The organism is Mammaliicoccus sp. L-M44 (assembly GCF_022386355.1).
GTDB classification, from domain to species: Bacteria; Bacillota; Bacilli; order Staphylococcales; family Staphylococcaceae; genus Mammaliicoccus; species Mammaliicoccus sciuri_A.
This window is the reverse complement of sequence record NZ_JAJNIU010000002.1, coordinates 1-115,343: the sequence shown is the minus strand read 5'-3', so window position 1 is coordinate 115,343 and position 115,343 is coordinate 1. Positions and strand designations below refer to the sequence as shown.

The window sequence follows — 115,343 nt, the reverse complement described above, 5'->3', positions numbered from 1 at the left end:
CTTAAACCCAAGCTGTGTTGCATCATGTCCATCTGGTGCAATGTATAAAAGAGATGAAGATGGTATTGTACTTGTCGACCAAGATGCATGTCGTGGTTGGAGATACTGTATGACAGGTTGTCCTTATAAGAAAGTATATTTCAACTGGAAAACGAACAAAGCAGAGAAATGTACATTCTGTTTCCCTAGAGTTGAAGCTGGTTTACCAACAGTATGTTCTGAAACATGTACAGGTCGTATGAGATATTTAGGTGTATTACTTTATGATGCTGACAAAGTTCAAGAAGCAGCTTCTGCAGAAAACGAAAAAGACTTATATCAAAAACAACTTGATCTATTTTTAGATCCATTTGATGAAGATATTATTCAACAAGCTGAAAAAGATGGTATTTCACATGATTGGATTGAAGCGGCACAAAATTCACCAGTATATAAACTGGCAATAGAATATAAATTAGCATTTCCTTTACACCCTGAATATCGAACATTGCCAATGGTATGGTATTGTCCACCATTAAGTCCGATTATGAATTACTTTGAAGGTAAAGATTCTATTAGAAATCCAGATATGATTTTCCCAGCAATTGAAGAAATGAGATTACCTGTTCAATATTTAGCGAATATGCTAACAGCAGGTGATACGAAGACGGTTAAAGAAGCATTCCAAAAAATGGCGATGATGCGTAGTTATATGAGAGCTAAATCAAGTGGTAAAGACTTTGATATTTCAAGACTTGAGCGCGTAGGACTCACGGAAAGACAAACGAAATCGATGTATAGATTACTCGCGATTGCTAAACATGAAGATCGTTTTGTTGTTCCGACATCTCATAAAGAAGGTTACATGGATACTTACAGAGCACAAGGTAGCCAAGGATATGGTGGCGAAATGTTTGGCTCAAATTGTGATGGTTGTGGTGTTCAAGGATTATCAGAGCAAAAATCCGGACAAGAAATATACAATGAGAACTTCTATGGAGGGATTTTCCGTGATTAATTTAGATGCATTATATGAACTTAAAGAAAGCTTTGGTTTCTTTAGTAACCAGTTAACTTATCCAGAAAAGCTAGACTTTCATCCTAAAGCATTTGATAAAGCTTTCGATACGAATCATCCGGCTTATCGTGACATTAAGCAATATTGGGAAAATATGCATGATATTTCATTAGATGATATTCAAGAAGTGTATACAAGAACGTTTGATTTTGAAAAAAAGACGACGTTATATATGACATACAACAAGCTAACAGAACAAAAAGAACGAGGACAAATGCTTGCAAGATTAAAAGTACTTTATGAAATGTTCGGGCTAGAAATGCCTCAAAATGAACTGTCAGATTTTTTACCGCTTATGCTTGAATTCTTATATGCTGCAGAGTGGAGAGGTGACAGTCGTGCACAAGAAAGCTTAACGCTTGTTGTGATGGTCATTGAAGATGGGACATATGGATTGCTTCAAGCTTTAGGTAAACAAAACAGTCCGTATTTTCATCTGATTAAAGCAATTAGAGAAACGTTAAAATCATGTGTAGTAGAGCAAGAGAAGGTGATCAACGGTGATTAATCAATTTATATGGGTTATCTATCCTTATTTATGTATCGCTATTTTTATTATCGGTCATTTATTCAGATTTAAATATGATCAATTTTCATGGACAGCAAAGTCTAGTGAGTTTATTGAGAAGAAACAATTGATGTGGGGAAGTATTTTATTTCACTTAGGTATTATTCCAGTTATATTCGGACATATAGTTGGTTTAGGTGTACCTGCAGAATGGTTGAGTAGTGTCGGCGTTAATGACCATTTATATCATATCGGTGCAGTTTATATTGGAAGTATTTTCGGTATTGTGACATTAGTTGGTATGGTTCTGTTAACAGCTAGAAGAATCACGAAACAAAATGTAAGAAGGTTAAGTTCAGCATCGGACATTATAGTAAATATATTATTGTTAGTGATCGTATTGATGGGTTGTATTTCAACATTATGGACGAACGCGACAACACCAGACTTTGATTATAGACAAACAATTTCTGTTTGGTTTAGAGGCTTATTAATCTTTAAACCAGATGTTGCTTTAATGAATGACGTACCTTTAACATTTAAGACGCATATTATTTTAGGATTTTTAATCACAAGTTTATGGCCATTTACGAGATTAGTACATGTTTGGAGTGTGCCACTTAATTACTTTAGTAGAAGTTACATTATTTACAGAAAACATAAAACGAATTAAACTATAAATAAAAAGTCGAGGTGTTTAAAATGTCTAATGATTTTAATTTTCAGGAACAGTTGGATCTTATTCGTAGTACTTATGGTGTTGATTTTGTCGGATTAGCTATGACTTCTGAAGACGCTGCTCACTTTCATATAAAGTGGCAATATGTATCTGGAAATTTAAATCATAGATATCAAAACATCGTTTTAAGAAGCGGTAGAGGGATAGCAGGAATTGTTATTAAAAGTGGGAAACCTATTGAAATTCGTGACTTAAAAGAAAGCCCATATCATGATCAACTCTTTAACTATCCAATTGTTCAAAGTGAACAATTAACATCATTACTTGCGATTCCATTATGGAAAAAGTATAGAGTTTATGGCGTGCTCTTATTAGGACAGCGAGATGATAAATTATTTCCTGAAATAGATATGAATGATTTTAATCGCTTTGGACCATTTTATGGAAAGGATATGATGAATGCATGAGTTCAGAAGATGCTTCAATATTAATGGATATACTAAAACAATACTATGAAAAAACGAGCGAAATGATTGTGTTTTTAAATAGTAAAGGACAGGTAATTAATATGAATGAAGCTGCCCGAAGAGTAATCTCAGAAGACAATCAATCATCATTGACACATGCCATTTGTAGTAGATGTGAAGGTTATTCAAATGAATATGCAATACAATCATGTAGAGACTGCTTTTTAGAGTCTTCAAAAATTGGCAACACAAGCTTTCAAGTGTTTATGCAGACGAATAGCGGGACTGTTGAACCTTTTACAGCGACTTATCAAACGATTAGTCAAGAAGACGATGTTAAAGTGTATACATTACAAAATGTATCGCCACAAATTGAAAGACAACAGAAATTACATCAACAAACGATGATCCAAAAAACAATATCCGCACAAGAAAACGAGCGTAAAAGAATTTCTAGAGAGTTACACGACGGTGTTGTTCAAGAATTGCTTAATGTCAGTGTTGAACTTAGATTATTGAAATATCAGAATGATATTGACGAATTGAAGCAGCAGTCTCAACATATTGAAACGTTAATGTCTCGATTAATCGATGATATTAGAAACTTATCTTTAGAACTAAGACCTTCATCATTAGATGACCTTGGATTAGACGCAGCTTTTAAGTCATATTTTAAACAGCTTGAGAAAAATTTCGGCTTCCATGTTCACTATCATTATGATTCATCTATTAAACGTTTTAATACGGAGATAGAAACGGTCGTATATAGAATTGTACAAGAAGCGGTGTTTAATGCATTGAAGTATGCTAATGTGGATAGTGTTGATGTACATATGTCTTGTGATGGCAATGAAATAGAAGTTGAAATTGCTGACCAAGGAAATGGCTTTGTATTAGGCAGTCAGCCAAAAGGTTCAGGACTTGGTATATATGGTATGAAGGAACGTGCTGAAATTGTTGGCGGTAAAATCAATATCGAAAGTAAACTTAAAAAAGGTACAAATATTAAATTGAATGTACCAATAGCATAAATGGTGGGTGGTATATATGAAAATCGTAATAGCAGATGATCATGCAGTGGTGAGAACAGGCTTTTCAATGATTTTGAATTATCAAGAAGACATGGAAGTTGTTGCGACAGCTGCAGATGGTATAGAAGCATATCAAATGGTTGCAAAACATTCACCAGATGTATTGATCATGGATTTAAGTATGCCACCTGGTGAATCAGGATTAATCGCAACTGGTAAAATAGCAGAAGACTTTAAGCAAACTAAAATATTAATATTAACAATGTTTGATGATGAAGAATATTTATTTCATGTATTAAGAAGTGGTGCTAAAGGATATATTTTAAAAAATGCACCAGATGAAGAATTGATACATGCTGTAAGAACGATATATAGAGGCGATATGTATATTGATTCTAAAGTTACAAGTTCACTAGTGAATGAACTCTTTAATCATCAAGATAACAATGAGCAAAGTACTTCTGATCCTTTTAAAATATTGTCTCAAAGAGAACTAGAAATCTTACCTTTAATCGCAAAGGGCTATGGTAATAAAGAAATTGCGGAGAAATTATTCGTTTCTGTCAAAACGATTGAAGCACATAAAGCGCGAATTATGGATAAACTTGGTTTAAAATCGCGTCCAGAATTAGTTGAATATGCTATGAAGAAAAAATTATTAGACTTCTAAAACAAAATTGACCTGATAAATTGTGGCCCAAAAGCCTCAGTTTATCAGGTCTTTTTATGTTTTTTATCGGATTGAATTTATAAATGAATATAGGGATTTTCCGTGTTTCAATAAGGGGATATCCTTATGTGCGCTTTTTCACAAATAACCTACAATAATATTGGAAAGATTATACATAAAGATTAATTTCGAAGGGTGAAAAACATGAGAAACAACTTAGGAAAAGTTCAACTACCGCTCCAAACCTTTAGTTTAATGGCAGGATTCATGGTTTGGAGTATACTCGCACCTTTAATGCCTTATATTACACAAGATATAAGTGTAGAAGAAGGTCAGAAAGCTATTATTTTAGCAATACCCGTTATTTTAGGATCGATTTTAAGAATACCAATTGGCTACTATACGAACTTATTAGGTTCTAGACTTGTATTTTTAGTGAGTTTTATTATTTTATTGTTTCCAGTATTTTATTTAAGCCAAGCACATTCAACTACAGGATTGATGGTTGCAGGATTCTTTATAGGTCTCGGTGGTGCAATCTTTTCAGTAGGTGTTACTTCTATTCCTAAATATTTTCCAAAAGAAAAGCATGGTTTTGCGAATGGTATTTATGGAATGGGTAATTTAGGGACAGCTGTATCATCATTTTTAGCGCCTCCAATAGCAGGTATTATCGGATGGCAACATACTGTACAACTTTATTTAATCGTATTACTTATCTTCGCAGTATTAATGTTTATCTTTGGAGATAAAGAAGAACCTAAAGTGAAAATTCCAATGATTTCACAAACTAAACAAGTCATCAATAACTATAAACTTTACTATTTTAGTTTCTGGTATTTTATTACGTTTGGTGCATTTGTTGCATTTGGTTTGTTCTTGCCGAACTTTTTAGTGAGTCATTTTGAAATTGATAAAGTAGATGCTGGTATTAGAACAGGTATCTTTATTGCGATTGCAACATTACTAAGACCTATTGGTGGTATGTTAGGAGATAAATTTAATGCTTTAAACGTATTGAAAATATTCTTTATCGGTTTAATAATGGGCGCAATCGTCCTTTCAATATCACATCATCTCATCTTGTTTACAATTGGCTGTTTAACGATAAGTGTTTGTGCAGGTATTGGTAATGGACTTGTATTTAAACTTGTACCAACATACTTCACAAAAGAAGCAGGTGTTGTAAACGGAATCGTATCTATGATGGGTGGTCTCGGCGGATTCTTCCCACCATTAATTATAACGTTAGTAACGAGTTTAACTGGTTCAAATCATTTAGCATTCTTTATGCTTGCTATATTTGGTGTGCTTGCACTCATTACAATGATGCATATGACTAAAATAGAAAGAAAGCATGTTTAGTTGTTTGTCTTTAAAATTAAAAAGGCTGAGGCAATGTGTTGCTTCAGCCTTATAATTAATTGAGGATAAAAGCGTTTAACTCTATAATAGAGTTAAAGAGATTCGTGAAAGGTTGATATAAATGAACGAACGTTATTCTCGTCAAATTTTATTCGATAAAATTGGAGAACAAGGTCAAGAAAGAATTGAACAAGCGAGTGTCACTATTGTAGGCATGGGTGCACTTGGTACTCATGTTGCTGAACAGTTGACTAGATCGGGTATAAAGAGACTCAATATTATTGATCGAGATTATGTTGAATCGTCAAACTTACAAAGACAAACATTATTTATAGAGAATGATATTAAAGAAATGTTGCCTAAAGTTGTAGCAGCAGAAAGACATTTAAAGAAAATTCGTGAAGACATTACAATAAAATCTTATATTGCGCAATGTGATGCAAAGTTATTATACGAAGTTGCGCGTTACTCAAACATTATTATTGATGCGACAGATAATTTTAATACAAGACAAATTATTAATGATTTTGCGTACAAGATGAATATTCCGTGGATATATGGCGCATGCTTAGAATCTACTTATGTTCAAGCGACTTTTGTGCCTAAAGAAACACCTTGCTTCAACTGTGTATTACCACAATTGCCAGTGATTAACAGAACTTGTGACACAGTAGGCGTGATAAATCCTGCAGTAACAATTGCAGCAAGTTTACAAGTTGCAGATGCACTTAAAATATTAGCTGGTTATTCATTTACACCTAGAATTACGTACGGTGACGTTTGGTTCGGTGAACATCAATCATTTGGATTTGAACAAATGAAACGAGACGATTGTGAGACTTGTGGAGCAGAACCAACTTATTCAAAATTATCAAATTCAGACAAACAACTAACTGAATTATGTGGCCGTCATACTGTTCAATATATAAACGAGAAACTTAATCGACCAGCAATTGAAAAGTTTGTTGCTCAAAATGGATTATTGCACCGTTCTAATGCGTATATGATTCAGTATTTATACGATGACCATCGTGTCGTAGCATTTAATAATGGTAGATTATTAATTCATGATTTGGATTCTGTAGAAGAAGGCAGACAGTTTGTTGAGAATATGTTTGGATAGGAGTTAAATCGATGAGTGTAGTTAATAGAATAGATCGTCTTATAAATGTGTCAGTATTAACCGTAAGTGATACGAGAACGAAAGAAACAGATAAAGGTGGACAACTTGTTCAACAATATTTGAAAGATCTCAATGTTGAAATTAAAGAGGGGCATTATCAAATTGTTAAAGATGATGTCACTGAAATTCAAACACAAGTAAATGAGTGGTTAAGTAAAGATGTAGACGCCATTATTACAACTGGCGGTACAGGTATTAGTCAAAGAGATGTGACGATTGAGGCGATTAAACCTTTACTAGATAAAGAAATAGAAGGATTTGGTGAGATATTTAGATATTTAAGTTATACAGAAGATGTAGGTACGAGAGCCATACTTTCTAGAGCCATTGCAGGTACAGTCGGGCATCAAGTTATTATTTCAATACCGGGTTCTACAGGTGCAGTTAAATTAGCAATGGAAAAGCTCATAACTAAAGAATTGAATCATTTAGTACATGAGCTTAATAAATAACTATTGGCGTTTGAAGTCGCCGTTTTTGCCACCAGTCTTATAAGATAAATATGTTTCACCTATAATCATACCTTTATCAACGGCTTTACACATATCATATATTGTTAAAGCTGTAACACTTGCAGCAGTTAAAGCTTCCATTTCTACACCTGTTTGACCTTTCGTCTTAACGGTTGCTGAAATATTTATTGTGTATGGTTCATCTTTATCCCATTCATAAGAAATATCGATGCCTGTTAATTGAAGTGGGTGACACATAGGTATCAATTGGCTTGTATTCTTAGCAGCCATAATGCCAGCAATTTGTGCTGTACCAAGTACATCGCCTTTTTTATTTGTTGCATTTTTTATTTGATCATAGATTGTTTGATTTACTTTAATACTTGAGTTTGCAATTGCGATACGTGTGCTTGTTTCTTTATCTGAGACATCGACCATTTTTGCATGGCCTTGCTCGTTAAAATGTGTAAATTCAGACAAAATCATCATCCTTTCTAAAGATATTATAACATGTAAGTTTAAATAAATTGATAGGGAGTGTAGACAATTGGCAGTTGAAATGAGAACACCTATACCAGTAAAAGAAGCAATTGAACGTGTTATCAAAGTAGTAAAGCAATTAGAGACAGAAACAGTATCAATAAATGAAAGTCTAAACTATATACTTGCTGAAGATATTCAAGCAACTTACGATATTCCTCGATTTGATAAGTCACCTTACGATGGGTTCGCAATTAAAAGTGCTGATTCTAAAGGGGCAACAGGAGAGAATAGAATATCATTTAAAGTTGTAGATCATATCGGTGCTGGAACAGCTTCAAGCGTGAGTTTAAATAGTGGAGAAGCGGTACGTATTATGACTGGCGCCCCTATACCAGAAGGTGCAGATGCAGTTGTAATGTTTGAACAAACGGTGGAAACAGAAACAGGATTTACTATTCGTAAACCATTTACGGAAGGTGAAAATGTTGCGTTTCAAGGCGAAGAATGTAAAGAAAATGAATACGTCTTACATAAAGGACAGCGTATAAATAGTGGTGTTATTGCAGTGTTGGCAACATTTGGTTACCAAACTGTAAAAGTATCCAAAAAGCCAACCGTTGCCGTCATCGCAACAGGTAGCGAGTTAGTAGGACTAAATGATCCATTAGAACCAGGTAAGATTAGAAATTCAAATGGTCCAATGATTGAATCTTTATGTAAAGAAGTTGATATCGAAGCTACTACATATAACATTCAAGAAGATAACTTACAAGGGTGCATTGATATTGTTGAAAAAGCAATGTCACAAGATGATATCGTGATTACAACAGGTGGGGTATCAGTTGGAGACTTTGACTATTTACCGAAAGTGTATGATGCAATTGGTGCAACAGTGCTCTTTAATAAAGTGCAAATGAGACCAGGTAGCGTAACAACGGTTGCTTACAAAGATGAGAAGATGTTGTTTGGTTTATCAGGGAATCCATCAGCTTGTTACTCAGGATTTCATTTGTTTACTAAGCCAACCATTCAAAAAATGATGTCTGCAGATGCTATTTACCCAGTCATTATAGATGCGAAGTTGAATGAAGACTTTAAAAAAGCCAACCCATTTACGAGATTTATTAGAGGTAAATTATCATTCACTTCACAAGGTGTTTATGCTGAACCGTCAGGATTTAATAAATCAAATGCGGTAGTCGCGATTGCTAAAAGTAATGGTATGATTATTTTACCTAGTGGAACTAGAGGCTATCAAAAAGGTGACGATGTAAAAGTTCTATTAACAGACCATCAGTCATATGAAAGTAAATTAACACTATGAAAATTTTACAAATAGTTGGTTATAAAAATAGTGGTAAAACAACATTAATAAATGAATTAATTAAAGAATGCCGCATTCAGCAATTAACAGTATCTACAATTAAACACCATGGGCACGGTGCAGACGAAATTTCTTTAAATCATAAAGAGGTAGACAGTTTAACATTTATAAACAGCGGTGCTAAAGAAAGTATCGTGTTGGGTAAACAATTAATAGAGAGAGTAACGTATGAAGAGAAGTCACTACAGCAAATAATAGATGAAGATTTGTCTGTTGAGCCTGATGTGCTATTAATTGAAGGATTTAAGCATGATCATTTTCCAAAAGTACTTTTGACGAAGCAATCTGAAGATTTAGCACAAACATTACACAATATTGTATATCAGTTTGATGCGTTTAAACTTGAAGAAAAGAAAGACTTTATAGTTTGGTTTGAAAATTGGTTGAAAAAGTAGGTGTAGAAGTGAAACAATTTGAAATCGTCAATGATCCAATAAATCCTGAGCAATACAGAAACTGGACACTCAATGAAAAACAAGGAGCAGTTGTTGTCTTTACAGGACATGTTAGAGAATGGACAAAAGGCATTAAAACCGAGTACTTAGCTTATGAGGCATACATCCCAATGGCGGAGAAGAAATTAGCTCAAATAGGTGATGAAATTAAAGAAAAATGGCCAGGTACAATAGTTGCAATTGCACATAGAATTGGTGAATTACAAATTTCAGATATAGCTGTTGTTATCAGTGTATCTTCACCGCATAGACAAGATGCTTATAAGGCGAATGAATATGCGATTGAAAGGATTAAAGAAATCGTACCAATCTGGAAAAAAGAAATATGGGAAGATGGGGAAGAATGGCAAGGCAGTCAAAAACAATACCATTCTTCTATTCAAATGGAGGGTGAATAATGAAAGTATTGTATTTTGCTCATTTAAAAGAAATAATAAACATAAATGAAGAGCAAATAACTCTTAACCAAGACTACTCTGTGTTAAACTTTAAGCAATATTTAGTTGAGAAGCATCCAGAGTTAAAGGATGAAACTTTTCAAGTTGCTGTAAATGAGGAATTTGTGCAAGAATCAAGTGTTATAACAGACCAAGATGTTGTTGCATTGATTCCACCAGTTAGTGGAGGGTAAAGAGAAAATGATAGCAATAGTTCTAGCTGGCGGTAAGTCCAGTAGATTCGGTTCACCAAAAGCGTTAGCGACAATTAATGGAGAAGTATTTTATGAAAAAATCATTCAAACTTTAAATCAAACGAATTTATTTGAAAAAGTTGTGATTAGTACGAGTGAAGAATTGAAAGATTCATTCAATCACCATGATGTTGTCGTAGATTTATCAAAGTACAAAAATAATGGTCCTTTAGGTGGGATTTATAGCGTTATGCAAAAACATGATTCGGAATGTTATTTTGTGATTGCATGCGATACACCTAAAATTACCGAAAAAGCGATTAGTCATTTATATCAATTTTTTATTTCGCGTGTAATGGAAGAACAGCTAGACATTGCTGGATACGAAGCAAATGGTAAAAAAATGCCGACGTTAGCATTTTATAGTCATCGTGTTGAAGCGGACATTAAAGAAGCGTTAGGCCATGAAGCTTTTAGAATGAAAGATATATATGAAAAGAAACCTTCACAATGGTTAGATGTATCAAATGTGAAAGATTCAACTAATTGGTACCAAAATATAAATTACATTGAAGATTTAGAAAAAGCCGAGTCTTAACGATTGTATAGGTAGAGGGGGCGTTACGATGCATCAACCTATCAAAGATAAATTAGGAAGACCAATTAGAGATTTAAGAATATCCGTTACCGACCGATGTAATTTTCGTTGTGATTACTGTATGCCAAAAGAAATTTTTGGAGATGATTACGTCTTCTTACCTAAAGAAGAATTATTGAGTTTTGAAGAAATTACGAGATTATCTAAGTTATACAGCTCACTTGGTGTAAAGAAAATTAGAATTACAGGCGGAGAACCGCTTCTAAGACGAAATCTATATGAGCTTGTAGAAGCTTTGAACAAAATAGAAGGTATAGAAGACATCGGACTAACGACAAATGGTATGTTGTTAAAAAAACATGGATTAAATTTATACAATGCAGGACTACGAAGAGTGAATGTAAGTATAGATGCAATGGATGATGAATTATTTAAATCGATTAATAATCGTCAAATATCCGCTTCTCAAATACTCGATCAAATAGATTATGCAGTAAGCATAGGTTTAAAAGTTAAAGTGAATGTCGTGATCCAAAAAGGGGTGAACGACCAAGAAATATTACCACTTGTTGAGCATTTTAAAGAGAAAAACATTATCGTAAGATTTATAGAATTTATGGATGTAGGTAATGATAACGGGTGGAATTTTGATAAAGTCGTCACTAAGAAAGAAATGTTAAAAATCATTTCTTCTGCCTATGATGTAGAACCAGTGGACGCCAATTATTTTGGAGAAGTTGCAACATACTATCGCCATAAAGATAACGGCGCACAATTTGGTTTGATCACGAGTGTATCAGCATCATTTTGTTCATCATGTACACGAACAAGAATTTCATCTGACGGTAAATTTTATGGTTGCTTATTCGCTGAAAAGAATGGATATGATATAAAATCAGAGCTAAGAAGCGGTAAGACAGACGAAGAATTATTAAGCACATTAAAGTATTTATGGAATATAAGAGATGACAGATACTCAGATGAACGAACAGCAGCTACAGTAGCAAGACGAAAGAAAAATAAAATTAATATGAACTATATAGGTGGTTAAATTAGAAATTAGGGACAGAATTCTGAGAAATGTCCGTAAGAGGCGTCGTTAGTGACAGAATTCCGAGAAATGTCTCTAAGTGAGCGCATATCTAATTACCACAATTCAGAATAATGGAAGTTACAGCATTCTAATTACCAGAATTCAGAATAATGGAAGTTACAGCGTTCTAATTACCAGAATTCGGAATAATGGAAGTTACAGCATTCTAACTACCACAATTCGAAATAATGGAAGTTAGCACATTCTAATATATCTAAAAACAAGCTAGGACAATCTCATTGTCCTAGCTTGCTTATTATTTCATAAAATATTTTCCGATAATCATATCTAACGTTTCTTTTGAAAGTACGAGTGTTTGTTCGTTTGCTTTTTTGAGCATTTCTCCCGTATTCTCATCATTAAATTTGATAGATTTAGAGAAGTAAGGTGCAAATACATCGATAAAACTATTCAGCACTCTTTCTTCATCTGTTATTGTGTTTATCTCACTCATTGGTGCAACTTCTAATTGATGGAAGTTTAAGTGTTTCTTGATTGTTTCAAATATAAAGTGATTTGATGGTGGGTTCTGATTGATTGCATGATAAATCTTATGATTTTCTGCATAATCACATGCCACTGTGAGTACTTGTACAACATAATCAACGGGTACGAAATTTGACGTATGACTTGCATCTCCAAATAGTCTATATATTGAATGATCTTTCTTTTTTTCTACACGTCTTTTGAAGACTTTTAATGCTTTCATAAAGCCATACAGCGTAAAGTTTGAATCTGCTTCTCCTGTTACGGAATCGCCTATTATAATTGCTGGACGTATGATTGATGTTGCCATTGTTTTTCTTTGCATCACGATATGTTCAGCTTTAATTTTAGTCGCTTCATAAGGATTATTTGTAGGTGAATCGATTGAATGAAGTACTTCGTTACCGCGTTCTTGTTCACCAACCGTATAGGCTGTTGAGACATATAAAAAATGCTTTGATTGTATTTGTTCTGCTAAGTCCAAAGCATGTTGTGTACCGATATAATTGATTTGATAAAGATCATCTGCAAGTTCGAAATTAAATTTGACGAGTGCAGCTAAATGATAAAATTTATCTATTTGAGGTATCGTTTCAATATCACTTTCAGATACACCACATAATGTTTCTGTAATGTCACCATTAATAAAGTGAATTCTTGAATGATACGATGGATTTAATTTATTGAGCAATTGATCTTTCTTCTGCTCACTCCTGTATAATACATAAAATTGCTTTTGTGCATCTTTTGCAAGTGATTGTATTAACTCTGCACCTACAAATCCCGTAGCACCTGTTAAAAAAATGTTCATGTTTCCACTCCGATTCTAAGTTTCTGACTATATTTTGAAGGATGACTATCTGAAAGTAAAGTATTTTAATAAGTGTTCACATATAACATTGCTATTTGAAAATTGTTAAGCAATAATATTAGGTAATAGATATAAAAGGAGCGTATTTCATGAACGAACAAAAGATGGCAAAGCCTTCATTATTTTTAATCGTGATTCTCGGTTTATTAACCGCATTTGGACCATTTTCAATAGATATGTATTTACCAGCATTACCAGAAATTAGTCGTGATTTTGATACTACAACGTCAAATACACAATTGACGCTCACACTCTTTATGGTTGGTTTAGCAGTTGGACAAGTATTTGTCGGGCCACTATCTGACTTTATAGGGCGTAAACGACCACTCATGGTTGCATTAATTGTTTATACAGTTGCTTCAATACTATGTGTATTTGCACCTAATATATACGTCATGATGGCATTACGATTTGTACAAGGTTTTACTGGTGGGGCAGGGGCAGTTATTTCCCGGGCAATTTCCAGTGATTTATATAAAGGTAAAGCTTTAACGAAATTCTTAGCGATATTAATGCTTGTTAATGGTGTAGCACCTATTTTAGCACCTGTATTGGGTGGTATTATATTATCGTTCTCAACTTGGAAAGTAGTCTTTATTTTATTAACGATATTCGGCTTTATTATGTTTAGCTTATCTTCAGTAAAATTAACAGAATCATTACCAGTAGAAGAACGTTCATCAGGTAGAATCAGTGAAGTACTAATAGACTTTAAAAATTTACTCAAAAGTCCAAAATTTTTAATGCCTTTATTTATACAAGGTTGTACATACGCGTTGCTATTTAGTTACATATCCGCTTCATCATTCATAACGCAATCTGTCTATCATATTTCACCATTAGCTTTTAGTTGTATGTTTGCTTTTAATGGACTTGGATTAATATTGTCCGGTCAAATTATTAATAAATTAGTCGACTATTATGACGAACATGTACTTATGCGTTTATTCGGCATGATTCAAATTATAGGTGTAATTATCGTTTCAATCACATTAATGAATGGTTTATCAATTTGGATATTAATGATTGGATTCTTTATACTCGTTAGTCCAGTATCTGCAATTGGTACGACAGGTTTTTCTATTGCGATGGCTAACAATAAAGGCGGCGCAGGAAGTGCGGCAAGTTTATTAGGATTATCTCAATTTCTATTCGGTGGTATCGTTTCACCATTAGTGGGTATAAAAGGAGAACATGAAGTATATCCATATGTCCTGACGATCATTATCGTTTCAATATTGTTGATTATTTTATTCTTCATTAATAGTAAAGTGTTTAAAAGAGCAGCTTAAAAGTAGGAGGGTATGTACATGAATTTAAAATTTGATCATATTATTCATTACGTAGATGGTATAGAATCAATTGAATTTCCACATCAATATATACAATCCATCCAAGGTGGTAAACATACGCAATTAGGAACATACAATCAATTAAGTTATATAGATTTACATTATATAGAGTGGATTGATGTCTTTGATGCAGCTTTAGCACGTTCATATGCTCAAACAGAAGAAGGTAGATTAAGCTTTGCGAATACATTTAAAGATACGCATGTACAAGAAGGATTTAAAAGGATCTGCCTCAGAACACAAAATATCGATAACGTTAAGACTCATCTAGAGCAATTTGATTTAGATATAGTAGGACCAATTGAAATGTCGAGAACAAAACCGGACGGCACAATGATAAAATGGCAATTACTATATTTAGATGATAAGCAAGATTTAAATTTACCATTCATCATTCAGTGGGGAGAAAGTGATGAACAAAGAGCAGCATCTTTAAAAGCTAATTTTCATGATGATTTATCAATCGATGAAGTGACGATTCAAGTGAAGAATATTCATGAATCAAGTCAAAATTGGCAATCATGGTATGGATTGAAAGAGATTGAGAAAAGCGAAAATTATATTAAGTTAAGCTTTATAGAAGATGATGTTGTCATTAAACTTACAGAGGATGTTGAAGAGAAATACACGACATTATCACTCTCATCAACAAATATAAAAAAAGACACGCGCATTTTATTTAAAGGCGCGTGTTACGAATTCAAAGCTAATTTGCATAAACACTGAGATAGACGCTTTGAATAATAATGCCTAAATGCACGAGTGCAATTAAGGTGCTTATAATGGCTATAAATAATATAGATTTACGAGCGTTCTCAAGAATAAAGACGATGCTTAGTAGCAAGGTGAAGGCAACAGTTATGATACGATAGCTTAAATAATTAATCGTGCTATCAAAATTTAGACTGACCGCAATCAGTATGATATTTATAATAATAAAAAGCGTTAGAACAAGTTGTCTCATATATTTCAATCCTAACTGTATGTTTTATATGACAAGTATAACAAATATTGGTCTTTTGCGTGAAATTATAGTACGTTTCATTGTATAATTAAAAGACGAATTGATAAAAAGGAGATTTATAAATGACGATAAAGAAAATGAATATCACTCATGAGCAACATGATGAATTTGTAAAGCAACATCCAAATGGTGATATGTTGCAACTTACAAAGTGGGCAGAATCCAAAAAGCTTACAGGTTGGTATTCTCGTCGTATAGCAGTGGGCGATGGTGAAAAGATAACAGGTGTAGCACAACTTTTATTTAAGAAAGTGCCAAAGCTACCATATACATTATGTTACATATCTAGAGGTTTTGTTGTTGATTATAAAGACGAAACATCTGTTAAAGTACTTTTTGAATTATCTAAAGAAATCGCACGTAATGAGAAAAGTTATGCCATTAAAATTGACCCAGATATAGAAGTGGATCAATCTGAAGGTGTTCTTGAATATTTAACTTCATTAGGATTTGAACATAAAGGTTTTGAAGATGGATTAAGTAAGAAATATATTCAACCTAGAATGACGATGATCACTAAAATCGATCAACCTGAAGAAGACTTAATGCAAAGCTTTGATAAACGAAACCGTTCACGTGTTAGAAACTCTTTAAAAAGAGGTACTGAATTAGTTATTGGTAACCGTGACGACTTAAAAATCTTTGCGAAAATCATGGAAGAAACTGGTGAGAGAGATAATTTCTTAACAAGAGATGTTTCATACTTTGAGAATATTTATGATCATTTACATCCAGATGGCGACTGTGAATTATTCTTAGTTAAAGTTGTGCCTGATACAGTCTTAAAAGACTTATTTAAAGAACGTGATGCACTACTTGAAGAGAAAGAAAAATTAGCAAATAGAAGACAAACTAAGAAAGTCGTTAATCAGTTAAATGATGCTGATGAAAAATTAGGTAACTTTGAAAAACGTATTCAAGAAATGGAAGAATTAAAAAGTAAAAAACCAGATGGCGTGTATTTATCTGGCGGTATCTTAATCTTCTCAGGTAAGAAATCATATTATTTATATGGTGCGTCATCAAATGAATATCGTGAGTTTTTACCGAATCATCGCATGATTATTGAAATGATGCGCTTTGCTAAAGAAAAAGGCGCTACTAAGTTTGACTTCGGTGGTACAGACAATAATCCAGACCAAGACCATGAACATTATGGATTATGGGCATTCAAGAGAGTTTGGGGTACTTATTTAAGTGAGAAAATCGGTGAATTTGATTATGTGTTAAATAAACCACTTTACACTGCAATCGAGAAAGTTAAGCCAGCAGTAGTCACTTATAAAAGAAAAATCGAAAAGAAAATCAAGAGAAACTAGACATAAGATTAAGGCACTAAAACTTTAAATTATTAAAATTTTAGTGCTTTCTTTATGTATAAGGTATGTTTCAGCGTTAAATTATTATACAATTATTTACAAATCATAAATTAGGGGGAAGTTGAGTGGTTCAAAAAATGATCAAGTTCTCGCTGAATAATAAATTTGCTATTTTGCTTATGACAATTATTATTTTGCTTGGCGGCATATATTCAGCGTTTAAAATGAAACTAGAGTTATTACCGGATATTACAACACCTGTTATAACAATTACAACGCCATATCCAGGTGCAACACCTGAAAGTGTACTAGAAAATGTAACAGAACCAGTTGAAAAAGAAGTTCAAAATCTAGAAGGTGTACAAAATGTAACAAGTCAGTCTTTAGAAAATGCTTCAGCAATTACATTAGAATATACATATCAGACAGACATGGATGAAGCTGAGACTGAATTAAGAAAGAAACTAGAAGCGTTAGATTTACCTGATGGTGTTCAAGATCCGGATATGAGTAGAATGTCTATGTACTCATTCCCAGTTGTGAGTTATTCAATTTCTGATAAAGATGATGATCTTGAAAAAGTCACAAAGCAAATGCAATCAGATTTAATACCTAAACTTGAAAAAGTAGACGGCGTTCAAAATGTATCATTGTCTGGTCAAACTTTAGAAGAAGTTAATTTAGAATTTGACCAAAATGAATTAACGAAACGTGGTATGAGTGAAGATGAAGTGCTTCAATATATCGACGGTGCTACGAAAGAATCACCTTTAGGTTTATATACATTTGGTGATGATTTGAAATCAATCGTCGTAGATGGAAGGTTCACTTCAATTAAAGCGCTGAAAGATTTAGAAATACCTATGACAGGTGGTGCTTCAAGTGGTGGAGAGCAAAGTGCAGCAAGTCAATCACAACAAGGCCAGCAAGCTCAACAAGGTCAAGAGGGTTCTGAATCAAGTGATAGTAGCGCATCTCAAAGTATCCCATCTGTAAAATTATCTGATATCGCAGATGTTAAACAAGAGAAGAAACGAGATTCAATTTCTAAAACAAATGGTAAAGATGCTTTAGCTCTTCAAGTAACGAAATCTACAGATGCCAATTTAGTAGATGTCGTTGATAATGTAGACAAAGAACTTGAAGCTTATAAGAAAGATCATAAGAACATAGAATCTGTACAATTGATGGAAACAGCATCAACAATTAAAGACTCAGTATCGACAATGGTTGAGAAAGCTTTAATCGGTTCTATCGTTGCAGTTATTATCATTATGTTCTTCTTAAGAGATATTAAATCAACTATTATCGCGATGGTTTCTATTCCAATGTCATTATTAATGGCACTCATCGGTCTAAAAGCGATGGATGTTTCATTAAATATCTTAACTTTAGGGGCATTAACAGTTGCAATTGGACGTGTTATTGATGACTCCATTGTTGTTATAGAGAATATTTATCGACGCATGTCGGATAAAGGTGAAGAACTGAAAGGTAGTAAACTGATAACAAGTGCGACGAAAGAAATGTTTATTCCAATCATGTCTTCAACAATCGTTACAATTGTCGTATTCTTACCGTTAGCTTTTGTAACTGGACAAATTGGAGAAATGTTTAGACCATTTGCTTTAGCAGTAGCATTTAGTTTATTAGCTTCACTACTCATAGCATTAACAATCGTGCCAGTACTTTCACACATTTTCTTTAGAAATGGAATTAAGAAAGATAAGAAAGAAAGAGGACATTGGTTAGCGGATAAATACAAAGGTATTTTAAAATGGAATTTGAATCATAAATGGCTCGTTATTGTATTAAGTATTGTGCTTGTTATCGCAAGTATTGCACTTGTATTTACACCTTATATCGGTAAATCGTTTATCGATACAGGTGAAGATAAAATGTTAGCACTAACTTATAAACCTTCACCAGGAGAAAAAGAAGATCAAGTTGTTAAAAACGGTGAACAAGCTGAGAAATATTTATCAAAAGATAAAAACGTAGAATTTGTTCAATATAGTGTAGGTGGAGAAAATCCATTTAATCCTTCTGCCAAAAATGACATGGCTTTAATGGTTAAATACGATAAAGATACGCCTAACTGGGATAATGTCGGTAAAGAAGTCATGGATCATATCGGTAAATTCAACCATAAAGGTGAATGGAAACAACAAGATTTCTCTACTGGCGGTACAGCGAACGAAGTATCTGTAAAAGTATCAGGTCCATCAACTGAAGCTATAGAAGGTACAGTTAAAGATGTAGAGAAAGAAATGAAGAAAGTTAAAGGTGTAGAAAACGTAAGTTCGAACCTTTCTAAATCTTATGAGCAATACGATGTGAAAGTTGATCAAAACAAAGCGAGCAAATTAGGACTTTCTGCAGGTCAAATTGCTATGACGCTTAATCAAACTACACAAGAAAAAGTCGTTACTAAATTGAATGATGATGGTAAATCTATCGATGTTAAACTGACTAAAAAAGAAGAAACTGATTGGTCAGAGAAGAAATTAGAAGATACTAAGATTACATCTCCATTAGGTAAAGATGTGAAACTAAGTGATATTGCGACATTGAAGAAAACAACTTCACCAGATACAATCACAAGAGAAAATGACAAAATTTCTGTTTCTGTAGATGCGAAAATCACGGCAGACGATGTTGCTAAAGTGACAACAGATGTTAATCAAAAAGTTTCTAAAATTGATACACCAACAGATGTTGAATTAAATGTTGGCGGTACAAACGATGATATCAACGAAGCAATAGAACAGCTGTTGCTTGCGATGGGCGCTGCGATTCTAATCGTATATTTAGTAATCGTATTAACATTCAAAGGTGGATTAGCACCATTTGCAATATTATTCTCATTACCAGTATCTATTATTGGTGTAATCGCAGGACTGTTAATTACACAAGAGACAATATCCGTACCAAGTATGATTGGTATGTTAATGTTGATTGGTATTGTTGTAACGAATGCGATTGTATTAATAGATAGAGTGATTAATATGGAAGAAGCGGGCATGACTACAAGAGAAGCATTAATAGAAGCAGCAGGCACGCGTTTAAGACCTATCTTAATGACAGCTATTGCGACAATCGGGGCATTAGTACCACTATTATTTGGTGGCGGAAGTTCTGTTCTTATTTCAAAAGCATTAGCAATTACAGTAATAGGTGGATTGATTTCTTCAACATTATTAACACTATTAGTTGTGCCAATTTCATATGAAATCATTATGAAATTTAAGCGAGCAATATTTAAAAGACCGAAAGAACGTATAGAATAGATGATTAACCCCTCCATGTCTATGAGACAAGGAGGGGTTTTTGTATGTAGTAAATATATATTGGCGCCGTTAGTAACAAAAGTCGAGAGAATTGTAACTAAGGAGGCCTATCCTAATAAAAGCAACCTGAGTAACCATTCCATATACCTATTATGATTTATTTCTTAGTAATTTAATAAGAAAATACTTGTTCGTGTTTCATACTTTGATAGAATATATTCATATACAAAAAATAGTCTGAAGAATTTTATTTCGAGGAGTCGTTATTGTGCCAATATCAAAACTATTATCAGAAATACCAGACAGTTACTTTGGAAAGACAATGGGTCGTAAGGTTGAACATGGTCCGTTACCGTTAATTAATATGGCGGTTGGTGTCCCAGATGGTGAAACGCCAAAAGTTATCGTAGATGAATTTATAAAAGCTGTACAAAATCCAGAAAATCAGAAATATGGTGCTTTTCATGGTAAAGACACGTTTAAACAAGCGATTGTAGATTTTTATAAGAGGCAATATGATGTGGATTTAGATAAAGAAGAGGAAGTATGTATTTTATATGGTACAAAAAATGGTTTAGTCGGTTTACCGATTTGTGTCGTAGAGCCTAATGACTTTGTGTTATTACCGAATCCAGGCTATACAGATTATTTAGCAGGTGTTCTACTCGCTCGTGCTAAACCATATTCTTTAGAATTAACGCCTGAACATCAATACTTACCACAGTGGGATGAAATAGAACCTGAAATCTTAGATAAGACAAAATTAATTTATTTAACTTATCCAAATAATCCAACAGGCTCTGTTGCAAATACTGAGTTTTTTGATGAAACGATTGCTAAATTTAAAGATACACAAACAAATATTATACATGACTTTGCATATAGTGCTTTCGGATTTGATCAGAAGAATCCGAGTATTCTTCAATCGGAAGGGGCTAAAGAAACAGCTGTAGAGATATTTTCCTTATCAAAAGGGTATAACATGTCTGGTTACAGAGTAGGCTTTGCAGTCGGTAACAAAGAAATGATTGCTGCTTTAAAGAAATACCAAACGCACACACATGCTGGTATGTTTGGTGCATTACAAGATGCGAGTACAGTCGCTTTAAATGAATGTGATGATTTTCTTATTAAACAAAATGAAATATTTAAGACGAGAAGAGATCAATTTGAAGCGTCATTAAGAGAAGTAGGTATACCATTTGAGCCAATGAAAGGTGGTATATTCCTTTGGTTACAAACACCTCCAGATTATGATGGAGAAGCATTTGTAGAATACTTATTACAAGAGGTTTCTATATTAGTCGCACCAGGTATACCATTTGGCGATAATGGTCAAAATTATGTCAGAATCTCATTAGCGTTAAGTGATGACGAACTATTGGAAGGTGCTAAGAGGTTGCAAGGTCTAGCTCACTTATACAAATAAAAAAAGCTGAGAAATAAATATTCTCAGCTTTTTCACATAAATGAGATTTTGTCGATATGCTTTAGGGTATTAAAACACTATAAATAATAAAATCACAAATATGATCAATATAAAGATCGACATATAATTGAGTAGTTGAATCGCTTTTTGGTCTTTAATACGATATTTAAATGCTGTGATTTCAACATTGATAACGAGACAAACCAATACAGCTAATATCCACCAAGTTTGCATTGCAAAGCTAAATACAATACTGCCTAAAAAGACAATAAGCATAAGCCCCATTATAAATCTTAAAGCTTGCGTAAGCATCGTATGTAGTTGGTATATACTTAAGTAACTAATAATAAGATAAATAATGGTAAATAATAAAAGTATGAGAATTAACATAGTCATTTCCTTTCGTTAATCTTGATCAAGTTGAGCGCGAACTTTACTGATTTCTTCTTCGATTTTGACAAGTTGTTTTTCAAGTAAGTCGGTTGCTTGACCAGTAGATTCTCTCTTTTCTAGGTCATTTTGTATACGTATGTAATCATATTTAAGTTCAGAAAGTTGTTGGTTTAAATCCATTTTAAACACTCCTTTTTATAAAATAGCTATGAAGTAGGTGATAAATTGAAAAAAGTTAAAACCAATGCGATGCGCATCTTAGATCAATATAATATATTTTATCATACTCATGAATTTAAAATAGGAAAAGATCATTTAGATGGTCATGAAGTTGCGCAATTAATTCAGAAACCAGAACATCAAGTGTATAAGACGCTTGTATTAACAAATGGGAATCGCGAATATTTCATCTTTGTTATTCCAGTCGTTCAACATCTTGATATGAAAAAAGCTAGTAAAGCTGTTGGTCAGAAAAAATTAGAACTCTTACCACTTGATCAACTCACCAAAGTTACAGGGTATGTAAGAGGTGGTTGTTCTCCAATTGGTATGAAAAAAACATATCAAACCGTAATTGATATCAATGCAGAATCATTATCTACGTTTATCGTAAGTGCAGGTAAACGTGGCTATCAGATTGAACTTGATCCAGCAGATTTAGCCAAAGTCATTGATGTAAGATTTGATGATATTATTAAATATAACTAAACTAATTTTAGTATAATTTATTAATATTTCAAACAAAAAGTGTGCATAGAAGTTAAACTGTTGTTAATATAGATAAATGTGAGTTTAATGAGAGAAGTGATAAAGTGACAGAAAAATTTATAATGATTATTTTATTAATTGCTTTAGGATACGTTCTAAAGAAGCTTAAATTCTTTAAAGCTTCTGATGGTAATGTACTTGCAACACTTGTACTAAATGTTACTTTGCCTTCATTAGTGATTGTAAATTTAAATGGATCTGATTTAGATTTATCTTTAGGATGGCTTCCTATATTAATGCTATTATATGGCATTATAGCAAAGCTACTAATCATATGGTTATTCAAGAAAAAATATAATAATCAAATAAGAGGTACTGTGGGCATGATGGCCGCTTCAGTTAATATTGGACTGTTTGCATATCCATTAGTCGCACAAATTTGGCCAAAAAATGGTTTATTATACTTTGGTATGTTAGACATTGGTACAGCTATCATTATGTTCGGTGTAACATATTTTGTTGGTAGTTACTTCAACGATGGTGGCGATCAATTTGACTTTAAACGAATGGGTTTAAATTTATTAAAGACCGTTCCACTTATGACATATATGATTATGTTTATCTTAAATATAATGAGCATTAAAGTACCTGACAAAGCGATAGATTTCTTTGAAATTATTGCAAATGCGAATATGCCATTATCCATGATCTTATTAGGTTTATTCTTGAATTTTAAAATCGAAAAAGCATACTTACCGATTGTTGTTAAATACTTAGCATTTCATTATGGCTTTGGTTTATTAATGGGATTACTTGTTCATTTCTTCTTACCTGTTGATGAACCAATGATCAAAACGACGTTACTTATTGGTTGGTTATTACCTATAGGTGTTTCAGTACTGTCTTATGCCATTACATTTAAATATAAGACCTTACCTATAGTCGGCATGGCTACTAATTTAAGTATTGTCATATCAATCGTCATTTTATATGTATATCAATTTTTCTTTGTTTAATTAAACACAAAAAAAGCGTTTGGATTTCGCATCCAAACGCTTTTTGTTATATATTAACCTTTACCGCCCATGAAAGCAGGGTAGTTTGTCATTCCGCCATCAACATATATTGTTGTACCGTGAATGTAACTTGCTTGTTCTGAAGCTAGGAATGCATTAATATTTGCAACTTGATCCGCTTCACCAATTTCATGTAGTGGAATCATTTCTAATGTTTCTTCGCGTGTTGCAGGGTCAGAGAATTTTTCGCGAGTATGTTCTGTAACAATAGCCCCTGGAGAAACATTATTAATTCTGATACCATTTTTACCGTATTCCATAGATAAAGTTTCCATCATCAATTTTAAGCCGCCTTTACTTGCTGCGTAATTGACGTAGTTTGGCCAAGGAATAACATCATGCACACTTGCAGTATTGATGATTTGACCTTTAATATCATGCTCTAAATAGTAATTGATAACTTCTCTACTACCAATAAAAGCACCTGTTAAGTTGATATCGATAACTTTAGACCATTCTTCTAAACTCATTTCATGAGATGGAATTGGTTTTTCGAAACCAGCATTATTGATTAACACATCTATACGACCAAATGTTTCGTGTGTTTGTTGAATCAAGTTCTTGATATCTGCCTCGACTGAAACGTCTGCTTTAATTGCAACCGCATCAGCACCAGAATCTTTAATAGATTGAACGATTTTTTCAGCTTCTTCAACGTGATCTAAATATCCAATAACAACTTTTGATCCTTCTTTACCAAATCGTTCAGCAGTTGCTTTACCAATACCACTGTTACCACCAGTGACAATCACAACTTTATCTTTTAAATCTTCATACATATTAAACACTCCTATTTTTATATATTGAGTTTACCCTTTAGCTGCACCAATAATGAATGCTGCAATAATGATTAACACGATACCTATCCAAATAAATGTCATTTGACGTTTTGTTTTTTGTTCGCCTAATAGGTAAATACCACCTAAAGTAGAAACGATTACTAACATTTGTGAGAATGAAAAGCTCGTTCCGACACCAACTTTTGGTTGTGAAATGAATAGGAACATATTACCTAATGCCCATACAATCCCTGGCAATAAGTTGAGTGACGTATGTTTAACAGTAGGTTTATGTTTGAATGATAAAATGATACCCCCAATTACCATACCTATAGATTGTGGAAATAGTGCATCCCAACCTTCAACACCGAATACTTGGCCGATTACAACGTATACGACATAACCGACAGTAGAGATGAGTAATATTGGAATAGCTTTACCAAGCTTTTTAGTATTTCCACTGTTTCCAGAACCTTTTTTCTGAACAGATGTAAATATTACACCGATAATCAGTAACACTAAACCTGATAGGCCAAGTGCAACTTGCGTACCTGTTGACCATTCTCCTAAAAATGCAGCACTGAATAATGTTGTTCCAAGTAATTGTAAGCCTGTAGATATAGGCATCGTTATTGAAACGCCAATTAAGTCTACACTTCTAAGTTGAAATCCTTGTCCAAGTGCCCAGAAAGCACCTGAAATCATACCGATAATAATTGTAGTGAATGTAAAGTGCACATCACCAAAGAAGAATAGACATAAACCGATGATGAAAGCCCCGATTGTTGTACCTAAGATTTGGTTATAAGGACCTCCACCAACTTTAACATTGATTAATACGACGCTTCCCCAGAACAATGCTGGTAATAGCGCTATAAGGTATTCCATACACAAGACTCGCTTTCTCTATTTATTTGTATTATTTAAACTACCCAAGTATTATACGCCCGAAACTTTTTTATTGTAAAACATATAGCTCACAATGTAATTTTACTGTTAAAAAAGTCCCATGAATGCTCAATAAACATTCATGGGACTTAGTTTAAAAGTTAAACATCGTATGGTCTCACATATTTAAAATGATGTGTTTCATTGACGATGTGGAAACCGACTTTTTCATATAATAATTGTATTTGTTCATGCTTTTTACTAACTACATAAATACGAACTGTTTCGACATCTTGATGATTAAACGCTTCTGTCGTCGCGAAATGAATCATTTGAAACGCGATGCCTTGTTTTCTGTAATCATGGTGAGAGGCTAAATTAGGAATAGTTGCTAACTTCTCAGGTATGTCTATGGATAGATAGATATAGCCTTTAACAAGGCCTTCAGCTATATATAAATAAAGTGCATGATTATCATCTAATGAATCTATAATATCATCAGCACTTATATCACTATGTTTGAAACTATTGGAATGCAATTTATTAAAGGCATAGTAATAAGGTTTGCTGTATGGCGTCATTTGGTGTTGCTTATCAATTGGTAAAGGTGGTTGTTGAATTTCTAATGTATATTGTGTTTCTACATATCCCGCATGTAGTCTTTTCAGTTTACTATTATTTAAAATGTGATCTTTATGTAGCGAAATGTGGCAATATTTAATGTTTGGATGATCGTTTAAAAGTGTTTCCCATATTTCTTTTAAAGCGTTTAACGTTTCCTCATTTGTATCATTAACGATTGGCCCCCATACATTTGAAGTCTCGTCATCTACACGCTCAAATCCTAATATCCCGGTAATGGTGTCATGATCTTCTATATAGTAGAAGGTGGTTTCATCAAATTTATGGCTTAAGTCATTCTTAATCTCTTCTATTGACTGAGGTATATGTGTCACGTAATTAGTTTCTTGCCTGTTTTTTTCGTGTAAATAAGAAGCTATCGGATCGATTTCTTTAAGAGGCAGTATTTGCATGATAGTCACTCCTTTAATATTCAACGATTATTTTATTCCATTATACGATTAATCGAAAATTTATAAAAGTTTTTCATGCCTTTAGAACACTTTTTATTCATGTTATAATAGTACGAATGTAAAAAAGAATGGGTGAAAAGAAATGAAAGCATTAGTTCTTGCAGAAAAACCTTCAGTAGGTCGTGATATCGCTAAAGCATTAGGTATTCATGATCAGAAGAAAGGTTACTTTGAAAATAAAAATTATATCGTTACTTGGGCATTAGGACATCTTGTAACGAATGCTACGCCTGAAGAGTACGACAAGAAATTTAAAGAATGGAATTTAAATGTCTTACCAATTATTCCTGACTATATGAAACATGTTGTAATTAAGAAAACAAGAAGCCAATTTAACACGGTTCAACATTTGATGAAGCGAGACGATGTGAATTCAATTATTATTGCGACAGATGCTGGTAGGGAAGGTGAACTTGTTGCAAGATTAATTATTGAAAAAGCAAAAGTTAAAAAGCAAATTAAGCGATTATGGATCAGTTCAGTTACTGAAAAAGCAATTAAAGCAGGCTTTCAAAATTTAAAACCTGGTGAAGCATACAACAATTTATATCAAGCCGCATTATGTAGAAGTGAAGCGGATTGGATTGTTGGTATAAATGCGACTAGAGCTTTAACAACGAAATATGACGCGCAATTATCATGTGGTCGTGTACAAACACCAACTTTAAATCTTGTACAAATGAGACAACAAGAAATTCAATCATTTAAACCTGAAAAGTATTATCAGATGAATATTGAAGTAGAAGGTTATAAATTTAAATGGTTGAGTAAGAGTGGAGATAAAACATTTGATGCTGATTTAATAGAGCAAGTTAAACAAAAAGTTCAAAATAAAAAGGGTATTATCCAAAATATCACGAAGAAGAAAAAAACAAAGTATCCTCAAAAGTTATACGATCTTACAAGTTTGCAACAAACAGCTTATCAACGTTATAAAATGAGTGCGAAAGAAACGTTGAATACAATGCAAGCATTGTACGAACAACATAAAGTACTGACTTATCCTAGAACAGATTCTAACTACTTAACAGATGATATGGTTTCTTCTCTGAAAGAACGCGTATCATCATTAAGTGCTACACCACTTAAATCACATGCTGTACCATTGCTTAAAAAACCAATTAGAGCGGGTAAACATTTTGTTGATAATAAGAAAGTTTCAGACCACCATGCGATTGTACCAACAGAAGTGAGACCTAACTTTGATCAGTTATCTCCTAGAGAACAGAAAATTTATATGCTAGTGGCTGAAAGATTTTTAGAAGTATTATTACCACCATATCAATATGAAGAAACAACTGTGACATTAACATGTGAAGGGGAAACTTTTAAACTGACACAAGAAGTAGTAGTTGAATTAGGCTTTAAAGAACTATATGAAGAAAAGACGCATGTGAAAGCTTTGCCTTTTGAAGAACAGCAGCATGTGAACATACAAAAAGTGAATGTCGTTAGTAAAGATACAGAACCGCCTGCGTATTTCAATGAAGGAACTTTACTTAAAGCGATGGAATCACCACATCATTTCTTTAAACTTAAAGATAAGAAAATGGCTCAAACTTTAAATGAAACAGGTGGTATCGGAACAGTTGCGACAAGAGCGGATATCATCGAGAAGTTATATAGTTCTAATGTAATAGAAGCGGTGCAAGGTAAAATTAAGATTACGCCTAAAGGTAAACAATTATTAAACTTAGCACCTGAACAACTGACATCACCAGAATTAACAGCAGATTGGGAAATGAAGTTAACTCAAATCGAAAAAGGAAATTATTCTAAAAATAAATTCATGAATGAAATGAGAAACTTCACGAGAGAAATCATTGCGGATATTAAAGAAAGTGATGATAAATTCAAGCATGATAATATCACAACGACTGAGTGTCCGACTTGTGGTAAATTTATGCTTAAAGTTAAAACGAAAAATGGTCAAATGCTCGTGTGTCAAGATCCAACATGTAAGACTAAGAAGAATCAACAAAGACAAACAAATGCCAGATGTCCAAACTGTAAGAAGAAACTTACACTGTATGGAACAGGTAAAAAAGCAACTTATAGATGTGTGTGTGGCCATACAGAAACACAAGAGCATATGGACGAAAGACTTAAAAATAGAAAATCAGGCAAAATAGGCAAAAAAGAAATGAAGAAATATATGCAAACTGAAGAAGTAGAAAACAATCCATTTAAAGATGCTTTAAAAGGATTGAAGTTCTAACTTAATATGTATAGAGACTGGGACATCGTGTGATGTCTCAGTTTTTTAATCTTTTAGCAGCAATAGAGTTGGCTAGAAGCGTACTGTCACGGATTATAAAGCGTAAAAACCGAACTATAACACGAACATAAATAAATTTAATTATATAAATGTTCGTAAAAAGTATTGATTTTTGATGTTCCCAGTAATACAATGTACAGTGTTGAAATTAATAAAGGAGTCTTATGATGAAACGTTACTTTAAGTTTGATGAATTGGGAACAAATTATAAAAGAGAAATTCTTGGTGGTTTAACAACATTCTTATCTATGGCATACATATTAGCAGTTAACCCATCAATGTTAAGTTTGGCAAGTGTTGAAAATGTACCTGATTCAATGAGAATGGACCAAGGTTCTGTGTTTGTTGCTACAGCATTAGCAGCACTAGTTGGTTGTTTATTTATGGGTATCATTGCGAAATACCCGATAGCTTTAGCACCAGGTATGGGATTAAATGCATTTTTCGCGTTTACAGTTGTGCTTACAATGGGTATTCCATGGCAAACTGGTTTAACGGGCGTACTATTCTCAGGTGTTATATTTGCGATATTAACGATGAGTGGTTTACGAGAGGTTATTATCAATGCAATACCATTTGAATTAAAGATGGCTGTATCTGCCGGTATAGGATTGTTTATTACCTTTGTAGGTTTACAAGGTGCAGGTATTGTTAAAAAAGAAGATTCAACTTTAGTTACACTTGGAACAATGCATAATCCAGAAGTACTATTAGCAGTATTTGGTATTATCATTACTATTATATTAATGGCTAAAAAATTACCAGGAGCAATTTTCATCGGAATGGTCTTAACAGCTATTGCGGGATTAATTACAGGATTAATTGCAATGCCAGATAGTATAGTAGGCAAAGTACCAAGTGTATCACCAACATTTGGTGCAGCATTCGAAGCGTTTGGTGATTTATCTACTATATTTAATGTACAATTCTTAATTGTCGTTTTAACTTTCTTATTTATAGATTTCTTTGATACTGCAGGAACGTTAGTTGCGGTTGCAAACCAAGCTGGTTTAATGAAAGATAATAAATTACCGAGAGCAGGTAAAGCATTATTCTCTGATTCATTAGCAACAATTGTAGGTGCAATATTTGGTACTTCAACTACAACAAGTTATATAGAATCTAGTGCAGGTGTTGCAGTTGGTGCACGTACAGGATTCGCAAGTGTTGTAACAGGTATTTGTTTCTTAGCAGCATTATTATTCTCACCATTAATGGCAGTTGTTACAAGTGCGGTTACAGCACCAGCGCTTGTTATAGTAGGTGTATTGATGGTTAGTAACTTAGGTAAAATTGATTGGCAAAAATTTGAGATAGCAGTACCAGCTTTCTTAACAATGATTATGATGCCTTTAACATATTCAATTGCAACAGGTATTGCGTGCGGATTTATATTCTATCCAATCACAATGATCGTAGCAAAAAGACATAAAGAAATTCACCCAATTATGTACGGTTTATTCTTCGTCTTTGTCGCTTACTTTGTATTTGTACATGCATAATAAAAAAGCCACGAGATTTCATTTAATGAAGTCTCGTGGTTTTCTATTTATATATTAACTTTTATAAGTAGTCTTGTAATATTTAGATGGGATATATACTGGCGCAATTATAATCGTAAATAAGAAGATGATCATTAAAACGACCATTACGATATGTAATAACCAGCCAATAATAGGAATGATTGCAACAAAGCTAGCGATTAGTCCGATTAATGGAATAACGAATATTACTTTAACAGAATTCTGGTTATCTATTAATAGGATAAGTGTCGTAATAAAGTATAACGTTCCATTAAGTACCAAAGCATTATAACCAGTTGAAAGAACGATTCCTCCACCTAGAAAAGGAATGGCTAATAATAACTCAGATACAACTAATATAATAGAAAGAACTAGCAAAACTGATTTAATTCCTCTTTTCATGATTTCACCACCTAGTTAAAATTGCTTGTTATATTATAACATTTTGATTACAAATTATCTATTTAAATTTTACCTATTGAAAAAGAGCACATAATCCGTTATAATACTTGGGTATGTGTTAGATGAAATTAGAAAAAATATATGGTTATCTATTGATTAATAGAAATAAATCATGTATCATATCTAATGTTGGACTTTAAGAAGCGATGAAGCGAGAGGTTACTGACACACCCGGCCGCTTTGCCATGGCGGTGTGTAAGAGAGTTTTCGTGGAGAAGTCTATCACTATAAAGTAGACGAACAAGGAGGGAAAATTATGGCAAAACAAAAAATTCGTATCCGTTTAAAAGCGTATGATCACCGCATGATCGATCAATCAGCAGAGAAAATTGTTGAAACAGCTAAACGTTCAGGAGCTCAAGTGTCTGGTCCGATTCCATTACCAACTGAGAAATCAGTTTATACTGTAATCCGTGCCGTTCATAAGTACAAAGACTCACGTGAACAATTCGAACAACGTACGCATAAACGTTTAATCGACATTCTTAACCCTACACCAAAAACAGTTGATGCTCTTATGGGCTTAAACTTACCATCAGGTGTAGACATCGAAATCAAATTATAATTCATTAAAATAACAGGAGGTGCGACTTTCGATGACCAAAGGAATCTTAGGAAGAAAAATTGGAATGACTCAAGTATTCGCAGAAAACGGTGAATTAATACCAGTTACTGTAGTAGAAACTAGTCAAAACGTAGTATTACAAACTAAAACTGAAGAAGTAGATGGCTACAACGCTGTTCAAATCGGTTTTGAAGACAAACAAGCATATAAAAAAGATCGTAAATCTAACAAATATGCTACTAAAGCTGCTGAAGGCCATGCTAAAAAAGCAGGTACAGCACCTAAGCGCTTCACTCGTGAATTCAGAAACATTGATGTTTCAGCTTACGAGGTAGGTCAAGAAGTCACTGTAGATACTTTCCAAGCAGGAGACATTATTGATGCAACAGGCGTTTCAAAAGGTAAAGGTTTCCAAGGCTCTATTAAACGCCACGGTTTCTCTCGTGGACCAATGAGTCACGGTTCTCATTACCACAGAGGCTCTGGTTCAATGGGTATGGCTTCAGATGCTTCTAAAGTATTTAAAGGTAAAGAATTACCAGGCCGTATGGGCGGAAACACAGTTACTATGCAAAACTTAGAAGTAGTTAAAGTTGATGCAGAAAATAACGTAATTTTAGTTAAAGGTAACGTGCCAGGTCCTAAAAAAGGTTTAGTAAAACTTACAACTTCAATTAAAAAAGGTAATAAATAATTATTTAGGTGAAAGGAGGAAACAACATTATGGCTAATATTGATGTATTAAAAGTAGATGGATCAAAATCAGGTTCTATCGAATTAAATGATAGTGTATTTGGTATCGAACCAAACCAACACGTATTATTCGAAGCAGTCAACTTACAACGTGCTTCATTACGCCAAGGTACTCACGCAGTTAAAAATCGTTCAGCAGTTCGTGGTGGTGGACGTAAACCTTGGAAACAAAAAGGTACAGGTCGTGCTCGTCAAGGTACAATCCGTGCGCCACAATGGCGTGGTGGTGGTATCGTATTCGGTCCTACACCAAGAAGTTATTCTTACAAAATGCCTAAGAAAATGCGTCGTTTAGCATTACGTTCTGCATTATCTTCAAAAGTAAGTGGTAACGAATTAACAGTTTTAGAAGCATTCAACTTTGATGCGCCTAAAACAAAAGAATTCAAAAATGTAATGAGCAACTTAGAACTTTCTAAGAAAGTTTTATTCATCGTTGATACTGTAGACAGCAACGTTGAATTATCAGCTCGTAACATTCCAGGTGTTAAAGTTATCGACGCTCAAAGCTTAAACGTATTAGATATCTTAGATTCTAGTAAAGTCGTAATAACTAAAGCAGCAGTGGATAAAGTAGAGGAGGTGCTCGCATAATGGAAGCAAGAGATGTTATTAAGCGCCCCGTAATCACAGAAAAATCTTCATCAGATATGGCTTTAGATAAATACACATTTGATGTAGATACACGTGCAAACAAAACACAAGTAAAAATCGCAATCGAAGAAATTTTCGACGTGAAAGTTGATACAGTAAATATCATGAACGTTAAAGCAAAAGCTAAACGTGTTGGTCGTTACAATGGTTTCACTAACAAACGTCGTAAAGCAATCGTAACTCTAAAAGAAGGTTCTTCAATAGACCTATTTAACTAAAAACAATTACCATTAAGGAGGTAAAACGACAATGGCTCTTAAAAAGTATAAGCCAATTACAAATGGTCGTCGTAATATGACATCTTCAGACTTCGCTGAAATTACATCAACGACTCCTGAAAAGTCTTTATTACAACCGCTTCCGAGAAAAGCGGGACGTAACAACCAAGGTAAATTGACAGTTCGTCACAGAGGTGGCGGTCATAAACGTCAATACCGTGTAATTGATTTCAAACGTAACAAAGATGGAATTCCTGCTAAAGTAGCAACTATCGAGTATGATCCAAACCGTTCAGCTAATATCGCATTATTAGTATACGCAGATGGTGAAAAAAGATATATCATTGCTCCTAAAGGATTAAAAGTAGGACAAGAAGTATTCAATGGTCCAGATGCAGATATCAAAGTAGGTAATGCATTAGCATTAACTGATATCCCAGTTGGTACTACAATTCACAACATCGAATTAAAACCAGGTAAAGGTGGACAATTAGTCCGTTCAGCTGGTACAAGTGCTCAAGTACTTGGTAAAGAAGGTAAATACGTACTAGTTCGTCTTAAATCAGGTGAAGTTCGTATGATCTTATCTACTTGTCGTGCAACAATCGGTCAAGTTGGTAACGAACAACACGAATTAATCACAATTGGTAAAGCTGGTCGTTCTAGATGGATGGGTAAACGTCCTACAGTTCGTGGTTCTGTAATGAACCCTAACGATCACCCTCACGGTGGTGGTGAAGGTCGTACACCAATCGGTCTTAAATCACCAATGTCTCCATGGGGCAAACCAACACTTGGTAAGAAAACTCGTAAACAAAACCAACGTTCATCTAAATTTATCGTTCGTGGTCGTAAGAAAAAATAATAATACCTTATTTACGTGTGCGGCTTAGATGCCGCGCGCATTAAATAAGAAGGGAGGCGCCATAATGGCTCGTAGTCTTAAAAAAGGACCTTTCGTTGATGATCATTTAATGAAAAAAGTTGAAGCTCAAAACGAAGGTGAAAAAAAATCAGTTATTAAAACATGGTCTCGTCGTTCAACAGTATTTCCTAACTTCATCGGACATACAATAGCAGTATATGATGGTCGTAAACATGTGCCAGTTTTCATTACTGAAGATATGGTTGGACATAAATTAGGAGAGTTTGCACCTACACGTACTTATAAAGGTCATGCTGCAGACGACAAAAAGACTAAACGCTAATTTCTAAAAAGAGGAGGAAGTCACAATGGAAGCAAAAGCGGTTGCTAGAACAATAAGAATCGCACCTCGTAAAGTGAGATTAGTTTTAGATCTTATTAGAGGTAAAGAAGTGGCAGAAGCAATTGCCATCTTAAAATTAACAAACAAAGCAACATCACCTGTTGTTGAAAAATTATTAATGTCAGCATTAGCAAATGCAGAACATAACTATGATTTAAATCCTGACACATTAGTAGTAAAAGAAGCTTACGCTAATGAAGGACCTACATTGAAACGTTTCCGTCCACGTGCACAAGGTCGTGCAAGTGCGATTAACAAACGTACTAGCCACATTACAATCGTAGTTGGCGAAAAAGAAGCTAAAGAAGTTAAAGAAGCATAATTAACTAAATCATTAAGGAGGGAATATAGTGGGTCAAAAAATTAATCCAATCGGACTTCGTGTCGGTGTAATTCGTGACTGGGAAGCAAAGTGGTATGCAGGTAAAGACTTCGCAACACTTTTACATGAAGACTTAAAAGTTCGTAAATATATCGCAGAAGCATTAAAAGAAGCTTCAGTTTCAAGTGTTGAAATTGAACGTGCAGCAAACCGTATCAATATCGCTATCCACACTGGTAAACCAGGTATGGTTATTGGTAAAGGCGGTTCAGAAATTGAAAAATTACGTAACAAATTAAACGCATTGACTAACAAAAAAGTACACATCAACGTTATCGAAATCAAAAAAGTTGATTTAGATGCAACATTGGTAGCAAATAACATTGCTCGTCAATTAGAAAACCGTGTATCTTTCCGTCGTGCTCAAAAACAAGCTATCCAACGTGCAATGAAATTGGGAGCTAAAGGTATCAAAACTCAAGTATCTGGTCGTTTAGGTGGCGCAGATATCGCTCGTGCAGAACAATATTCAGAAGGAACTGTTCCACTTCATACATTACGTGCAGACATTGATTTCGCACATGAAGAAGCCGACACTACTTACGGTAAATTAGGTGTTAAAGTATGGATCTACCGTGGAGAAGTTCTTCCTACAAAGAAGTCTAGTGAAGGAGGAAAATAATAATGTTATTACCAAAGCGTGTTAAATTCCGTCGTCAACATCGTCCAAAAACAACTGGTCGTTCAAAAGGCGGAAATGAAGTAACATTTGGTGAGTACGGTTTACAAGCTCAAACAGCAGCTTGGATTACTTCTCGTCAAATCGAATCAGCTCGTATCGCAATGACACGTTACATGAAACGTGGCGGAAAAGTATGGATCAAAATATTCCCACATACACCATATACTAAAAAACCTTTAGAAGTACGTATGGGTTCAGGTAAAGGTGCAGTTGAAGGATGGGTAGCAGTAGTTAAACCAGGACGTATCTTGTTCGAAGTTGCAGGTGTTCAAGAAGAAGTTGCACGTGAAGCATTACGTCTTGCAGCACACAAACTTCCAGTTAAATCTAAGTTTGTAAAACGTGAAGAATTGGGTGGTGACACAAATGAAAGCTAAGGATATCAGAAATTTAACCACTACTGAAATTGAAAAAGAAATCAAAGAAGCTAAAGAGCAATTATTCAACTTACGCTTTCAGTTAGCAACTGGTCAACTTGAAGAGACTGCTAACATTCGAAAAGTTAAAAAGACGATTGCACGTCTAAAAACAATCGTTCGCGAAAGAGAAATCGAAGAAGAGAAAGCAGCAGATAATAAATAATCAAGTAGAGGAGGTTCATTACTGTGAGTGAAAGAAATGACCGCAAAGTTTACGTTGGTAAAGTAGTTTCAGATAAAATGGATAAAACTATTACAGTAGTTGTTGAAACATACAAAACTCATAAATTATATGGTAAACGCGTAAAATATTCAAAAAAATATAAAACGCATGATGAAAACAATTCAGCAAAAATGGGCGATATCGTTAAGATTGCAGAAACACGTCCTTTATCATCAACTAAACGTTTCCGTCTAGTTGAAATCGTTGAAGAATCAGTAATTATTTAATAGAAGTATAAAGATAAGGGAGGTCAAACAAAGATGATCCAACAAGAAACACGTTTAAAAGTAGCAGACAACTCTGGTGCTCGTGAAGTATTAACAATTAAAGTTTTAGGCGGATCTGGTCGTAAGACAGCTAACATTGGTGATGTAATCGTCGTTACTGTTAAAAATGCTACACCAGGTGGCGTTGTTAAAAAAGGTGAAGTTGTTAAAGCTGTTGTTGTACGTACTAAATCAGGTGTACGTCGTGAAGATGGCTCTTACATCAAATTTGACGAAAATGCATGTGTAATCATCCGTGATGACAAAGGTCCACGTGGTACACGTATATTCGGTCCTGTAGCGCGTGAATTACGTGAAGGTAACTTCATGAAGATCGTTTCTCTAGCGCCAGAGGTACTTTAATCTATAATGATAAAAAACAAAATTCCTAAGGAGGTGCCTACACATGCACGTACGTAAAGGTGACAACGTAATCGTTATCTCAGGTAAAGATAAAGGTAAAACTGGTAAAGTTTTAGAAGCATTACCTAAGAAAGAACGCGTAGTTGTAGAAGGTGTTAACATCATTAAAAAACACCAAAAACCAACTCAGTTCAATCCAGAAGGTGGTATCTTAGAAACAGAAGGTACTATCCACGTATCAAACGTTCAATTACTTGATCCTAAGACAAATGAGCCAACTCGTGTTGGATTCAAAGTAGTAGATGGTAAAAAAGTTCGTATCGCTAAAAAATCTGGCGAAGAAATCAAATCATCAAAAGAATAATTATTAAGTGAAAGGAGGATCCACTTTGACACGTTTAAAAGAAAAGTTTAATAATGAAATTTCTGCTGAGTTAGTTAAGAAATTTAACTATAGTTCAGTTATGGAAGTACCAAAAATCGAAAAAATAGTTGTAAACATGGGTATCGGTGATGCAGTTCAAAACTCTAAAGTTTTAGACTCTGCAGTTGAAGAACTTCAAGCAATCACTGGTCAAAAACCATTAGTAACTAAAGCTAAAAAATCTATTGCGACTTTCCGTCTTCGTGAAGGTATGCCAATCGGTGCAAAAGTTACATTACGTGGAGAAAGAATGTATGAATTCTTTGATAAATTAATCTCAGTTTCATTACCACGTGTACGTGACTTCCGTGGTATCTCTAAAAAAGCATTCGACGGTCGTGGAAATTACACTTTAGGTGTTAAGGAACAATTAATTTTCCCTGAAATCGACTATGATAAAGTAAGTAAAGTACGAGGAATGGATATCGTTATCGTTACAACTGCTAACACTGACGAGGAAGCTCGTGAATTGTTAACACAATTCGGTATGCCATTTCAAAAGTAATCTCTAATTATAAAGGAGGCTAATTAAGTGGCTAAAAAATCAATGATCGCTAAACAACAACGTAAACAAAAATTCGGAGTTCGTGAATACACTCGTTGTGAACGTTGTGGACGTCCACACTCAGTATATCGTAAATTCAAACTTTGCCGTATTTGTTTCCGTGAACTAGCATACAAAGGCCAAATCCCTGGCGTACGTAAAGCTAGCTGGTAAACTCAAAAGAATGAAAGGAGGAAACACAAATGACAATGTCAGATCCAATTGCAGATATGTTAACTCGCGTGCGTAACGCAAACATGGTACGTCACGAAAAATTAGAGTTACCTGCATCAAACATTAAAAAAGAAATCGCTGAAATCCTTAAAAAAGAAGGATTCGTAAAAAGCGTAGAATATATCGAAGATGATAAGCAAGGTGTTATCCGTATGTTCCTTAAATATGGTCAAAACAACGAGCGCGTTATCACAGGATTAAAACGTATTTCTAAACCAGGTTTACGTGTTTATGCTAAAGCTGACGAACTTCCAAAAGTTCTTAACGGTTTAGGTATTGCACTTGTTTCTACATCTGAAGGTGTTTTAACTGATAAAGATGCTAGACAACGTGGAATCGGTGGAGAAGTATTAGCTTATATCTGGTAATTATAAAATTATAAGGAGGTGCCCACATAATGAGCCGTGTAGGTAAGAAAATTATTGAAATCCCTTCAGACGTTACAGTTACTATCGAAGGTAACACAGTAACAGTTAAAGGATCTAAAGGTGAATTAACTAGTACTTTTAATGAAGAAATGACATATAAACAAGAGGACAACAGCTTAGAAGTTGTACGTCCATCTGACTCTAAAGAACATAAAACAATCCATGGTACAACTCGTGCGTTAATCGCTAACATGATTGAAGGTGTATCTAAAGGTTTCGAGAAAAACTTAGAACTTATTGGTGTTGGTTACCGTGCCCAAATGCAAGGTAAAAATATCATCTTAAACGTTGGTTATTCTCACCCTGTAGAAATCGTTGCTGAAGATGGAATCACATTATCAGTAGAGAAAAACACTAAAGTTAAAGTAGAAGGCATTTCAAAAGAACGTGTTGGTGCAATTGCATCTTATATCCGTTCAATCCGTCCACCAGAACCTTACAAAGGTAAAGGTATTCGTTACGAAGGCGAATATGTTCGTCGTAAAGAAGGTAAAACTGGTAAGTAATCATTAAGATAAGAAAGGAGCACTAACATGATCGCTAAAATCGACAAAAATAAAGTTCGTTTGAAAAGACATGCTCGCGTACGTGCTAAATTAGCTGGAACAAGCGAAAAGCCACGTTTAAACGTATATCGTTCAAACAAACATATTTATGCTCAAGTAATTGATGACTTAAACGGTGTAACAATCGCTCAAGCATCAACTGTAGATAAAGAATTTAACCTAGAGCAATCAGGTAATGTAGAAGCAGCTGCTAAAGTAGGCGAAATCGTTGCAAAACGTGCCGCTGAAAAAGGCGTTGACGCTGTAGTATTTGATCGTGGAGGATATTTATACCACGGACGTATCAAAGCATTAGCTGATGCAGCTCGTGAAAACGGACTTCAATTTTAATTTAAAGGAGGGACACTCATGCGTCGTAAAGAACAAGAAGTTAAAGAATTTGAAGAGCGCGTAGTTACGATTAACCGTGTAGCTAAAGTAGTTAAAGGTGGTCGTCGTTTCCGTTTTACAGCTTTAGTAGTTGTTGGAGATAAAAATGGTCGCGTAGGTTTCGGTACTGGTAAAGCTCAAGAGGTACCTGAAGCAATTAAAAAAGCAGTAGAAGATGCTAAGAAAGACTTAGTAACAGTTCCACGTGTTGAAGGAACAACTCCTCACCAAGTTATTGGACGTTTTGGTGCAGGTCGTGTTTTAATTAAACCAGCAGCACCTGGTACAGGTGTTATTGCAGGTGGACCAGTTCGTGCCGTATTAGAACTTGCTGGTATCACTGATATCTTAAGTAAATCATTAGGTTCTAACACACCAATCAACATGGTTCGTGCTACAATTGAAGGACTTAAAGAACTTAAAAATGCCGAAGAAGTAGCTAGTCTACGCGGTAAATCAGTAGAAGAATTATTAAATTAAGGAGGGAACAAACACTATGGCTAAATTAGAAATTACCCTCACTCGTAGCGTTATTGGTCGTCCTGAAACTCAACGTAAGACAGTTCAAGCGCTAGGACTTAAAAAAACAAACTCAACTGTAGTAGTTGAAGATAATCCTGCGATTCGTGGGCAAATCAACAAAGTAAGTCACTTAGTAAAAGTTACTGAAAAATAAATTCATCTAAAGTATTAAGGAGGTGCCAAAATGAAATTACATGAATTGAAACCAGTTAAAGGTGCTCGTAAAGAACGTAACCGTGTTGGTCGTGGTATGGCTACAGGTAACGGTAAAACAAGTGGCCGTGGTACTAAAGGTCAAAAAGCACGTTCAGGTGGCGGTGTTCGTTTAGGTTTCGAAGGTGGTCAATTACCATTATTCCGTCGTTTACCAAAACGTGGATTCACTAACATCAACCGTAAAGAATATGCAATTGTTAATCTTGATCAATTAAATCGTTTCGAAGATGGAACTGAAGTTACACCAGCGTTATTAGTAGAATCAGGTGTTGTTAAATCTGAAAAATCTGGCGTTAAAGTTTTAGGAAACGGTTCATTAGAAAAGAAATTAACAATAAAAGCTCATAAATTCTCAGTTTCAGCAATTGAAGCAATCGAAGGTAAGGGCGGAACGCATGAGGTGATCTAATGTTTGAAACGATCATTAGTTTTTTGAAGACTAAAGATATTCGTAACAAGATATTATTCACACTAGCAATGCTCGTTATATTTAAAGTTGGAACTTACATTCCAGCTCCTGGTGTTAATCCAGATGCTTTTAATCAAAATAAAGGTTCGCAAGGTATTACCGATTTGTTTAACACATTCGGTGGAGGTGCCTTGCAGAACTTCTCAATTTTAGCGATGGGTATTATGCCTTACATTACTGCTTCAATCGTAATGCAATTATTACAAATGGATGTTGTACCTAAGTTTACAGAGTGGTCTAAACAAGGCGAAGTTGGTCGTAAAAAGATTAATCAATTTACACGTTACTTCACAATTGTATTAGCCTTTGTTCAAGGCTTAGGTATGTCGTATTCATTTAATAATATGCTCGGTGGTAATTTAATTGAAAATACTTCAGTCTTAAATTATGTGTTAATAGCACTTGTTTTAACTGCAGGAACAGCTTTCTTAATGTGGTTAGGTGAGCAGATAACACAATTTGGTGTTGGTAATGGTATTTCTATTATTATCTTCGCTGGTATTTTATCTTCTATGCCAAACTCATTGATTCAGTTCTACCAACAAAGTTTTGTTGGTGCAGATGATACTACTATGGCTTGGTTAAAAGCGATTGGTTTATTCGTAGGTATGATTTTACTTACTGTTGGTGCAGTTTATGTACTTCAAGCAATTCGTAAAATTCCTATTCAATATGCTAAACGTCAAACTCAAGGTGCAGGTGGTTCATTATCTGCAAACGCAACATATTTACCTTTAAAAGTTAATGCAGCTGGTGTAATTCCTGTAATCTTTGCGATGGCATTCTTCATGCTTCCGAAGACATTAACATTGTTCTTCCCAGATCAAGAATGGGCGCAAACAGTTACTAATTACGCAGATCCATCTCATAATATTGGTATGATCGTATACGTTATTTTAATTATAGCTTTCGCATACTTTTATGCATTTGTTCAGGTTAATCCTGAAAAAATGGCAGAGAACTTACAAAAACAAGGTAGTTATGTACCAGGTATTAGACCTGGAGATCAAACTAAAAAATACATCACTAAAGTGCTTTATCGTTTAACGTTTGTGGGATCAATTTTCTTAGCTGTAATTTCTATTATTCCAATTTTAGCAATTAAGTTAATGAATTTACCTCAAGCAATACAAGTTGGTGGTACTAGCTTACTAATCGTTATCGGTGTTGCAATTGAAACAATGAAAACTTTAGAAGCTCAACTCAATCAACGTGAATATAGAGGCTTTAGAAGACGATAAGCAAGTAGGAGGGTTTTTATGAACATCATTTTAATGGGTTTACCTGGAGCAGGTAAAGGTACTCAAGCGAGTGAAATTGTTAAGAAATACCCTATTCCTCATATCTCAACTGGTGATATGTTCCGTAAAGCGATCAAAGAAGAGACTGACCTTGGTAAAGAGGCTAAATCTTATATGGATCGCGGGGAACTTGTACCAGATGAAGTGACTATAGGTATCGTTAGAGAAAGACTAGCTGAAGAAGATGCGAAAAAAGGATTTTTACTAGATGGTTTTCCTCGTACAGTTGAACAAGCTGATGCATTAAATGAAATTTTAAGTGACTTAGATCGTAAAGTAGATGCTGTTATCAACATCGAAGTTGCGGAAGAAGAACTTATGAATCGTTTAACTGGTAGAAGAATTTGTGAAGTATGTGGAACAACTTATCATTTAGTATTTAATCCGCCAAAAGTTGAAGGTGTTTGTGATCTTGATGGTGGTAAATTATATCAACGTGAAGATGATAACCCTGAAACAGTAGCAAATCGTTTAAGTGTTAATGTTAAACAAACTAAACCACTTTTAGATTTCTATGAAAATCAAGGTGTCCTTAAAAACATCGATGGTTCTAGACAAATTGATAATGTTACTGAAGATGTTATTCAAATTCTTGAATCATTATAGTAATGACGCTTTCACCCCGAATTCGCCTAGCTTTAGGTGATTCTTGAACGCGTGAATGCGTTCAATTTTAAGAATCAAGATAGTATTTAGGTTTTTGGAATACAATCGGAGTGATTACAAGAAGCGATAAGTATTTGAAGTGTTGTCGAATGCAAATCTTAAGTATTAAATCATCCCAATTTTATAAACCTGTGCTTATTCTATGTGATTTAATCACCTAAAGTATGTCTCTAATTTTGGACCAGGTTTTAAAACATGAAATACGTTTGTATTTCACGAGAATGAATAGAAAAAGGGGGAAATGATCATGGCTAAACAAGATGTAATCGAATTAGAAGGTACAGTATTAGATACTTTACCAAACGCTATGTTTAAAGTAGAATTAGAAAATGGACATGAAATTTTAGCACACGTTAGTGGTAAAATCCGTATGAACTATATTAGAATTCTACCTGGCGACAAAGTAACAGTTGAAATGTCTCCGTATGACCTAACACGCGGAAGAATCACTTATCGTTATAAATAATCGTCACTCCAAATACAAGGAGGTATACAAAGATGAAAGTAAGACCATCAGTAAAACCAATTTGCGAAAAATGTAAAGTTATTCGTCGTAAAGGTAAAGTAATGGTGATTTGTGAAAATCCAAAACACAAACAAAAACAAGGCTAATAAAAGAGAGGTGTAAATAAATGGCTCGTATTGCAGGTATTGACGTACCACGTGAGAAACGCGTAGTAATCTCGTTAACTTACGTATATGGTATCGGAAAAACAACAGCACAAAAAATTCTTAAAGAAGCAAACGTATCTGAAGACACACGTGTTCGCGATTTAACTGATGACGAATTAGGTCGTATCCGTGAAGTTGTAGATGGTTACAAAGTTGAAGGTGACCTTCGTCGTGAAAGAAACTTAAACATTAAACGTTTAATGGAAATCGCTTCATACCGTGGAATTCGCCACCGTCGTGGTTTACCAGTTCGTGGTCAAAACACTAAGAATAATGCGCGTACGCGTAAAGGACCAGTTAAAACAGTAGCGAACAAGAAAAAATAATAAGTAAAGGAGGCACATATAAATGGCACGTAAACAAGTTTCTCGTAAACGTAGAGTTAAAAAGAATATTGAAAGTGGTGTAGCTCACATCCGTTCAACATTCAACAATACAATCGTAACGATCACTGATGATTTCGGTAATGCATTATCATGGTCTTCAGCAGGTGCGTTAGGATTTAAAGGTTCTAAAAAATCAACACCTTTTGCAGCTCAAATGGCTTCAGAAACAGCTTCAAAAGCTGCTATGGAACACGGTTTGAAAACTGTAGAAGTAACAGTTAAAGGTCCTGGCCCAGGTCGTGAATCAGCGATCCGTGCGTTACAATCAGCTGGATTAGAAATCACAGCAATTAAAGACGTAACACCAGTTCCACATAACGGATGTCGTCCACCAAAACGTCGTCGTGTATAATTTTTGTTAGTTCTAATGTTCAAGAGTCACTGGATAGAAATTAATAAAGTTTAATCGACGTTTATAAGGAGGATATATTTAAATGATTGAAATCGAAAAACCTAGAATTGAAACAATAGAAGTTAGTGATGATTCTACATTCGGTAAGTTCGTTGTTGAACCGCTAGAACGTGGTTATGGTACAACACTAGGCAACTCCTTACGTCGTATCCTATTATCTTCATTACCAGGTGCGGCAGTTAAAAATATCGAAATTGAAGGTGTACTTCACGAATTCTCAGCAGTTGAAAATGTAGTTGAGGATGTTACTACTATCATTATGAACATCAAGAAATTAGCTATAAAAATCTACTCTGAAGAAGACAAAACACTTGAAATCGATATTAAAGATGAAGGTGAAGTTACTGCGAAAGATATCATGCATGACAGTGATGTTGAAATTTTAAATCCAGATTTAAAAATTGCAACAGTTTCTAAAGGTGGACACCTTAAGATGCGCTTAATTGCTAATAAAGGTCGCGGATATGCTTTAGCTGAACAAAATAACACAAGTGATTTGCCAATTGGTGTCATTCCAATCGACTCACTTTATTCTCCAGTAAATCGTGTGAACTATACAGTTGAAAATACACGTGTAGGGCAAAGTAGTGATTATGATAAATTAACAATCGATGTGTGGACAGATGGTTCATTATCTCCTCAAGAAGCTGTTTCTTTAGGTGCTAAAATCATGACTGAACACTTAAACATTTTTGTTAACTTAACTGATGAAGCACAAAATGCTGAAATCATGATTGAAAAAGAAGAAGATCAAAAAGAAAAAGTACTTGAAATGTCTATCGAAGAATTAGACTTATCAGTACGTTCTTATAACTGTCTAAAACGTGCAGGAATTAATTCTGTACAAGAATTAGCAGACAAATCTGAGGCAGATATGATGAAAGTTCGAAACTTAGGTCGTAAGTCTCTTGAAGAAGTTAAATATAAATTAGAAGATCTTGGTCTTGGTTTAAGAAAAGAAGACTAATAAAGGAGGTTAATTCATGGGTTACAGAAAATTAGGTCGTACTTCTGATCAACGTAAAGCAATGTTACGTGACTTAGCTACTCAACTTATCGTTTCTGAACGTATCGAGACTACAGAAGCTCGTGCTAAAGAAGTTCGTAAAGTTGTTGATAACTTAATTACTTTAGGTAAAAAAGGTGATCTAGCTTCACGTCGTAGAGCTGCTCAAACGATTCGTGACGTTAAAATCTTAGAAGATGACAAAACAATTACTGCATTACAAAAATTATTCAATGATGTTGCGCCACGCTATGAAGAGCGTCAAGGTGGATATACTCGTATCATGAAAGTTGGTCCACGTCGCGGTGACGGTGCTGAATCAGTAATTATTGAATTAGTATAATCTATTCTTTATTGGAGTGACGAAAGTCACTTCAATCATTTCTATATAAATACAATTTATTTAACACACACAAAGCAAATGAGTGCAATGATAATGTTTACCACACATAGATATTGTCTAGCTCAGAGTACTCCACCACATTTGAATGACTTATCGCGTGAACTCGTCTATGGTGGAGTGCGCGCTTTTTTATTTTAAATCCGTTTTTACGGATTTTTTTTATTGCATTTTATTTTAGAATAGGTAATATGTTTAAAGTAATTAATGCTTACAATTTCGTATGTATACTGTAAAATATATAGTAATTAACTTGTTGAAGGATGAATGTTATGGTGCAGGAAAATTTGATTAGGTTCTCGAACGTTACATTTAAATATGATGAAAATGAACCAGCTGCACTTCGCGATGTTTCGTTTAATATACAAAAAGGCAAGTGGACATCCATTGTCGGGCATAATGGTTCTGGAAAGTCTACAATTGCTAAATTAATGATGGGTATTAATCAAAATTATGAAGGTGAAATCGTTGTTGATGGCATCTTACTGTCGAACGATACAATTGATGAAGTGAGAAGACATGTAGGTATTGTATTTCAAAATCCTGATAATCAATTTATTGGTTCAACAGTGGAGTATGATGTAGCATTCGGTATGGAAAATCAAAGTATAGACTATCATGTAATGCATGAAATAGTTGATGAGGTATTAACGGAAGTTGGCATGTCAGACATGAAAACATTCGAACCAAGTCATCTTTCAGGTGGACAGAAACAACGTGTCGCGATTGCAGGCATATTAGCTATGTCACCAGACATTATGATTTTAGATGAAGCGACAGCTATGCTTGATCCTGAAGGTAAAGAGAGTATTATGAACTTAATTAAATCTATTCAAAGTGAACACCACTTAACAGTTATCTCTATTACACATGATTTAGAAGAAGCTGTTAATGCTGATGAGATTATTGTGATGAATAAAGGTGAAGTTTATAAACAAGACATACCTGAAGAAATATTTAAGCAAGGTGCCTATTTAACTGAAATTGGCTTAGACTTACCTTTTGCTATGAGAATGAACTACTTGCTTAATCATAATTATGAATATACAACATTCGAACAGTTGGTGAATCGAATATGAAAATAACGTTTGATCACGTTACTTATGACTACAGTATAAAGACACCTTATCAATATAGAGCTTTAAATCAAGTTTCGACGACATTCACAGAATCTAAATTTTATGCCATTGTTGGCCAAACAGGTTCTGGTAAATCAACATTAATTCAGCACTTAAATGCTATATTAAAGCCGACAGAGGGACAATTAACAATCGGTGATACGAATATTACGAAGAAGACGAAATCAAAGAAATTAGCGCCTGTACGTAAAAAAGTAGGTATCGTCTTTCAATTTGCAGAACATCAATTATTTGAAGATACAGTTGAAAAAGATATTATTTTTGGACCGCTCAATTACGGTATGGATAAAGAAGCAGCTATTCAAAAAGCAGAATCTCTTATGGATTTGTTAAACATGGATCGTAGCATATTAAAGAAATCGCCATTTGAGCTCTCAGGTGGTCAGAAACGACGAATAGCCATTGCTGGTGTATTAGCTATGGAACCTGAAATACTTGTCCTTGATGAGCCTACAGTGGGCTTAGATCCGAAAGGACAACATGATATGATGGAACTCTTCAATGACATTCATGAAAATCTCGGTATTACGGTTATATTAATTTCACACCAAATGGATATCGTACTTAAATATGCGGATGAAGTTAAAGTCATTAAAGCTGGAGAAATCGTTGCAGAAGATAAGCCAGTTAATATTTTTACAAATAAAGAACTTCTGAATCAAACGCATCTTGAACCACCTAATATTATTAAACTTCAACAAGCAGTTGAAGCTAAATATAATATGAAGTTTGATCAAATCGCGACAAGTGAAGAGATGTTTAAAGATATGTATGAAAAGCAGGTGAAGCCTCATGACTGATAAGTTAATAATCGGGCGATACATACCTGGTAATACAATTATTCATCGATTAGATTCACGCATGAAAATGCTGTATGTATTTATATTTATGATATTAATATTCTTTTGTAATTCATGGGCATCTTATGGCTTTATGGTGTTAACCGTGTTAATCATTATGTATTTAGCACAAATAAGATTTTGGTTCTTAATTAAAGGACTAACACCTGTTATGCTGCTGTTTATTTTTACGTTCATCATGCATTTAATTGTGACGAAAGGCGGACCAGTCATTATTGATTTAAAGCTATTCACAATTGAACAAAATGGTGTTGTACAAGGTGCATTTATTGTTTTAAGACTTGCGCTTTTAGTGATGATTTCAACAATCATGACGTTAACAACAAGTCCGATAAGCTTAACAGATGCAATAGAATCAATGTTGAGACCATTAAAAAAGGTTAAGTTCCCAGTACATGAACTTGCAATGATGATGTCCATATCCCTTAGATTTATCCCAACATTAATGGATGAATTAGATAGAATCATAAAAGCACAAACATCGAGAGGATCTGACGTAACAGCAGGTAGTATATTTAACAGGTTAAAAGCTATTATTCCACTACTCATACCAATGTTCATATCGGCTTTTAAACGAGCAGATGACTTAGCAGTGGCTATGGAAGCTAGAGGTTATAATGCTTCAAATCAACGAACAACCTATCGTAAATTAAAATGGAAACTAAGAGATAGTATTGGACTCGCAACAATTATTGTTGTTGCGATAGCATTATATTTATTAAGGAATTGAGGTGCAGACTTTGAGATTGTTAGTGAAAATTTCATATCACGGTGGACAGTTTATGGGATTTCAAATTCAACATCATGAACGAACTGTGCAATATGAATTTGAGAGAATTCTAAAAAGAATGCATCAAACATTTGTAAGAATACATCCTTCAAGCAGAACCGATAAAGGCGTGCATGCTATTGAGCAGTATTTCCATTTTGATACACCATTAAATATTAAACCTGATAAATGGGAATATGCTTTTAATTCAGCATTGCCTAAAGATATACATGTACAAAGTGTAGAACAAATTGATGAAGACTTTCACTGTAGGTATGATTGTGTAGGTAAGAAATATCGTTATAAAGTTTATATCGATCCAGAAAGACATGTATTTGAACACGACACAAAAGTACAACAAAAGAAACCTGTTGATATTGATTTGATGAATCAAGCTGCACAACATTTTATAGGTACACATGACTTTACAAGTTTCTGTTCACAAAAGACTGAAGTACAAAATAAAGAACGTACAATTTATCAAAGTGAAGTCGTTAAAACTGATGACGGATTTGAATTTATCGTCACAGGATCAGGCTTTCTTTACAATATGGTAAGAGTAATGGTTGCTTATTTAATACTCGTCGGTGAAGGGAAGAGAAGCGGTGATGATATTCATCAGCTTCTAGAAGAAAAAGATCGAAACAAAGTACCACATACAGCACCAGCACATGGGCTATATTTAGAAAAAATTTACTTAGATAAAGCAGAACTTATTAATGAGTTCGGAAATGATATCAAAATATATAATAAAAAGTCTTCAGAAAATGTTTAAAACCAATTGACAAAAAGACAAATAAATTATATTATAGACAACGGTATTGTTTTATATCACCACCACGATAAGCCCCGGAATCTTATTGTGTTTTAAGATATAGAAGCAGGAATCAGACTAAGGAAATAAGATGTATGTATGAAGCTTTGGTACAGGTTAATATATACATCTTAACCCAGAACTTTTTTAAAATTTAGGAGGACACTATAATGCGTCAAACATTTATGGCTAATGAAGCAAACATCGATCGCAAATGGTACGTTGTTGATGCTGAAGGACAAACGTTAGGTCGTTTATCATCAGAAATCGCATCAATCTTACGCGGTAAACATAAAGTAACTTACACACCACACGTTGATACAGGAGATAACGTTATCATCATTAACGCTGAAAAAATCTACTTATCAGGTAATAAAGAACAAGATAAAATTTACTACCGTCACTCAAATCACCCAGGTGGATTAAAATCAGTATCTGCTGGTGAATTAAAAGAGAAAAACCCAGTTCGTTTATTAGAAACATCTATCAAAGGTATGTTACCTAAGAGCAAACTTGGTGAAAAACAAGGTAAAAAATTATTCGTATATGCTGGTGCAGAGCATCCACATGCTGCACAACAACCTGAAAACTACGAGTTACGTGGTTAATTAAGAGGAGGATACTACATTGGCACAAGTTGAATATAAAGGCACAGGTCGTCGTAAACATTCAGTAGCACGTGTACGTTTAGTACCTGGTGAAGGTAACGTAACAATTAACAAACGTGACGTACGTGACTACTTACCATTTGAATCATTAATTTTAGATTTAAACCAACCATTTGATGTAACTGAAACAAAAGGTAACTACGATGTTTTAGTAAACGTTCAAGGTGGAGGTTTCACTGGACAAGCACAAGCTATCCGTCACGGAATTGCACGTGCATTGTTAGAAGCAGATCCAGAATACCGTGGATCATTAAAACGCGCTGGATTACTTACACGTGACCCACGTATGAAAGAACGTAAGAAACCTGGTCTTAAAGGTGCTCGTCGTTCACCACAATTCTCAAAACGTTAATATATTTCAAATATATCAAGGTTTCAACACTTCTCGAACAACTTCGAGGAGTGTTTTTTTATGTAATGGTATAATATATTCCATAACCTTATAGACTAAAAGGGGTTTTTTCGATGTATAAACATATTTTATTTGATTTGGACAATACGTTATTAGATTTTAATGCTGGTGAAAGGGAAGGGATTATGGCGGTTTTTGAATCTGAGGGTATTGTGTTTAATGAATTGAATTTTAAACAGTATCAGGATATTAACAAGCGTTTATGGTTAGAGCTTGAGCAGGGCAAGGTTTCTAAGGATGAAGTGTTAACGACTCGCTTTAAAGAGTTTTTTGAGCTATTTGATTTAAATGTTGATGCGCGTGCTAAAGAGGCTATTTTTAGAAAGACGTTGAATGATAATCATGAGCTGGTTGATGGTGCGAAAGATATATTAAGTTATTTGAAAGAAGCGGGTTATCATCTTTATAGTGCTTCTAATGGTGTTTATGAAACTCAGATGAAACGCATGAATGACGCAGGTATTTTTGATTATTTTGATGATCATTTTATTTCAGAGAAAATTGGATTTGAAAAACCTCATAAACAATTTTTTGATCATTGTTTAAATGTTATTAAAGACGATGATGTGTCACATTATTTAATGATAGGAGATACGTTAACATCTGATATTGCTGGTGCTAATGAATATGGTATTGATTCATGTTACTTTGACCATCAAAATCTTGGTAACGGCGATCTTGCGACATATGTTATTAATCATTTAGAAGCGTTAAAGGATATATTGAAATAAGCTGAGACGTATTGTCTCAGCTTTTATTGTGCTTATATTTAGTTCTCTTCGTTGATATACATTCTATAATAGAATCCTTGTTTCTCTATAAGTGTATCGTGATTACCAGATTCTATAATGCCTTCTTTTGTTAGGACGTATATGTTATCTGCATTTCGAATTGTTGATAATCGATGGGCGATGACGATAGTTGTGCGATTGAGTGTCAGTTGTTCCAATGATTGTTGAACGACTTTCTCACTTAAATTATCTAAAGCACTTGTGGCTTCATCTAAGATGACGACTTCTGGGTTTTTTAAAAACATTCTTGCGATACTAAGTCTTTGTTTTTGTCCGCCAGAAAGTTTAGCACCTTTTTCACCAATTTGTGTGTGATAACCATTTGGCAGTTGTTGAATAAATTCATGTGCATTGGCTAATTTAGATGCATGAATAATTTCGTCCATTGAAGCTTCAGGATTACCATATTTAATATTCTCATAAACCGTACTTGAGAATATATAGACATCTTGTTGAACGATACCTATTTTTTGTCTGAGTTCTTCAAGAGGCATCGTTCTAATATCTTGATGATTAATCGTTATGGATCCTGATGTGACATCGTAAAATCTTGGTAGCAGATTGGCGATGGTTGATTTACCTGAACCTGATGGGCCAACTATCGCAATATATGCACCGGGTTCGATTGTTAAATTTAAATTATGGATAATATATTCTTGGTCATATTGAAAGTAAACATGGTCAAATTGAATAGCACCGATTGAATGTCGTGTTTGTTGTTGGTGAGTATTCTCTGATGTTATATCCGGTTTAAGTTGCATTAATTTAAAGAAGCGGTTAAAACCTGAAATACCTTCATTATATTGAACAGACAGCTTAACAAGTACTTCAATAGGTGTTGCGATATTACCTACATAAAGTACAAATGCTAACAAATCCCCGATAGAAATTTCTTTTTTCATAATTAGTAATGCACCGAGCACAATGATGATGACAGGCATTGCTTGAATAATTGACCCTATAATCTCATTATATAGAGCTTCATATTTATGAACTTTCTTTTTAATTTCAATTGCTTTTTTATTAAGTGATTTATACTGATTACTTTCAAATGATTCATTCGTAAATGATTTTGTAACTTTAATTCCTGATATCGTATTTTCTAAAAATCCATGAATTTCAGCATTGGTAGCTTTATCTTGTTCATAGATAGAAGAGAGCTTTTTGATGTAATACCAATAAACCACAATCATAATAGGAATAAATAGCATCATCACAATTGTTAATTCTACATTGATATACAAGAGAATGACGACAGCACCCATAAAACGAATAATGTACATTAAGATATCTTCAGGACCGTGATGATATAACTCTGATAAGTTCTCAAGATCACCCGTTAATCTCGACATCAAACCACCCGTACTATTTCGGTCGAAAAAGTGATGAGGTTGGCTTTGAATATGTTCATATAACTCTTCGCTCATATCTTTCTCCATCTTTGCACCCATAACATGACCATAATAATCTATAAAAATATGACACAAAAATTGAATCAATATGAGCAATACCATAGCAGCACCTAGTAAGTAAATTTCTTTAACATGCGCTACAGAGAAATGTTGAATTAAATTCTCTGTGATATAACGAATAATCAATGGTATTACAAGCGTTATAACCGTAACAAGTAATGAACAAATTAAAGTTAAACCGAAAATTCGTTTATAAGGTCTGTAGTATGATATGAATTTTTTAAATTTCACAATAATAGCTCCTTAAGTTTTATTGGTGTCGTTTACCAATAAACTTAATACATTTCACTTAAAGGTAAACGACCTCAGTGGCAGTAGTTAAAAGGATACGATTATTATTTTTTCTCATGGTAATCTCCCTCTCTAGTGTAAAATTACAGTAAAGACTGTTACTGAGAGTATAAGTTAAAATCCAATAAAACACAACGTGGATGAGAAGTATAAAGATATAACTCGTTTTTATCGAAAAACGATAATTTTTATTGATAAACAATAAAAAAGGTGTTAAACTTTTATTGAAAAACGATAAAAAGGGAGAGGTTCCGATGAGTAATATTAGTAATACTGAAAAACGTAGTTATTTGATTACATTAATAGCGATGATCATACATGCTTTGTTAGTGGTTGTTAATCTTGTGGTTTTCTTTAGAAAAGTACCTTTGAGTACTGCATTTGATATAAAGAGTGGCGTATTATACTACATGATATGTTTTATTATTCAAGCACTGTTGTTAATTGCTTTCTTTATATTTGTGTTGAGCTTTATAAAGAACATCAATAAAAAGGATTTCTTTAATTCAGGAAATTATAATAAAATATTCTTTTCTTCAATCATTATTATGGTATATGGTACATTAAACTCAATGAAGAGTTTAATTGGTGTTGACGTCACATATAAAGAATTATTAAGTACTACTCCTTATACAACAGTATTATTGCTGAGTATCTCTTTAATGATGTTAAACTTCTTAACCATTTATAATGAATCTGAATCAATGAAAGAAGAACATGATTTGACTGTTTAAGGGTGACAAGATGATAAAAATTAAATTAGATGAAATTTTAAAAGAGAGGCATGTTTCTTTGACTGAACTTGCTCAAGAGGTAGATATTACGATCGCAAATTTATCTATTTTAAAGACTGGAAAAGCTAAAGCTGTAAGATTTAGTACACTAGAAGCAATATGTGAATACTTGGATTGTCAGCCTGGTGACATCATGGTTTATGAAAAGGATGCAGAGTGAAATTAAGCTTTGTTATTTTTGCACTTGAATCGTATATAGCGTATTCTAAATGTAATAAATGAATGAAGGTGATATATATGATTGAAAAGTTACATCAGGTCATGTTATATGTTGATGATCAAGAAAAGGCTGTTGAATTTTGGAAAGATGTAATGAACTTTGTTGTGAAGTCTGAAGACGAGTTGCCTGAAGGTTTCAAGTCTGTAGAGATTGCACCTAGTGAAGATGCTGAAACGTCATTTGTATTATTTGATAAAGCTTTTATTGAAAAGTACAGTCCTGAAGTAAGTTTAGAAACACCTTCTTTAATGTTTAAAGCTACGAATTTTGATGAATTATATAAGTCGTTAAAAGAACAAGGATTAACTGGTCATGATATTATAGAAATGCCTGAGGGTAGAGTATTTAATTTTCATGATAAGCAAGGTAATTATTTTGCAATTACTGAGTAAAAACGGAGGGAATTGAAATGATAGAAGCACAGTTCCGAATTTCTTATAGTATGTTATCTGATGTTGTCAAAGATATAGATGAGAAACAAGCGGATTTTCAACTGGAGTTAGCGAACAATAATATTAAATGGCAACTTGGTCACGTAATTGTGGCAAATGAATCATTTGTCTTTGGTACAAGTGAAGAAGGTAATATACTCGGTGAAAAGTTAGGTAAATCATTCTCACCAGGTACTTCACCACAAGATTTTACAGGTGAAGAACCAACTTTCCAAGAATTAAAAGGCATATTAAATCAACAACTAGAAAGAATATTAAATGCACTTGATGAACAAATGGACAAATCAAGAAAAGCACCAATAGCGAATATGGATACTTTTGCAGAAACAATTTCATTTGGCATATTGCATACGAATTATCATACTGGTCAAATTAAGTTGATGAAATCAATGTTAGATAAATTAGATCAAGGCGTATAAAAATATTGAGAGAAAAGAAACGATTATGTTTCTTTTCTCTCTTTTTCATTAGAACAGTCAAAGCATAATAATGTTTTGTCTTCTTGCACGACAGCTTCTATAAAACCACTATTACAATAAATATCTGTTTGGCATTTGGCACATTTACCTACGAATTCTTTTTCCATATAATCACACCTTAAAATTCATTTTATGTACTTAAAAGTGATATGATAATTATGTATATACTAACATATTTTTATGGAGTGATAGAAATGGCTTTAGAGATGAAACCAAATTGCGAAAAATGCGGATATGAATTTCATAAGAAAAGTAATGCTTTTATGTGTGTTCAAGAAACAACATACTGCAGAGAATGCGCGGAAAATTTATATTATGTTTGTCCAGAATGTAATGGGGAACTTGTCGTTCGTCCGAAAGCAAAAGCTGATACTAAAACTGTAATGGGAGACCGTTAAGGATAAATGAGGTGATGGATTGAATATTCGAAGATTACAACTCAATGAGATAGAGAAAGTTGTTGCTGTATTTGATGACTATCGTGTCCATTTTGGTCAACAATCAGATATAAAGGCGACGTATGAATTTATATATAGAAATGTTTCTCGTGAAGATGCTGTTATATTTATAGCTGAAGCGAATGAGCAAGTGATAGGATTTGTACAACTATACAAGATGTTGTCATCAATGAAAATGTCAAACCTACTTATTATTAATGATTTATTTTTAACAGCAGATGCGAGAGGTCAGCGAATTGGTGAGCAATTAATGAACCAAGCATTTACTTATGGGAAAGAAAATGGATATGAGACAATATATTTAGAAACCGAAAAATCAAATATAGCTGGTAATCGTTTATATCAAAAATTAGGCATGCAAATCGATGATGAACATAACTATTATCATAAACATTTATAAACAAGAGGTGACTTTTAGATGAAAGCAATTGGGTTTAGTAACAGTTTTGATTTGAAAGTATCAAATGAATTTGAAGAAAGAGATATACCAGTTCCAGAAGCTAAAGGAAGAAATATTTTAGTGAATGTGAAAGCAGCGAGTATAAATCCTATAGATACGAAATCAAGAAATACATCTGATGGAGAATTTAAAATATTAGGGTATGATGCAGTAGGTGTTGTAGAAGCGGTTGGAGAAGAAGTAGAATTATTCCACGTAGGTGATGAAGTATATTATTCTGGCACAAATACGAAACAAGGGTCGAATGCAGAGTATCAATTAGTTGATGAACGACTTGTGGGCATTAAACCAGAACACTTATCTTACGTTGAATCAGCAGCTTTACCTTTAACAGCTTTGACGTCATTTGAAGCATTATTAGAAGGACTAAATATTTCATCTAACCCTGAAGATAATAAAGATAAGAAGTTACTAATTATTAATGGTGCAGGCGGTGTAGGTTCTGTCGCAACTCAAATTGCGAAACATTTGGGGCTAACAGTAATCACGACAGCATCTCGTAAAGAAACAAGAAGATGGTCAGAGAAAATGGGTGCTGACATCGTACTCAATCATAAACACCACTTACCAGATGAATTAAGAGCACATAAAATTAATCAAGTAGATTATATCTTTAATACACATAGTAGCGATGCATACTTTAATGTCATGGCAGAAATGATTAAGCCAAGAGGTAAAATCGTGGCACTTGTTAATTTTATGGATAAAGTAGATTTAAATTTATTAAAAGATAAAAGTGTGACATTCTCATTTGAGTTTATGTTTACTAGACCAAAATATGAAATAGACGACATGATCGCACATCATGAATATTTGAGAAAGTTAACATATTTATTAGATAGAGGTACGATTAAAACGACAGTAAATAAGACACTAAAAGGATTAAGTGTAGAAACAATTACAGAAGCACATCGTTTAATAGAAGAAGGAAAAAGTATTGGTAAAATAGTTATAGAATATTAACAATACTAATAGAAATGACGTAACGAGCACTTCTGGCAAAACTTGTTTATAACGGGTGTGTTAAATACAAAAGTCGACGGAACTGTAACTAAGGTGCCGTCACTATTTAAAATAAACTACAAAAAAAGCACAACCTCACGAGAGGTTGTGCTTTTCTACATCTTAATAGTCGTTTTCGTTTGCGATACGTCTTAAGTGTGGATATTTAGAACGTATTACATATACAAGTAATGTTAGTGCTGCGAATACAATTGCGATAAGTCCTATTATAAGCATTGATTGTCCATAAGTTACGTCACTTGTGAAGTTAAAGATGTTCTCTCTTAGTGCTTTAATAACATAACTCATTGGAGAGAATGGGTGTAAGTCTTGGAAGAACTTACCTGATAATTCTATTGGGAATGTACCTTCACTTGATCCTAATTGTAAGATTAATAGTATAATCGCTAAGAATTTACCGATATTACCTAATACAACTGTTAGGAATGTCACAATCATATATGCTGCAATACTCCATAAGATAAGTGTTAAAGTGAAGTGTCCTGGATTAGCGATATCAATTTCAAATCCGTATAAACATAGTACCGCTAATGCTAATGCTGATCCTAAAGCTTGCATCATGAATATTGCAAACTTACTTAACCACCATTTGAATCCTGTAGAATCACCAATTCGTTTATCGATAGGGTAAACTGCTGAGAATGCAACTGCACCTACATATAAACTTAATGATAGGATATATGGTGCAAAGCTTTGACCATAGTTATTAACTTCTGTTAAATCATCTTCGTTTGATACGACTGGATTATTGATTGCTTTAACATTTTTGTCTTCAAAGTATTTATCATCTGATTGTTTAATAGCTTTATCAATATTTGCTTTTAATTTATCGTTATTAGCTTGTAAATCACTTAAACCTTGAGATACTTTCATACTGCCTTGTAAAAGTTGTTGTCCTTCTGCGCCAGCCATTGGAGCAAGTTGTTCTAATCCAGATTCAACTTGTTTATTACCGTCAATGAGTTGAGATTCTGCATCTGACATTTGTCCAAGGGCTTTAGAAGTATCTTTATAACCATCAGTTAATTTATTCATACCTTTAAATGATTCTGAAATGTATTTCTCACGAACAGATTCACTTAAATTATCTTCAACAGCTGTAATAGCTTTAGATGCGATTTGTGAACCAGTGTAACTATAACCAGGGTTCGTTTTGACATTTAAGTCGATTTTTTTAGGATTTTTATCTAACATAGAACCTGCATTTTTAGTCGTTTCAGCTGGTATTGAAATGACAGCATAAGATTCACCATGTTCTAAATGTTTGTCTGCAGTTTTTTGAGAAACAAATTCCCATTTAAATTTATCATTGTCTTTTAATTTATCTACTACGTCTTTACCGATGTCTGCCTTTTCACCATTGATTTTTCCACCGTTATCGCTATTCACTACAGATATCTTTAATGAATCCGTCTTTCCGTATGGATCCCATAAAGAACCTACAAATACTGAACTATAAATAAGTGGAATAAGCATAATTGCTATAAGTGATACGAGTAAGAACTTATGTGTCCATAAATTTTTTATATCATCAAACATGATTAACATTGTCCTTTCCTGTTATAAGTTTATTTGCTTTCTCTAATTGTTTAACAAACGTTATAATCTCTTCGTTTGAAAAGTGAGAAGACAATTTACGATTAAATGTTTCGTAAATAACATCTTCAGTTCGCTTTACAAGTTCTAAACCTTTATCTGTTAGCAAAACAGATTTCTCTCTCTTATCTTCGCCTTGCTGAATAGCAATGAGGTCTAGATGTTTTAATTTATTAATCCTGTTTGATATAGCAGTCTTAAAGACGCCTTGTTTAGCAGCAATAAAACTGTATGTGCATCTAGGAAAATCTTTAATAATTTTTAAAGTTTGATATTGTTCTTTAGAAACAACTTCATCTAACCCAGAATTATTTAAAATCTTTGCAACTTCACTGTGTATATTAATGATGGATTCTTGGAATAGGTTAAAAGCTTTTTTTAATTCTTCTTCCATAATTAGTACACCTCCTGTACTTAATACAAAGAGTATAGTACACCCTATGTACTATAATTGCAAGAGGTTCAACTCAAAAAAATACAATCGTTTGCGTGTAAAGGCTTTCTTTTGAAAATAAATGGTTTATATTGTCGCGAATTATTAAAGCAATCGTTTGCATAAAATTGTTGACTTTTTAACTTTTTACACATATGATAAATCTATATTAAATTTTGAAAGCGATTACAATTATGGAGGGTTTATCTATGGCTGAAATGAAATTAGAGAATATAAAGAAGACTTACGACAAAGGTAATACTGTAGTACATGATTTTAACTTACATATAAAAGATAAAGAGTTTATTGTTTTCGTTGGTCCATCAGGGTGTGGAAAGTCTACAACTTTGAGAATGATCGCAGGATTAGAAGGCATTACATCAGGAAATTTTTTAATTGATGATCGAAGAATGAATGATGTCGCACCGAAAGATAGAGATATCGCAATGGTCTTTCAAAATTATGCTTTATACCCACATATGACAGTATATGACAATATGGCATTTGGTCTTAAACTACGAAAAATGAATAAAAAAGAAATAGATAAAAGGGTTCAATACGCAGCTGAAATTCTTGGATTGAAGGAATATTTGCCAAGAAAACCTAAAGCTTTATCAGGTGGTCAAAGACAAAGGGTTGCATTAGGTCGAGCAATTGTAAGGGATGCGAAAGTATTCTTAATGGATGAGCCTTTATCTAATTTAGACGCGAAATTAAGAGTTCAAATGAGAACAGAAATATTAAAGTTGCATGAACGATTACAAACTACAACGATTTATGTCACACATGACCAAACAGAAGCTTTAACGATGGCAACACGTATTGTTGTCTTAAAAGATGGCGATATTATGCAAATAGGTACACCACGTGAAGTATATGATGCACCAGAAAATGAATTTGTTGCCCAATTCATTGGATCACCTGCAATGAATATTTTTGACGCAAAAGTTAATAAAGACGAGTTAGTGATTGGCAAACAAGTGATTAAATTAAATGAAAGTAAAGCACGCATGCTTAATCATAATGGCTATGATGGCAAGACGATACGATTCGGTATTCGACCAGAAGACATTCATGATGAACCTGTATTTATCAATGCTAATAAGGATGTAACCTTCAAGACTAAAGTACTTGTTAGTGAATTATTAGGTTCTGAAATTATGATTCACGGATTATTTAACGATGAAGAAATTTGCGCCAAGTTAGATGCTAGAACAGTGATTCATCCAAATGAAGAAATTGAGCTCGCATTAGATTTAAATAAATGTCACTTCTTTGATAAAGAAACTGGAGAAAAAATAAAAAATTAATTGATTGAGTGAATTAACAATTAATGAAAGAAGGGGATTAGATGAAACATTTAATAAAAATTTGCTCAATATTACTCGTGACATTATTGCTTGCAAGTTGTGGTCCTAATCGAACGCAAGAAGATATTGATAAAGCACTGAATGATGATGAAAAAACAGCCAAACCTAAGTCACTTACGATGTGGGTAGATGGCGATAGACAAATGGCTTTTTATAAGAAAGTAACAGAAGATTATACAAAAAAGACAGGTATTAAAGTCATTCTTAAAAATACAGCTCAAGATGATCAAGTAGATAACTTGTCACTTGATGGTCCTTCAGGTAATGGACCTGACTTATTCTTTCAACCGCATGACCGTGCAGGAGATGCTTATTTACAAGGATTAGCGGCAGAAATTGATTTTACAGATGAAGAATTAAAAGGTTATTCCAAAGAAGCATTACAAGCTTTAAATTATGAAGGTAAACAGTTAGCATTACCCGTTATCGTAGAATCAACGGCTGTTGTCTATAACAAGAAACTCGTTAAGACACCACCAAAGACGATGGATGATGTTGAAAAAATCGCAAAAGATGTAACTGACAAAGATAAAAAGCAATATGGATTTATGTTTGATGCAAAGAACTTCTACTTTAATTATCCATTTTTATTCTCACAAGGCGGATACATATTTAAAGAAGAAAAAGATAGATTTAATACAAATGATGTAGCAGTAAATGATCCATCTGTCGTGAAAAATGGAGAGAGATTACAATCATGGTATGACAAAGGTTATATTACGAAGTCAGCTAATCAAGATGTAATTGTAGGACTTTTTAAAGAAGGTAAAGTAGGCATGTTTGTAACAGGTCCTTGGCAAACGAATGAGTTTAAAGAAGCACTTGGCGATGATTTCGGTACAGCAACATTCCCAACTGATAATGGTAAAGAAATGAAACCATTCCTAGGGGTAAGAGGTTGGTTTATATCCGAATATAGTGAAGAGAAATACTGGGCTAAAAACTTAATGCTGTATTTAACAAATAAAGATAATATGCAGAAATATACAGATGAAATGCAAGAAATTACAGGTCGTACAGACGTCTCTTCTAAAAATAAATTATTAAAGCCATATGAAGAACAAGCTCAAAATGCTATTCCAATGCCAAATATTCCGGAGATGAGTCAAGTATGGGATCCGATGGGAAATGCAGCGACATTTATGTCCAACGGTAAAGACCCTAAAGAAGCACTTGATGAAGCGAAAAACGGTATTGATGAACAAGTAGAAATTATGAATGCATCTAAAAAATAAAAGAAGGTGTGAAAATGAGAAATCCAAAATTAGCAGCCATGCTATCGATTATTCCAGGTATTGGCCAATTCTATAATAAAAGATATATAAAAGGTAGTATATTTATCGTATTTTTTATTAGTTTCATTTCAGTATTTTATCAATTTATGAATATTGGATTCTGGGGATTATTCACTTTAGGTACAGTTCCTAAATTAGATGATTCAAGAGTTCTATTAGCACAAGGTATCATTTCGTTATTATTAATTGCATTTGCGATCACTTTATATGTCGTGAATATCATAGATGCTTATCGTAATGCAGATCAATATAATAAAGGATTTGAAATTAAAGATCGTAAAGGTCGAATGACGGCGACATGGGATAAGACTTTCCCATATTTATTAATATCACCAGGTATCTTTTTATTAATATTTGTTGTCGTATTTCCACTTTTATTCATGTGTTTTTTAGCTTTTACAAATTATAATTTATATAATGCACCGCCTAGACATTTATTAGAATGGGTAGGATTTGATAACTTTAAATCATTAGTTACAGTACCTATTTGGAAGACAACATTCTTTAACGTATTAACTTGGACGATTGTTTGGACTTTAGTAGCGACTACTTTACAAATCGCGTTAGCGTTATTACTCGCTATTATTGTTAATCATCCACTTATTAGATTTAAAAAGCTTATTAGAACAGTATTAATCTTACCTTGGGCAGTTCCATCGTTTGTGACAATATTAATCTTTGCGGCCATTTTTAATGATGATTTTGGTTCGATTAATAATGATATCCTACAACCATTATTCGGTATTGCACCAGCATGGTTAAATGATCCATTCTGGGCAAAGGTTGCTTTAATTTTAATTCAAGTATGGCTTGGATTCCCATTTGTATTCGCTTTATTCACTGGTGTTCTACAAAGTATTTCATCAGATTGGTACGAAGCGGCAGATATGGACGGCGCATCAAGTTGGCAAAAATTTAGAAATATTACGTTTCCACATATTTTATTTGCGACTGCACCATTATTAATTATGCAATACGCAGGAAACTTTAATAACTTTAATTTAATTTACTTATTTAATAAAGGTGGTCCACCTGTTTCTGGTCAGAATGCAGGTAGTACAGATATCTTAATTTCATGGGTTTATCGATTAACATTTGATATGCAAAATTATAATATGGCTGCAACGATTTCATTAATTATCGGTGTGTTTATTGCCATTATTGCATTCTTACAATTTAGAAAGACAAGTACTTTTAAAGATGAGGGGGATATTTAATGAATAAGAAGAATAAAAATATATTAAGAGCGATCATCATGTATGGCATTTTGATTATTATGTTTATTATCATTATTTATCCATTACTGTGGACTTTAGGGTTATCACTTAACTCAGGTTCCAATCTTTATGGTTCTTCTATGATTCCGAAAGATGCATCTTTGAAAAATTATATTTATTTACTAACTGATCCATCGAGTGATTATCTCACTTGGTATAAGAATACATTAATCGTGGCAACGGCTAATGCGCTATTCTCAGTAATCTTTGTTGGTTTAACGTCATATGCATTTTCAAGATATCGTTTTGTCGGCAGAAAATACGGACTAATTGCATTTTTAATTTTACAAATGTTCCCGGTATTGATGGCAATGGTAGCAATTTATATCTTATTAAATACAATAGGCTTATTAGATTCATTATTCGGTCTTACTTTAATTTATATAGGTGGTTCCATTCCGATGAATGCTTTCTTAGTAAAAGGATATTTCGATACAATTCCTAAAGAATTAGATGAATCTGCTAAAATAGATGGTGCAGGACATATGAGAATATTTTTCACAATTATGTTACCGTTAGCTAAACCGATTCTAGCAGTTGTTGCTTTATTTAATTTTATGGGACCATTTATGGACTTTATTCTGCCAAGAATTTTATTAAGAAGTCCTGAAAAATACACACTAGCAGTCGGACTATTTAATTTTATAAATGATAAATTCGGAAACAACTTTACAGTATTTGCTGCTGGAGCAATGATGATTGCAATTCCAATCTCAATAGTATTCTTATTATTACAAAGATACTTAGTGACTGGTTTAACGGCAGGTGCTACAAAAGGATAATAAAGGAGTGATCTCGTGGTTACAATAAAAGATGTTGCGAAAGAAGCAAATGTTGCACCATCAACAGTATCAAGAGTAATTAGTGGACATAAAAGTATAAGTGAAAAGACATCAAAGAAAGTTAAAGCTGTGATGAAGCAATTGGGCTATCAACCTAATATTGCCGCGAGAACACTTGTAACACAAAAATCTAAAACGATTGGTTTAATTTTAAAATCAGCTTCTAAAGAAATGACGCAAAACCCATTCTTTACAGATGTTCTGATGGGGATATCAATAGCTTGTAAACAAAGAGAATATTCAACGATTATGACAACGTCGGTTGAACAAGCTGACTTATTAGTTGAAGTAGAAAATCTCATTAAATCTAAATCGATAGATGGCTTTATTATGCTTTACTCAAAAGAAAATGATCCGGTTACACAACTACTCAAAAAATATCAATTTCCGTTTGTTGTTGTAGGTAAACAACTAGGCGAAAGAGAAATTATTCATATCGACAATGATAATGTCGAAGCAAGTCAAATGATAACTGAATTTATGATTGATAAAGGGCATAAACATTTAGCTTTTATAGCTGAACCAGATTCATATGCTGTTGCATTAGACAGGGTAGAAGGCTTTAAGAAAGCTTGCGATAAACATGGTATCAACCAATATGAAATTTACCATGCAAATCCTAACAGAGATGAAATATTAGCAATCATTAAAGAAATGAAAGAAAGTGCGACTTTCCCTACAGCGATTATTACATCAGATAGCATGATCAATATTAATTTATTAAGTGCATTATATGAACTTAATATAAGTGTGCCAGATGAAGTGATGACAGCAACTTTTAATGATTCATTTATTAATACTTTTGCTTCACCACCTCAAACGGTCGTGAATATTTATCCTGAACATTTAGGTGAGGAAGCGGGTATAGCTTTAATTAAACTGATTGAGAATCCTAATATTTTAAGAAAAAATACGATTATTCCAACAGATATAATAGAGAGAAAATCAACGATAAAATAAGAGGTGACTGAATGATGGAGGAACGAATTTGGTGGAAAGAAGCGGTATGTTATCAAGTTTATCCTAGAAGTTTTAATGATTCTAACAATGATGGTATTGGTGACATAAATGGTATTAGAGAAAAGTTAGATTATTTGAAAGATCTAGGTATAGATGTGATTTGGGTTTCACCAATATTTAAATCACCGAATGATGATAATGGCTATGATATTAGTGATTATCAAGATATTATGGATGAGTTTGGTACGATGGAAGACTTCGAATTACTTTTAAAAGAGACGCACGATAAAGGTATGAAACTCATATTGGATTTAGTCATCAATCATACATCAGATGAACATCCATGGTTTATCGAGTCTAAATCGAGTAAAGACAATCCTAAAAGAGATTGGTACATATGGCAAGAAGGAAAAGACGGCAAAGAACCTAATAACTGGGGAAGTATTTTCAACGGTTCGGCTTGGGAAAAAACTGAAGAAACAGATGAATACTACTTGCATATTTTCAGTAAAAAACAACCAGATTTAAATTGGGAGAATGAAGCGGTTCGCTCTGAATTATATAATATGATTAACTGGTGGTTTGATAAAGGTATCGATGGTTTCCGCGTAGATGCAATTACACATATTCAAAAATCATTTGAAGATGGCGATATACCAGTCGAGCCAGGTGATGAACAGTATAAAGCGGCATTTGAACGCTATACAAACAGACCAGGTATATTAAATCATTTACGTGAATTGAGAGATGAAACATTCAATAAATATGACATTATGACAGTAGGAGAAGCAAATGGTGTCAGTCCTGATGATGCGAATGATTGGGTAGGCTTTGATAATGGTATATTTAATATGATTTTTCAGTTCGAACATTTAGGATTATGGAATACTGAAGATAGCGGATTTGATGTTATACAATATAAAAATATTATGTCTAAATGGCAAGACCAACTTGAAGGAGTTGGCTGGAATGCGCTATTTATCGAAAATCATGATCAACCAAGACTCGTTTCAACTTGGGGAGATGATGAGCATTATTGGTATGAAAGTGCAACAAGTCATGCGACAAATTATTTCTTACAAAAGGGCACACCATTTATTTATCAAGGACAAGAAATAGGGATGACAAACTATCCGTTTGAATCATTAGAAGATTTTAATGATGTTTCTGTTAAAAATGAAATTAAATTGAAAGAACAAAATGGAGAAGATGCATCATCTTTATTAAATAATTTGAGTAAAGTAAATAGAGATAATTCTCGTACAATGATGCAATGGGATAATCGTGCGTATGCAGGATTTTCAACAACAGAACCATGGTTCCACGTAAATCCAAATTACAAAACAATCAACGTAGCAGATCAGTTAGAAGATGAACATTCTGTATTAAATTATTATAAGCGTTTGATTCAATTGAAAAAAGATTACGACGTGTTTAATTACGGTAAATACGAACTAGTCGATAAAGATCATAAACAAATTTATAGCTATAAGCGCGTATTAGATAACGAAGAAGTTATTATTATGAGTAACTTAACAGGCGAGAAAGCTAGTATCACATATCCACTCAATTTAGAAAAAAGTAAGTTATTATTACACAACTATACAACGATAGAAGATACAAACATATTAGAACCATTTGAAACAAGAGTATATCTAATAGAAGAATAAGAGTGGGAATCCGAGACAAAGCATGTTGTCTCGGATTTTTTATTTGTGTGTGGGAATGTAACTACCAGAATTCGGAATAGTGGTAATAAGAACGCTGTCCGTAAGCGCCCATGTTAGGGACATTATTCGGAATTCTGTCCGTAAGCACCCATGTTAGGGACATTATTCGGAATTCTGTCCGTAAGCACCCATGTTAGGGACATTATTCGGAATTCTGTCCGTAAGCACCCTCGTTAGGGACATTATTCGGAATTCTGTCCGTAAGCCCTACATACAAGCTCATTCCCAAATTATCATTTCTTATTAACTCATATTGTTAACGCTTACCTATCTAAACGTTTTATAATGGAATAGAAAACATAGAATTCAACGGGAGGTCATTATATGAAGAAATTAATGAATGAAAAAACAAACTTTGTAGCGGATATGCTTAAGGGAATCGAAGTGATGGATAACTCAGTTGAAATTATTAGCGACAATGTTGTCGTTCGTAAAAATGTTAAAAAGAGTGGTGTTGCTTTAGTTTCTGGTGGTGGATCTGGTCATGAACCTGCACATGCTGGTTATGTTGCTGAAGGTATGTTAGATGCAGCTGTATGTGGTGAAGTCTTTACTTCTCCTACACCGGATAAAATTCTCGAAGCGATTAAACATGTCGCGACTGATGAAGGTGTCTTATTAATCATTAAGAACTATGCCGGAGATGTTATGAACTTTGAAATGGCGCAAGAGATGGCAGAAATGGAAGGTATTTCTTGCCAATCCGTTATCGTACGTGATGATATTTCTATTGAAAATGAACAAGATAGAAGAGGTGTAGCGGGTACAGTTCTTGTACATAAGTATGCCGGCTATCTATCTGATAATGGATATAACTTAGCAGCTATTAAAGAAAAAGTAGAATCATTTATTGAAAATATTAGAACGATTGGAATGGCCATTTATCCTTGTTTAGTACCAACAACTGGTCAATACGGATTTGATTTAGATGATAATAAAATGGAGATTGGTATTGGTATTCATGGTGAACGTGGTATTTACCAAGAAAATATTGAAACAATCGATAAAATCATTAACCGTTTAATGCATGAACTTGAAAAGGAAGTTTCTGATAAATCATTAATTGTTATGATTAATGGTATGGGTGCGACACCAGATTCAGAACTTGCAATCATCGCGCATTATTTTAATGAATATGCAGAACAAAATGAATTAGATGTTAAAAAATACTTTGTTGGCAATTATATGACTGCATTAGATATGCAAGGATTTTCTATTACATTAGTGCCTTATCAACAAGAAGTTGAAGAAGCATTTAACGCACCGACAGAAAGTAAATATTTTAAATAGGAGGCATTTTAAATGAACGCAGAAACATTGTTAAACAAACTTAAAGCTTTAAGTCATACGTTTGAACAAGAAGAACAAAATTTAACACAATTAGACAGAGCAATTGGTGATGGAGACCATGGTGTTAATATGTTACGCGGATTTAAAGCAGTAGACGAAAAAGTTACAGGAGATACAGTGAGTGATGTATTGAAATCTACAGGCATGACTTTAATGAGTTCTGTAGGTGGTGCATCAGGTCCACTATATGGATTTAGCTTTGTTAAAATGGCAGGTCTAGATTATGACGAAATCACTTCTGATAATTTATTAGAATATGTTAATACTTTTAAAGATGCAGTTGCTGCTAGAGGTAAAGTATCAGGTGGCGAAAAAACAATGTATGATGTGTTATTAAAAGCCTCAGATCATTTATCAAATGGAGAGTCATTATCTGAAGATGTGTTGCAACAGTTCGCTGAAGATACGAAAGATTTAGAAGCAACTAAAGGTAGAGCAGCCTATTTCAAAAAGGATTCTATTGGACATATAGATCCTGGTGCACAAAGTATGGTATATGTATTAAAAGCTTTAAGTGAGGATGTGTAAACATGGCGACAATAGGTATTATTAGTCATAGTAACGATATCGCACAAGGTGTAAAAGCATTATTGGAGCAAATGTCTCCAAGTGTCACAGTAATCGCAAAAGGCGGGACAAATGAAGGTGGAATCGGTACAAGTATCGATACAGTTAATGAAGTAATTGATGCATTAACTGAAGATGCATTATTATTTTATGATATCGGTTCATCTGAAATGAATTTAGAAATGGCGTTAGACTTATATGACGGCGAATATAAATTGTACAAAGTAGACGGTCCCATTGTAGAAGGTGCATTTTTAGCAAGTGTATCTTTATCAACAGGTGCAACATTAGAAGAAGCAATGGAAAGTATTAAAAGAGAATTTCATCAATAATTTAAATTCTTTAAGATGAAATATATTTTAAATGATATAATTGCTCTACTAATGATTTTAACAAGGTGGAGAAAGAAGAATGAAGATATCGAACAAGAAATTATATGAAAAAGTTGCAGATGTCATCATATTAGATATTAATGAAGGTCGTTTGAAAATAGGAGACCGCTTACCATCTATAAAGGCTTTATCTGAAAGTTTTGGGGTAGGACAAGCAACGATAAGAGAAGCATTGAATGCGTTAAGAGCAATGGGCTATGTAGAAATTAAACACGGGCAAGGGACTTTCATCGTTGAAAGAGAAGAAGTTTATTTTAATATCGAAGCAATCAATGGAGACGTTAAAGATATTGAAAATTTACTAGAAGTCCGTAAAATTGTTGAAGTCGGTGTATCAAGACTAGCAGCTGAAAAAAGAACAGATGATGACTTGCATGCTATTGAATCTGCATTAAAAGATATGAAACAAGCCATTCAAGACAATGAATTAGGAGAAGCTTCTGATTTGAAATTTCATTTAGCTGTAGTAGAAGCGGCTAAAAATGATATGCTTAAACAATTATTGTTAAATGTATCTGAAATTATGAGACATACAATGAAAGAAACGAGAAGGATTTATTTATATACGAAAAGTAAATCAATCGAGAAGTTATATAACGAGCATAAAGAAATTTTTGAAGCTATTAAATCTCAAAATGCAGAGCTCGCGCAACATAAGATGGCATTTCATTTAGAAGAAGTAGAAAAAGTTGTACTCAGTAATATTAAAAAAACAGAACAATAATACTTGATGATGATAACTGCTATTGATGTCTAACATAGACATGATAGCAGTTTTTTATTTTATGCAAAATTAAAAGCGATAAGCTTCAGGAGGCTTATCGCTTTAGGGTATGTAACCCCATCCGTTCCATTTCATAATCATATATAAAGACTTCTTACAGTTAATAATAAATTGCATGATGTCTATTCGAAAATGAAGTACATTTATTACAACTTATCATCTGTATACTTAGTATAAGGTCAACGGTGCACTTTATCAATGTTAATTCTTAAAAAAAGATGCCAAATTTACACTTAAATGTGATTTAAAAATATATATAAAGACTTGTTATAAAAACATTTGTAAAATTATCAGAACCTTCAAAAATTAAACACAGTTTGATATACTGTTTTTAATTTACTGATGGGAGGATAATATATGAATCAAACAAAAGAAAAAGTTTCAATCATTAATAGATTTCTAAATTTAATAGAAAGAGCAGGGAATAGATTACCCGATCCGAGTATACTATTTTTCTTCTTATGTGCAGCGTTAATATTTCTGTCTTGGTTTATTTCATTATTTCACATAAAAGTTGAAAGTCCTGCAACTGGGAAGACTGTAGAAGTTACAAATTTAATTTCTAGAGAAGGTTTTGGAAAAATTATTAGTGAATCTATCACGAATTTTTCAGAATTTCCTGCGTTAGGCTTAGTACTAGCAGTTATGTTAGGTATAGGTGTTGCTGAAAAGACGGGTTATTTTGATAAGTTAATGATCCAAGTTGTTCAAAAAGCACCTAGAAAAATTATTGTTCCCATTATTATATTTGTAGGTATTATCGGTAATGCTGCAGGAGATGCAGCACCAGTCGTGTTACCACCATTAACAGCGTTAGTCTTTATAAAGTTAGGTTATCATCCGATTGCTGGACTTGCGATGGCTTATGCCTCAGCACTAGGTGCATTTGCTGCGAACGTTACGTTAGGTATGAGTGATGCGTTAGTATATGCATTTACGAAACCAGCAGCTGAAATTATTGATAAAGACATCAATTTAAATGTTGCGATGAACTGGTATTTTATTGCAGCATCAACAATCATCTTATTACCATCTATTTATTATGTCAGTATGAAAGTCGTTATTCCGCGTTTAGGTACATACAAACCTGATGAAGGTTCTGAGGATCAAAGTGATGATAATAAAATTAGTGCAAAAGAAAGTAAAGCATTGAAGTTTGCGAATATTAGTTTCTTTATTGTTGTAGCGTTATTACTTGCTTTAGCAATTCCTGAAAATGGCTGGTTAAGAAATCCAAAGACAGGTAGTTTAATTGATAAAGCACCGTTAATGGATGGTGTAGGTATCATTATTTTAGTTATCTTTTTCGTGCCTGGTTTTGTATATGGTATTCTTTCAGGGAAAATCTCAAATACAAAAGATTTAGGAAAAATGTTATCAGATTCCATGTCCACAATGGGTAGCTTTATCGTTATTGTATTCTTTGCTGCTCAACTTTTAGCATATTTAGAATGGAGTAATCTAGGTATTGTCATTTCTGTAAAAGGTGCAGAATTATTACAAGGTCAAAATGGGGTCATCTTGATTATTGGATTTATCATTCTAAGTAGTTTAATTAATCTGTTAATCGGAAGTGCTTCAGCTAAATGGGCAATATTGGCACCAATCTTTATACCAATGTTTATGTTATTAGGTTATCATCCAGCATTTACACAAATGGTTTATCGTATCGGTGATTCCATAACAAATCCGATTACACCAATGATGCCATACTTACCATTATTACTTTCATATGCTCAAAAATATGATAAAAATATGAAACTAGGTACATTAATTTCAAGTTTAATGCCATATTCAATTGTGTTAGGTATCGTTTGGCCGTTATTCATGATTATTTGGTTCTTACTGGGCATTCCATTAGGACCAGGTGGAGATATTCATTTGAATAAATAGTATTATACATTTTAATAATTATAAAATTGTTAATAGTTATAAATTCAATCTATCTGTGTTATGAGTATTCCACAATATAGTGTCGTTATGGTACAATCACCATTGGTACATTAAAACGATTATAAAAATAAGCGGTATACAATATATAACAACAATTAGAAAAGGATGATTGAATGTCTCCATTAATTTTAAAGCCTGTATTCAAAGAACGTATATGGGGTGGTAGAAATTTAGAAAATATGGGATATAACCTGCCTGAAGGACGAATCGGTGAATGTTGGGGGATATCTGCACATGTAAATGGGCCAAACGAAATCGCAAACGGACCATATAAAGGGCAAACTTTAGATGAAGTTTGGTTAAATCACCCAGAACTTTTCGGTAATCCTACAGAAGAAAAGTTCCCATTATTAACTAAGATTCTTGATGCAAATGATCAACTATCAGTACAAGTACATCCTGATGATACATATGCACATGAACATGAAAACGGTGAATTTGGTAAGACAGAATGTTGGTATATTATAGATGCTAAAGAAGATGCAGAAATTATATATGGTACATATGCAAATACAAAACAACAATTAGAAGAATTTATACAAAATGAAGATTGGGATCATTTATTTAAACGCGTAAAAGTAGAAAAAGGCGACTTCTTCTATGTACCTAGTGGAACAGTTCACGCAATAGGTAGCGATATTATGATTCTAGAAACACAACAAAATTCTGATACAACTTATAGAATTTACGATTATGACAGAATTGATAAAGACGGCAAGAAAAGAGAACTTCATTTAGAAAAGAGTATCGACGTTATAACTGTCGGTGCACAAAGCCCAAATGTACCACCTAAAAGGATTGATGATGAAGACCAAAAAGGAACATTATTAATCGAAAGCGACTTCTTTACAGTTGCTAAGTGGGAAATTAGTGGGACATTTAATTTTAGAAAACCTAGAGACTATTGCTTAGTAAGCGTGATAGCTGGAAGCGGAGAAATCATTACAGATGGTAATGTATTTGAAGTTGAAAAAGGCGATCATTTAATCATGACAGCAGATGATTTAGATAATCACATAAATGGTGAATTAGAAGTCATCATTAGTTATGTGTAGATTGGGGTCTATCAAATGAAAAAATTTCTATATTTATCATTAGTATGTGCAGTCATTGCAGGATTAGGATTATTTTTCGGAATGCCTAAGTATCCAACGCCAGTCATTCCATTTATCATTGCGTTAATTGGTTTAATACTTGCAATCTCTACATTAAAAGACAAAGACATATCAGCAGGACTCAAAATAGGCGGCATATTAGTCAACCTTATGCCATGCTTAGCAGGGTTATCGTTGATCGTATAAAGCATAATAAATCAACAGTAGAAATTCTGTAAAAGAATTTCTACTGTTTTTATGTATGATAGGATAATATCGCCCGAACTTGGAGATATCGTGCGCTAAGGCACAAAAACAGGGTGTGTCGCACGAACACTCACACATATTACCTTCCTACCCACCTCCAATTTATCTTGCGCTAGTTATAATATGCGATTTATTATATTTGTTCATTTTCTAATTAATCTTTAAAAGTAATATACTATTATAGGATTAATGAAAATGAAATAAAACTGTAATATAAACGGTAAAGGTTACGGTGTATAATTAATAAGAATTCATAAATAAACTGTAAGAAGATGGAGGTAAGTTGTTTTGAAGAAAAAGACAATAGCGGCATTTGTTGGTGCTTCGGTTGCAGTTGCAGTATCTTCTCATCAAGCGGAAGCAGCAACTTATAAAGTTAAAAGTGGAGATTCTTTATGGGTGATTGCTGATAAGCATAATACAACGATTGCGAAAATTAAAAGCTTAAATAATTTAAGTTCAAATCTTATTTTCCCAAATCAAGTATTACAAGTTCCTGGTACTTCAAACTCATCAAGTACATCGAACACGAGCTCAAGATCTACTTCAACTTCATCAACGACATATTACACAGTAAAATCGGGAGATACATTAGGGATTATTGCTGGTAAATATGGTACGACGTATCAAAAAATTATGTCATTGAATGGGTTAAGCAACACGATTATTTATCCGGGACAAAAATTAAAAGTTAATGGAACAGCAAGTTCTAGTAGTAACACGGGTAGCTCTAGTAACAGTGGAGCGTCTAATGCTTCAGGTAGCACTTCTACTTATACAGTTAAGTCAGGAGATTCACTATCAGCGATTGCAGCTAGATATGGAACGACATACCAAAAAATTATGTCATTAAATGGTTTATCAAACTTTATCATTTATCCGGGACAAAAATTAAAAGTAAGTGGAACAGCATCAAGTTCAGGTTCAACTTCTAATTCAAATAACAACAGTGGATACACATCACCGACATTCAATCATCAAAACTTATACGACTGGGGTCAATGTACTTGGCACGTATTTAACCGTCGTCAAGCTATAGGTAAACCAATTAGTACTTACTGGTGGAATGCAAATAATTGGGCAAGTGCAGCTGCTAAAGATGGTTATGTTGTTAATCACACACCATCAGTTGGATCAATCCTTCAATCATCAGCTGGATACTATGGTCATGTATCATTTGTTGAAAGAATTAATTCAAACGGAAGCATTCAAGTATCAGAAATGAATTTTAGTTCATCACCAGGTGTACTAACTTACAGAACGGTACCAGCTTCTCAAGTTTCAAGTTATAATTTTATACATTAATCATTGAAGAGTCTTGGACATTATGATGTGTCCTCGGCTCTTTTTTTATGATTGTAAACATAGACATGAGTGTGAATGTCTTATACAATGTTAATATTAATGTGTTGTTAAGAAAGTAAATTTTAAGCGTAGTTTTTTATATAAAAATAAAATTAAGATATCAAAGTAAACATCATTATGAAAATCGATCATTATAGATATTAAGGAGTATACATATGTCTGAAGAAAGAAACTACTTTTGGTTAAATTGTGGATATAATAGGTGGCGTCATACGGAACCATTAGAAGGCCAAACTGCAGTGTTTGAATCAGGTGCAAGCTTTAATCCAACGCAAGGTTATCATGCATTTAAGACAGCCAAACCAGGAGATAAAGTCATTTATTATCAAGTACAAAATCAAGTCGGCTTACTTGGATTCGGCGAAATCTTACAAGTTCAAACGGGTGGTAATCAAAAAGTAAGCATCCAATTTAAGTTTGAGCAATCTTTAACAATGTTATCAATTGAATATTTAAAGAGAAGTGAACAATTAGAATCTAGAATTAAACAAATGACAGAACAATTGTTTAATCGCATTACGAAAGAAGAATTCGATTTAATTATAGGGTTAGGACAAGGCGCTATAAAAATTCCTAGGTATTTCTTACTTACAGAAGAAATTCAATTTGAACCAGATCAAACGTATACAATATTTACACATACTGTAAATGGTATTAAGCGAAATGGTTATACGTACTATACTCAGTTAGAAATAGGAGATCAGATTATATTTTTAAGTAGAAATGCTAATCAGTCGATTATCGGAACTGGGGAAGTGTCAGATAGTATACATAAGTTGCCACCTCAACCTGGTAGAACAGATTCTACATGTATTGAAGTTAAATATCATGAAGATATTAATCCTGTGAATATTGGCGAATTAAATAGACATCAAACGTTAAAGAAATTATATTTCTTACAAGACAGTTCGAAACAGTCTATTGCTAATTTAACAAAAGCACAATATGATGCGATGTTAGATATGAGTAATGGTACTTACAAAGAAAGTTCCAGTAATCAATATGAGATGTCTGTTCAACGTGAGCAGGAAAATGAACCTAAAAAAGATAAACCTATTATTTTAATGCTTTGTGACAATAAAGAAGACGGTTTGAAAAAAGCGAAACATTATGTTGAACGTGAACTTGCGAAAGGTATATATACAGTAGGTCATCCTGATTTCTCAGAAGAAATGTTATACGGTCGATATTTACCAAATGAAAGTGGCGCTTTATATTATAGAGAAGGTTTCATTACAGGACATATTACGAACTCAGAAAGAGAATGGCTAGTGATTGACCAGTTTGAAAGAATAGATCCAGAAATCTTTCAATTATTCTTAAATGTGCTTGATGGTCATGAAATGACATTACCAAGGTATAATCATGAAGGTAAGATGGTGAAGTGGAGTTTAGAAAAGGACTCTTTCTATCGTCATAATCCTAAATGGCGTATGATTGGTTTATGTTACGGTTCGATTGAAGACATTAAAGAACAATATTCACATCAATTCTTAAAACATTGTAGAGTATTACATGTAGGATAAAATAGACGGAATAAAATCTTAACACTTAAGATTTTATTCCGTTTTTATTTTTTTAAAGGTTTATAAATTGCAGAATATTCTGTAATATAGAATTATGCTTGGTTTATATTTCACAAATAAAATTACAAAGGGGTCATTTTATGGAGAAAATCGTAGCATTCTCAGATTGGTTATGGGGGTATCCAATCGTCACACTTTTATTAGTATCAAGTTTATTTTTAACATTGTATTTAGGTTTAATACAATTTAGGCATTTTGGTTATATGATGAAACAAACTTTTGGAAGTATTAATAAAGAGCCTAAAGGTGAAGGTACAATTACGCCGAGGCAAGCGTTAACGTCAGCTTTATCATCAACAGTAGGTGCAGCAAACATTGTCGGTGTACCTACAGCCATTATGATGGGTGGACCTGGTGCAGTATTTTGGATGTTAGTAATCGCATTTCTAGGAATGGCATTAAAATATTCCGAAAACGTACTAGGTATATATTATCGTGAGAAAAACGATAAAGGAGAATGTGTTGGTGGACCTACATATTATATGAAAAAAGGTTTCAAAAATAAGAAAGTCGGATTAGTATTTTCATTTGTATTTGCATTTGCTTTAATGCTTGAACTTATTCCAAGTATTATGGTACAAGGGAATTCAGCTGCAAGTACTGTTCAAGATACATTCGATATTCATATGGGTATAACAGGAATCGTGCTAGCTGTTATTGCTGCTTTAGTTGTATTTGGTGGTATTCAACGTATCGCAACATTTACCGAAATGATCGTACCGGTTATGGTAGGTTTATATTGTATTATGGGATTCTTGATTATCATACTGAATATTCAACATGTACCTAGCGTAATTGCGTTAGTTATTGAGAAAGCATTTAATCCAGATGCAGCATTAGGAGGTAGTTTCGGTGCTGCACTTGCCACAACAGTACGTTGGGGATTTGCACGCGGGATTTATTCTAACGAAGCAGGTCTTGGTACATCGCCAATTGCGCATGCTGCTGCAAAGACAGACCATCCTGTAAGACAAGCATTCTGGAGTGTTAGTGAAATCGTTGTTGATACATTAATTATCTGTAGTACGACAGCATTTGTTGTTTTAGTATCTGATGTTTGGAAAGATAATGATGCTAAAGAACAATCGGCTGCACTTACAGCTCGCGCCTTTAATAATGCATTTGGAACATTTGGAAGTTGGATTGTATCTATTTCAATGGTCTTCTTCGTATTCTCAACAATCATCGTAGTTATATACTATGGATCAAGAATGGCAGAATACTTATTTGGCTTAACAGCAGGCTTTATTATGAAGATTGTTTATGTACTCTCAATCGCGCTTGGTGCATTCGGTGCTGGTACACAACTTTGGAATTTATTAGACATCGCACTTGCATGTATATTGATTCCGAATATTATCGCAGTAGTGATGTTAGCACCTAAAGTTAAAAGTTTAACAACAGAATTCTTTACAGGAAAAGAATTCTATTTAAAAGATAAAGCTAAAAAGTAAATATCTACAATTAATTGAATACAAGAAAAAGATTATAACGATTACAGTTATAATCTTTTTTTATTTGTAAAATAATAGTACTTCTATACACTTTGTGAGTTAGTCATTTCAGTTTGATAATTTACCTCTAGAAAAATACATAAATTGTCAAATATATATTTAAATTCCATATTGATGTTATTTAATTTTGTGTTAAAATTATTTTAAGAAAATCTAATTAGCGGAAAAACAGGAGGTCATACTATGAAGACTCAATCTTATTCAGAAGCAATTTCAACATGTTCAGCGTTTTTCGATCAGCAAAATAAAATTGATAATATCTTTTTAGTTATTGAACAAAAGTATGGTATAAAGAAGCATGAATTTTTCTTTTTAATGAAATTAAATGAAGTGGAAGAAGTGCATCTAAAAGATGCTATGAAAAAAGGCTATATCAAACAAAATAAATCAGCGAGAGCGATTAAACGTTTATTTGAAAAAAGGTACATTTTAAAAAATCGCTTAAAATCAGACGAACGAGCAGTTATTTTACGTTTTAACAATGAATATAAAGAAGAATTCAATGAAATTATGCAAGAAGTTATATATATGCTTAATGAATAATTATATGAGTTATAAGTATGAGTCTGGTACATAAATATTTGTCCAGGCTTTGTCATTATGGGATTGTAATATGTAGTATAAACCAGTAAAATTATAAATGTAAGCGCTTTATTTTAGGGGGTTATCTATGGAGAATAATAGTACATCTAAGAAAGAGATTAGTTTCTTTTGGGCCGTTGTGCCATTTTTATTTATGATTATCAGTATGTTATTTACAGTAGTCGTTTTAGAGCAAGCTCCGCACATACCGTTAATGATAGGAACAGCAATTGCAGCAATTGTAGCTTACTATCATGGGTATAGCTGGCAAGACATCGAAGAAATGATGTATAAAGGTATTAGACTAGCCTTACCAGCAATCGTCATTATCATTTTAGTTGGACTGATCATTGGTGCTTGGATAGGTGGAGGCGTAGTAGCCACAATGATTTACTATGGCTTGAAATTAATAACGCCATCATTATTTTTAGTAACCATCGCAGTTATTTGTGCAATCGTATCATTAGCTATTGGTAGTAGTTGGTCAACAATGGCTACAGTTGGTGTAGCTGGTATGGGAATTGGATTAAGTATGGATATACCAGCAGGCATGATAGCAGGTGCTATTATATCTGGATCATACTTTGGTGATAAGATGAGCCCATTATCAGATACGACAAACTTAGCAGCAGGTCTAACAGGTACAGATTTATTTGATCATATTAAACACATGTTCTATACAACAGTACCTGCCGTTATCATTTCATTAATTGTATTTTTTATTTTAGGACAACAATTTTCAGCTGGTAATATGGACCAAGCAAAAATTGATGCCATCAATAATGAAATGCTAGACAAATTTACAATTTCGCCGTGGCTGTTGCTCGTACCTGTAATAGTTATTATATTAGTTGCATTTAAAGTGCCAGCAATACCAGCATTAGTTGTCGGTATTGTTTTAGGATTCTTATCACAAATATTTATTCAAGGTGGAAGTCTTCATGACAGTGTGAAGACATTACAAACTGGATTTGTATTAGAGTCTAAAAATGATTTAGTCAAAGAATTGTTCAACAGAGGTGGATTAGAATCCATGTTCTATACAATTTCAATGACTATCGTTGCGATGACATTTGGAGGCATTCTAGAATATTCAGGCATGCTAAAATCAATCATTTCAAAAATCTTAAAAATTGCAAAAGGTACTGGTGGTTTAATAGCATCTGTTATTATTTCATGTATAGGTACAAACGCTTCATGTTCAGAACAATACATATCGATTGTAATACCTTCAAGAATGTACATTAATACATTTTTAGAAAGAAGATTACATCCGAAAAACTTATCACGTGCACTTGAAGACGGTGGTACTGTAACATCCGTATTCTTCTTGTGGAATACATGTGGGGTATTTATCGCTCAAACATTGAATGTGAACGTATTAGATTATAGCATTTATGCAATCTTCAACTATACAGTACCAATCATATCCGTCATCTTTGGATATGTAGGATTTAAAATTATCAAAATTAATGAAGAAGAATATAAAGAATTTAAAAAACAAGCTGCTTAATTATAGAATTGAAGAAGTGCTAGGATAGAAGAGTCCTAGCACTTTTTGTTAGGGACATTATTCGTAATTGTGTCTCTAAAACTTTTAATTATCATACTGTCGTGTTACGTTTAAGAAAATGATAATTGGAGTGATTGTTATCGCTATTGTTTATTATGATGGGGATTGTGGATATTGTAATCGTGCTGTGATGTGGTTAATTCATCATAAGATTTCGACTCGTTTTCAATTTGCTCAACTAGAATCTTCATATGGTGATCATTTATTTGAAGCGCGACCTGATTTGCAAAATATAGATAGCATTATTGTTTTAGATGGCGACAAAGTATGGATTAAATCAAAGGCGATAATTCAGTTATTAGGTCAAATAAAAGGCTATCAATTTTTAGGATTGGCTTTGAAATGGATACCGAAATTTGTACGAGATGTTGGCTATGATGCATTTGCCAAAATCAGACATAAAGTGATTTTGAAAAATGCTTGTCGATTACCGACACCTGAAGAAAGAAAATATTTTTTAAATTAATATTGCATAAATAAAGATTGCGTGATATCCTTTTGTGTAAACGGTTACATAAAAGGAAGTTGAAGTATGGCAACAATTAAACAAGTTGCGCAACATGCAGGAGTATCTGTTGCTACTGTATCTAGAGCGCTTAATAAAAGTGGTTATGTTAAGAAGGAAACACAAGATAAAATTGATAAAGCAATTCAAGAATTAAATTATCGACCTAATGAAACAGCAAGAACTTTATATAAACGACAATCTAGAATGATAGGACTATTATTACCAGATATGAGTAACCCTTTTTTTACAGTAGTTGCTAGAGGTGTTGAAGATGAAGCGATGGCGATGGGCTATCATATCATTATTGGAAATGGTGATGGCAATGATGAGAAAGAGCTTGCTTATTTAAATACATTTAACGTACATAATTGTAGTGGTATTATTGCTTCACAATTATCGAGTAAGGAAACTTTTGATTCATTTAAATCTTATAATATGCCTTTTGTTCTATTAGACCGTGTGTACGAAGATCATGAATTTGTTGAAACAAATCATTACAAAGGTGGACAACTTCAAGCTCAGGCAGTGATTAACGGTAAAGCGCAATCTGTTCTTATTTTGGAACAAGATTTAAATTACAAATCATTTAGAGAGCGATTCAATGGTGCGAAGTTAATGTTAGATGAAGTGGGTATCAACTATGTTTCAGCTAATGAATTATCTTTATCAGAAGATGATTTGCTTAACTTAATTAAAGAACACGACATTGATAGCATTATTTGTAGTAATGATGTTGGCGCATTTAACGTCATGAGTATTCTTTATAATCATCAATACACAGTACCAGACGATATACAAGTGGTTGGTTATGATGATATACCGTTATCACGTACATATTCACCAAGTTTAACAACGATTCATCAACCTGCTTATTTAATTGGTCAAAAAGCATGTCAACAATTGATTAAACAGTTGGAAGGTAAACAAAGAGAACATCATCAAATATTAGATGTAACTTTAGTGGAAAGACAATCAACAAGGAGAGATTAATATGAAGAAAATTACAGTTATCGGAAGTATGTCTATAGATTTAGTTGTATCAGCGTCTAAAAGACCAGGTAAAGGAGAAACAATTCTTGGGGACGATTTCTTTACAACACCTGGTGGGAAAGGTGCAAACCAAGCAGTCGCAGCTGCAAGATTAGGCGATAACGTACATATGATTGGTAGAGTTGGCGATGATGATTTTGGTAAAGAAATATATGAAAATCTTCAAAATAATCACGTTATTGTGGATGGTGTGGAACCCGTTACACAAATGCCATCTGGAACAGCACATATAACATTATCTGAACAAGATAATAGTATTATTGTCGTACCTTCAGCTAACAATGAAGTGACGCCAGACTATGTTAAAAAACATTTAGAAGCATTGTCAGAAGGCGATATCGTTTTATTACAACAAGAAATTCCAAGTGAAACAGTTGAATTTGCTGTTGAATATTGTTCAGAACACGGTTTGATTTCAATTCTGAATCCTGCACCATATAGAGAAGTAAGCAACACTGTTATTGAAAAAGTTGATTACTTAACACCTAACGAAACAGAAAGTGATGAGATGTTTAAAGGTGAATTAGATGAAGCGTTAGCAGCATATCCAATGAAATTGATTGTAACTTTAGGTGATAAAGGTGCAGCTTATCATAATGGTAAAGAAAAAGTTCAAGTACCAGGTTATAAACGTGAAGTGAAAGATACGACAGGTGCTGGCGATACATTTAATGGTGCATTTGCAGTAGCGCTTCAAAAAGAATACAGCTTAGATCAAGCATTAGCATTTGCTAATATAGCAGCAAGTCACTCAGTAACTGGATTAGGTGCACAAGGCGGAATGCCAACATTACAAGATATTGAAGGAGAATGGCATGTATAAGACAGGGATATTAAACAGTGAAATTTCTAAAGTATTAAGTGATCTTGGTCATACAGATCGTATTGTGATAGCAGATTGTGGATTACCAGTACCAAAAGGCGTGCGAAAAATTGATTTAGCACTGACTTTTGGTGTACCAAGTTTTGAAAGCGTTTACGACATTTTGTTAGAACATATGTCTGTACAGAAAATGATTTTTGCAGAAGAAATGAAGACGGATAATTCAGCACTTTATGAAAAGATTCAAGAAACAGATGTTGAAAGAGAATTTGTATCACACGAAGAATTAAAAAAATTAACACAAGATACTGTCGCAATTATAAGAACAGGGGAAGCAACACCATATGCAAACGTCATATTAGAAAGTGATGTTTTATTTTAAGGAGGGATTTCATGCTAGAAATGTCTGGTGTACATAAAGCGTTTGGCCAAAATAAAGTGTTAACTGGCGTAGATTTTAAATTAAAAGAAGCTTCAGTTCATGCGCTTATGGGAGAAAATGGTGCAGGGAAATCAACTTTAATGAAGATTCTTGTTGGTATTCATGAAAAGGATGCAGGTCAAATTAATTATCACAATCAAGAAGTTGTCTTTAAAGATGCTCAAATGTCAGAAGAAGCAGGTATTACGTTTATACATCAAGAGCTTAATATTTGGCCAGAGTTAACAGTGCTTGAAAATTTGTTTATCGGGAAAGAAATGCGCAATAAATTTGGCATATTAAATGAGAAGAAAATGAAGCAAGAAGCATTAAAAGTCTTTGAAAAATTAAACTTTAGTATTTCATTGAAGAAAGTTGCAGGAAAATGTTCAATCGGTGAACAACAAATGATAGAAATTGCTAAAGCTTTAATGACCAATGCAAAAATTATCATCATGGATGAACCAACTGCAGCACTTACAGATAAAGAAATCACACAGTTATTTAAACTTATTAAAAATCTTCAAAATCAAGGCGTTTCATTCGTTTATATTTCACATAGAATGGCTGAGATATTTGAGGTTTCTGATGAAATTACCGTTATGAGAGATGGTAAAACTGTATTATACAAACCTACAAGCGAAACCAATTATGATGAAATTGTTAAATCAATGGTAGGTAGAGACTTAACAGAGCAATTCCCAGAAAGAACCGTTGAACCAGGTGAAACATTGATGCATGTTAAATCACTTAATAATGATGAACAAGGCATCAAAGATATTTCATTCTCATTAAGAAAAGGTGAGATATTAGGATTTAGTGGTTTAATGGGTGCAGGTAGAACTGAGATTATGAGAAGTCTGTTCGGAATTGATAAAGGTCATAAAGATATAGACATTAAAGGTGAATCCGTATTGATTAAGTCACCGGAAGATGCAATGAAACATGGTTTAGGCTTAATTACTGAAAATAGAAAAGATGAAGGACTCATTCTCGATTTCTCAATCGAACATAATATGGTTCTACCATCTCTTGAAAGCTTTTCGAATAAAGGGTTTATTAAAGAGCAAGCGACGCATGTGTTTGCAGATCAAATGAGCAAAAGGCTCAATATTAAGACACCACGAAAAGCACTAGTATCCTCACTTTCAGGTGGTAACCAACAAAAAGTAGTATTGGCAAAATGGATTGGTACAGGTGCTCAAATCTTGATCTTAGATGAACCGACAAGAGGGATAGACGTTGGTGCTAAGCGAGAAATTTATCAATTGATGAATGAGCTAACTGAACGTGGTGTATCGATTATTATGATTTCTTCAGAGTTACCTGAAGTTATCGGCATGAGTGATCGCGTTATTGTTGTTCAAGAAGGCAATATTAAAGGTGAAGTTGAAGGCGAAAATATAACAGAAGAAAATATTATGACATTAGCTACAGGAGGGGAATTACATGCAACAACTAACAGCTAAGACTTCATTAGTCGAAAAAATTATTCCATTTATAGGACTTATATTATTAATCGTTGTGATTAGTATTATGAACTCAGCATTTCTAGATTTATCGAATTTATTAAACTTATTAAGACAAGTTTCAATTAACGGGTTAATTGCTTTTGGTATGACATTTGTTATTTTAACTGGCGGCATAGACTTATCAGTCGGTTCGATACTCGCATTATCAAGTGCATTTACTGCAATCTTAATTACAAGTGGTTTAGATCCAATTGTTGCATTGATTGTCGGAGTACTTGGTGGCTTCTTATTAGGTGTATTTAACGGTGTATTAGTAACATTCGGGAGTATGGCACCATTCATCGCAACACTTGCAACGATGACAATATTTAGAGGTTTAACACTCGTTGTAACAGATGGTAACCCTATTACTAATTTAGGTGATAGTTATATGTTCCAACTATTTGGTAAAGGTTATTTCTTCGGCATTCCAGTACCAGCAGTCACAATGATTATTGTATTTATTATATTGGCGATTATTTTGCAAAAAACAACATTTGGTAGACATACATATGCTATCGGTGGTAATGAAGTCGCTTCAAAAATTTCTGGTATTAAAGTAAACAGAGTAAAGATTTTAATTTATGGTATTTCTGGTTTAATGTCTGCATTAGCAGGTGCAATTTTAACATCACGTTTAAACTCAGCTCAACCTACAGCCGGTACATCATATGAGTTAGATGCTATCGCTGCAGTTGTATTAGGCGGAACTTCTTTAACAGGCGGTAAAGGTAGAATTGTTGGAACGTTTATTGGTGTACTTATTATTGGTGTACTTAATAATGGTCTGAATTTATTAGGAGTATCATCATTCTACCAACAAGTCGTAAAAGGTATTGTTATTTTAATTGCTGTATTAATAGATAGAAAAAAATAATCAATTAGATTGAGGGGAAAACAAATGAAGAAATTATTAATACTTTTAATGACAACTGTGTTATTTTTAGCAGCATGTTCACTTGAATCGCCATTGAAAAAAGATAATGAAGGTAAAACAAATAAGAAAAAATCTGATATAACGATTGGTGTCAGTGTTTCAACATTAAATAACCCATTCTTCGTTTCAATTAAAGAAGGTATTGAAAAAGAAGCTGAAAAACAAGGTATGAAAGTAAAGGTAGTTGATGCAAGAGATGATTCAGCTAAACAAACAAATGATATAGAAGATTTAGTTCAACAACAAGTTGATTATTTAGTTGTCAATCCTACTGATTCTAGTGCAATTTCTAGTGCCGTTCAGTCAGCAAATAATGAAGGTATACCTGTTATTACATTAGATAGATCAGTTGATAAAGGTGATGTTGCAACATTTATCGCTTCAGATAACGTTGAAGGCGGTAAAATGGGCGGACAATTTATTTTAGATAAATTAAGTAAAAATGCTAAAGTTGCTGAATTAGAAGGTGTTCCAGGTGCAAGTGCAACAAGAGAAAGAGGAGAAGGCTTCCATAAAGTTGCCGACAAATCACTTGATGTCATTGCTAAACAAAGTGCTAAGTTTGATCGAGCAGAAGGATTAAACGTGACACAAAATATCTTACAAGCACATCCAGAAGTAGAAGCGATATTCTCACACAATGATGAAATGGCACTCGGTGCTATCGAAGCAATTGGTGATAAAGATGTAATCGTAGTTGGATTTGATGGTAATGAAGATGCAATGAAAGCAATTAAAAGTGGCAAACTAGATGCAACTGTCGCGCAACAACCTGATAAGATGGGTAAAGCTTCAGTAGACTCTATCATTAAATTGATGGACGGTAAGAAACTTGAGAAAGAAATTAAGATTCCACTTAAGCTTGAGAAAGCAGAATAAATGTTTATAAAACGATAAAGAAGGTATAAGTCTAATGTAGGCTTTACCTTCTTTTTTTATGTAGGCTTTACCTTCTTTTTTTATGTAGATTTAAACTCTTATTTATAATTATTATAAATAAGTTGCTAATTATTGTTGACAGATTAGAATTATTATAATATAATAATTAATATAATCAAGAAAAGATAACTACAGAGGAGTGTAAAATAAATGGCAAATAATAAAGAAGTAATCGAAGCATTAAATAAACAAGTAGCAGAGTGGACAGTATTATATACTAAATTACACAACTATCACTGGTATGTTAAAGGACCAAATTTCTTCTCACTTCATGAAAAATTTGAAGAACTTTACAATGAAGCAAGTGTGTATGTTGACGATTTAGCTGAACGTATTTTAGCAATTGAAGGTAACCCAATCGCTACTTTAAGAGAAGCATTAGAATGGTCAGTTATTGAAGAAGCTGAGAAAAACTTAACTGCAAACCAAATGGTTGAACAATTATCTAAAGACTTCACAACTGTAATTGCTCAATTAGAAGAAGGTATTCAATTAGCAGAAAAAGTTAACGACGATATGACTGGTGACATGTTATTAGCAATGGTAACAAGTCTTGAAAAACACAACTGGATGTTAAAATCATTCTTAAAATAATATTGAATTAAAAATACCTAATCCATGAACATATTGGATTAGGTATTTTTTTAAATCATAAATGTAAACGTATTCACTTGGAATGAAAATTAAAGTAAACAGTGCTATCATGAATATAATTTCATATTGAGGGGGGGGATAACATGGAAGAACTCTATCATGCTTTAAAGAAACATTTAGATAATGGGCGCGTTTCTAAAGAAGTAGCGGATCTTTCAAGTTATAGTTTTGATGCTTCTTTCGGAGAATACATGCCTGATATTATTTGTCAGCCAATGTCTACTGAAGAAGTGGTGCATATTGTAAAGTTAAGTAATCAATATGACGTACCAATTTATCCAAGAGGTAGTGGCACAAGTTTAAGTGGAGGACCTCTTGCTGTTCATGGTGGTATTGTGTTGGATTTTTCAAGATGGGACAATGAAATAACAGTTTACGAAAATGATTTAATGATGGAAGTTTCACCAGGCGTTATCACTGAGAAAATTCATAAAGTTGCTGAATCATATGGACTGATGTATCCACCTGATCCATCCAGTTCTCGTGTTTCAACAATTGGGGGTAACTTAGCTGAAAATGCAGGTGGACCAAGATGTTTAAAGTATGGTGTCACGAAAGACTATGTTGTTGGATTAGAAGTCGTAACGGCTAATGGAGATATTATTCACTGTGGTGGACGTACAGTAAAAAATGTAACAGGTTATGATATGACAAAATTAATCGTAGGGTCAGAAGGTACGCTCGGTATTATTACAAAAGCTACTTTACAATTGATTCCTAAGCCGATTGATACAAAGACAGCAATGTTGCAGTTTGATGATTTTATTACATCAGGTGAAGCGGTATCCAAAATTTTAAGATCGGGTATATTACCTTCTAAAATCGAAATCATGGATAAATATTGTGTTGATGCTGTGTTGTCGACACATCCAATTGAGAATGTGACAGCCGATGCTGAGTCGGTATTGTTAGTCGAATTAGATGGTCATCCTTTAGCACTTGAAGCAGAAATGAAAATCATCGAAGAAACATGTGCTGCGTTACCTGGTTGTAAAGTCATTATTGCTGAAGATGAAAAACAGGCATCCGAACTTTGGGAAGTGCGTAAACTTGTGTCACCAGCTATCGTGAAATTTGGACCAACAAAGATAAGTGAAGATACAAGTGTGCCGGTCAGTCAAATTCCAGCTTTCTTTGAAGAAATTGAAAGAATTCGACAAACTTATCAATTAAATTTAGTTGTGTTTGGGCATGCTGGAGATGGCAATTTACATCCTAATATTATTACGGATAAACGTAAGCCAGAAGAAATGAAACGAGCTGAAGAAGCAGTTGCTGAAATTTTTAAAGCTTCACTGAAATTAGGTGGTACATTAAGCGGTGAACATGGTATTGGATTGTTTAAAAAGCCATTTATGTATAACGAATTTGATGAAGCAGGCATGAAATTTATGAAAGATGTAAAACAGGCATTGGACCCTAATAATCGTCTGAATCCAGGTAAAATCTTTCCAGACGAGCATGAAAGGTTTGTGTTAGTCCATGACGAATAATCTAATTGCAAAATTAGCATATGATGCGACTTTTGATTGTGTTCAATGTGGCTTTTGTTTACCATCTTGCCCTACATATTTAACGATGAAAGAAGAAAAACATTCTCCACGAGGTAGAATCAATCTTGTTAAATATGCAGTTGAAGGTAAAGCTGAACTTAAAGATTTAGAAGAAGCAATTGATTTATGTTTAGGCTGTAGACAATGTGAAACAGTTTGTCCAACGAATGTTCAATACGGCGACATTTATGAATCGGCAGTCGAAGTATTAAGAGAAAAGCGAAATAAAAAATTAGACACGCAAATTATGTCTGTATTTTTAGAACGTCAATATATGATAGATGCGATGTATAAAGGCTTGAAGCTCTATCATACGTCTTTTGTTTCAGGGATTTTAAATAAGACAAATGCATTGAAATTACTACCAGAAAGATTAGGTAATATGGCGATGATTTTGCCACCAGTTCAAAAAGATAAACGACCTTACCAAACACCTTTTAGAACGAAAAAAACAACAATTGGCTTTTTCAGAGGTTGCATGATGAATTCATTTTTCTCACATATAAACGATCTTGCGATAAAAATTTTAGAAGCGCATAATATTCAAGTTATAGAAATTAAACAACAAACTTGTTGTGGCGCACTTCAACATCATGCTGGAGAAATGGATAAAGCAAGAAAATTAGCCAAACTCAATATTGAAGCGCTAGAAAAATACGATGTAGATTATTATGTCAATGCTATTGGCGGTTGTGGCGCTTCGTTAATAGAATATGATCATTTATTGAGAAATGAAGCGGAGTGGAAAGCTAGAGCTGAACAGTTTGTTGATAAAGTGAGAGACATATCCGTTATATTAGAAGACATTGACTTAAACTTAGAACACCCGATTAATATTCAAGCCACTTATCAGCCATCATGCCATTTGCAAAACGTACAACATGTATTCAATGAACCTGAAAAAGTAATCAACCAAATAAAAGGACTAACATATAAAGTATTACCCGAAAAAGACATCTGTTGCGGTTCAGCAGGTATATATAATATCGTGAATTATGATGCATCGATGGAAATCTTAAATCGAAAAATGAGTCACGTAAAAGAAATAGAGCCACAATTAATCATCACATCAAATCCAGGATGTCACTTGCAAATGTTGTTAGGTGTTAAAAATGAAGGATTAGAAGACAAAATACAAGTCAAACATATCGTAGAAGTCGTAGCAGAAGCGTGCGGTATAGAATAATGAGGAAGTTGAGATGAAGAGAGATAATCGGTGTAGGTGTTAGGGACAGAATTCCGAGAAATGTCCGTAAGAGTGGCCCGCCTAATTACCAGAATTCAGAATAATGGAAGTTAGCGACCTCTAATTATCTAAATCCTGGAACCTAACGCAACCAATATTACTCCTTCACTATCACAAATGAAAAGAGCTAAGACGGTCATAATCGTCTCAGCTCTTTTTTATAATTATTCTGCGATTTCTAATGCAATTTCCATCATTTGTGTAAATGAATTTTGTCTTTCTTCTGCTGTTGTTGCTTCATCTCTTAATAAGTGGTCACTTACTGTGAAGATACCTAACGCTTTTTTACCAGCTGCTGCGGCATTTATATATAATCCTGCTGATTCCATTTCAACGCCTAAGATACCTAATCTTGCCCATTTGCTTGTTACTTCTGAGTCTGCATTATAGAAAATATCACTTGAGAAGATATTACCTACGTGTGATGTTGCGCCGATTTCGTCTGCTTTGTTTTTAGCGCTTGCTACTAAACCGAAGTCTGCGATTGGTGCGAAGTAACCTGGTACGTTGAATTGATCAACATAACGAGAGTTTGTAGATGCACCTTGAGCGATAATAATATCGTATAAGTTGATATCTTCTTGCATAGCACCACATGATCCGATACGAATAATTGTGTCTACGTCAAAGAAATTATAAAGTTCATAAGAATAAATACCGATTGAAGCAATACCCATACCTGAACCCATAACAGATACTTCTTTACCTTTATAAGTTCCTGTGTAACCTAACATATTTCTTACATCGTTGAATTGTTCTACATTTTCTAAAAAGTTTTCAGCGATAAATTTAGCACGTAATGGATCCCCCGGCATTAGTACTGTTTTTGCGATTTTTACACCATTTGGTTGAATATGTGGTGTCCCTTGAGTCATAACTATCTTCTCCTTTAAATAAAATAAAAGTTTTTTCATCTTAAAGATAACATTTGTTTAAATTTTTTGCGAATTTTTGTACGATAAGAGTGAAAGAAAGTGGTGAATAGGGATGAATTTACAAAAGAACAAGGATAGTATCAAGATTGCAAAGCTATATTATCAAGAAGGTTTGAGCCAAGAAGCGATTGCGAAAAAGTTAAATATTTCAAGACCAACGATATCAAGATTATTGAATCATGCTAAAAATCAAGGCTTTGTTACGATTAAAATTGATGACCCTTATCAAGATGCAGAAAGTTTAGCTTCACTTTTAAAAGCGAAATACAATTTAAAAGATTGTGTTGTTGAACATGCATCTTATAACGATTATTCAAATATTCAAACGGCAATTGGTAAAAAGACTGCTGAATATTTAAATAAAATTGTGAAAAACGGGGATAATATTGGTATAAGTTGGGGTAAAACGATGTATCAAGTTTCTCAATATCTAGAACAAAGTCATTTTAATGATATTGGTATTATCCAGTTGAAGGGCGGTATTAGTTTTTCAGATGTTGATACAAGAAGTCATCAAATTCTAGAAAGATTTGCTCAAGCTTATAATGCGACACCGAGAGATTTACCGTTACCCGTTATTTTTGATGTAAAAGAAGTAAAAGATATGGTTGAAAAAGACCGACATATTAAATCAATACTCGATCAAGGTAGACAAGTTGATGTTGCGATTTTTACTGTAGGAACTGTAAGAGATTCTGCCCTATTATTTAAACTAGGATTTTTGAGTGAAGAAGAAAAAGACAGACTTAAAAAATCAGCAGTCGGAGATATTTGTTCAAGATTTTATAATAGCAAAGGTGAAGTAGCAGACGAAGCTATTAATAATCGAACAATAGGTATTGAACTTGATGCATTGAAAGGTATAGAACATTCAGTATTAGTTGCTGGAGGTGAGCATAAAGTCGCTTCAATTAGAGGTGCACTTGAAGGTAAATTGAGTAATATTTTAATTACAGATCAATACACTGCACAGGCGTTATTAGATTAGTGAACAATATTTCAGTTATCGTTTTACAAATGTTCAATAACGTTATATAATAGACTTAATCAAAAAATATTAGGAGGATTCAACATGTCATTAGCTAAATATATCGATCACACAGCACTAAAACCAGATACGACTTTGGAACAAATTGATGCTTTATTAAGTGAAGCGAAAGAATATGGATTCAAATCAGTATGTGTCAATCCTACACACGTTGCACATGCCAAGAAAGCTTTAGAAGGGTCAGATGTACTTGTATGTACAGTAATCGGATTCCCTCTTGGAGCAAACACAAGTGAAGTTAAAGCATTTGAAACAGAAGATGCAATTAAAAAAGGTGCTCAAGAAGTAGATATGGTTATCAACATTGGCGCATTAAAAGACGGTAGAGATGAAGATGTTAAAAAAGATATCGAAAGTGTTGTTTCAGCAGCTAACGGTGTAACAACTAAAGTTATCATTGAAACTTCATTATTAACAGATGCTGAAAAAGTGAGAGCATGTGAACTTGCTGTTGCAGCAGGTGCTGATTTTGTTAAAACTTCAACAGGATTTTCAACTGGTGGTGCAACTGCAGAAGATATTAAATTAATGCGTGAAACAGTTGGTCCTGATTTAGGCGTAAAAGCTTCTGGCGGTATCCGTTCATACGAAGATGTTAAAACAATGATAGATAATGGTGCAACACGTATTGGTGCTTCAGCAGGCGTTAAAATTTTAAAAGGTGAAGCGTCAGATTCAGATTACTAAAAATTAATGGTACTTGAAATAGTACCTTTAATTTTTCAAATTAAGGTAAGCGTATTCATACAAAAAATGGAGGGTATTAACGATGAGAATGGTTGATGTAATTGCAAAGAAACGTGACGGGAAAGAATTAACGAAAGAAGAAATTGAATTTTTTGTTAAAGGATATACTGCAGGCGATATTCCGGATTACCAAGCGTCTAGTTTAGCAATGGCTATATATTTTCAAGATATGACAGATGAAGAACGTGCGAACTTAACGATGGCTATGGTTGAATCAGGCGATCAAATTGATTTATCTGAAATTGAAGGCATTAAAGTTGATAAGCACTCTACAGGTGGTGTAGGTGATACAACAACACTTGTACTTGCACCTTTAGTAGCAGCATTAGACGTACCAGTCGCAAAAATGAGCGGACGTGGTTTAGGTCATACAGGTGGTACAATCGATAAACTTGAAGCGGTTGAAGGGTTCCATGTTGAAATCAGTGAACAAGAATTTATCGATTTAGTGAATAAAGATAAAGTAGCCGTAATCGGTCAAACAGGTAACTTAACACCTGCAGATAAAAAGCTTTATGGCTTACGAGATGTTACAGGTACAGTCAATTCAATTCCATTAATTGCATCTTCAATTATGAGTAAGAAAATTGCAGCAGGTGCAGATGCGATTGTCTTAGATGTTAAGACTGGTGCAGGTGCATTTATGAAGACGATTGAAGATTCTGAGTTACTTGCGCATGCAATGGTAAAAATCGGGAATAATGTAGGTAGAAATACAATGGCAATCATTTCTGATATGAGCCAACCTTTAGGCAGAGCAATTGGTAACGGTTTAGAAGTGAAAGAAGCGATTGAAACATTAAAAGATGAGGGTCCAGAAGATTTAACTGAACTTGTATTAACTTTAGGTTCTCAAATGGTTGTATTAGCTAAGAAAGCTGAAACTTTAGATGAAGCGAGAGAAAAACTTTTAGAAGTGATTCAAAATGGTAAAGCATTAGAAAAATTCAAAGTATTCCTTGAAAATCAAGGTGGAGACGGTTCTGTAGTAGATGACGTTACAAAATTACCACAAGCTCAATATACTTTCGAAGTTAAAGCTGAAACTTCAGGTTATGTATCACACATCGTTGCAGATGAAATTGGTGTTGCTTCAATGCTTTTAGGTGCAGGTAGAGCAACAAAGGATGATATAATTGACTTGGCAGTTGGTTTAGTATTAAATAAAAAAGTTGGCGATAAAGTTGAAGCGGGTGAATCGTTAGTAACGATTTACGCAAATCAAGAAGATGTTAAAGATGTAGAAGCTAAAATTTTAGAAAACATCACAATTTCTGACGAACAAGTTAAACCAACATTAATTCATAAAGTGATTACAGATTAGGAGTGTGTCAAATGACAAACCGATTTAAACGTATTCATTTAATCGTAATGGATTCAGTAGGTATTGGTGAAGCACCAGATGCTAAAGCATTCGGTGATGAAGGTTCTCATACATTAAAACATACACTTGAAGGTTTTAATGAAACATTACCAAACTTAGAAAAGTTAGGCTTAGGTAATATTGCAGACTTACCAGTAGTTCAAAAAGTATCAAATCCAGAAGCATTCTATACTAAATTAAGTGAAGCTTCAGTTGGTAAAGATACAATGACAGGACATTGGGAAATCATGGGTCTAAATATTGATAAACCTTTTAAAGTCTATCCAGAAGGTTTTCCAGAAGAATTGGTGAAAGAAATTGAATCAATCACTGGTAGAAAAGTTGTTGCAAATAAACCAGCATCAGGTACTGCAATTATCGATGAATATGGTGAGCATCAAATGGAAACTGGAGATTTAATTGTATATACATCTGCAGATCCAGTGTTACAAATTGCAGCACATGAAGATATTATTCCTTTAGAAGAATTATATGATATTTGTGAGAAAGTTAGAGAGCTTACGAAAGATCCTAAATATCTAATAGGAAGAATTATTGCTCGTCCATACGTTGGCGAACCAGGTAACTTCACTAGAACATCAAACAGACATGACTATGCATTGAAACCATTTGGTAAAACAGTTATGAATACTTTAAAAGATGCGGATTACGATGTCATAGCAATCGGTAAAATTAATGACATTTACGATGGTGAAGGTGTTACGAAAGCTATTAGAACGAAAGATAACATGGACGGTATGGATCAATTAATCGATGTTGTAAAAAGTGATTTCACTGGAATCAGCTTCTTAAACTTAGTTGATTTTGATGCATTGTATGGTCATAGAAGAGATAAAGAAGGTTACGCACAAGCTATTAAAGACTTTGATAACCGATTAGAAGACTTACAAGCAGTATTAAATGAAGATGACTTAGTCATTATTACAGCAGATCACGGTAACGATCCAACTGCTCCAGGTACAGATCATACACGTGAATATGTACCATTATTAATGTATAGTCCAAGCATTAAAGAATATCATGAACTATCAGGTGATGATACATTCAGTTCAATTGGTGCAACAATTGCAGATAACTTTAATGTGACGTTACCTGAATTCGGTAAAAGCTATTTAAATGAGATGGGGATTAAGTAATGAATATAGTTAGACGATTATTTGGAATAGGATTTTCATTTGCAGGTGTGATGCATTTAGTGAGATCAGAAGGTTTTGAAGCAATCGTTCCAAACTATTTACCATTTAAAAAAGCAATTGTTTGGATAACAGGCGTGATGGAAATCGTATTTGGTATCATGTTAATGATCAAAAAGCCAAGTAGCTTAATGAAAAAATTAATCGAATGGTTCTTAGTAGCTGTATTTCCAGCAAATGTTTATATGGCACAAAAGAACATCCCATTAAACGGTAAACAATTACCAAAATGGGCGTTGTGGGGTAGATTACCACTACAATATGTGATGATTAAATTAGTAAGAAAAATGTAATCTTTATATAGAGAGTTTGGGATATCGTATCCCAAACTCTTTTTTTATTTGTGGGTGAGTGTGATGTAGGAATTAGGTGAATATTATGTTGGGGAGTTGGGTGTTAGGTGTCGTTATTAGCAGATTTGGCTAGAAGTGCAAATAGTGGGTGCGTTATTAGCAAGTTTGGCTGAAGGTGCAAATACTGGAGTCGTTATTAGCAAGTTTGGTAAGAAGTGCAAATAGTGGGGTCGTTATTAGCAGATTTGGTAAGAAGTGCAAATAAGGAGACCAGTAATTACAATTCTCAGTAGTTTTGTAATTAAGGCGGCCCATAGTAACACTTCGGCCGAGTTTTGTAATTAAGGGGGCCTTAGTAACACTTCGGCCGAGTTTTGTAACTAAGGCGTTCCTTAGTAACACTTCGCGCGAGTTTTGTAACTAATGCAGTCCGTAGTAACACTTTGACTGATTTTTGTAACTAAAGCCCCCGTTATAAACAAGTTTACCCGAAAGTGTTCACAACGCCCCGCCATTCCAACATAAAAAAGCCCAGGTCATATCCTGGGCTTTCCTCATTAATCTTCTTTAAAGATATTTTTCCAATTATCGCGTTCTGCTAAAAATTCAGTTGCTAGTTGTCGTGCGCCTTCTAATGAATGGCTTGCTGCCCATCCGCATTGTACTTCGTTACATGCTGGGACTTCTGTTGCTTGTTCTACGTCTTTAAGTGTTGCTTCTAATATAGCGAGTACGTCATCATAATCGTCATGATTGATGAATGAAGCATAAAATCCTGTTTGACATCCCATTGGACTTACGTCTACCACTTTGTCTGTATGGTTTCTAATGTTCTCAGCCATTAAATGTTCTAAGGAATGTAATGCAGGCATTTCCATATGTTCTTTGTTAGGTTGTTTAAATCGAATATCATATTTATGAATAACATCACCATTAAGTCCTTCTTTGATTCCTGCAAGTCTCACAAATGGTGCGTCTACTATCGTATGATCTAAATTAAAACTTTCTACATTCATTTTTGTCATGAAGATTCCTCCTTTGATTTCGGCATCATTATATCAAGTTAATTTTGAAAAAACAATCAATTCAGATTTCTTTTACTTTCTTTCTATGTTACTTTATAAGATAATATTAATAAATTATTCTGAAATTAGGTGATGAGATGGAACGTTTACGTGTAGTCCCTTACGACAGTATATGGCAACACCTTTTTCTTGAAGAGAAAAAATATTTACAGTCGTTATTGAAAGAACATAGTATCAGCATTGAACATATAGGATCAACGGCTATTCCTGGATTATCTGCGAAGCCGATTATAGATATATTAATAGTTGTCAAAGATAGTAAATCGATTGATGAATTTACACATGAATTATCAGCTTTAGGATATGAGTCTAAAGGAGAACGTGGTGTTATCGGTAATCGATATTTCAAAAAATATGATCATTACGGTGCAGTTTCTCACCATTTACATATTTATGATGAAGGTAGCCCACATATTTTAAGATTATTGTCCTTTAGAGATTATTTAAGAGCTTTCAATGGTGAAAGAGAAAGATATAGTCGTCTCAAGCATGACTTAGTCATTGAATTTCCTGATGACAGTGAACAGTACTATAAAGGAAAAGACAGCATGATTAAAGAATTCGAGAAAAAAGCAGAAAAATGGTACTTAAATTCCAATGATATTGCAACAAATCATTGACATATCCGAGTTAGACAGTTAGAATTAAGTTCAAATTTCATACGAATTATCAAGAGAGACTGAGGGAAGGGCCCGATGAAGTCCAGCAACCTCCCATAATGGAAAGGTGCCAATTCCTACAGTTTGTTACTGGAAGATAAAAGAACGATTGGCGCACTCCTTACAAGAAGTGCGCTTTTATAATGGAAAGGTGAATCATTAATGAGTAACTTATCGCAAAATATTATTAATTATATAGAACAAAATAGACATTTATATTTATCAATGAGTCATCAAATTCATGAGCGTCCTGAGTTAGGAAATGAAGAAGTATTTGCATCACGTTTATTAAGCGATCAATTAAAGAGTCATCATTTTAAGATAGAGAAGAATATTGCGAAGCATCCGACAGGTTTCATTGCAACATATGACTCAGGAAAAGAAGGACCAACTATTGCATATTTAGCAGAATATGATGCATTACCTGGTCTTGGTCATGCGTGTGGTCATAATATAATTGGGACTTCAAGTGTGTTAGCAGGTATCAGTTTGTCTAAAGTGATTGATCAAGTCGGAGGAAAAGTTGTCGTGTTAGGTTGTCCTGCTGAAGAAGGGGGTATTAATGGTAGTGCAAAAGCAACTTATGTGAAAGCTGGTATTATCGATAATATTGATATTGCACTAATGGTCCATCCTGGCCATGAGACGTACGTGACAGTGCCTTCATTAGCTGTAGATGTATTTGATGTTAAATTCTATGGACGAAGCGCTCATGCCTCTGAAAATGCTTTTGAAGCGGTTAATGCGTTAGATGCTATGTTATCTTTCTTTAATGGGGTGAGCATGTTAAGACAACAAATTAAAAAGACAGATAAAGTGCATGGTGTCATATTAAATGGTGGTGAAGCAGCGAATATTATTCCTGACTTTACACATGCACGTTTTTACACGCGTGCCACTTCACGTAAAGAACTAGATATTCTTACTGATAAAGTGAGAAAAATAGCTGAAGGAGCAGCTATACAAACAGGCGGTACATATGAATTAAGACCAATTCAAAATGGTGTGAATGAATTCGTAATTAATAAACCACTAGACGAATTATTTAGAAAGCACGCCGAACAAGTTGGCGAAGAAGTCATTGATGACGATTTTGGTTTTGGTTCTACTGATACGGGGAATGTAAGTCATATCGTACCGACTATTCATCCACACATTAAAATTGGACCATCAAATTTAGTCGGCCATACGAAAGAATTTTGCCAAGCTGCTGCAAGTACAAAGGGTGATAAGGCATTAATTAACGGTGCGAAAATATTAGCATCAATGGGATTAGAACTTATAGAGAATGTATCCCTTAGAAAAGAAATTATTGAGCATCATCAAACATTAAGGGAGAACTTGTTATGAACAAAGAATATAGGAAACCACTCAATTTAACGTTAAGAGATTTGTATGAAGAAGATATTGTATATAATGCGAGACCTTCGTATGAAGATAATCCTTGGTTAAAAGCTGAAGAAGCACAATCTAATTTTTTAACAGCAAGAGAAATGATTATTAGTAATATGCCCATGATCGTTCATGAAGCATGTTTAACAGATAATGTTAAAAGAATTTTAAAATTAGTAAATGTGGATATTCCGAGCAATATATATACTTTTAAAGATAGAACGCAATATGAACATTTACTACAACAGTTAACAGCTGACAATAAAAAAATATTTTTCCAATACATACATGGTCAACATTTATGTAAAGATGAAGAATATGCCGTTTATAAACCTAAATTTATAGATTTAAATAATAAATCTAAAATTGAACAATGGACGGGTGGTAAATATTTACCGAAACGTGAAATTGTGAAAGCAGAAGAATTTGAACAAGCTATTCAAAACTGGGATTTACCATTAGTCATTAAACCGGGAGACGAGTTACCTACTGCAGGTGGGTATGGTGTAATGATTTGTTATAATGAAGCGGATTTAAAGAAAGCAACTGATAGAATTAAAGAAGCATCAGATACAAAATACATTATCATCGAACAATTTATTGAAGAAATTGATAATTATTGTGTTCAATACGTATATAGTGAAAAGACGGGTATACAATATATAGGTGCTGTAAAACAGCTTACAGATGAATACGGCTTCTACAATGGTAATGTTAATTCAAATCATGTACCACAAAGTGTTATAGATGCAGGATATGGAATTATGAAAAATGGTGTTGAGCATGGTTATAAAGGCGTATCAGGGTTTGACCTGCTCGTAGATAAAAACCATGACGTATATGCCATTGATTTAAACTTCAGACAAAATGGTTCAACAAGTATGTTATTACTGAAAGATCGTTTACATGAAGGCTTTCATAAATTTCTAAGTTATCATTCTACAGGAGATAACACGCATTTCATCAATACAATAGAAAAATTCATCAAAAATGGCTACCTCTATCCACTTGCATACTATGATGGTGACTATTTCGGTAAAGACAACGTAAAATCAAGATTTGTTGGAATTTGGCATGCAGAAACTGAAGAAAAAGCATTAGAGCAAGAGCAACTTTTTCTAGATACATTAAGTAGTCAAAATAAATAAAAATTTTTTTACAATTTAACTTCTTTTATATTGACTTATACCTAATACGTATAATATATTTTATTGGGATTAAATATAAAGAAAAGGGTGGTAGAATGGCTATCCAGGATATGTCTAAATTTAAACAAATATTAACAAAAGAAAGATTTTATGTTGTGCTAAATGACCGTAAAATCTTAAGAGACGGCGATACTGATTTTCGTCTGATTTGGTCAACGAAAGAAAGTGCAGAGTCATATTTGAAATCGTATGAAATTACTAAATACGATAAAATTATGGAGTTAGATTTAGATAGATTTGTTACATATGAAATGGATGATATCCTTGATGAAGGCGATCAATTCATTGTGGACAAATCAGCAGAAGATAACGGAATAAAAGTAGAAGCAATTCCATTCATAGAAGAAATCATGAGTGAACTAGATGATATCCGAATAGATGAATTTGCAGAAGACATTTGTAACGAAAACTATGTTTACGGGTTAACAGTCAAAGGACAAAAACAATTCATTATCGTATCAGAAGAAGATGCAAGTCTACCAAACATGATGACAGTATGGAGTACACGCAAATTAGCAGAAAAAGTACATCGTGATGACTTTGAAGAATACGATATTATTGAAGTAGAAACAGAAGTCTTCGAAGAATGGTTAGAAGACTTGAAACAAGAAGACATCGCATTAGGAATCAACTTAAAATCAGGTGTGATCGGTACAGTAACAGATCCAAAAGCCATTTTAAACGCAATGCCTTGTTAAATAATTAAATAAATGTAATTAAAAAAGACGCTCGCTATAAAGCAAGCGTCTTTTTTTGTCTTTCGAATTAATTGCAATTAATAATATAATATTATTCGATTGTTGTAAAAATACTAACTGGAGGTTATAATAAATCAAAAAATGGTAAATTATAGTAATTGGAGGCGGTTGATATGTTAAAGTACTTAAAATTAATCATTTATAAATGGCAATTTGTAATTTCTTTTCTACTTTTATGTTCAATATCTATTATTCATTTATGGAATGTCAAAATACAGCATGAGGAATATCAACTACTAGAGTATACGCCTTACACAGAAAATATCATGATTAAAGGTGACTCATTATTATCTATTTTATATGTAGGGATTATGCCATTGGTCATTTCAATTGGCGTTAGTACGTTATTTTATAAATTAAATTTAAAATCAAAGTTTAAAACATTAATTTATTCGAGTTTCGTATCGTTTATTATGGTAACTTTACCGCTTTTAATAAATTTTTTAGGAATGTTTATGATTTTACCAAATATAAAACCTGACATTGTACTTAAACAGTTCGGTGGCATTTTTTCAGATAATCCAATGATCATTTCTTTGTATTATGATTATCCAACAATATTTATATTATCATTAATTGTGTTTGTAGGTTTATGGGGCATAGTAACAAATGTATTCTCAATATCATTACTATTATATTTTGGTGAGAAAGTTATCGTTATGTTTATACCTTTCATTCTTCATACACTATTTTATGCCATTACTGAATTCATGATAGTCGATATAATTGTAACGCCTATACATTTCTTATTAATATCTTATGGTATATATAATTCACAATTTTTACCGAGTTTATTCTGTATATCGATTTATCTTGTATTGATTACATACGTATATAGATTAAGCAGCGAAGAAAAAGTCATCAAAGTAGGTGAATAACTATGAAAAAAACACTCGTCATTACCGTTTTAGTCGTTCTAATTATCAGTATTGGTTCAATAGGGTATCGTCAATATGTAAAGGCAAATGAAAAATTTACAGATTACGAATTAAAAAAAGAGGAGATTCAATTAAATCATAATCATGAAATAAGTGTAGGCAAGTTAAAAATCAGTAATTTAGATGCGTATACTGTTAGTAATGAAATAACAATAGATATGGATATGACCATTTTGAAAAATAAAGGTTCGAAAGATGAATTTGAAAAAAACTTAGATGGAGCATTCATTTTACTTGTTGATGATTTATATGATACAAGTGGCGGAAAATATGAATTGAAAAATAGTAAATATAAAACAGCTAGTGTGACTTATGATAAATATGAAGCTCGTTTAAGTTTTAGCACTAACCTTGATAATATTAAAGGTAAACATAAATTGAAAGTCGTTTACCTCGACCGTAATGGTCATAAGTTGAAAAAATTATATTTACCGATTCGTGTTGACGGTGGGAAGATTGTTTGATACATTATTAGTAACTACTAAGGTAGTTACTTCATCCCAACGTAGTAAAATCATTTATCCCAAATAATAACCCTTAAGAGAAAAAGGTTTTTCTCTTAAGGGTTATTTCGTCTTCTATATCTTCTTCAAATTTATTAATATATTTATTGACTAAGACGTCATGCCAAATGTAGTCTTTCATCATTTTTATTTGTGTGTGGTCATAACTGATATAAGCGCGCATATTTGATTCTGCTGTTTGTCCGTAAATCATGTGTTCATCGTCTACGATTACGACAAATGGTTTAAGTGCTAATGAACTTTTGACGTAGTTTGTATAACGGTGATTGATGAGATCATAGCCGGGTTGGTCGACTTGGAATGTAATTCCTTGAATATGGATATCTTCTGAGACATGGTTTGTTAAGATGTCATATAAGTCTGGCCATATTGAAACGGTTATTTGTCTTTTAGCTTGTTTAATGGCAGATGTTACGGTATCGATGATTGTTGATTCATTTGTTAAGACTTCTATTTGAATAGGTGCATTATCTGTTACAATGTTTAATTTATTGATTTCTTGTTCCAGTTGAAGGAGTTCTTCGTTTTGCTTTTTTTCAAATAGTTGAATGGTCTGTTTTGGTGATAAGGCATAGTAGTATTTCTTTTGGTCTTGTAAATTGAAATAAGCGAGTCCTTGTTCATCAAGTTTATTGAGTGCTTCATAAATTTTTGAACGTGGTACGCTTGATATTTCACTAAGTTTATAAGCTGTTATGCCTGGATTTTGAACAAGGGCGATATAAGCTTTAGAGCCATATTCACTTAATCCAAAGCGTTTTAAAATGTCTATCATTTGATTCATAGTGTCACCTTCTAGTTTGATGTTACGTTAACCCCGAATAACGGAAGTATATCATATGCTTGATATTCAGAAACTGTTGCACCTTTTAAGTCGTTAGGTTGGACAACAAGTTGTTCGATTGTATTGGACGATAAATCAATGTCTTTTAATGATGTTTCAACGACTTCAAGAGACTCTAATGCACATCTTTCAATTGCGACAGATTTTTGAGTACAGAATGAAAGGTAAGTTTCTGACATTTGATTATCGTTAAATAAAACGTGATCTAAGTTACAATTTTGAAATTGACTCATTTTCAACTGACAATTTGAAAATTGTACATGCTTGAGTTTAATACCCGTAAAGTTAGCACCAATCATACGACAGTCTTTGAAGTGTACTCTATTAAGAGAGACTTCGCTGAATATACAGTTTGAAAGGTCGCATCCTTTAAATATAATATCTAATCCGTGAATTTTAGTGAAATCAACAGATTCAAATGTACATTGATTGAAATACATTGTATCGATTTGACTCGTTTCTTCATCTAATTGAATTAATGCTTTATCAAAGTACAAGTCATACGAAGACTGATAGAGTATTACATCTTTTTCTTCTTCATATTCAAAATCATTGTGTAGTTTAGGTTCTATAATTTTCATATTAATACTCCTTAATGTTTAACAATATATTGAACCGAGCGCTCCTGAAAATTCACCATTTTCAATGAAGTGTGGTTTTAGACCTCTTAAAATCGTGTAATCAACGACAATATTTTTGAGTAGTTCATTTTTAACAAATGAAGATCCTATAAACACAACATTTTCTGTATTGTATTGTCTTGCGGCATGAATGGATACGGTTGTGACTGTTTCTCCAACAATACCCATTACAGCTGCTAATCGATCAGCATTTGGAAATGCATCGTTCATATGTTGTAATACATGTCCAAAGTTAGCAGCAGTTAATTCTCCAGAAATAGGGGTGTTATCACCTTTATAAATATGTTTAACTTTTAAATCTATTTTATCTCGATCCCCATTTAAAGCTGTTTGAACAAGTTCGTCATAATCACTAATTTGAGTCAGTAAATAACTTAACCCTTGTATCATACCGCCACCAGCTCCTGTACCGCCTGCACGCTCTTGATGATCAGTAGTAGCATAATGAATAGAAGTACCTGTACCGACATTTGAGAATATATATGTTTCAAGGTCTATATTGTTTTCTTTTAAAAATATTTGAATCCCTTTATAAGTCGCATCAAATTCAATACTACGTTTCGCTTGATGTTTGATGCATGAGTCTAAGTATTGTGCTTTACCACCTGTAATCGATACTTCAACATCATCTAATTGATTTAACCAATCTGCAACTTGATCAATGTCAGTTGCTAACCATTTTTGATACGTTCTTTCATTATTTAATTCGGTTACGACTTTAATTAAAGTACCACCGGCATCAATACCAATTTTCACACGAACACCTCATCTAGAAAAGTAAATAATTATCGTTATTATACTATAAAAAATTGTATATGATAAATTAATGCTTTTTAGAAATATATTGTAAAAATTGTATAATTACATGATAAGATGATACCAAGTATAAATGAGGGAGGTTATATTTTGATTAGCATATACGAAATAAAACCGAAATTTCAGCAACTGTTAATGCCTATCGTTGACTGGATGAGAAAAATCGGAATGACCCCAAATCAAGTTACAATATTAGCATTACTGCTATCTATCGTAACAGGAATTATTTTAAGTATATTTCATGAAAACAAATGGATTTATATTTTAATGCCAATCGTGATGTTTGTAAGAATGGCTTTAAATGCAATTGATGGTGTAATGGCAAAAAAATATCAAATGAAATCTCACTTAGGGTTATTGTTGAATGAAATAGGGGATGTTATAAGTGATTTATTTTTATTTATACCATTCGTGTTTATTGCTGAAGATTATGGAATAGGTATTATGTTGTTTATCAGTTTATCAATCATAAGTGAAATGGCTGGTGTAACTGTTCAAGTGATCGGTAGTTCAAGAAGATATGACGGTCCGATGGGTAAAAGTGACCGAGCATTTATTGTAGGTTTCATCAGTATCCTGATTTTTGTTCATTTAAATATCATTCCTTATTTACATTTTGTGTTCTATATTTGTTCAATACTCATGTTAATCAATATTTATAATCGAATAACAAAAGGGTTAAAGGAGGTTAAATCATGAACTTAGGGAAGATATCTTCAGAAATGCTGATTGTTATGATTGGGGTATTTATCGTACTCGTATTATCCAGTTTGATTAGTATTTATTTAACGAAACGATATCCTGAAAAAGATTTCACTGAAATTAGATTAAGAATTAAATCATGGTGGAGTATGTGTATTATCTTTACAATTGCTTTAGTTATTCACTCTACTGTGTCATTAATTTTTCTTGGCTTACTTTGCTTTTTAGCTTTGAAAGAGTATTTTTCTTTAATACCTACAAATCGTAGTCATAGAGCCGTATTATTCTGGGCGTACTTATCTATACCAATTCAATTTACATTTATCTATTTTGGATTTTATGGTATGTTTATTATTTTTATACCGGTATATATGTTCTTATTTATACCGATACAAGCAATATTGATAGGCGAAACAAAAGGGTTTTTACAATCAATGGGATCTGTACAATGGGGCATGATGCTGATGGTGTTTAGTTTAAGTCATTTAGCATACTTAATTGTCTTACCTGGCGAAAAAAGTTCAGTACCCGGTGCAAGCCTTGTTTTATTTTTAGTTATATTAACGCAAGCAAATGATGTCTTTCAATTTCTGTTCGGTAAAGCATTTGGTAAACACAAAATTGTACCTAAAGTGAGTCCGAACAAGACTTGGGAAGGTTTTGTTGGGGGGATTATTTCAACGACAATTCTATCTTTATGTTTAGCACCATTACTTACGCCATTCACATTATTAGGCATGATTGTAGCAGGTTTATATATTAGTATTATGGGATTTGTGGGAGATGTGAATATTTCAGCTTTAAAAAGAGATTTAAATATTAAAGATACTTCTCAAACAATACCTGGTCATGGCGGTATTTTGGATAGAGTAGATTCTTTAACATACACAGCGCCACTCTTCTTCCACTTTGTAAGGTTCTTTTACTTTTAAGGGGTGAACCGATATGTTAAGACTCATTATATTTACATGTATCATTAAGCCAATTATTTTAATTGTTTTAGGATTAAATATACGTAGACGAGAATGGTTACCTAAAAAAGGTCCTATTGTGATTATTGCCAACCATAATTCACATTTAGATACACTTGTACTACTTTCACTTTTTCAAGGAGAAGGATTTAAGAAAGCACGACCTGTAGCTGCAGGTGATTATTTTCTGAAAAACAAACTATTAAAATGGTTTTCTATGAATATTATGAGAATCATACCAATAGAGCGAAAAATGACGCGAGATATTAAAGGATTATTTGAACCAATTGTGGATGCTTTAGATGAGGGGAGTATTATCATACTATATCCAGAGGGAAGTAGAGGAGAACCTGAAAAGTTATCAAAATATAAATCCGGGATTTATTATTTAATGAGAGAACGACCAAACATTCCGATACAACCTTTGTTTCTACATGGGTTAGGCAAATCATTACCGAAAGGCTCAAAACTATTTGTACCATTCTTTGTTGATATTTTTGTAGGACGTCCATTTTTATTTAATGAGAATAGAAAAGCATTTATGGATGAGCTTAATGAACGAATGAATGAACTTAGAAATGAAGGTGATTTTAAAGAATGGTAATCATATTTATATGGGCTTTTCTTGAAGCGATTGTATTCTTTATTATCCCTGATGTAGCTTTAACTTATTATGCAATCAAACAAAAAAGTAAATTTAAATTATTATGTGCAAATTTGATTGCAATTGTAGGTGCAGTTCTAGGTGGTATCATCGTTTACATTATTTCAATTCAACATTTGAACTTTGTTGAAATGATCATGATTAAGATTCCTGGTATTCATCCTTATATGATAGAACATGTGATACATTCATTAGAAGATAAAGGAGTGCTCGGATTAATAGAAGCACCATTGTTTGGTGTTCCATATAAACTTTATGCAATGATGAGCTATCACGAAGGTATATCTTTTATTGTATTTATACTCGTAAGTTTCATTGCAAGACTCTTGAGGTTTATATTAACGAGCTATCTGGCATATGTACTCAGTCACATTGTGTTTAAAAACGTTAATCAATATATCAAAATATTACTATGGTTAATCATATGGATCATCGTCTATTGGGTATATTTTTCGATACATTCGTTTTAATATATGAAATTACGACAATAAAAGAAAGCACCATTCATTGATGAAACAATGAATGGTGCTTTTTTTAATTATTTTTCTTCTTCTTCGCGTTCTTCTAATGACTTGGAGAAATCTGTGTCATCATCTATATAAGTCATTTTGAAATGTTTAGATGGTTCTCTACGTAATGCTTTCATAATAGAGAACATCATTAAGAATAGTATAAATGCGAATGGTAGGCCGGCTACGACAGAAGCTGTTTGTAAACTTTCTAAACCACCTGCTAATGTCATGGCAACTGAAATGGCACCAATTAGTGTTCCCCAAACTAATTTATACTTGAATGGCGGTACGATTGAACCTTTATCAGACATGCTTGATAAGATAAAAGTAGTTGAATCTGCACTTGTAACAAGGAACAAGAAGATTAATATTATTGCTAGAATACTTGTTGCTTCGTAAAATGGGAAGTTTGATAATAGGGAGAATAGTGCAACTGTATAATCTCCTTTAACATCTTCCGCAATAGAAGCACCTTTATTAATAACTAAATACATGGCCGTTCCACCAAAAGTGGCAATCCAACTAAATGAAATAAGTGGTGGAATAATTAACACGCCAATTACAAATTCTCTAATCGTTCTGCCTCTTGATACTCTGGCTACAAATCCTCCGATAAATGGAGACCAAGCAATGACCCATGCCCAATAGAACACAGTCCATTGTTGAATCCAAGAATTGTCGCCTTCATAAGGATTTAATCTTAAACTATATTGTACAAAGTTTGTAATATAGTCACCTATAGCAACAGTAAATGTTTCAAATATAAATTGTGTCGGTCCTAAAATAAGTATAAATATAAGTAAAGCAAAACAAATAAATATGTTAGCATTACTTAGCCATTTAACACCTTTATTAAGACCTGATGCTGCTGATCCAAGAAATAGTAAAGTCATAATGACGGTGATGATAATTTTAGTCCAATTATTATTAGGAATATCAAAAACATGATGAAGTCCGCCACCAATTTGCATTATTCCTAGACCAATTGATGTTGCAATACCCATGACAGTTGCGACTATCGCTAAGATATCGATAACATTTCTGTATGGTTTCTTATAAGTTTCACCGAATACAGGTTCCATTGCTGTAGATATTAAACCGTCTCTTCTTTTTCTAAATTGGAAGTAAGCTACGATAAGCCCTGCCATTGCAAAGATAGACCATTGTGAAATACCCCAATGGAAAAATGTATAACCCATAGCAAGTCGAGCTGATTCTAATGTAGAGCCATCTACTTCATTTGGAAGTGGTGATTTTAAGTAATGTGTCATTGGTTCAGCTACGCCCCAGAATACAATCCCGACACCGAGACCAGCAGAGAATAACATGCCGACCCATGATATAAATGAGAATTCTGGTTCTTCGTCGTCTCTACCGAGTTTAAATCGACCAAACCTCGTTATAGCTAATCCTATTAAAAAGATATCTAAAACGAATACGATGATTAAGAATAACCATCCTGTACTGTTAGATATAAATGTATATAATATGTTAGCGTATTTACCAAAACCTTTTGGAAAAATTCCAGCAGTTAAAGTCACTAATAATATAATAGACATTGATACCCAAAATACTAATGTTGTCTTATTATTATGCTTGTCTGTATTGTCTTTTGACTGTTTCATTAATATCCCCCTTTAAATTATGCAGTCTTATTTCTATTACCCTCATCCAAATCAAAATAACATGTGTACGATAATTACGTTTTCTATGGTTCTTAATTGCGCAATGAATGTAAAATTCGTTATGATATATATAAACAAACGGGAGGATATCAATCATGAAAGCTAAATCATTCGGTGAAATCGTCATTAAACCATTTGAAGAACATATGAGAACGGTACTATATGATTTTGAATTAAACGAACGACAACAAATTTATTCTTCATTGCCTAAAGAAGTGTTGGATGGTGCTATCGAAGATCCTGATAGAAGACCTAATGTTGTTGTAAACGATCAAGACGACATAGTTGGTTTCTTTGTATTGCATAAGTATTATCAACACGAAGGTTATGATACACCGCATAATGTTGTATATATACGTTCATTATCAATCAATGAAAAGTATCAAGGAAATGGGTATGGCACAACTATAATGATGAATTTACCTGAGTATGTTCAACATGTGTTCCCTGATTTTGATCATTTATATTTAGTAGTAGATGCTGAAAATGAGGCAGCATGGAATTTATATGAAAGAGCTGGCTTTATGCATACAGCTACAAAAGAAGAAGGACCATTAGGTAAAGAACGATTGTATTATTTAGATTTAGATTCAAAATATGTATCTTCATTGAAACTTGTATTAAATGAAGATGATTTAGATAACGAATTTGTCGATATACATTTAATGAAAGATAACCAAAAAGTAGGTATCATCGTATTAGAAGATAAAGATCATTATTTTGATATTCGTAGTATAGAAGTTGAAGAAGACGAAAGAAAAGAAGGTATTGCAGAGAGTGCTTTAAGACAGTTAAGTACTTTTGTTAGAAGAAGGTTTGAAGATAAGAAAGAAATACACATCACTTTATTCGGTTCAAACAATAAATTGAAACCTTTATGTGAGAAAGCGCGATTTGTAGAAATACAAAAATCTGAGGACTATATTAAACTCATGAAATATATTAAGTATTAACTAACATTTGCTAAAAATCATCTTGTCAATTATAATCGTAAACTGTTATGATTATAAATATTAATGTGCGACAATAGTTCGATTGTTGAAAGGAAGAGTAAAGCATGAAATTAAAAGATTTCACAAAAGAAATGGTAGATGAGCATTCATTTATCGAAATGGCTTATATTTTATTAACAGAGAACGGTAAAGAAACAAACTTATATGATATGATAGACGAATTCAAAAGCTTAGGTAATTATAATGATTCAGAAATTGAGAACCGTATTTTACAATTCTATACGGACTTAAATACTGATGGACGCTTCTTAAGTGTGGGTGAGAATATTTGGGGACTTCGTGACTGGTATTCAGTTGACGATATCGAAGAAAAAATCGCACCAACAATTCAAAAATTCAACGTTCTAGACGAAGACGATGAAGCTGATTCAGAAATTTCATTATTAGGGGAAGAAGATAAATCTAAAGATCTTGATATTACAATTGATCAAGATGATGAAGAAGGTTTAAATGATCCTGAAGACCCTGAAGACGAAGACGTAGAAGATGAATTAGATGAAGCGGGTCTTGTTGTAGATGAAGAAGACGAAGATGAGGAAGACGAAGAAGACGAATTTTAATTGACTTTTCTTTAAAAGATGGTAATATTTTAATTGGGCTCCTTTAAATAGGACAATCGTATAAATATAGCGCTCCCTCCTTACATTTTAAATAATGTAAGTGGGAGCGTTTTTTATTTTTTAAAAAATAAATGGAGGTACAAACATGACAAAGTTCATTTTCGTAACAGGTGGCGTAGTATCGTCTCTTGGTAAAGGTATTACAGCAGCATCACTAGGGAGATTACTTAAAAATAGAGGATTAAATGTAACGATTCAAAAGTTCGACCCATACTTAAATGTTGATCCAGGTACAATGAGTCCATATCAACATGGTGAAGTTTTTGTAACTGAAGATGGTGCAGAAACAGACTTAGACTTAGGACATTATGAAAGATTTATTGATATTAACCTTAATAAATATTCAAATGTAACGGCAGGTAAAGTTTATTCTCACGTACTTAAAAAAGAAAGACGTGGAGATTTCTTAGGTGGTACTGTCCAAGTTATCCCACATATTACAAATGAAATTAAATCAAGATTATTAATGGCTGGTGAAAGTACAAATGCTGATGTTGTTATTACTGAAATTGGTGGTACAACTGGTGATATTGAATCTTTACCATTTATAGAAGCAATTAGACAAATCAAGAGTGATCTTGGTCGTGAAAACGTTATGTACATCCATTGTACGTTACTTCCATACATTAAAGCTGCTGGTGAAATGAAGACTAAACCAACACAACATAGTGTTAAAGAGTTAAGAGGTTTAGGTATTCAACCAGATTTAATTGTGGTACGTACTGAATATGAAATGACTCAAGATTTAAGAGATAAAATTGCATTATTCTGTGACATTAACAAACGTGCAGTCATTGAATGTAGAGATGCTGATACGTTATATCAAATTCCATTAGCTTTAAAAGAACAACATATGGATGATATCGTCATTGAAAGATTAGATTTAGAAGCTGCACCAGAAGCGGAATTAACAGAGTGGAACCAATTATTAGACACTGTACGTAATTTAGAAGGTTCAGTGAAAATTGGTTTAGTAGGTAAATATGTTAGTTTACAAGATGCATACTTATCAGTTGCAGAAGCTTTAAAACATGCTGGTTATGATTTTAAATCAGATGTTGAAATTAAGTGGATTGACTCTGAAAAATTAAACGAAACAAACTATCAAAAAGAACTTGCAGATGTAGATGGTATTTTAGTACCTGGCGGATTCGGTGATAGAGGTGTAGAAGGTAAGATATTAGCCATTCAATATGCACGTGAAAACAACGTACCATACTTAGGTATTTGTTTAGGTATGCAATTAGCAACAGTTGAATTCGCTAGAAACGTAGTTGGATTAAACGATGCACATTCAGCTGAATTAGATCCAAACACACCATATCCAATTATCGATTTATTACCAGAACAAAAAGACATCGAAGATTTAGGTGGCACATTAAGATTAGGTGTTTATCCATGTAAAATTGAAGAAGGAACAATTGCACATAAAGTCTATGGTGAATTAGAAGTAGACGAAAGACACCGTCACCGTTATGAATTTAATAACGAATATCGCGAAAGATTAGAAGAAAAAGGCATGAAATTCTCAGGAACAAGCCCAGATGGTAGATTAGTAGAAATCGTAGAATTAGAAAATCACCCATGGTTTGTAGCATGTCAATTCCATCCAGAATTCTTATCTAGACCAACACGTCCACAAAAATTATTCAGAGGATTTGTAGAAGCAAGCATTCAAAATAAATAATATATATTTAAAGCGCCCTTTATCCTAATACTTTTTCAAGTATTTTAGATAGAGGGCGCTTTTTTGTATGAATATGTGTGGGATATTAAGTGCTGCGTTGTGAACACTTTTCGCCAAACTTGTTCGTAACAGGTGTGTTAATTACAAAAGTCGGCGGAAATGTAACTATGGAAGCCTATAATTACAAAACTCATAAGAAATGTAACTAAGGCGGTCTATAGTAACAAAAGTCGTTGGAAGTGTAACTATGGAAGCCCATAATTACAAAACTCATAAAAATTGTAACTAAAACCTCCGTTATCTCCCAACTCGTAAAATTCAGACCCATTATCTACTACTACTAAATTTCTTCATTCAAATCTTGTGTAATCTCATGCATTTCAGCAAACATGATATAATATATATAATTTAAAGCCATAAGATGTGGGGTAATGATTTTACTGTAATCAGCGGTTGGAATGATTGCTCTTGGTGTTGATAAGTCAATATAATGCATGAGTGATTCGTGTGTCTTATTGTCTTTATCTTTGTTGGCTATTACGACAAAATCTATATCGTGGTCGTTTAATTTTGTAATCCATTCGTTGAGTTCTTCAGTAAAAGAAGTACCGGCTAATAATACGCGGTCAGTAGAGTCGATCTTTTCGATATCATCTATAGTATTGAGTGTTTCTGCATGTGGAAAGCTTTCGTTACCATCAGTCATAAATGTTTGGAAATGATTGATTTCGTCGAAAGTTTTGATGCGTATTTTGCCTTCACCGTTTGCTGCTTGCATAAGCAGTTGTGATGCGATTTCAATTTCTTCAATTTGGGCATCTATTTTACTAAATATGCCATTTAATTGTGTATTAAAAATTTTAAGCAATTTGTATTCTCCTTATTAACGTCATTAAATTTATTTTATAGAAAAAGTGGGGTATCTTCAATGGATGTACTTATTATAGATGATGAAAAGAATATTAGACAATTATTAAAAGAAATTATGGAATTAAATCAATTTAATGTAGATACTGCTAAAAATGGAGCGGAGGGCATTGAATTATTTCATAAAAATACTTATAAATTGATTTTTATAGATAAAAGAATGCCTGGAATTTCTGGGGAAGAAGTATTTGCCGAAATTAGAAAATCTGACAACAATCTTCCAGTTTATATCATTTCAGCATTTCAATCATCTACCGAGTTAGAAGTTTTAAAAAAAGGAAATATTACAGGTGTGCTAATGAAACCGTTTACAATTGAAGAAGTTATGAAAATTGTAAGAAAACATTTAGGATAGGGCTTTCAAAAGGTGCATATATTCACAAAGTTTGATATAATAACTTTGTAAATAATTCGTGCCTTGCACATTAGGAGGAAACTCAATGCCTTTAGTTTCAATGAAAGAAATGTTAATTAAAGCAAAAGAAAACGGTTATGCTGTTGGTCAATACAACATCAATAACTTAGAATTTACACAAGCTATTCTTCAAGCTTCACAAGAAGAAAATGCGCCAGTTATCCTTGGTGTATCTGAAGGAGCTGGACGTTATATCGGTGGTTTCAAAACTGTCGTTAAAATCGTTGAAGGTTTAATTGAAGATTACAACATTACAATTCCAGTTGCTATTCACCTTGACCACGGTTCAAGTTTCGAAAAATGTAAAGAAGCTATCGATGCTGGATTCACTTCAGTAATGATCGATGCATCTCATCACCCATTCGAAGAAAACATCGAAATTACTTCTAAAGTAGTTGAATATGCTCATGCTAACGGTGTTTCTGTTGAAGCTGAATTAGGAACTGTTGGTGGACAAGAAGATGACGTAGTTGCAGAAGGCGTTATCTATGCTGATCCTAAAGAATGTCAAGAATTAGTTGAAAGAACTGGTATTGATACTTTAGCACCTGCATTAGGTTCAGTACACGGACCTTACAAAGGTGAACCAAACTTAGGTTTCAAAGAAATGGAAGAAATCGGTGCTTCAACTGGTTTACCATTAGTATTACACGGTGGTACTGGTATCCCAACTCACGATATCAAAAAAGCTATCACTTTCGGTACAGCTAAAATCAATGTTAACACTGAAAACCAAATCGCATCTGCTAAAGCAGTTCGTGAAGTGTTAAACAACGACAGCGAAGTTTACGATCCACGTAAATACTTAGGACCTGCTCGTGAAGCAATTAAAGCAACAGTTAAAGGTAAAATCCAAGAATTTGGTACTTCTAACCAAGCTTAATTTTAATTAAATTCAAACTACTACAAGCATCGTGCTTGTAGTAGTTTTTTCTGTTTTTATAGAAAAATTGAATATTTATTCAATACGTTTACTCAATTTATTTTAATGCCAAAAATTTAAAATTTAATACTTCTTTCGTAGTAAATTATGTCATTTCTATTTACTTTTTATGTTTTTGCGTTTATCTTATTGAATAGTATATAATGGAAATAATTATCTATTCATGTTGAGAGAGTATGCATTCTCTAAGACGATGAAGTAAAGGAGTAAACATATGTCTCAAGAAGTTATAAAAATAAATGGTGGTAAAAAATTAAATGGTAAAGTGCAAATAAGTGGTGCTAAAAATAGTGCAGTTGCACTTATTCCAGCAAGTTTAATGGCGAATGATGTTGTGACATTAGATGGACTACCAGATATTTCAGATGTCAAAACTTTAATGAGCCTACTTGGTGATTTAAATATTAAAACAGAATTAAATGGTGATCAGCTTGTCGTTGATTCAAGCGATGCGGTGAATCTACCTTTACCTAACAATAAAGTACAATCTTTAAGAGCGTCTTATTATATGATGGGTGCTATGCTCGGACGTTTTAAAAAATGTGTGATTGGTTTACCTGGCGGCTGTCCTTTAGGCCCTAGACCAATTGACCAACATATTAAAGGCTTTGAAGCACTAGGTGCAAAAGTAACAAATGAACAAGGTGCGATGTATTTAATAGCTGAAGAATTAGTTGGCGCTAAAATATTTATGGATGTTGTGAGTGTTGGTGCAACGATCAATATAATGTTGGCAGCTTCTTTAGCAAAAGGCAAAACAGTAATAGAAAACGCAGCGAAAGAACCTGAAATTGTTGATGTTGCGACATTATTAAATAATATGGGCGCTAAAATTAGAGGTGCAGGTACAGATACATTGAAAATTGAAGGTGTAGAATCCTTGCACGGTACAAAACATACAATTATTCCTGATAGAATAGAAGCAGGTACATACATGTGTGCAGCAGCAGCCATGGGTGAAGAAGTGTACATCGAAAATATCATTCCTTTACATTTAGAACCATTAATCGCTAAATTAAGAGAAATGGGCACTGAAATCGATTTAGGTGAAGATTCAGTTGTTATTAAAGGTAAAGATGAATATAAACCTGTTGATATACAAACTGCAGTTTATCCTGGCTTTGCAACAGATTTACAACAACCATTTACACCTTTATTATTAAAAGCAAATGGTCAAAGTAAAATAACAGAAACGATTTATCCTGCAAGATTTAAACACGTTGATGAACTGATCAGAATGGGTGCAAATGTGAATTTAGAAAATGGCACAGCTATCTATTATCCATCTCAATTGACAGGTGCAAGTGTAGCAGCAAGTGATTTAAGAGCAGGAGCATCTTTATTAATTGCTGGATTAATGTCTGAAGGCGTTACAACGGTTTATAATGTGAAGCATATTCATAGAGGATACAGCGGTATTGTTGAAAAATTAAAAGCACTAGGTGCTGATATTTGGACTGAAACCGTATAACAAGTATAAATTATATACTTTGTATATAAAGTGTAGTATAATGGCAATATAGAAGTTAAAGAGGTGAGTAACATGGAAGTATGTCCTTATTTGGAAGAAACTTTTAAAGTAATAGGACGCAGTTGGAATGGTTTAATACTTAATTATTTATCACGTTGTGATGAACGTTCGGCTCACTTTTCTGATATGAAAAGAGACTTAAGACGTATTACACCTAGAGCATTATCTCTTAAATTAACTGAATTAAGTGATTGGGGATTAGTTGAAAAGAAAGTTGTTACAACAACGCCTCTATCAGTTGAATATCATTTAACAACTAAAGGATACGAATTAGCACAAGCGCTTGTACCATTAGAAGAGTGGGCACAAAAAAATGTGGAATTACAAGAGAATCATTCCTAAATGAATTGAATATTATAAAGTACCCGTCAATGCGATGAAAATCATTTCGTTGGCGGGTATTTTATTTGTGTAATTAAAACCATACGCTATGCGTATGGTACAGTATGGTTTCACCGTTGTATTAAAAAATGCATCTCTACATGCTAGAATAATATT

The 115,343-nt window shown here is 33.4% G+C and carries 136 protein-coding genes and 1 riboswitch (1 of these 137 running past the window's edge); of the genes, 117 read left to right on the top strand and 19 right to left on the bottom strand.

Annotated elements, in window-relative coordinates; all coding sequences use genetic code 11:
- The 9 genes from narH to LQ611_RS01660 all read left to right on the top strand — a co-directional run.
- A protein-coding gene (gene narH / locus LQ611_RS01700; RefSeq protein ID WP_103360726.1) for a nitrate reductase subunit beta crosses the window boundary here: on the top strand, window positions 1-997 show its 3' portion. 560 nt of this gene lie to the left of the window's left edge; only the last 997 of its 1,557 coding nucleotides appear in the window; its start codon lies beyond the left edge, outside the window; its stop codon occupies window positions 995-997.
- On the top strand, window positions 990-1,565 hold the full coding sequence (gene narJ, locus LQ611_RS01695; protein WP_025906824.1) for a nitrate reductase molybdenum cofactor assembly chaperone: 576 nt from the start codon (window positions 990-992) through the stop codon (window positions 1,563-1,565). The genes narH and narJ overlap by 8 nt, the downstream gene beginning before the upstream one ends.
- Window positions 1,558-2,238 (top strand): respiratory nitrate reductase subunit gamma, encoded by a 681-nt coding sequence (narI, locus tag LQ611_RS01690; protein WP_103360725.1) that lies wholly within the window; start codon window positions 1,558-1,560, stop codon window positions 2,236-2,238. Before narJ ends, narI begins: the two co-directional genes overlap by 8 nt.
- Window positions 2,239-2,267: 29 nt before the next feature.
- Entirely contained in the window at window positions 2,268-2,711 is a 444-nt protein-coding gene (gene nreA / locus LQ611_RS01685) for a nitrate respiration regulation accessory nitrate sensor NreA (RefSeq protein WP_103360724.1), read from the top strand.
- A complete protein-coding gene (locus LQ611_RS01680) occupies window positions 2,708-3,742 on the top strand; it encodes a sensor histidine kinase (protein ID WP_103360723.1) in 1,035 nt (344 codons plus the stop codon). The genes nreA and LQ611_RS01680 overlap by 4 nt, the downstream gene beginning before the upstream one ends.
- A 16-nt stretch (window positions 3,743-3,758) precedes the next feature.
- Window positions 3,759-4,412 (top strand): nitrate respiration regulation response regulator NreC, encoded by a 654-nt coding sequence (gene nreC / locus LQ611_RS01675; protein ID WP_025906820.1) that lies wholly within the window; start codon window positions 3,759-3,761, stop codon window positions 4,410-4,412.
- Between the two features lie 204 nt (window positions 4,413-4,616).
- Window positions 4,617-5,777, top strand: coding sequence for a nitrate/nitrite transporter (locus LQ611_RS01670; RefSeq protein WP_103360722.1), 1,161 nt, complete (start codon window positions 4,617-4,619; stop codon window positions 5,775-5,777).
- 121 nt (window positions 5,778-5,898) lie between these two features.
- Window positions 5,899-6,900, top strand: coding sequence for a ThiF family adenylyltransferase (locus LQ611_RS01665; protein WP_103360721.1), 1,002 nt, complete (start codon window positions 5,899-5,901; stop codon window positions 6,898-6,900).
- Between the two features lie 11 nt (window positions 6,901-6,911).
- Window positions 6,912-7,412: a MogA/MoaB family molybdenum cofactor biosynthesis protein gene (locus LQ611_RS01660; RefSeq protein ID WP_037560270.1), complete on the top strand. Its 501-nt coding sequence runs from the start codon at window positions 6,912-6,914 to the stop codon at window positions 7,410-7,412.
- Here the strand turns inward: LQ611_RS01660 and moaC are convergent, their stop codons facing one another.
- Window positions 7,413-7,892 (bottom strand): cyclic pyranopterin monophosphate synthase MoaC, encoded by a 480-nt coding sequence (gene moaC, locus LQ611_RS01655; protein WP_103360720.1) that lies wholly within the window; start codon window positions 7,890-7,892, stop codon window positions 7,413-7,415.
- A gap of 67 nt (window positions 7,893-7,959) precedes the next feature.
- On the opposite strand from moaC, the gene LQ611_RS01650 reads away from it, so the two are divergent.
- Genes LQ611_RS01650 through moaA form a run of 6 tightly spaced genes read left to right on the top strand, consistent with a single transcriptional unit; the run spans window position 7,960 to window position 12,014 of the window.
- Window positions 7,960-9,219 carry a molybdopterin molybdotransferase MoeA gene (locus LQ611_RS01650; RefSeq protein ID WP_239709304.1) on the top strand — a complete coding sequence of 420 codons (1,260 nt, stop codon included), beginning with the start codon at window positions 7,960-7,962 and terminating at the stop codon, window positions 9,217-9,219.
- Window positions 9,216-9,674 carry a molybdopterin-guanine dinucleotide biosynthesis protein B gene (mobB, locus tag LQ611_RS01645; protein ID WP_025906814.1) on the top strand — a complete coding sequence of 153 codons (459 nt, stop codon included), beginning with the start codon at window positions 9,216-9,218 and terminating at the stop codon, window positions 9,672-9,674. The genes LQ611_RS01650 and mobB overlap by 4 nt, the downstream gene beginning before the upstream one ends.
- An 8-nt stretch (window positions 9,675-9,682) precedes the next feature.
- Complete coding sequence (locus tag LQ611_RS01640) at window positions 9,683-10,132, top strand: molybdenum cofactor biosynthesis protein MoaE (protein WP_025906813.1); 450 nt, start codon at window positions 9,683-9,685, stop codon at window positions 10,130-10,132.
- Window positions 10,132-10,365, top strand: coding sequence for a molybdopterin converting factor subunit 1 (gene moaD / locus LQ611_RS01635; protein WP_025906812.1), 234 nt, complete (start codon window positions 10,132-10,134; stop codon window positions 10,363-10,365). Before LQ611_RS01640 ends, moaD begins: the two co-directional genes overlap by 1 nt.
- A gap of 7 nt (window positions 10,366-10,372) precedes the next feature.
- Window positions 10,373-10,963: a molybdenum cofactor guanylyltransferase MobA gene (gene mobA, locus LQ611_RS01630; protein ID WP_103360717.1), complete on the top strand. Its 591-nt coding sequence runs from the start codon at window positions 10,373-10,375 to the stop codon at window positions 10,961-10,963.
- A gap of 28 nt (window positions 10,964-10,991) precedes the next feature.
- The gene (moaA, locus tag LQ611_RS01625) at window positions 10,992-12,014 is read left to right on the top strand and encodes a GTP 3',8-cyclase MoaA (protein ID WP_107596416.1); all 1,023 of its coding nucleotides are present in this window, start codon (window positions 10,992-10,994) and stop codon (window positions 12,012-12,014) included.
- 298 nt (window positions 12,015-12,312) lie between these two features.
- Here the strand turns inward: moaA and LQ611_RS01620 are convergent, their stop codons facing one another.
- Window positions 12,313-13,353, bottom strand: coding sequence for an SDR family oxidoreductase (locus tag LQ611_RS01620; protein WP_107617630.1), 1,041 nt, complete (start codon window positions 13,351-13,353; stop codon window positions 12,313-12,315).
- 149 nt (window positions 13,354-13,502) lie between these two features.
- On the opposite strand from LQ611_RS01620, the gene LQ611_RS01615 reads away from it, so the two are divergent.
- From LQ611_RS01615 to LQ611_RS01595, 5 genes are all read left to right on the top strand, one after another.
- A complete protein-coding gene (locus tag LQ611_RS01615) occupies window positions 13,503-14,705 on the top strand; it encodes a putative multidrug effflux MFS transporter TcaB (RefSeq protein ID WP_037560268.1) in 1,203 nt (400 codons plus the stop codon).
- Window positions 14,706-14,723: 18 nt separating this feature from the next.
- Window positions 14,724-15,491: a VOC family protein gene (locus tag LQ611_RS01610; RefSeq protein WP_025906809.1), complete on the top strand. Its 768-nt coding sequence runs from the start codon at window positions 14,724-14,726 to the stop codon at window positions 15,489-15,491.
- A gap of 366 nt (window positions 15,492-15,857) precedes the next feature.
- On the top strand, window positions 15,858-17,108 hold the full coding sequence (locus LQ611_RS01605; RefSeq protein WP_048541317.1) for a lipid II:glycine glycyltransferase FemX: 1,251 nt from the start codon (window positions 15,858-15,860) through the stop codon (window positions 17,106-17,108).
- 125 nt (window positions 17,109-17,233) lie between these two features.
- Entirely contained in the window at window positions 17,234-20,398 is a 3,165-nt protein-coding gene (locus LQ611_RS01600) for an efflux RND transporter permease subunit (protein ID WP_103360712.1), read from the top strand.
- Window positions 20,399-20,666: 268 nt separating this feature from the next.
- Window positions 20,667-21,827 (top strand): aminotransferase class I/II-fold pyridoxal phosphate-dependent enzyme, encoded by a 1,161-nt coding sequence (locus LQ611_RS01595; protein ID WP_103360711.1) that lies wholly within the window; start codon window positions 20,667-20,669, stop codon window positions 21,825-21,827.
- Window positions 21,828-21,896: 69 nt separating this feature from the next.
- Here the strand turns inward: LQ611_RS01595 and mspA are convergent, their stop codons facing one another.
- Together mspA and LQ611_RS01585 are read right to left on the bottom strand one after the other, a co-directional pair.
- The gene (gene mspA, locus LQ611_RS01590; protein WP_025906805.1) at window positions 21,897-22,217 is read right to left on the bottom strand and encodes a membrane stabilizing protein MspA; all 321 of its coding nucleotides are present in this window, start codon (window positions 22,215-22,217) and stop codon (window positions 21,897-21,899) included.
- Between the two features lie 15 nt (window positions 22,218-22,232).
- Entirely contained in the window at window positions 22,233-22,400 is a 168-nt protein-coding gene (locus LQ611_RS01585; protein ID WP_049320027.1) for an SE1832 family protein, read from the bottom strand.
- Window positions 22,401-22,445: 45 nt separating this feature from the next.
- On the opposite strand from LQ611_RS01585, the gene ybaK reads away from it, so the two are divergent.
- Window positions 22,446-22,928 (top strand): Cys-tRNA(Pro) deacylase, encoded by a 483-nt coding sequence (gene ybaK, locus LQ611_RS01580; RefSeq protein WP_182476179.1) that lies wholly within the window; start codon window positions 22,446-22,448, stop codon window positions 22,926-22,928.
- A gap of 104 nt (window positions 22,929-23,032) precedes the next feature.
- The gene (locus LQ611_RS01575) at window positions 23,033-23,944 is read left to right on the top strand and encodes an AEC family transporter (protein ID WP_239709303.1); all 912 of its coding nucleotides are present in this window, start codon (window positions 23,033-23,035) and stop codon (window positions 23,942-23,944) included.
- A 53-nt stretch (window positions 23,945-23,997) separates the two neighbouring features.
- Here LQ611_RS01575 and LQ611_RS01570 read toward each other — a convergent pair whose 3' ends face one another.
- The 3 genes from LQ611_RS01570 to LQ611_RS01560 all read right to left on the bottom strand — a co-directional run bounded on the left by LQ611_RS01570 (window position 23,998) and on the right by LQ611_RS01560 (window position 26,705).
- Window positions 23,998-24,783, bottom strand: coding sequence for a glucose 1-dehydrogenase (locus LQ611_RS01570; RefSeq protein ID WP_037589022.1), 786 nt, complete (start codon window positions 24,781-24,783; stop codon window positions 23,998-24,000).
- Window positions 24,784-24,813: 30 nt separating this feature from the next.
- A complete protein-coding gene (locus LQ611_RS01565; RefSeq protein WP_025906801.1) occupies window positions 24,814-25,671 on the bottom strand; it encodes a GRP family sugar transporter in 858 nt (285 codons plus the stop codon).
- Between the two features lie 161 nt (window positions 25,672-25,832).
- Window positions 25,833-26,705 (bottom strand): GNAT family N-acetyltransferase, encoded by an 873-nt coding sequence (locus tag LQ611_RS01560; RefSeq protein ID WP_103360709.1) that lies wholly within the window; start codon window positions 26,703-26,705, stop codon window positions 25,833-25,835.
- A gap of 142 nt (window positions 26,706-26,847) precedes the next feature.
- On the opposite strand from LQ611_RS01560, the gene LQ611_RS01555 reads away from it, so the two are divergent.
- The gene (locus tag LQ611_RS01555) at window positions 26,848-28,983 is read left to right on the top strand and encodes a DNA topoisomerase III (protein ID WP_119493808.1); all 2,136 of its coding nucleotides are present in this window, start codon (window positions 26,848-26,850) and stop codon (window positions 28,981-28,983) included.
- A gap of 227 nt (window positions 28,984-29,210) precedes the next feature.
- Window positions 29,211-30,545 (top strand): NCS2 family permease, encoded by a 1,335-nt coding sequence (locus tag LQ611_RS01550; RefSeq protein WP_025906798.1) that lies wholly within the window; start codon window positions 29,211-29,213, stop codon window positions 30,543-30,545.
- Between the two features lie 54 nt (window positions 30,546-30,599).
- Here LQ611_RS01550 and LQ611_RS01545 read toward each other — a convergent pair whose 3' ends face one another.
- Entirely contained in the window at window positions 30,600-30,968 is a 369-nt protein-coding gene (locus tag LQ611_RS01545; RefSeq protein ID WP_025906797.1) for a hypothetical protein, read from the bottom strand.
- Between the two features lie 316 nt (window positions 30,969-31,284).
- Here LQ611_RS01545 and rpsJ point away from each other — a divergent pair, with 316 nt between their 5' ends.
- From rpsJ to LQ611_RS01365, 36 genes are all read left to right on the top strand, one after another.
- Window positions 31,285-31,593, top strand: a complete 309-nt coding sequence (rpsJ, locus tag LQ611_RS01540) for a 30S ribosomal protein S10 (RefSeq protein ID WP_016998799.1) — start codon at window positions 31,285-31,287, stop codon at window positions 31,591-31,593.
- Window positions 31,594-31,624: 31 nt separating this feature from the next.
- On the top strand, window positions 31,625-32,287 hold the full coding sequence (gene rplC / locus LQ611_RS01535) for a 50S ribosomal protein L3 (RefSeq protein WP_239709302.1): 663 nt from the start codon (window positions 31,625-31,627) through the stop codon (window positions 32,285-32,287).
- 29 nt (window positions 32,288-32,316) lie between these two features.
- The gene (gene rplD, locus LQ611_RS01530; RefSeq protein ID WP_025906795.1) at window positions 32,317-32,940 is read left to right on the top strand and encodes a 50S ribosomal protein L4; all 624 of its coding nucleotides are present in this window, start codon (window positions 32,317-32,319) and stop codon (window positions 32,938-32,940) included.
- The gene (rplW, locus tag LQ611_RS01525) at window positions 32,940-33,218 is read left to right on the top strand and encodes a 50S ribosomal protein L23 (protein ID WP_025906794.1); all 279 of its coding nucleotides are present in this window, start codon (window positions 32,940-32,942) and stop codon (window positions 33,216-33,218) included. The genes rplD and rplW overlap by 1 nt, the downstream gene beginning before the upstream one ends.
- Before the next feature lie 31 nt (window positions 33,219-33,249).
- Window positions 33,250-34,083 (top strand): 50S ribosomal protein L2, encoded by an 834-nt coding sequence (rplB, locus tag LQ611_RS01520; protein WP_025906793.1) that lies wholly within the window; start codon window positions 33,250-33,252, stop codon window positions 34,081-34,083.
- Window positions 34,084-34,147: 64 nt separating this feature from the next.
- The gene (rpsS, locus tag LQ611_RS01515; protein ID WP_025906792.1) at window positions 34,148-34,426 is read left to right on the top strand and encodes a 30S ribosomal protein S19; all 279 of its coding nucleotides are present in this window, start codon (window positions 34,148-34,150) and stop codon (window positions 34,424-34,426) included.
- Window positions 34,427-34,451: 25 nt separating this feature from the next.
- Complete coding sequence (gene rplV, locus LQ611_RS01510) at window positions 34,452-34,808, top strand: 50S ribosomal protein L22 (RefSeq protein ID WP_025906791.1); 357 nt, start codon at window positions 34,452-34,454, stop codon at window positions 34,806-34,808.
- Window positions 34,809-34,836: 28 nt separating this feature from the next.
- The gene (rpsC, locus tag LQ611_RS01505) at window positions 34,837-35,490 is read left to right on the top strand and encodes a 30S ribosomal protein S3 (RefSeq protein WP_025906790.1); all 654 of its coding nucleotides are present in this window, start codon (window positions 34,837-34,839) and stop codon (window positions 35,488-35,490) included.
- A 2-nt stretch (window positions 35,491-35,492) separates the two neighbouring features.
- Complete coding sequence (gene rplP, locus LQ611_RS01500) at window positions 35,493-35,927, top strand: 50S ribosomal protein L16 (RefSeq protein ID WP_016998807.1); 435 nt, start codon at window positions 35,493-35,495, stop codon at window positions 35,925-35,927.
- Entirely contained in the window at window positions 35,917-36,132 is a 216-nt protein-coding gene (gene rpmC / locus LQ611_RS01495) for a 50S ribosomal protein L29 (RefSeq protein WP_016998808.1), read from the top strand. Before rplP ends, rpmC begins: the two co-directional genes overlap by 11 nt.
- A gap of 23 nt (window positions 36,133-36,155) precedes the next feature.
- Window positions 36,156-36,419, top strand: a complete 264-nt coding sequence (gene rpsQ, locus LQ611_RS01490) for a 30S ribosomal protein S17 (protein WP_016911101.1) — start codon at window positions 36,156-36,158, stop codon at window positions 36,417-36,419.
- 33 nt (window positions 36,420-36,452) lie between these two features.
- Window positions 36,453-36,821: a 50S ribosomal protein L14 gene (gene rplN / locus LQ611_RS01485; RefSeq protein WP_016911102.1), complete on the top strand. Its 369-nt coding sequence runs from the start codon at window positions 36,453-36,455 to the stop codon at window positions 36,819-36,821.
- Window positions 36,822-36,864: 43 nt separating this feature from the next.
- Window positions 36,865-37,185: a 50S ribosomal protein L24 gene (gene rplX, locus LQ611_RS01480; RefSeq protein WP_025906789.1), complete on the top strand. Its 321-nt coding sequence runs from the start codon at window positions 36,865-36,867 to the stop codon at window positions 37,183-37,185.
- Window positions 37,186-37,210: 25 nt separating this feature from the next.
- Window positions 37,211-37,750, top strand: a complete 540-nt coding sequence (rplE, locus tag LQ611_RS01475) for a 50S ribosomal protein L5 (protein WP_025906788.1) — start codon at window positions 37,211-37,213, stop codon at window positions 37,748-37,750.
- A gap of 27 nt (window positions 37,751-37,777) precedes the next feature.
- Window positions 37,778-37,963, top strand: coding sequence for a type Z 30S ribosomal protein S14 (locus LQ611_RS01470; protein WP_016998812.1), 186 nt, complete (start codon window positions 37,778-37,780; stop codon window positions 37,961-37,963).
- A gap of 29 nt (window positions 37,964-37,992) precedes the next feature.
- Window positions 37,993-38,391, top strand: a complete 399-nt coding sequence (gene rpsH, locus LQ611_RS01465; protein ID WP_025906787.1) for a 30S ribosomal protein S8 — start codon at window positions 37,993-37,995, stop codon at window positions 38,389-38,391.
- A gap of 29 nt (window positions 38,392-38,420) precedes the next feature.
- Window positions 38,421-38,957, top strand: a complete 537-nt coding sequence (rplF, locus tag LQ611_RS01460) for a 50S ribosomal protein L6 (protein ID WP_025906786.1) — start codon at window positions 38,421-38,423, stop codon at window positions 38,955-38,957.
- A 27-nt stretch (window positions 38,958-38,984) separates the two neighbouring features.
- Window positions 38,985-39,347: a 50S ribosomal protein L18 gene (rplR, locus tag LQ611_RS01455; protein WP_037589017.1), complete on the top strand. Its 363-nt coding sequence runs from the start codon at window positions 38,985-38,987 to the stop codon at window positions 39,345-39,347.
- Window positions 39,348-39,365: 18 nt separating this feature from the next.
- Window positions 39,366-39,866, top strand: coding sequence for a 30S ribosomal protein S5 (rpsE, locus tag LQ611_RS01450; protein ID WP_025906784.1), 501 nt, complete (start codon window positions 39,366-39,368; stop codon window positions 39,864-39,866).
- 16 nt (window positions 39,867-39,882) lie between these two features.
- Window positions 39,883-40,062, top strand: coding sequence for a 50S ribosomal protein L30 (gene rpmD / locus LQ611_RS01445; RefSeq protein ID WP_037589015.1), 180 nt, complete (start codon window positions 39,883-39,885; stop codon window positions 40,060-40,062).
- Window positions 40,063-40,092: 30 nt separating this feature from the next.
- Window positions 40,093-40,533, top strand: a complete 441-nt coding sequence (gene rplO, locus LQ611_RS01440; RefSeq protein ID WP_239709301.1) for a 50S ribosomal protein L15 — start codon at window positions 40,093-40,095, stop codon at window positions 40,531-40,533.
- Window positions 40,533-41,834, top strand: a complete 1,302-nt coding sequence (gene secY, locus LQ611_RS01435) for a preprotein translocase subunit SecY (protein ID WP_103360706.1) — start codon at window positions 40,533-40,535, stop codon at window positions 41,832-41,834. The genes rplO and secY overlap by 1 nt, the downstream gene beginning before the upstream one ends.
- Window positions 41,835-41,852: 18 nt before the next feature.
- Complete coding sequence (locus LQ611_RS01430) at window positions 41,853-42,500, top strand: adenylate kinase (RefSeq protein WP_025906780.1); 648 nt, start codon at window positions 41,853-41,855, stop codon at window positions 42,498-42,500.
- 307 nt (window positions 42,501-42,807) lie between these two features.
- Entirely contained in the window at window positions 42,808-43,026 is a 219-nt protein-coding gene (gene infA / locus LQ611_RS01425) for a translation initiation factor IF-1 (protein ID WP_001118443.1), read from the top strand.
- Window positions 43,027-43,058: 32 nt separating this feature from the next.
- Entirely contained in the window at window positions 43,059-43,172 is a 114-nt protein-coding gene (gene rpmJ / locus LQ611_RS01420) for a 50S ribosomal protein L36 (protein WP_003156543.1), read from the top strand.
- 20 nt (window positions 43,173-43,192) lie between these two features.
- Window positions 43,193-43,558 (top strand): 30S ribosomal protein S13, encoded by a 366-nt coding sequence (rpsM, locus tag LQ611_RS01415; protein ID WP_048541062.1) that lies wholly within the window; start codon window positions 43,193-43,195, stop codon window positions 43,556-43,558.
- Window positions 43,559-43,580: 22 nt separating this feature from the next.
- Window positions 43,581-43,970, top strand: a complete 390-nt coding sequence (gene rpsK / locus LQ611_RS01410; RefSeq protein WP_025906484.1) for a 30S ribosomal protein S11 — start codon at window positions 43,581-43,583, stop codon at window positions 43,968-43,970.
- 82 nt (window positions 43,971-44,052) lie between these two features.
- Window positions 44,053-44,997 (top strand): DNA-directed RNA polymerase subunit alpha, encoded by a 945-nt coding sequence (locus tag LQ611_RS01405; protein ID WP_025906483.1) that lies wholly within the window; start codon window positions 44,053-44,055, stop codon window positions 44,995-44,997.
- Window positions 44,998-45,013: 16 nt separating this feature from the next.
- Window positions 45,014-45,379 (top strand): 50S ribosomal protein L17, encoded by a 366-nt coding sequence (rplQ, locus tag LQ611_RS01400; RefSeq protein ID WP_025906481.1) that lies wholly within the window; start codon window positions 45,014-45,016, stop codon window positions 45,377-45,379.
- 329 nt (window positions 45,380-45,708) lie between these two features.
- Window positions 45,709-46,515: an energy-coupling factor transporter ATPase gene (locus LQ611_RS01395; protein ID WP_025906480.1), complete on the top strand. Its 807-nt coding sequence runs from the start codon at window positions 45,709-45,711 to the stop codon at window positions 46,513-46,515.
- Entirely contained in the window at window positions 46,512-47,375 is an 864-nt protein-coding gene (locus tag LQ611_RS01390; RefSeq protein WP_049320034.1) for an energy-coupling factor transporter ATPase, read from the top strand. The genes LQ611_RS01395 and LQ611_RS01390 overlap by 4 nt, the downstream gene beginning before the upstream one ends.
- Window positions 47,368-48,165 carry an energy-coupling factor transporter transmembrane component T family protein gene (locus tag LQ611_RS01385; protein ID WP_025906477.1) on the top strand — a complete coding sequence of 266 codons (798 nt, stop codon included), beginning with the start codon at window positions 47,368-47,370 and terminating at the stop codon, window positions 48,163-48,165. Before LQ611_RS01390 ends, LQ611_RS01385 begins: the two co-directional genes overlap by 8 nt.
- A gap of 10 nt (window positions 48,166-48,175) precedes the next feature.
- Window positions 48,176-48,979 (top strand): tRNA pseudouridine(38-40) synthase TruA, encoded by an 804-nt coding sequence (gene truA, locus LQ611_RS01380; RefSeq protein WP_103360704.1) that lies wholly within the window; start codon window positions 48,176-48,178, stop codon window positions 48,977-48,979.
- 209 nt (window positions 48,980-49,188) lie between these two features.
- The gene (gene rplM / locus LQ611_RS01375; protein ID WP_025906474.1) at window positions 49,189-49,626 is read left to right on the top strand and encodes a 50S ribosomal protein L13; all 438 of its coding nucleotides are present in this window, start codon (window positions 49,189-49,191) and stop codon (window positions 49,624-49,626) included.
- Between the two features lie 19 nt (window positions 49,627-49,645).
- Window positions 49,646-50,038 (top strand): 30S ribosomal protein S9, encoded by a 393-nt coding sequence (gene rpsI, locus LQ611_RS01370; RefSeq protein WP_025906473.1) that lies wholly within the window; start codon window positions 49,646-49,648, stop codon window positions 50,036-50,038.
- 113 nt (window positions 50,039-50,151) lie between these two features.
- Window positions 50,152-50,829: a YjjG family noncanonical pyrimidine nucleotidase gene (locus LQ611_RS01365; RefSeq protein ID WP_204172264.1), complete on the top strand. Its 678-nt coding sequence runs from the start codon at window positions 50,152-50,154 to the stop codon at window positions 50,827-50,829.
- A gap of 38 nt (window positions 50,830-50,867) precedes the next feature.
- Here LQ611_RS01365 and LQ611_RS14190 read toward each other — a convergent pair whose 3' ends face one another.
- Window positions 50,868-52,592: an ABC transporter ATP-binding protein gene (locus LQ611_RS14190; RefSeq protein ID WP_239709300.1), complete on the bottom strand. Its 1,725-nt coding sequence runs from the start codon at window positions 52,590-52,592 to the stop codon at window positions 50,868-50,870.
- Window positions 52,593-52,906: 314 nt separating this feature from the next.
- Between LQ611_RS14190 and LQ611_RS01355 the strand changes: the two genes are divergently transcribed.
- The 4 genes from LQ611_RS01355 to LQ611_RS01340 all read left to right on the top strand — a co-directional run bounded on the left by LQ611_RS01355 (window position 52,907) and on the right by LQ611_RS01340 (window position 54,537).
- Window positions 52,907-53,386 carry a hypothetical protein gene (locus tag LQ611_RS01355; protein WP_078354928.1) on the top strand — a complete coding sequence of 160 codons (480 nt, stop codon included), beginning with the start codon at window positions 52,907-52,909 and terminating at the stop codon, window positions 53,384-53,386.
- A 10-nt stretch (window positions 53,387-53,396) separates the two neighbouring features.
- Window positions 53,397-53,606 (top strand): helix-turn-helix domain-containing protein, encoded by a 210-nt coding sequence (locus tag LQ611_RS01350; RefSeq protein ID WP_025906456.1) that lies wholly within the window; start codon window positions 53,397-53,399, stop codon window positions 53,604-53,606.
- 80 nt (window positions 53,607-53,686) lie between these two features.
- Window positions 53,687-54,058, top strand: coding sequence for a VOC family protein (locus tag LQ611_RS01345; protein WP_107590391.1), 372 nt, complete (start codon window positions 53,687-53,689; stop codon window positions 54,056-54,058).
- A gap of 17 nt (window positions 54,059-54,075) precedes the next feature.
- Window positions 54,076-54,537: a DinB family protein gene (locus LQ611_RS01340; RefSeq protein WP_107590380.1), complete on the top strand. Its 462-nt coding sequence runs from the start codon at window positions 54,076-54,078 to the stop codon at window positions 54,535-54,537.
- 23 nt (window positions 54,538-54,560) lie between these two features.
- On the opposite strand, the gene LQ611_RS01335 is transcribed toward LQ611_RS01340, so the two are convergent.
- Window positions 54,561-54,704, bottom strand: coding sequence for a hypothetical protein (locus LQ611_RS01335; RefSeq protein ID WP_164960952.1), 144 nt, complete (start codon window positions 54,702-54,704; stop codon window positions 54,561-54,563).
- 87 nt (window positions 54,705-54,791) lie between these two features.
- Here LQ611_RS01335 and LQ611_RS01330 point away from each other — a divergent pair, with 87 nt between their 5' ends.
- The 3 genes from LQ611_RS01330 to LQ611_RS01320 are packed head-to-tail and all read left to right on the top strand — an operon-like array spanning window position 54,792 to window position 56,478.
- Window positions 54,792-54,995: a DUF1272 domain-containing protein gene (locus LQ611_RS01330; RefSeq protein ID WP_239709299.1), complete on the top strand. Its 204-nt coding sequence runs from the start codon at window positions 54,792-54,794 to the stop codon at window positions 54,993-54,995.
- 19 nt (window positions 54,996-55,014) lie between these two features.
- Window positions 55,015-55,455: a GNAT family N-acetyltransferase gene (locus tag LQ611_RS01325; protein WP_037589001.1), complete on the top strand. Its 441-nt coding sequence runs from the start codon at window positions 55,015-55,017 to the stop codon at window positions 55,453-55,455.
- Window positions 55,456-55,473: 18 nt separating this feature from the next.
- Window positions 55,474-56,478: a zinc-binding alcohol dehydrogenase family protein gene (locus LQ611_RS01320; protein ID WP_107590379.1), complete on the top strand. Its 1,005-nt coding sequence runs from the start codon at window positions 55,474-55,476 to the stop codon at window positions 56,476-56,478.
- A 162-nt stretch (window positions 56,479-56,640) separates the two neighbouring features.
- On the opposite strand, the gene LQ611_RS01315 is transcribed toward LQ611_RS01320, so the two are convergent.
- Together LQ611_RS01315 and LQ611_RS01310 are read right to left on the bottom strand one after the other, a co-directional pair.
- Window positions 56,641-58,077, bottom strand: a complete 1,437-nt coding sequence (locus LQ611_RS01315; protein ID WP_103360734.1) for a YhgE/Pip domain-containing protein — start codon at window positions 58,075-58,077, stop codon at window positions 56,641-56,643.
- A complete protein-coding gene (locus tag LQ611_RS01310; RefSeq protein WP_103360699.1) occupies window positions 58,070-58,528 on the bottom strand; it encodes a MarR family winged helix-turn-helix transcriptional regulator in 459 nt (152 codons plus the stop codon). Before LQ611_RS01310 ends, LQ611_RS01315 begins: the two co-directional genes overlap by 8 nt.
- 248 nt (window positions 58,529-58,776) lie before the next feature.
- Here LQ611_RS01310 and LQ611_RS01305 point away from each other — a divergent pair, with 248 nt between their 5' ends.
- The 28 genes from LQ611_RS01305 to LQ611_RS01170 all read left to right on the top strand — a co-directional run bounded on the left by LQ611_RS01305 (window position 58,777) and on the right by LQ611_RS01170 (window position 88,650).
- Window positions 58,777-59,877, top strand: a complete 1,101-nt coding sequence (locus LQ611_RS01305; protein ID WP_239709297.1) for an ABC transporter ATP-binding protein — start codon at window positions 58,777-58,779, stop codon at window positions 59,875-59,877.
- Between the two features lie 41 nt (window positions 59,878-59,918).
- Window positions 59,919-61,172 (top strand): extracellular solute-binding protein, encoded by a 1,254-nt coding sequence (locus tag LQ611_RS01300; RefSeq protein WP_204172270.1) that lies wholly within the window; start codon window positions 59,919-59,921, stop codon window positions 61,170-61,172.
- Window positions 61,173-61,180: 8 nt separating this feature from the next.
- A complete protein-coding gene (locus tag LQ611_RS01295; RefSeq protein ID WP_103354225.1) occupies window positions 61,181-62,449 on the top strand; it encodes a sugar ABC transporter permease in 1,269 nt (422 codons plus the stop codon).
- Window positions 62,449-63,291, top strand: a complete 843-nt coding sequence (locus tag LQ611_RS01290; RefSeq protein ID WP_025906438.1) for a sugar ABC transporter permease — start codon at window positions 62,449-62,451, stop codon at window positions 63,289-63,291. The genes LQ611_RS01295 and LQ611_RS01290 overlap by 1 nt, the downstream gene beginning before the upstream one ends.
- 15 nt (window positions 63,292-63,306) lie before the next feature.
- Window positions 63,307-64,311, top strand: a complete 1,005-nt coding sequence (locus LQ611_RS01285; protein WP_103360695.1) for a LacI family DNA-binding transcriptional regulator — start codon at window positions 63,307-63,309, stop codon at window positions 64,309-64,311.
- 14 nt (window positions 64,312-64,325) lie between these two features.
- Window positions 64,326-65,981 carry an alpha-glucosidase gene (locus tag LQ611_RS01280; RefSeq protein ID WP_103360733.1) on the top strand — a complete coding sequence of 552 codons (1,656 nt, stop codon included), beginning with the start codon at window positions 64,326-64,328 and terminating at the stop codon, window positions 65,979-65,981.
- A 384-nt stretch (window positions 65,982-66,365) separates the two neighbouring features.
- Window positions 66,366-67,331, top strand: coding sequence for a dihydroxyacetone kinase subunit DhaK (dhaK, locus tag LQ611_RS01275; RefSeq protein WP_025906431.1), 966 nt, complete (start codon window positions 66,366-66,368; stop codon window positions 67,329-67,331).
- Window positions 67,332-67,343: 12 nt separating this feature from the next.
- The gene (gene dhaL / locus LQ611_RS01270; protein ID WP_103360694.1) at window positions 67,344-67,919 is read left to right on the top strand and encodes a dihydroxyacetone kinase subunit DhaL; all 576 of its coding nucleotides are present in this window, start codon (window positions 67,344-67,346) and stop codon (window positions 67,917-67,919) included.
- 2 nt (window positions 67,920-67,921) lie between these two features.
- Window positions 67,922-68,290, top strand: coding sequence for a dihydroxyacetone kinase phosphoryl donor subunit DhaM (dhaM, locus tag LQ611_RS01265; RefSeq protein WP_025906428.1), 369 nt, complete (start codon window positions 67,922-67,924; stop codon window positions 68,288-68,290).
- Window positions 68,291-68,369: 79 nt separating this feature from the next.
- Window positions 68,370-69,074, top strand: a complete 705-nt coding sequence (locus LQ611_RS01260; protein WP_025906426.1) for a FadR/GntR family transcriptional regulator — start codon at window positions 68,370-68,372, stop codon at window positions 69,072-69,074.
- 417 nt (window positions 69,075-69,491) lie between these two features.
- Window positions 69,492-71,027: an AbgT family transporter gene (locus LQ611_RS01255; protein ID WP_103360693.1), complete on the top strand. Its 1,536-nt coding sequence runs from the start codon at window positions 69,492-69,494 to the stop codon at window positions 71,025-71,027.
- A gap of 173 nt (window positions 71,028-71,200) precedes the next feature.
- On the top strand, window positions 71,201-72,142 hold the full coding sequence (gene manA / locus LQ611_RS01250) for a mannose-6-phosphate isomerase, class I (RefSeq protein WP_239709295.1): 942 nt from the start codon (window positions 71,201-71,203) through the stop codon (window positions 72,140-72,142).
- Between the two features lie 15 nt (window positions 72,143-72,157).
- Complete coding sequence (locus tag LQ611_RS01245) at window positions 72,158-72,388, top strand: hypothetical protein (protein WP_048541014.1); 231 nt, start codon at window positions 72,158-72,160, stop codon at window positions 72,386-72,388.
- 348 nt (window positions 72,389-72,736) lie between these two features.
- Window positions 72,737-73,753: a LysM peptidoglycan-binding domain-containing protein gene (locus LQ611_RS01240; RefSeq protein ID WP_239709293.1), complete on the top strand. Its 1,017-nt coding sequence runs from the start codon at window positions 72,737-72,739 to the stop codon at window positions 73,751-73,753.
- Between the two features lie 215 nt (window positions 73,754-73,968).
- Window positions 73,969-75,339: an EVE domain-containing protein gene (locus LQ611_RS01235; protein ID WP_103360691.1), complete on the top strand. Its 1,371-nt coding sequence runs from the start codon at window positions 73,969-73,971 to the stop codon at window positions 75,337-75,339.
- Window positions 75,340-75,479: 140 nt separating this feature from the next.
- Window positions 75,480-76,853, top strand: coding sequence for an alanine/glycine:cation symporter family protein (locus LQ611_RS01230; protein ID WP_239709291.1), 1,374 nt, complete (start codon window positions 75,480-75,482; stop codon window positions 76,851-76,853).
- A 243-nt stretch (window positions 76,854-77,096) separates the two neighbouring features.
- Window positions 77,097-77,456, top strand: a complete 360-nt coding sequence (locus tag LQ611_RS01225) for a transcriptional regulator, SarA/Rot family (RefSeq protein WP_204172274.1) — start codon at window positions 77,097-77,099, stop codon at window positions 77,454-77,456.
- Between the two features lie 127 nt (window positions 77,457-77,583).
- Window positions 77,584-79,008 (top strand): Na+/H+ antiporter NhaC, encoded by a 1,425-nt coding sequence (gene nhaC, locus LQ611_RS01220; protein ID WP_103360688.1) that lies wholly within the window; start codon window positions 77,584-77,586, stop codon window positions 79,006-79,008.
- A gap of 118 nt (window positions 79,009-79,126) precedes the next feature.
- Complete coding sequence (locus LQ611_RS01215) at window positions 79,127-79,534, top strand: thiol-disulfide oxidoreductase DCC family protein (protein WP_239709289.1); 408 nt, start codon at window positions 79,127-79,129, stop codon at window positions 79,532-79,534.
- Between the two features lie 66 nt (window positions 79,535-79,600).
- Window positions 79,601-80,566, top strand: coding sequence for a LacI family DNA-binding transcriptional regulator (locus LQ611_RS01210; protein ID WP_107565814.1), 966 nt, complete (start codon window positions 79,601-79,603; stop codon window positions 80,564-80,566).
- A 1-nt stretch (window position 80,567) separates the two neighbouring features.
- Entirely contained in the window at window positions 80,568-81,449 is an 882-nt protein-coding gene (rbsK, locus tag LQ611_RS01205; protein ID WP_103360686.1) for a ribokinase, read from the top strand.
- Complete coding sequence (gene rbsD / locus LQ611_RS01200; protein ID WP_103360685.1) at window positions 81,442-81,831, top strand: D-ribose pyranase; 390 nt, start codon at window positions 81,442-81,444, stop codon at window positions 81,829-81,831. Before rbsK ends, rbsD begins: the two co-directional genes overlap by 8 nt.
- 11 nt (window positions 81,832-81,842) lie before the next feature.
- A complete protein-coding gene (locus tag LQ611_RS01195) occupies window positions 81,843-83,339 on the top strand; it encodes a sugar ABC transporter ATP-binding protein (RefSeq protein WP_103360684.1) in 1,497 nt (498 codons plus the stop codon).
- Window positions 83,320-84,258 (top strand): ABC transporter permease, encoded by a 939-nt coding sequence (locus LQ611_RS01190; protein ID WP_025906404.1) that lies wholly within the window; start codon window positions 83,320-83,322, stop codon window positions 84,256-84,258. The genes LQ611_RS01195 and LQ611_RS01190 overlap by 20 nt, the downstream gene beginning before the upstream one ends.
- Before the next feature lie 24 nt (window positions 84,259-84,282).
- Window positions 84,283-85,197 carry a D-ribose ABC transporter substrate-binding protein gene (locus LQ611_RS01185; protein ID WP_037588978.1) on the top strand — a complete coding sequence of 305 codons (915 nt, stop codon included), beginning with the start codon at window positions 84,283-84,285 and terminating at the stop codon, window positions 85,195-85,197.
- Window positions 85,198-85,407: 210 nt separating this feature from the next.
- Window positions 85,408-85,851 carry a Dps family protein gene (locus tag LQ611_RS01180; RefSeq protein WP_103360683.1) on the top strand — a complete coding sequence of 148 codons (444 nt, stop codon included), beginning with the start codon at window positions 85,408-85,410 and terminating at the stop codon, window positions 85,849-85,851.
- A 143-nt stretch (window positions 85,852-85,994) separates the two neighbouring features.
- A complete protein-coding gene (locus LQ611_RS01175; RefSeq protein WP_025906398.1) occupies window positions 85,995-87,404 on the top strand; it encodes an FAD-binding oxidoreductase in 1,410 nt (469 codons plus the stop codon).
- A complete protein-coding gene (locus tag LQ611_RS01170) occupies window positions 87,394-88,650 on the top strand; it encodes a (Fe-S)-binding protein (protein ID WP_103360682.1) in 1,257 nt (418 codons plus the stop codon). Before LQ611_RS01175 ends, LQ611_RS01170 begins: the two co-directional genes overlap by 11 nt.
- Window positions 88,651-88,874: 224 nt before the next feature.
- Here the strand turns inward: LQ611_RS01170 and deoD are convergent, their stop codons facing one another.
- Window positions 88,875-89,585, bottom strand: coding sequence for a purine-nucleoside phosphorylase (gene deoD, locus LQ611_RS01165; protein ID WP_103360681.1), 711 nt, complete (start codon window positions 89,583-89,585; stop codon window positions 88,875-88,877).
- Between the two features lie 112 nt (window positions 89,586-89,697).
- On the opposite strand from deoD, the gene LQ611_RS01160 reads away from it, so the two are divergent.
- The 5 genes from LQ611_RS01160 to LQ611_RS01140 all read left to right on the top strand — a co-directional run bounded on the left by LQ611_RS01160 (window position 89,698) and on the right by LQ611_RS01140 (window position 94,310).
- Window positions 89,698-90,633 (top strand): sugar-binding transcriptional regulator, encoded by a 936-nt coding sequence (locus LQ611_RS01160; RefSeq protein WP_103360680.1) that lies wholly within the window; start codon window positions 89,698-89,700, stop codon window positions 90,631-90,633.
- Between the two features lie 84 nt (window positions 90,634-90,717).
- A complete protein-coding gene (gene deoC, locus LQ611_RS01155) occupies window positions 90,718-91,380 on the top strand; it encodes a deoxyribose-phosphate aldolase (protein WP_037589818.1) in 663 nt (220 codons plus the stop codon).
- 82 nt (window positions 91,381-91,462) lie between these two features.
- Window positions 91,463-92,764, top strand: coding sequence for a pyrimidine-nucleoside phosphorylase (locus tag LQ611_RS01150; RefSeq protein WP_103360678.1), 1,302 nt, complete (start codon window positions 91,463-91,465; stop codon window positions 92,762-92,764).
- 11 nt (window positions 92,765-92,775) lie between these two features.
- Window positions 92,776-93,960 (top strand): phosphopentomutase, encoded by a 1,185-nt coding sequence (deoB, locus tag LQ611_RS01145; RefSeq protein ID WP_103360677.1) that lies wholly within the window; start codon window positions 92,776-92,778, stop codon window positions 93,958-93,960.
- On the top strand, window positions 93,960-94,310 hold the full coding sequence (locus LQ611_RS01140; protein WP_103360676.1) for a DoxX family protein: 351 nt from the start codon (window positions 93,960-93,962) through the stop codon (window positions 94,308-94,310). The genes deoB and LQ611_RS01140 overlap by 1 nt, the downstream gene beginning before the upstream one ends.
- A 557-nt stretch (window positions 94,311-94,867) precedes the next feature.
- Here the strand turns inward: LQ611_RS01140 and LQ611_RS01135 are convergent.
- A complete protein-coding gene (locus LQ611_RS01135) occupies window positions 94,868-95,335 on the bottom strand; it encodes an S-ribosylhomocysteine lyase (RefSeq protein ID WP_103360675.1) in 468 nt (155 codons plus the stop codon).
- 137 nt (window positions 95,336-95,472) lie between these two features.
- Between LQ611_RS01135 and LQ611_RS01130 the strand changes: the two genes are divergently transcribed.
- The 6 genes from LQ611_RS01130 (at window position 95,473) to LQ611_RS01105 (ending at window position 100,814) form a co-directional block, all read left to right on the top strand.
- Window positions 95,473-96,015 (top strand): GrpB family protein, encoded by a 543-nt coding sequence (locus LQ611_RS01130; protein ID WP_025904443.1) that lies wholly within the window; start codon window positions 95,473-95,475, stop codon window positions 96,013-96,015.
- Between the two features lie 43 nt (window positions 96,016-96,058).
- A riboswitch (SAM riboswitch) is annotated at window positions 96,059-96,158 on the top strand.
- A 58-nt stretch (window positions 96,159-96,216) separates the two neighbouring features.
- Complete coding sequence (locus LQ611_RS01125) at window positions 96,217-97,404, top strand: M20 family metallopeptidase (RefSeq protein ID WP_025904444.1); 1,188 nt, start codon at window positions 96,217-96,219, stop codon at window positions 97,402-97,404.
- Window positions 97,401-98,594 (top strand): L-aspartate--L-methionine ligase LdmS, encoded by a 1,194-nt coding sequence (gene ldmS, locus LQ611_RS01120; RefSeq protein ID WP_103360673.1) that lies wholly within the window; start codon window positions 97,401-97,403, stop codon window positions 98,592-98,594. The genes LQ611_RS01125 and ldmS overlap by 4 nt, the downstream gene beginning before the upstream one ends.
- A gap of 95 nt (window positions 98,595-98,689) precedes the next feature.
- The gene (locus LQ611_RS01115; protein ID WP_103360672.1) at window positions 98,690-99,352 is read left to right on the top strand and encodes a DUF2750 domain-containing protein; all 663 of its coding nucleotides are present in this window, start codon (window positions 98,690-98,692) and stop codon (window positions 99,350-99,352) included.
- 173 nt (window positions 99,353-99,525) lie between these two features.
- Window positions 99,526-100,290 carry a hypothetical protein gene (locus LQ611_RS01110; protein ID WP_103362095.1) on the top strand — a complete coding sequence of 255 codons (765 nt, stop codon included), beginning with the start codon at window positions 99,526-99,528 and terminating at the stop codon, window positions 100,288-100,290.
- Window positions 100,291-100,292: 2 nt separating this feature from the next.
- Window positions 100,293-100,814: a hypothetical protein gene (locus LQ611_RS01105; protein WP_107591015.1), complete on the top strand. Its 522-nt coding sequence runs from the start codon at window positions 100,293-100,295 to the stop codon at window positions 100,812-100,814.
- 73 nt (window positions 100,815-100,887) lie between these two features.
- On the opposite strand, the gene LQ611_RS01100 is transcribed toward LQ611_RS01105, so the two are convergent.
- From LQ611_RS01100 to coaW, 3 genes are read right to left on the bottom strand one after another with little or no spacing between them, the layout of a single operon-like run.
- Window positions 100,888-101,658, bottom strand: coding sequence for a TrmB family transcriptional regulator (locus LQ611_RS01100; protein ID WP_103362093.1), 771 nt, complete (start codon window positions 101,656-101,658; stop codon window positions 100,888-100,890).
- Between the two features lie 11 nt (window positions 101,659-101,669).
- Window positions 101,670-102,299, bottom strand: a complete 630-nt coding sequence (locus LQ611_RS01095) for a pentapeptide repeat-containing protein (RefSeq protein WP_103362092.1) — start codon at window positions 102,297-102,299, stop codon at window positions 101,670-101,672.
- An 18-nt stretch (window positions 102,300-102,317) separates the two neighbouring features.
- Window positions 102,318-103,115 carry a type II pantothenate kinase gene (gene coaW / locus LQ611_RS01090; protein WP_103362091.1) on the bottom strand — a complete coding sequence of 266 codons (798 nt, stop codon included), beginning with the start codon at window positions 103,113-103,115 and terminating at the stop codon, window positions 102,318-102,320.
- Window positions 103,116-103,265: 150 nt separating this feature from the next.
- On the opposite strand from coaW, the gene LQ611_RS01085 reads away from it, so the two are divergent.
- Genes LQ611_RS01085 through LQ611_RS01070 form a run of 4 tightly spaced genes read left to right on the top strand, consistent with a single transcriptional unit; the run spans window position 103,266 to window position 105,982 of the window.
- Complete coding sequence (locus LQ611_RS01085) at window positions 103,266-103,874, top strand: CDP-alcohol phosphatidyltransferase family protein (RefSeq protein ID WP_198052267.1); 609 nt, start codon at window positions 103,266-103,268, stop codon at window positions 103,872-103,874.
- Window positions 103,871-104,809: a phosphatidate cytidylyltransferase gene (locus LQ611_RS01080; protein WP_025904453.1), complete on the top strand. Its 939-nt coding sequence runs from the start codon at window positions 103,871-103,873 to the stop codon at window positions 104,807-104,809. Before LQ611_RS01085 ends, LQ611_RS01080 begins: the two co-directional genes overlap by 4 nt.
- A gap of 13 nt (window positions 104,810-104,822) precedes the next feature.
- On the top strand, window positions 104,823-105,452 hold the full coding sequence (locus LQ611_RS01075; protein ID WP_065381668.1) for a lysophospholipid acyltransferase family protein: 630 nt from the start codon (window positions 104,823-104,825) through the stop codon (window positions 105,450-105,452).
- The gene (locus LQ611_RS01070) at window positions 105,446-105,982 is read left to right on the top strand and encodes a YqaA family protein (protein WP_103362090.1); all 537 of its coding nucleotides are present in this window, start codon (window positions 105,446-105,448) and stop codon (window positions 105,980-105,982) included. Before LQ611_RS01075 ends, LQ611_RS01070 begins: the two co-directional genes overlap by 7 nt.
- Window positions 105,983-106,050: 68 nt before the next feature.
- Here the strand turns inward: LQ611_RS01070 and LQ611_RS01065 are convergent, their stop codons facing one another.
- On the bottom strand, window positions 106,051-107,649 hold the full coding sequence (locus LQ611_RS01065; protein WP_025904456.1) for a BCCT family transporter: 1,599 nt from the start codon (window positions 107,647-107,649) through the stop codon (window positions 106,051-106,053).
- A gap of 152 nt (window positions 107,650-107,801) precedes the next feature.
- Here LQ611_RS01065 and LQ611_RS01060 point away from each other — a divergent pair, with 152 nt between their 5' ends.
- The 3 genes from LQ611_RS01060 to LQ611_RS01050 all read left to right on the top strand — a co-directional run bounded on the left by LQ611_RS01060 (window position 107,802) and on the right by LQ611_RS01050 (window position 111,029).
- The gene (locus tag LQ611_RS01060) at window positions 107,802-108,662 is read left to right on the top strand and encodes a GNAT family N-acetyltransferase (RefSeq protein ID WP_182477733.1); all 861 of its coding nucleotides are present in this window, start codon (window positions 107,802-107,804) and stop codon (window positions 108,660-108,662) included.
- Between the two features lie 104 nt (window positions 108,663-108,766).
- Window positions 108,767-109,282, top strand: a complete 516-nt coding sequence (rpoE, locus tag LQ611_RS01055) for a DNA-directed RNA polymerase subunit delta (protein WP_037589792.1) — start codon at window positions 108,767-108,769, stop codon at window positions 109,280-109,282.
- 145 nt (window positions 109,283-109,427) lie between these two features.
- Complete coding sequence (locus LQ611_RS01050) at window positions 109,428-111,029, top strand: CTP synthase (RefSeq protein WP_025904459.1); 1,602 nt, start codon at window positions 109,428-109,430, stop codon at window positions 111,027-111,029.
- 340 nt (window positions 111,030-111,369) lie between these two features.
- Here LQ611_RS01050 and LQ611_RS01045 read toward each other — a convergent pair whose 3' ends face one another.
- Window positions 111,370-111,897 carry a DUF2529 family protein gene (locus LQ611_RS01045; RefSeq protein ID WP_103362088.1) on the bottom strand — a complete coding sequence of 176 codons (528 nt, stop codon included), beginning with the start codon at window positions 111,895-111,897 and terminating at the stop codon, window positions 111,370-111,372.
- Window positions 111,898-111,957: 60 nt separating this feature from the next.
- Here LQ611_RS01045 and LQ611_RS01040 point away from each other — a divergent pair, with 60 nt between their 5' ends.
- From LQ611_RS01040 to LQ611_RS01025, 4 genes are all read left to right on the top strand, one after another.
- Window positions 111,958-112,311, top strand: a complete 354-nt coding sequence (locus tag LQ611_RS01040) for a response regulator (RefSeq protein WP_103362087.1) — start codon at window positions 111,958-111,960, stop codon at window positions 112,309-112,311.
- 85 nt (window positions 112,312-112,396) lie between these two features.
- Window positions 112,397-113,254, top strand: coding sequence for a class IIb fructose-bisphosphate aldolase FdaB (gene fdaB, locus LQ611_RS01035; RefSeq protein WP_025904462.1), 858 nt, complete (start codon window positions 112,397-112,399; stop codon window positions 113,252-113,254).
- Between the two features lie 274 nt (window positions 113,255-113,528).
- Entirely contained in the window at window positions 113,529-114,785 is a 1,257-nt protein-coding gene (locus LQ611_RS01030) for a UDP-N-acetylglucosamine 1-carboxyvinyltransferase (RefSeq protein ID WP_037589788.1), read from the top strand.
- 72 nt (window positions 114,786-114,857) lie between these two features.
- Window positions 114,858-115,187 (top strand): winged helix-turn-helix transcriptional regulator, encoded by a 330-nt coding sequence (locus tag LQ611_RS01025; RefSeq protein WP_025904464.1) that lies wholly within the window; start codon window positions 114,858-114,860, stop codon window positions 115,185-115,187.
- The last annotated feature ends 156 nt before the right edge of the window (window positions 115,188-115,343 follow it).

Coding starts and splice junctions, on each gene's coding strand:
- nreA (WP_103360724.1), top strand. CDS start 2,268: ATGTCTAATGATTTTAATTTTCAGGAACAGTTGGATCTTATTCGTAGT.
- LQ611_RS01680 (WP_103360723.1), top strand. CDS start 2,708: ATGAGTTCAGAAGATGCTTCAATATTAATGGATATACTAAAACAATAC.
- nreC (WP_025906820.1), top strand. CDS start 3,759: ATGAAAATCGTAATAGCAGATGATCATGCAGTGGTGAGAACAGGCTTT.
- LQ611_RS01670 (WP_103360722.1), top strand. CDS start 4,617: ATGAGAAACAACTTAGGAAAAGTTCAACTACCGCTCCAAACCTTTAGT.
- LQ611_RS01665 (WP_103360721.1), top strand. CDS start 5,899: ATGAACGAACGTTATTCTCGTCAAATTTTATTCGATAAAATTGGAGAA.
- LQ611_RS01660 (WP_037560270.1), top strand. CDS start 6,912: ATGAGTGTAGTTAATAGAATAGATCGTCTTATAAATGTGTCAGTATTA.
- mobB (WP_025906814.1), top strand. CDS start 9,216: ATGAAAATTTTACAAATAGTTGGTTATAAAAATAGTGGTAAAACAACA.
- moaD (WP_025906812.1), top strand. CDS start 10,132: ATGAAAGTATTGTATTTTGCTCATTTAAAAGAAATAATAAACATAAAT.
- mobA (WP_103360717.1), top strand. CDS start 10,373: ATGATAGCAATAGTTCTAGCTGGCGGTAAGTCCAGTAGATTCGGTTCA.
- moaA (WP_107596416.1), top strand. CDS start 10,992: ATGCATCAACCTATCAAAGATAAATTAGGAAGACCAATTAGAGATTTA.
- LQ611_RS01620 (WP_107617630.1), bottom strand. CDS start 13,353: ATGAACATTTTTTTAACAGGTGCTACGGGATTTGTAGGTGCAGAGTTA.
- LQ611_RS01615 (WP_037560268.1), top strand. CDS start 13,503: ATGAACGAACAAAAGATGGCAAAGCCTTCATTATTTTTAATCGTGATT.
- LQ611_RS01610 (WP_025906809.1), top strand. CDS start 14,724: ATGAATTTAAAATTTGATCATATTATTCATTACGTAGATGGTATAGAA.
- mspA (WP_025906805.1), bottom strand. CDS start 22,217: ATGTTAATTCTCATACTTTTATTATTTACCATTATTTATCTTATTATT.
- LQ611_RS01585 (WP_049320027.1), bottom strand. CDS start 22,400: ATGGATTTAAACCAACAACTTTCTGAACTTAAATATGATTACATACGT.
- LQ611_RS01570 (WP_037589022.1), bottom strand. CDS start 24,783: ATGTATGAAGATTTAAAAGATAAAGTTGTGATTGTCACTGGTGGTAAC.
- LQ611_RS01565 (WP_025906801.1), bottom strand. CDS start 25,671: ATGGAATACCTTATAGCGCTATTACCAGCATTGTTCTGGGGAAGCGTC.
- LQ611_RS01560 (WP_103360709.1), bottom strand. CDS start 26,705: ATGCAAATACTGCCTCTTAAAGAAATCGATCCGATAGCTTCTTATTTA.
- LQ611_RS01555 (WP_119493808.1), top strand. CDS start 26,848: ATGAAAGCATTAGTTCTTGCAGAAAAACCTTCAGTAGGTCGTGATATC.
- LQ611_RS01550 (WP_025906798.1), top strand. CDS start 29,211: ATGAAACGTTACTTTAAGTTTGATGAATTGGGAACAAATTATAAAAGA.
- LQ611_RS01545 (WP_025906797.1), bottom strand. CDS start 30,968: ATGAAAAGAGGAATTAAATCAGTTTTGCTAGTTCTTTCTATTATATTA.
- rpsJ (WP_016998799.1), top strand. CDS start 31,285: ATGGCAAAACAAAAAATTCGTATCCGTTTAAAAGCGTATGATCACCGC.
- rplC (WP_239709302.1), top strand. CDS start 31,625: ATGACCAAAGGAATCTTAGGAAGAAAAATTGGAATGACTCAAGTATTC.
- rplD (WP_025906795.1), top strand. CDS start 32,317: ATGGCTAATATTGATGTATTAAAAGTAGATGGATCAAAATCAGGTTCT.
- rplW (WP_025906794.1), top strand. CDS start 32,940: ATGGAAGCAAGAGATGTTATTAAGCGCCCCGTAATCACAGAAAAATCT.
- rplB (WP_025906793.1), top strand. CDS start 33,250: ATGGCTCTTAAAAAGTATAAGCCAATTACAAATGGTCGTCGTAATATG.
- rpsS (WP_025906792.1), top strand. CDS start 34,148: ATGGCTCGTAGTCTTAAAAAAGGACCTTTCGTTGATGATCATTTAATG.
- rplV (WP_025906791.1), top strand. CDS start 34,452: ATGGAAGCAAAAGCGGTTGCTAGAACAATAAGAATCGCACCTCGTAAA.
- rplP (WP_016998807.1), top strand. CDS start 35,493: ATGTTATTACCAAAGCGTGTTAAATTCCGTCGTCAACATCGTCCAAAA.
- rpmC (WP_016998808.1), top strand. CDS start 35,917: ATGAAAGCTAAGGATATCAGAAATTTAACCACTACTGAAATTGAAAAA.
- rplN (WP_016911102.1), top strand. CDS start 36,453: ATGATCCAACAAGAAACACGTTTAAAAGTAGCAGACAACTCTGGTGCT.
- rplX (WP_025906789.1), top strand. CDS start 36,865: ATGCACGTACGTAAAGGTGACAACGTAATCGTTATCTCAGGTAAAGAT.
- rpsH (WP_025906787.1), top strand. CDS start 37,993: ATGACAATGTCAGATCCAATTGCAGATATGTTAACTCGCGTGCGTAAC.
- rplF (WP_025906786.1), top strand. CDS start 38,421: ATGAGCCGTGTAGGTAAGAAAATTATTGAAATCCCTTCAGACGTTACA.
- rplR (WP_037589017.1), top strand. CDS start 38,985: ATGATCGCTAAAATCGACAAAAATAAAGTTCGTTTGAAAAGACATGCT.
- rpsE (WP_025906784.1), top strand. CDS start 39,366: ATGCGTCGTAAAGAACAAGAAGTTAAAGAATTTGAAGAGCGCGTAGTT.
- rpmD (WP_037589015.1), top strand. CDS start 39,883: ATGGCTAAATTAGAAATTACCCTCACTCGTAGCGTTATTGGTCGTCCT.
- rplO (WP_239709301.1), top strand. CDS start 40,093: ATGAAATTACATGAATTGAAACCAGTTAAAGGTGCTCGTAAAGAACGT.
- secY (WP_103360706.1), top strand. CDS start 40,533: ATGTTTGAAACGATCATTAGTTTTTTGAAGACTAAAGATATTCGTAAC.
- LQ611_RS01430 (WP_025906780.1), top strand. CDS start 41,853: ATGAACATCATTTTAATGGGTTTACCTGGAGCAGGTAAAGGTACTCAA.
- infA (WP_001118443.1), top strand. CDS start 42,808: ATGGCTAAACAAGATGTAATCGAATTAGAAGGTACAGTATTAGATACT.
- rpmJ (WP_003156543.1), top strand. CDS start 43,059: ATGAAAGTAAGACCATCAGTAAAACCAATTTGCGAAAAATGTAAAGTT.
- rpsM (WP_048541062.1), top strand. CDS start 43,193: ATGGCTCGTATTGCAGGTATTGACGTACCACGTGAGAAACGCGTAGTA.
- rpsK (WP_025906484.1), top strand. CDS start 43,581: ATGGCACGTAAACAAGTTTCTCGTAAACGTAGAGTTAAAAAGAATATT.
- LQ611_RS01405 (WP_025906483.1), top strand. CDS start 44,053: ATGATTGAAATCGAAAAACCTAGAATTGAAACAATAGAAGTTAGTGAT.
- rplQ (WP_025906481.1), top strand. CDS start 45,014: ATGGGTTACAGAAAATTAGGTCGTACTTCTGATCAACGTAAAGCAATG.
- LQ611_RS01395 (WP_025906480.1), top strand. CDS start 45,709: ATGGTGCAGGAAAATTTGATTAGGTTCTCGAACGTTACATTTAAATAT.
- LQ611_RS01390 (WP_049320034.1), top strand. CDS start 46,512: ATGAAAATAACGTTTGATCACGTTACTTATGACTACAGTATAAAGACA.
- LQ611_RS01385 (WP_025906477.1), top strand. CDS start 47,368: ATGACTGATAAGTTAATAATCGGGCGATACATACCTGGTAATACAATT.
- rplM (WP_025906474.1), top strand. CDS start 49,189: ATGCGTCAAACATTTATGGCTAATGAAGCAAACATCGATCGCAAATGG.
- LQ611_RS01365 (WP_204172264.1), top strand. CDS start 50,152: ATGTATAAACATATTTTATTTGATTTGGACAATACGTTATTAGATTTT.
- LQ611_RS01355 (WP_078354928.1), top strand. CDS start 52,907: ATGAGTAATATTAGTAATACTGAAAAACGTAGTTATTTGATTACATTA.
- LQ611_RS01350 (WP_025906456.1), top strand. CDS start 53,397: ATGATAAAAATTAAATTAGATGAAATTTTAAAAGAGAGGCATGTTTCT.
- LQ611_RS01340 (WP_107590380.1), top strand. CDS start 54,076: ATGATAGAAGCACAGTTCCGAATTTCTTATAGTATGTTATCTGATGTT.
- LQ611_RS01335 (WP_164960952.1), bottom strand. CDS start 54,704: ATGGAAAAAGAATTCGTAGGTAAATGTGCCAAATGCCAAACAGATATT.
- LQ611_RS01330 (WP_239709299.1), top strand. CDS start 54,792: ATGGCTTTAGAGATGAAACCAAATTGCGAAAAATGCGGATATGAATTT.
- LQ611_RS01320 (WP_107590379.1), top strand. CDS start 55,474: ATGAAAGCAATTGGGTTTAGTAACAGTTTTGATTTGAAAGTATCAAAT.
- LQ611_RS01315 (WP_103360734.1), bottom strand. CDS start 58,077: ATGTTTGATGATATAAAAAATTTATGGACACATAAGTTCTTACTCGTA.
- LQ611_RS01310 (WP_103360699.1), bottom strand. CDS start 58,528: ATGGAAGAAGAATTAAAAAAAGCTTTTAACCTATTCCAAGAATCCATC.
- LQ611_RS01305 (WP_239709297.1), top strand. CDS start 58,777: ATGGCTGAAATGAAATTAGAGAATATAAAGAAGACTTACGACAAAGGT.
- LQ611_RS01300 (WP_204172270.1), top strand. CDS start 59,919: ATGAAACATTTAATAAAAATTTGCTCAATATTACTCGTGACATTATTG.
- LQ611_RS01290 (WP_025906438.1), top strand. CDS start 62,449: ATGAATAAGAAGAATAAAAATATATTAAGAGCGATCATCATGTATGGC.
- LQ611_RS01280 (WP_103360733.1), top strand. CDS start 64,326: ATGGAGGAACGAATTTGGTGGAAAGAAGCGGTATGTTATCAAGTTTAT.
- dhaK (WP_025906431.1), top strand. CDS start 66,366: ATGAAGAAATTAATGAATGAAAAAACAAACTTTGTAGCGGATATGCTT.
- dhaL (WP_103360694.1), top strand. CDS start 67,344: ATGAACGCAGAAACATTGTTAAACAAACTTAAAGCTTTAAGTCATACG.
- dhaM (WP_025906428.1), top strand. CDS start 67,922: ATGGCGACAATAGGTATTATTAGTCATAGTAACGATATCGCACAAGGT.
- LQ611_RS01260 (WP_025906426.1), top strand. CDS start 68,370: ATGAAGATATCGAACAAGAAATTATATGAAAAAGTTGCAGATGTCATC.
- LQ611_RS01255 (WP_103360693.1), top strand. CDS start 69,492: ATGAATCAAACAAAAGAAAAAGTTTCAATCATTAATAGATTTCTAAAT.
- manA (WP_239709295.1), top strand. CDS start 71,201: ATGTCTCCATTAATTTTAAAGCCTGTATTCAAAGAACGTATATGGGGT.
- LQ611_RS01245 (WP_048541014.1), top strand. CDS start 72,158: ATGAAAAAATTTCTATATTTATCATTAGTATGTGCAGTCATTGCAGGA.
- LQ611_RS01235 (WP_103360691.1), top strand. CDS start 73,969: ATGTCTGAAGAAAGAAACTACTTTTGGTTAAATTGTGGATATAATAGG.
- LQ611_RS01230 (WP_239709291.1), top strand. CDS start 75,480: ATGGAGAAAATCGTAGCATTCTCAGATTGGTTATGGGGGTATCCAATC.
- LQ611_RS01225 (WP_204172274.1), top strand. CDS start 77,097: ATGAAGACTCAATCTTATTCAGAAGCAATTTCAACATGTTCAGCGTTT.
- nhaC (WP_103360688.1), top strand. CDS start 77,584: ATGGAGAATAATAGTACATCTAAGAAAGAGATTAGTTTCTTTTGGGCC.
- LQ611_RS01215 (WP_239709289.1), top strand. CDS start 79,127: ATGATAATTGGAGTGATTGTTATCGCTATTGTTTATTATGATGGGGAT.
- LQ611_RS01210 (WP_107565814.1), top strand. CDS start 79,601: ATGGCAACAATTAAACAAGTTGCGCAACATGCAGGAGTATCTGTTGCT.
- rbsK (WP_103360686.1), top strand. CDS start 80,568: ATGAAGAAAATTACAGTTATCGGAAGTATGTCTATAGATTTAGTTGTA.
- rbsD (WP_103360685.1), top strand. CDS start 81,442: ATGTATAAGACAGGGATATTAAACAGTGAAATTTCTAAAGTATTAAGT.
- LQ611_RS01195 (WP_103360684.1), top strand. CDS start 81,843: ATGCTAGAAATGTCTGGTGTACATAAAGCGTTTGGCCAAAATAAAGTG.
- LQ611_RS01190 (WP_025906404.1), top strand. CDS start 83,320: ATGCAACAACTAACAGCTAAGACTTCATTAGTCGAAAAAATTATTCCA.
- LQ611_RS01185 (WP_037588978.1), top strand. CDS start 84,283: ATGAAGAAATTATTAATACTTTTAATGACAACTGTGTTATTTTTAGCA.
- LQ611_RS01180 (WP_103360683.1), top strand. CDS start 85,408: ATGGCAAATAATAAAGAAGTAATCGAAGCATTAAATAAACAAGTAGCA.
- LQ611_RS01175 (WP_025906398.1), top strand. CDS start 85,995: ATGGAAGAACTCTATCATGCTTTAAAGAAACATTTAGATAATGGGCGC.
- LQ611_RS01170 (WP_103360682.1), top strand. CDS start 87,394: ATGACGAATAATCTAATTGCAAAATTAGCATATGATGCGACTTTTGAT.
- deoD (WP_103360681.1), bottom strand. CDS start 89,585: ATGACTCAAGGGACACCACATATTCAACCAAATGGTGTAAAAATCGCA.
- LQ611_RS01160 (WP_103360680.1), top strand. CDS start 89,698: ATGAATTTACAAAAGAACAAGGATAGTATCAAGATTGCAAAGCTATAT.
- deoC (WP_037589818.1), top strand. CDS start 90,718: ATGTCATTAGCTAAATATATCGATCACACAGCACTAAAACCAGATACG.
- LQ611_RS01150 (WP_103360678.1), top strand. CDS start 91,463: ATGAGAATGGTTGATGTAATTGCAAAGAAACGTGACGGGAAAGAATTA.
- deoB (WP_103360677.1), top strand. CDS start 92,776: ATGACAAACCGATTTAAACGTATTCATTTAATCGTAATGGATTCAGTA.
- LQ611_RS01140 (WP_103360676.1), top strand. CDS start 93,960: ATGAATATAGTTAGACGATTATTTGGAATAGGATTTTCATTTGCAGGT.
- LQ611_RS01135 (WP_103360675.1), bottom strand. CDS start 95,335: ATGACAAAAATGAATGTAGAAAGTTTTAATTTAGATCATACGATAGTA.
- LQ611_RS01130 (WP_025904443.1), top strand. CDS start 95,473: ATGGAACGTTTACGTGTAGTCCCTTACGACAGTATATGGCAACACCTT.
- LQ611_RS01125 (WP_025904444.1), top strand. CDS start 96,217: ATGAGTAACTTATCGCAAAATATTATTAATTATATAGAACAAAATAGA.
- ldmS (WP_103360673.1), top strand. CDS start 97,401: ATGAACAAAGAATATAGGAAACCACTCAATTTAACGTTAAGAGATTTG.
- LQ611_RS01115 (WP_103360672.1), top strand. CDS start 98,690: ATGGCTATCCAGGATATGTCTAAATTTAAACAAATATTAACAAAAGAA.
- LQ611_RS01110 (WP_103362095.1), top strand. CDS start 99,526: ATGTTAAAGTACTTAAAATTAATCATTTATAAATGGCAATTTGTAATT.
- LQ611_RS01105 (WP_107591015.1), top strand. CDS start 100,293: ATGAAAAAAACACTCGTCATTACCGTTTTAGTCGTTCTAATTATCAGT.
- LQ611_RS01100 (WP_103362093.1), bottom strand. CDS start 101,658: ATGAATCAAATGATAGACATTTTAAAACGCTTTGGATTAAGTGAATAT.
- LQ611_RS01095 (WP_103362092.1), bottom strand. CDS start 102,299: ATGAAAATTATAGAACCTAAACTACACAATGATTTTGAATATGAAGAA.
- LQ611_RS01080 (WP_025904453.1), top strand. CDS start 103,871: ATGAACTTAGGGAAGATATCTTCAGAAATGCTGATTGTTATGATTGGG.
- LQ611_RS01075 (WP_065381668.1), top strand. CDS start 104,823: ATGTTAAGACTCATTATATTTACATGTATCATTAAGCCAATTATTTTA.
- LQ611_RS01070 (WP_103362090.1), top strand. CDS start 105,446: ATGGTAATCATATTTATATGGGCTTTTCTTGAAGCGATTGTATTCTTT.
- LQ611_RS01065 (WP_025904456.1), bottom strand. CDS start 107,649: ATGAAACAGTCAAAAGACAATACAGACAAGCATAATAATAAGACAACA.
- rpoE (WP_037589792.1), top strand. CDS start 108,767: ATGAAATTAAAAGATTTCACAAAAGAAATGGTAGATGAGCATTCATTT.
- LQ611_RS01050 (WP_025904459.1), top strand. CDS start 109,428: ATGACAAAGTTCATTTTCGTAACAGGTGGCGTAGTATCGTCTCTTGGT.
- LQ611_RS01040 (WP_103362087.1), top strand. CDS start 111,958: ATGGATGTACTTATTATAGATGATGAAAAGAATATTAGACAATTATTA.
- fdaB (WP_025904462.1), top strand. CDS start 112,397: ATGCCTTTAGTTTCAATGAAAGAAATGTTAATTAAAGCAAAAGAAAAC.
- LQ611_RS01030 (WP_037589788.1), top strand. CDS start 113,529: ATGTCTCAAGAAGTTATAAAAATAAATGGTGGTAAAAAATTAAATGGT.
- LQ611_RS01025 (WP_025904464.1), top strand. CDS start 114,858: ATGGAAGTATGTCCTTATTTGGAAGAAACTTTTAAAGTAATAGGACGC.